Origin of the sequence: Streptomyces sp. NPDC051315 (assembly GCF_044455165.1) — a bacterium.
Classification (GTDB): Bacteria; Actinomycetota; Actinomycetes; order Streptomycetales; family Streptomycetaceae; genus Streptomyces.
This window is the reverse complement of sequence record NZ_JBITEN010000019.1, coordinates 1-114,486: the sequence shown is the minus strand read 5'-3', so window position 1 is coordinate 114,486 and position 114,486 is coordinate 1. Positions and strand designations below refer to the sequence as shown.

General features: G+C 71.6%; 101 protein-coding genes, 2 tRNA genes, 2 pseudogenes and 1 riboswitch. Of the genes and pseudogenes, 17 read left to right on the top strand and 88 right to left on the bottom strand.

The annotated features are described in order from the left end of the window. Positions 1–133: 133 nt before the first annotated feature. From ACIBBD_RS30715 to ACIBBD_RS30705, 3 genes are all read right to left on the bottom strand, one after another. Positions 134–796, bottom strand: coding sequence for a TetR/AcrR family transcriptional regulator (locus ACIBBD_RS30715; RefSeq protein ID WP_399422824.1), 663 nt, complete (start codon positions 794–796; stop codon positions 134–136). Between the two features lie 96 nt (positions 797–892). Next, positions 893–1,033 carry an SCO1431 family membrane protein gene (locus ACIBBD_RS30710; RefSeq protein ID WP_399422823.1) on the bottom strand — a complete coding sequence of 47 codons (141 nt, stop codon included), beginning with the start codon at positions 1,031–1,033 and terminating at the stop codon, positions 893–895. Positions 1,034–1,150: 117 nt separating this feature from the next. Then, the gene (locus ACIBBD_RS30705; RefSeq protein WP_399422822.1) at positions 1,151–2,551 is read right to left on the bottom strand and encodes a peptidase C39 family protein; all 1,401 of its coding nucleotides are present in this window, start codon (positions 2,549–2,551) and stop codon (positions 1,151–1,153) included. A gap of 210 nt (positions 2,552–2,761) precedes the next feature. Between ACIBBD_RS30705 and ACIBBD_RS30700 the strand changes: the two genes are divergently transcribed. After that, positions 2,762–3,382: a uridine kinase gene (locus tag ACIBBD_RS30700; RefSeq protein WP_399422867.1), complete on the top strand. Its 621-nt coding sequence runs from the start codon at positions 2,762–2,764 to the stop codon at positions 3,380–3,382. 440 nt (positions 3,383–3,822) lie between these two features. Further along, positions 3,823–5,688, top strand: coding sequence for an AAA family ATPase (locus ACIBBD_RS30695; RefSeq protein WP_399422821.1), 1,866 nt, complete (start codon positions 3,823–3,825; stop codon positions 5,686–5,688). A 61-nt stretch (positions 5,689–5,749) separates the two neighbouring features. On the opposite strand, the gene ACIBBD_RS30690 is transcribed toward ACIBBD_RS30695, so the two are convergent. From ACIBBD_RS30690 to ACIBBD_RS30650, 9 genes are all read right to left on the bottom strand, one after another. Then, a complete protein-coding gene (locus ACIBBD_RS30690) occupies positions 5,750–6,847 on the bottom strand; it encodes a hemolysin family protein (protein WP_399422820.1) in 1,098 nt (365 codons plus the stop codon). Next, positions 6,844–8,169 (bottom strand): hemolysin family protein, encoded by a 1,326-nt coding sequence (locus ACIBBD_RS30685; RefSeq protein WP_399422819.1) that lies wholly within the window; start codon positions 8,167–8,169, stop codon positions 6,844–6,846. Before ACIBBD_RS30685 ends, ACIBBD_RS30690 begins: the two co-directional genes overlap by 4 nt. 236 nt (positions 8,170–8,405) lie before the next feature. Then, complete coding sequence (locus ACIBBD_RS30680; RefSeq protein WP_399422818.1) at positions 8,406–8,858, bottom strand: PH domain-containing protein; 453 nt, start codon at positions 8,856–8,858, stop codon at positions 8,406–8,408. A gap of 39 nt (positions 8,859–8,897) precedes the next feature. Next, positions 8,898–9,746, bottom strand: coding sequence for an ATP phosphoribosyltransferase (gene hisG / locus ACIBBD_RS30675; RefSeq protein WP_399422817.1), 849 nt, complete (start codon positions 9,744–9,746; stop codon positions 8,898–8,900). Positions 9,747–9,791: 45 nt separating this feature from the next. Further along, complete coding sequence (locus tag ACIBBD_RS30670; protein WP_399422816.1) at positions 9,792–10,064, bottom strand: phosphoribosyl-ATP diphosphatase; 273 nt, start codon at positions 10,062–10,064, stop codon at positions 9,792–9,794. A 34-nt stretch (positions 10,065–10,098) separates the two neighbouring features. Beyond that, the gene (ribH, locus tag ACIBBD_RS30665) at positions 10,099–10,584 is read right to left on the bottom strand and encodes a 6,7-dimethyl-8-ribityllumazine synthase (RefSeq protein WP_004002733.1); all 486 of its coding nucleotides are present in this window, start codon (positions 10,582–10,584) and stop codon (positions 10,099–10,101) included. Between the two features lie 36 nt (positions 10,585–10,620). Further along, positions 10,621–11,910, bottom strand: a complete 1,290-nt coding sequence (locus tag ACIBBD_RS30660; RefSeq protein WP_399422815.1) for a bifunctional 3,4-dihydroxy-2-butanone-4-phosphate synthase/GTP cyclohydrolase II — start codon at positions 11,908–11,910, stop codon at positions 10,621–10,623. Continuing rightward, positions 11,907–12,548: a nicotinamide riboside transporter PnuC gene (locus ACIBBD_RS30655; RefSeq protein ID WP_399422814.1), complete on the bottom strand. Its 642-nt coding sequence runs from the start codon at positions 12,546–12,548 to the stop codon at positions 11,907–11,909. The genes ACIBBD_RS30660 and ACIBBD_RS30655 overlap by 4 nt, the downstream gene beginning before the upstream one ends. Then, positions 12,545–13,156 carry a riboflavin synthase gene (locus tag ACIBBD_RS30650; RefSeq protein ID WP_399422813.1) on the bottom strand — a complete coding sequence of 204 codons (612 nt, stop codon included), beginning with the start codon at positions 13,154–13,156 and terminating at the stop codon, positions 12,545–12,547. Before ACIBBD_RS30650 ends, ACIBBD_RS30655 begins: the two co-directional genes overlap by 4 nt. A 145-nt stretch (positions 13,157–13,301) precedes the next feature. Continuing rightward, positions 13,302–13,432: riboswitch (FMN riboswitch) on the bottom strand. A gap of 214 nt (positions 13,433–13,646) precedes the next feature. Here ACIBBD_RS30650 and ACIBBD_RS30645 point away from each other — a divergent pair. Next, entirely contained in the window at positions 13,647–16,022 is a 2,376-nt protein-coding gene (locus tag ACIBBD_RS30645; RefSeq protein WP_399422812.1) for a chitinase C-terminal domain-containing protein, read from the top strand. Between the two features lie 299 nt (positions 16,023–16,321). After that, on the top strand, positions 16,322–17,065 hold the full coding sequence (locus tag ACIBBD_RS30640; RefSeq protein WP_399422811.1) for an SDR family oxidoreductase: 744 nt from the start codon (positions 16,322–16,324) through the stop codon (positions 17,063–17,065). Positions 17,066–17,125: 60 nt separating this feature from the next. Here ACIBBD_RS30640 and ACIBBD_RS30635 read toward each other — a convergent pair whose 3' ends face one another. Next, a complete protein-coding gene (locus ACIBBD_RS30635; RefSeq protein ID WP_399422810.1) occupies positions 17,126–18,478 on the bottom strand; it encodes an ROK family transcriptional regulator in 1,353 nt (450 codons plus the stop codon). Between the two features lie 136 nt (positions 18,479–18,614). Between ACIBBD_RS30635 and ACIBBD_RS30630 the strand changes: the two genes are divergently transcribed. Continuing rightward, positions 18,615–19,826 carry an MFS transporter gene (locus ACIBBD_RS30630; RefSeq protein WP_399422809.1) on the top strand — a complete coding sequence of 404 codons (1,212 nt, stop codon included), beginning with the start codon at positions 18,615–18,617 and terminating at the stop codon, positions 19,824–19,826. Here the strand turns inward: ACIBBD_RS30630 and ACIBBD_RS30625 are convergent. Then, positions 19,786–20,244, bottom strand: coding sequence for an acyl-CoA thioesterase (locus ACIBBD_RS30625; protein WP_399422808.1), 459 nt, complete (start codon positions 20,242–20,244; stop codon positions 19,786–19,788). The genes ACIBBD_RS30630 and ACIBBD_RS30625 overlap by 41 nt on opposite strands. 143 nt (positions 20,245–20,387) lie before the next feature. Between ACIBBD_RS30625 and ACIBBD_RS30620 the strand changes: the two genes are divergently transcribed. Then, a complete protein-coding gene (locus tag ACIBBD_RS30620) occupies positions 20,388–21,803 on the top strand; it encodes a uracil-xanthine permease family protein (RefSeq protein ID WP_399422807.1) in 1,416 nt (471 codons plus the stop codon). Here ACIBBD_RS30620 and ACIBBD_RS30615 read toward each other — a convergent pair. Then, entirely contained in the window at positions 21,761–22,027 is a 267-nt protein-coding gene (locus ACIBBD_RS30615) for a glycoside hydrolase family 6 protein (RefSeq protein ID WP_399422806.1), read from the bottom strand. The genes ACIBBD_RS30620 and ACIBBD_RS30615 overlap by 43 nt on opposite strands. Before the next feature lie 246 nt (positions 22,028–22,273). Here ACIBBD_RS30615 and ACIBBD_RS30610 point away from each other — a divergent pair, with 246 nt between their 5' ends. Then, positions 22,274–22,981, top strand: coding sequence for a DUF5995 family protein (locus tag ACIBBD_RS30610; RefSeq protein ID WP_399422805.1), 708 nt, complete (start codon positions 22,274–22,276; stop codon positions 22,979–22,981). Positions 22,982–22,987: 6 nt separating this feature from the next. Here ACIBBD_RS30610 and ACIBBD_RS30605 read toward each other — a convergent pair whose 3' ends face one another. The 12 genes and pseudogenes from ACIBBD_RS30605 to fmt all read right to left on the bottom strand — a co-directional run bounded on the left by ACIBBD_RS30605 (position 22,988) and on the right by fmt (position 36,469). Continuing rightward, entirely contained in the window at positions 22,988–24,685 is a 1,698-nt protein-coding gene (locus tag ACIBBD_RS30605; protein ID WP_399422804.1) for a flavin monoamine oxidase family protein, read from the bottom strand. A 50-nt stretch (positions 24,686–24,735) separates the two neighbouring features. Beyond that, positions 24,736–25,524: a carbon-nitrogen hydrolase family protein gene (locus ACIBBD_RS30600; protein ID WP_399422803.1), complete on the bottom strand. Its 789-nt coding sequence runs from the start codon at positions 25,522–25,524 to the stop codon at positions 24,736–24,738. Positions 25,525–25,792: 268 nt separating this feature from the next. After that, on the bottom strand, positions 25,793–26,977 hold the full coding sequence (locus tag ACIBBD_RS30595; RefSeq protein ID WP_399422802.1) for an MFS transporter: 1,185 nt from the start codon (positions 26,975–26,977) through the stop codon (positions 25,793–25,795). A gap of 166 nt (positions 26,978–27,143) precedes the next feature. Next, positions 27,144–27,596, bottom strand: a complete 453-nt coding sequence (locus tag ACIBBD_RS30590) for an Lrp/AsnC family transcriptional regulator (RefSeq protein ID WP_276111955.1) — start codon at positions 27,594–27,596, stop codon at positions 27,144–27,146. Positions 27,597–27,606: 10 nt separating this feature from the next. Beyond that, complete coding sequence (locus tag ACIBBD_RS30585; RefSeq protein WP_399422801.1) at positions 27,607–29,076, bottom strand: amino acid permease; 1,470 nt, start codon at positions 29,074–29,076, stop codon at positions 27,607–27,609. A gap of 167 nt (positions 29,077–29,243) precedes the next feature. Beyond that, positions 29,244–29,773 (bottom strand): annotated as a pseudogene (locus ACIBBD_RS30580) (GNAT family N-acetyltransferase). A 99-nt stretch (positions 29,774–29,872) separates the two neighbouring features. Next, entirely contained in the window at positions 29,873–31,315 is a 1,443-nt protein-coding gene (locus tag ACIBBD_RS30575; RefSeq protein ID WP_399422866.1) for a GuaB1 family IMP dehydrogenase-related protein, read from the bottom strand. 206 nt (positions 31,316–31,521) lie between these two features. Beyond that, positions 31,522–31,842, bottom strand: coding sequence for a barstar family protein (locus tag ACIBBD_RS30570; protein ID WP_399422800.1), 321 nt, complete (start codon positions 31,840–31,842; stop codon positions 31,522–31,524). Positions 31,843–32,012: 170 nt separating this feature from the next. Continuing rightward, the gene (locus tag ACIBBD_RS30565; protein WP_399422799.1) at positions 32,013–33,056 is read right to left on the bottom strand and encodes a sugar-binding transcriptional regulator; all 1,044 of its coding nucleotides are present in this window, start codon (positions 33,054–33,056) and stop codon (positions 32,013–32,015) included. 78 nt (positions 33,057–33,134) lie between these two features. Further along, positions 33,135–33,821 carry a ribulose-phosphate 3-epimerase gene (rpe, locus tag ACIBBD_RS30560; RefSeq protein ID WP_399422798.1) on the bottom strand — a complete coding sequence of 229 codons (687 nt, stop codon included), beginning with the start codon at positions 33,819–33,821 and terminating at the stop codon, positions 33,135–33,137. A gap of 220 nt (positions 33,822–34,041) precedes the next feature. After that, a complete protein-coding gene (locus ACIBBD_RS30555; RefSeq protein ID WP_399422797.1) occupies positions 34,042–35,460 on the bottom strand; it encodes an RsmB/NOP family class I SAM-dependent RNA methyltransferase in 1,419 nt (472 codons plus the stop codon). 76 nt (positions 35,461–35,536) lie between these two features. Beyond that, positions 35,537–36,469 carry a methionyl-tRNA formyltransferase gene (gene fmt / locus ACIBBD_RS30550; RefSeq protein WP_399422796.1) on the bottom strand — a complete coding sequence of 311 codons (933 nt, stop codon included), beginning with the start codon at positions 36,467–36,469 and terminating at the stop codon, positions 35,537–35,539. A gap of 255 nt (positions 36,470–36,724) precedes the next feature. On the opposite strand from fmt, the gene ACIBBD_RS30545 reads away from it, so the two are divergent. Next, entirely contained in the window at positions 36,725–37,267 is a 543-nt protein-coding gene (locus ACIBBD_RS30545) for a hypothetical protein (RefSeq protein ID WP_399422795.1), read from the top strand. A gap of 118 nt (positions 37,268–37,385) precedes the next feature. On the opposite strand, the gene ACIBBD_RS30540 is transcribed toward ACIBBD_RS30545, so the two are convergent. The 14 genes from ACIBBD_RS30540 to pyrR form a co-directional block, all read right to left on the bottom strand. Continuing rightward, on the bottom strand, positions 37,386–39,548 hold the full coding sequence (locus tag ACIBBD_RS30540) for a primosomal protein N' (protein WP_399422794.1): 2,163 nt from the start codon (positions 39,546–39,548) through the stop codon (positions 37,386–37,388). Positions 39,549–39,731: 183 nt separating this feature from the next. Further along, a complete protein-coding gene (gene metK / locus ACIBBD_RS30535; protein ID WP_399422793.1) occupies positions 39,732–40,940 on the bottom strand; it encodes a methionine adenosyltransferase in 1,209 nt (402 codons plus the stop codon). A 240-nt stretch (positions 40,941–41,180) separates the two neighbouring features. Further along, positions 41,181–42,383 carry a bifunctional phosphopantothenoylcysteine decarboxylase/phosphopantothenate--cysteine ligase CoaBC gene (gene coaBC / locus ACIBBD_RS30530; protein WP_399422792.1) on the bottom strand — a complete coding sequence of 401 codons (1,203 nt, stop codon included), beginning with the start codon at positions 42,381–42,383 and terminating at the stop codon, positions 41,181–41,183. 155 nt (positions 42,384–42,538) lie between these two features. Further along, positions 42,539–42,811 carry a DNA-directed RNA polymerase subunit omega gene (gene rpoZ, locus ACIBBD_RS30525; RefSeq protein WP_003977348.1) on the bottom strand — a complete coding sequence of 91 codons (273 nt, stop codon included), beginning with the start codon at positions 42,809–42,811 and terminating at the stop codon, positions 42,539–42,541. A 53-nt stretch (positions 42,812–42,864) separates the two neighbouring features. Beyond that, positions 42,865–43,422, bottom strand: coding sequence for a guanylate kinase (gene gmk, locus ACIBBD_RS30520; protein ID WP_391647024.1), 558 nt, complete (start codon positions 43,420–43,422; stop codon positions 42,865–42,867). Positions 43,423–43,482: 60 nt separating this feature from the next. Beyond that, on the bottom strand, positions 43,483–43,806 hold the full coding sequence (locus tag ACIBBD_RS30515) for an integration host factor (RefSeq protein ID WP_189936491.1): 324 nt from the start codon (positions 43,804–43,806) through the stop codon (positions 43,483–43,485). A gap of 278 nt (positions 43,807–44,084) precedes the next feature. Beyond that, a complete protein-coding gene (pyrF, locus tag ACIBBD_RS30510; protein WP_399422791.1) occupies positions 44,085–44,927 on the bottom strand; it encodes an orotidine-5'-phosphate decarboxylase in 843 nt (280 codons plus the stop codon). Continuing rightward, positions 44,924–46,030, bottom strand: coding sequence for a quinone-dependent dihydroorotate dehydrogenase (locus ACIBBD_RS30505; RefSeq protein WP_399422789.1), 1,107 nt, complete (start codon positions 46,028–46,030; stop codon positions 44,924–44,926). The genes pyrF and ACIBBD_RS30505 overlap by 4 nt, the downstream gene beginning before the upstream one ends. A gap of 66 nt (positions 46,031–46,096) precedes the next feature. Beyond that, positions 46,097–49,405, bottom strand: a complete 3,309-nt coding sequence (gene carB / locus ACIBBD_RS30500; RefSeq protein ID WP_399422788.1) for a carbamoyl-phosphate synthase large subunit — start codon at positions 49,403–49,405, stop codon at positions 46,097–46,099. Then, a complete protein-coding gene (gene carA, locus ACIBBD_RS30495; RefSeq protein ID WP_399422787.1) occupies positions 49,398–50,540 on the bottom strand; it encodes a glutamine-hydrolyzing carbamoyl-phosphate synthase small subunit in 1,143 nt (380 codons plus the stop codon). Before carA ends, carB begins: the two co-directional genes overlap by 8 nt. Beyond that, positions 50,537–51,115 (bottom strand): hypothetical protein, encoded by a 579-nt coding sequence (locus tag ACIBBD_RS30490; RefSeq protein WP_399422786.1) that lies wholly within the window; start codon positions 51,113–51,115, stop codon positions 50,537–50,539. The genes carA and ACIBBD_RS30490 overlap by 4 nt, the downstream gene beginning before the upstream one ends. Next, positions 51,112–52,398, bottom strand: coding sequence for a dihydroorotase (locus ACIBBD_RS30485; protein ID WP_399422785.1), 1,287 nt, complete (start codon positions 52,396–52,398; stop codon positions 51,112–51,114). The genes ACIBBD_RS30490 and ACIBBD_RS30485 overlap by 4 nt, the downstream gene beginning before the upstream one ends. A 6-nt stretch (positions 52,399–52,404) precedes the next feature. Further along, positions 52,405–53,394 (bottom strand): aspartate carbamoyltransferase catalytic subunit, encoded by a 990-nt coding sequence (locus tag ACIBBD_RS30480; protein WP_399422784.1) that lies wholly within the window; start codon positions 53,392–53,394, stop codon positions 52,405–52,407. Positions 53,395–53,474: 80 nt separating this feature from the next. Then, positions 53,475–54,068, bottom strand: coding sequence for a bifunctional pyr operon transcriptional regulator/uracil phosphoribosyltransferase PyrR (pyrR, locus tag ACIBBD_RS30475; RefSeq protein WP_399422783.1), 594 nt, complete (start codon positions 54,066–54,068; stop codon positions 53,475–53,477). Positions 54,069–54,321: 253 nt separating this feature from the next. Here pyrR and bldD point away from each other — a divergent pair, with 253 nt between their 5' ends. Next, positions 54,322–54,822, top strand: coding sequence for a transcriptional regulator BldD (bldD, locus tag ACIBBD_RS30470; RefSeq protein WP_399422782.1), 501 nt, complete (start codon positions 54,322–54,324; stop codon positions 54,820–54,822). A gap of 165 nt (positions 54,823–54,987) precedes the next feature. Here bldD and nusB read toward each other — a convergent pair whose 3' ends face one another. The 19 genes from nusB to ACIBBD_RS30375 form a co-directional block, all read right to left on the bottom strand. After that, on the bottom strand, positions 54,988–55,422 hold the full coding sequence (gene nusB, locus ACIBBD_RS30465; protein WP_399422781.1) for a transcription antitermination factor NusB: 435 nt from the start codon (positions 55,420–55,422) through the stop codon (positions 54,988–54,990). Positions 55,423–55,424: 2 nt separating this feature from the next. Beyond that, entirely contained in the window at positions 55,425–55,991 is a 567-nt protein-coding gene (gene efp, locus ACIBBD_RS30460; protein ID WP_391647003.1) for an elongation factor P, read from the bottom strand. Between the two features lie 52 nt (positions 55,992–56,043). Further along, positions 56,044–57,150 carry an aminopeptidase P family protein gene (locus ACIBBD_RS30455; protein WP_399422780.1) on the bottom strand — a complete coding sequence of 369 codons (1,107 nt, stop codon included), beginning with the start codon at positions 57,148–57,150 and terminating at the stop codon, positions 56,044–56,046. Between the two features lie 205 nt (positions 57,151–57,355). Continuing rightward, complete coding sequence (locus ACIBBD_RS30450) at positions 57,356–58,291, bottom strand: Pro-rich N-terminal domain-containing protein (RefSeq protein WP_399422779.1); 936 nt, start codon at positions 58,289–58,291, stop codon at positions 57,356–57,358. Between the two features lie 376 nt (positions 58,292–58,667). Continuing rightward, positions 58,668–59,759, bottom strand: a complete 1,092-nt coding sequence (aroB, locus tag ACIBBD_RS30445; RefSeq protein WP_399422778.1) for a 3-dehydroquinate synthase — start codon at positions 59,757–59,759, stop codon at positions 58,668–58,670. Beyond that, positions 59,756–60,271: a shikimate kinase gene (locus ACIBBD_RS30440; RefSeq protein ID WP_399422777.1), complete on the bottom strand. Its 516-nt coding sequence runs from the start codon at positions 60,269–60,271 to the stop codon at positions 59,756–59,758. Before ACIBBD_RS30440 ends, aroB begins: the two co-directional genes overlap by 4 nt. Continuing rightward, a complete protein-coding gene (gene aroC / locus ACIBBD_RS30435) occupies positions 60,268–61,452 on the bottom strand; it encodes a chorismate synthase (RefSeq protein WP_399422776.1) in 1,185 nt (394 codons plus the stop codon). The genes ACIBBD_RS30440 and aroC overlap by 4 nt, the downstream gene beginning before the upstream one ends. A 172-nt stretch (positions 61,453–61,624) precedes the next feature. Continuing rightward, positions 61,625–62,029, bottom strand: coding sequence for a hypothetical protein (locus tag ACIBBD_RS30430; protein WP_399422775.1), 405 nt, complete (start codon positions 62,027–62,029; stop codon positions 61,625–61,627). Positions 62,030–62,081: 52 nt separating this feature from the next. Beyond that, entirely contained in the window at positions 62,082–62,933 is an 852-nt protein-coding gene (locus tag ACIBBD_RS30425) for a shikimate dehydrogenase (RefSeq protein WP_399422774.1), read from the bottom strand. Between the two features lie 4 nt (positions 62,934–62,937). Then, positions 62,938–64,692: an endolytic transglycosylase MltG gene (gene mltG / locus ACIBBD_RS30420; protein ID WP_399422773.1), complete on the bottom strand. Its 1,755-nt coding sequence runs from the start codon at positions 64,690–64,692 to the stop codon at positions 62,938–62,940. Positions 64,693–64,814: 122 nt separating this feature from the next. After that, positions 64,815–65,279, bottom strand: a complete 465-nt coding sequence (gene ruvX / locus ACIBBD_RS30415; protein ID WP_399422865.1) for a Holliday junction resolvase RuvX — start codon at positions 65,277–65,279, stop codon at positions 64,815–64,817. A 35-nt stretch (positions 65,280–65,314) separates the two neighbouring features. After that, positions 65,315–67,987, bottom strand: a complete 2,673-nt coding sequence (gene alaS / locus ACIBBD_RS30410) for an alanine--tRNA ligase (RefSeq protein ID WP_399422772.1) — start codon at positions 67,985–67,987, stop codon at positions 65,315–65,317. Continuing rightward, the gene (locus ACIBBD_RS30405; RefSeq protein ID WP_399422771.1) at positions 67,987–68,355 is read right to left on the bottom strand and encodes a hypothetical protein; all 369 of its coding nucleotides are present in this window, start codon (positions 68,353–68,355) and stop codon (positions 67,987–67,989) included. The genes alaS and ACIBBD_RS30405 overlap by 1 nt, the downstream gene beginning before the upstream one ends. A 7-nt stretch (positions 68,356–68,362) precedes the next feature. After that, positions 68,363–68,797, bottom strand: coding sequence for a DUF948 domain-containing protein (locus ACIBBD_RS30400; protein ID WP_399422770.1), 435 nt, complete (start codon positions 68,795–68,797; stop codon positions 68,363–68,365). Between the two features lie 220 nt (positions 68,798–69,017). Continuing rightward, a complete protein-coding gene (gene rpsD, locus ACIBBD_RS30395) occupies positions 69,018–69,632 on the bottom strand; it encodes a 30S ribosomal protein S4 (protein ID WP_324788627.1) in 615 nt (204 codons plus the stop codon). Positions 69,633–69,967: 335 nt separating this feature from the next. Next, a complete protein-coding gene (locus tag ACIBBD_RS30390) occupies positions 69,968–71,323 on the bottom strand; it encodes a replication-associated recombination protein A (protein WP_399422769.1) in 1,356 nt (451 codons plus the stop codon). Between the two features lie 65 nt (positions 71,324–71,388). Beyond that, entirely contained in the window at positions 71,389–72,048 is a 660-nt protein-coding gene (locus ACIBBD_RS30385) for a vitamin K epoxide reductase family protein (protein ID WP_399422768.1), read from the bottom strand. 200 nt (positions 72,049–72,248) lie between these two features. After that, positions 72,249–73,511, bottom strand: coding sequence for a histidine--tRNA ligase (gene hisS, locus ACIBBD_RS30380; protein ID WP_399422767.1), 1,263 nt, complete (start codon positions 73,509–73,511; stop codon positions 72,249–72,251). Positions 73,512–73,524: 13 nt separating this feature from the next. Beyond that, the gene (locus ACIBBD_RS30375; RefSeq protein ID WP_399422766.1) at positions 73,525–74,232 is read right to left on the bottom strand and encodes an MBL fold metallo-hydrolase; all 708 of its coding nucleotides are present in this window, start codon (positions 74,230–74,232) and stop codon (positions 73,525–73,527) included. 180 nt (positions 74,233–74,412) lie between these two features. On the opposite strand from ACIBBD_RS30375, the gene ACIBBD_RS30370 reads away from it, so the two are divergent. Both ACIBBD_RS30370 and ACIBBD_RS30365 read left to right on the top strand, forming a co-directional pair. Continuing rightward, positions 74,413–75,228 (top strand): peptidylprolyl isomerase, encoded by an 816-nt coding sequence (locus ACIBBD_RS30370; protein WP_399422765.1) that lies wholly within the window; start codon positions 74,413–74,415, stop codon positions 75,226–75,228. Positions 75,229–75,371: 143 nt separating this feature from the next. Continuing rightward, positions 75,372–76,601 (top strand): DUF349 domain-containing protein, encoded by a 1,230-nt coding sequence (locus ACIBBD_RS30365; protein WP_399422764.1) that lies wholly within the window; start codon positions 75,372–75,374, stop codon positions 76,599–76,601. A gap of 71 nt (positions 76,602–76,672) precedes the next feature. On the opposite strand, the gene ACIBBD_RS30360 is transcribed toward ACIBBD_RS30365, so the two are convergent. From ACIBBD_RS30360 to pgsA, 15 genes are all read right to left on the bottom strand, one after another. Beyond that, on the bottom strand, positions 76,673–79,207 hold the full coding sequence (locus tag ACIBBD_RS30360; protein WP_399422762.1) for a RelA/SpoT family protein: 2,535 nt from the start codon (positions 79,205–79,207) through the stop codon (positions 76,673–76,675). Between the two features lie 181 nt (positions 79,208–79,388). Beyond that, a complete protein-coding gene (locus ACIBBD_RS30355) occupies positions 79,389–79,928 on the bottom strand; it encodes an adenine phosphoribosyltransferase (RefSeq protein ID WP_399422761.1) in 540 nt (179 codons plus the stop codon). Then, positions 79,925–81,043, bottom strand: coding sequence for a protein translocase subunit SecF (gene secF, locus ACIBBD_RS30350; RefSeq protein ID WP_399422760.1), 1,119 nt, complete (start codon positions 81,041–81,043; stop codon positions 79,925–79,927). Before secF ends, ACIBBD_RS30355 begins: the two co-directional genes overlap by 4 nt. Before the next feature lie 3 nt (positions 81,044–81,046). Next, on the bottom strand, positions 81,047–82,810 hold the full coding sequence (gene secD, locus ACIBBD_RS30345) for a protein translocase subunit SecD (RefSeq protein ID WP_399422759.1): 1,764 nt from the start codon (positions 82,808–82,810) through the stop codon (positions 81,047–81,049). Positions 82,811–82,948: 138 nt separating this feature from the next. Next, complete coding sequence (yajC, locus tag ACIBBD_RS30340) at positions 82,949–83,437, bottom strand: preprotein translocase subunit YajC (RefSeq protein WP_399422758.1); 489 nt, start codon at positions 83,435–83,437, stop codon at positions 82,949–82,951. Between the two features lie 373 nt (positions 83,438–83,810). Next, positions 83,811–84,905 (bottom strand): Holliday junction branch migration DNA helicase RuvB, encoded by a 1,095-nt coding sequence (gene ruvB / locus ACIBBD_RS30335; RefSeq protein ID WP_399422757.1) that lies wholly within the window; start codon positions 84,903–84,905, stop codon positions 83,811–83,813. A gap of 25 nt (positions 84,906–84,930) precedes the next feature. Beyond that, positions 84,931–85,536 (bottom strand): Holliday junction branch migration protein RuvA, encoded by a 606-nt coding sequence (ruvA, locus tag ACIBBD_RS30330; RefSeq protein ID WP_399422756.1) that lies wholly within the window; start codon positions 85,534–85,536, stop codon positions 84,931–84,933. Next, entirely contained in the window at positions 85,533–86,081 is a 549-nt protein-coding gene (ruvC, locus tag ACIBBD_RS30325; RefSeq protein WP_399422755.1) for a crossover junction endodeoxyribonuclease RuvC, read from the bottom strand. Before ruvC ends, ruvA begins: the two co-directional genes overlap by 4 nt. A 135-nt stretch (positions 86,082–86,216) precedes the next feature. Further along, the gene (locus tag ACIBBD_RS30320; protein ID WP_132853616.1) at positions 86,217–86,969 is read right to left on the bottom strand and encodes a YebC/PmpR family DNA-binding transcriptional regulator; all 753 of its coding nucleotides are present in this window, start codon (positions 86,967–86,969) and stop codon (positions 86,217–86,219) included. 48 nt (positions 86,970–87,017) lie between these two features. Then, positions 87,018–87,623, bottom strand: coding sequence for a pyridoxal 5'-phosphate synthase glutaminase subunit PdxT (pdxT, locus tag ACIBBD_RS30315; RefSeq protein ID WP_399422754.1), 606 nt, complete (start codon positions 87,621–87,623; stop codon positions 87,018–87,020). Positions 87,624–87,655: 32 nt separating this feature from the next. Continuing rightward, a complete protein-coding gene (pdxS, locus tag ACIBBD_RS30310; RefSeq protein ID WP_399422753.1) occupies positions 87,656–88,561 on the bottom strand; it encodes a pyridoxal 5'-phosphate synthase lyase subunit PdxS in 906 nt (301 codons plus the stop codon). A gap of 161 nt (positions 88,562–88,722) precedes the next feature. Continuing rightward, positions 88,723–89,265, bottom strand: coding sequence for a type II secretion system protein (locus ACIBBD_RS30305; protein ID WP_399422752.1), 543 nt, complete (start codon positions 89,263–89,265; stop codon positions 88,723–88,725). Between the two features lie 224 nt (positions 89,266–89,489). Next, positions 89,490–90,656: a glycosyltransferase family 4 protein gene (locus tag ACIBBD_RS30300; protein WP_399422751.1), complete on the bottom strand. Its 1,167-nt coding sequence runs from the start codon at positions 90,654–90,656 to the stop codon at positions 89,490–89,492. Beyond that, complete coding sequence (locus ACIBBD_RS30295; protein WP_399422750.1) at positions 90,653–91,570, bottom strand: phosphatidylinositol mannoside acyltransferase; 918 nt, start codon at positions 91,568–91,570, stop codon at positions 90,653–90,655. Before ACIBBD_RS30295 ends, ACIBBD_RS30300 begins: the two co-directional genes overlap by 4 nt. Beyond that, a complete protein-coding gene (pgsA, locus tag ACIBBD_RS30290) occupies positions 91,567–92,313 on the bottom strand; it encodes a phosphatidylinositol phosphate synthase (protein ID WP_399422864.1) in 747 nt (248 codons plus the stop codon). Before pgsA ends, ACIBBD_RS30295 begins: the two co-directional genes overlap by 4 nt. A gap of 256 nt (positions 92,314–92,569) precedes the next feature. Here pgsA and ACIBBD_RS30285 point away from each other — a divergent pair, with 256 nt between their 5' ends. After that, entirely contained in the window at positions 92,570–94,765 is a 2,196-nt protein-coding gene (locus ACIBBD_RS30285) for an elongation factor G-like protein EF-G2 (protein WP_399422749.1), read from the top strand. 225 nt (positions 94,766–94,990) lie between these two features. Next, positions 94,991–96,652: a hypothetical protein gene (locus tag ACIBBD_RS30280; protein ID WP_399422748.1), complete on the top strand. Its 1,662-nt coding sequence runs from the start codon at positions 94,991–94,993 to the stop codon at positions 96,650–96,652. A 163-nt stretch (positions 96,653–96,815) separates the two neighbouring features. Here the strand turns inward: ACIBBD_RS30280 and ACIBBD_RS30275 are convergent, their stop codons facing one another. Then, a complete protein-coding gene (locus ACIBBD_RS30275; RefSeq protein ID WP_399422747.1) occupies positions 96,816–97,376 on the bottom strand; it encodes an HIT family protein in 561 nt (186 codons plus the stop codon). 55 nt (positions 97,377–97,431) lie between these two features. Between ACIBBD_RS30275 and ACIBBD_RS30270 the strand changes: the two are divergent. Beyond that, positions 97,432–97,647: pseudogene (locus ACIBBD_RS30270) on the top strand (ion channel); the annotation flags it as partial. Positions 97,648–97,674: 27 nt separating this feature from the next. Here the strand turns inward: ACIBBD_RS30270 and thrS are convergent. The 3 genes from thrS to ACIBBD_RS30255 form a co-directional block, all read right to left on the bottom strand. Continuing rightward, a complete protein-coding gene (gene thrS, locus ACIBBD_RS30265; protein ID WP_399422746.1) occupies positions 97,675–99,651 on the bottom strand; it encodes a threonine--tRNA ligase in 1,977 nt (658 codons plus the stop codon). A gap of 122 nt (positions 99,652–99,773) precedes the next feature. Beyond that, entirely contained in the window at positions 99,774–100,997 is a 1,224-nt protein-coding gene (locus tag ACIBBD_RS30260) for a hypothetical protein (protein WP_399422745.1), read from the bottom strand. Continuing rightward, positions 100,994–101,560, bottom strand: a complete 567-nt coding sequence (locus ACIBBD_RS30255; RefSeq protein WP_399422744.1) for a DUF4365 domain-containing protein — start codon at positions 101,558–101,560, stop codon at positions 100,994–100,996. Before ACIBBD_RS30255 ends, ACIBBD_RS30260 begins: the two co-directional genes overlap by 4 nt. A 191-nt stretch (positions 101,561–101,751) precedes the next feature. Here ACIBBD_RS30255 and ACIBBD_RS30250 point away from each other — a divergent pair, with 191 nt between their 5' ends. Next, a complete protein-coding gene (locus ACIBBD_RS30250; RefSeq protein ID WP_399422743.1) occupies positions 101,752–102,477 on the top strand; it encodes a 3'-5' exonuclease in 726 nt (241 codons plus the stop codon). A 70-nt stretch (positions 102,478–102,547) separates the two neighbouring features. Here ACIBBD_RS30250 and ACIBBD_RS30245 read toward each other — a convergent pair. Together ACIBBD_RS30245 and ACIBBD_RS30240 are read right to left on the bottom strand one after the other, a co-directional pair. Beyond that, positions 102,548–102,619: transfer RNA gene (locus ACIBBD_RS30245), tRNA-Val, on the bottom strand. Positions 102,620–102,658: 39 nt separating this feature from the next. Then, on the bottom strand, positions 102,659–103,105 hold the full coding sequence (locus ACIBBD_RS30240; RefSeq protein ID WP_399422742.1) for an SRPBCC family protein: 447 nt from the start codon (positions 103,103–103,105) through the stop codon (positions 102,659–102,661). A 93-nt stretch (positions 103,106–103,198) separates the two neighbouring features. On the opposite strand from ACIBBD_RS30240, the gene ACIBBD_RS30235 reads away from it, so the two are divergent. After that, on the top strand, positions 103,199–105,532 hold the full coding sequence (locus ACIBBD_RS30235) for an SCO7613 C-terminal domain-containing membrane protein (protein WP_399422741.1): 2,334 nt from the start codon (positions 103,199–103,201) through the stop codon (positions 105,530–105,532). A 4-nt stretch (positions 105,533–105,536) separates the two neighbouring features. Here ACIBBD_RS30235 and ACIBBD_RS30230 read toward each other — a convergent pair whose 3' ends face one another. The 7 genes from ACIBBD_RS30230 to ACIBBD_RS30200 form a co-directional block, all read right to left on the bottom strand. Further along, the gene (locus ACIBBD_RS30230; protein ID WP_399422740.1) at positions 105,537–108,275 is read right to left on the bottom strand and encodes a Tat pathway signal sequence domain protein; all 2,739 of its coding nucleotides are present in this window, start codon (positions 108,273–108,275) and stop codon (positions 105,537–105,539) included. Positions 108,276–108,389: 114 nt separating this feature from the next. Then, complete coding sequence (locus ACIBBD_RS30225; RefSeq protein ID WP_399422739.1) at positions 108,390–108,980, bottom strand: hypothetical protein; 591 nt, start codon at positions 108,978–108,980, stop codon at positions 108,390–108,392. A gap of 10 nt (positions 108,981–108,990) precedes the next feature. After that, positions 108,991–109,866, bottom strand: coding sequence for a carbohydrate ABC transporter permease (locus ACIBBD_RS30220; RefSeq protein WP_399422738.1), 876 nt, complete (start codon positions 109,864–109,866; stop codon positions 108,991–108,993). Next, positions 109,863–110,819, bottom strand: a complete 957-nt coding sequence (locus ACIBBD_RS30215; protein WP_399422737.1) for a carbohydrate ABC transporter permease — start codon at positions 110,817–110,819, stop codon at positions 109,863–109,865. The genes ACIBBD_RS30220 and ACIBBD_RS30215 overlap by 4 nt, the downstream gene beginning before the upstream one ends. A 14-nt stretch (positions 110,820–110,833) precedes the next feature. Beyond that, complete coding sequence (locus tag ACIBBD_RS30210; protein ID WP_399422736.1) at positions 110,834–112,120, bottom strand: ABC transporter substrate-binding protein; 1,287 nt, start codon at positions 112,118–112,120, stop codon at positions 110,834–110,836. A gap of 974 nt (positions 112,121–113,094) precedes the next feature. Continuing rightward, positions 113,095–113,166 (bottom strand) — tRNA-Val (locus ACIBBD_RS30205). Between the two features lie 79 nt (positions 113,167–113,245). After that, on the bottom strand, positions 113,246–113,704 hold the full coding sequence (locus ACIBBD_RS30200; protein ID WP_399422735.1) for a TIGR02611 family protein: 459 nt from the start codon (positions 113,702–113,704) through the stop codon (positions 113,246–113,248). Positions 113,705–113,895: 191 nt separating this feature from the next. Between ACIBBD_RS30200 and ACIBBD_RS30195 the strand changes: the two genes are divergently transcribed. Next, the gene (locus tag ACIBBD_RS30195; protein ID WP_004002642.1) at positions 113,896–114,309 is read left to right on the top strand and encodes an SsgA family sporulation/cell division regulator; all 414 of its coding nucleotides are present in this window, start codon (positions 113,896–113,898) and stop codon (positions 114,307–114,309) included. The last annotated feature ends 177 nt before the right edge of the window (positions 114,310–114,486 follow it).

Sequence of the window (114,486 nt, the reverse complement as noted above, 5' to 3'; positions counted from 1 at the left end):
GACTACGCGGGGGCGGAAGGATCTTCTGGGAGCTGAGCGGCGACACCGCGGACGGTGAGCTGGTCACCGCCGTCAGGCAGCGCGCGTCAGGGGCCTCGGGGTGCACGGCACGGGGCCCTTCACCCGTCCTGCGTCAGCCGTCGTCCCGGCGGGCCGGCTTCGGCGCCGGGAACGCGGGGTCCAGCTCCTCAATGGCGCGCATCGTGCCGCCCAGGGTCTTCACCAGGAGGTCGCCCACGGTCTCGCGGGTGAGGTCGGGGCGGTCGATCCAGTCGAGGGTGGCGCCCTCCACACCGCACACCCAGGCGAGCAGGGCGATGCGGGGCACGGAGGGGATGTCGCTGCGGCCGTACGCGCCCTCGGCGATGGTCGCGACGATCGCCTCGCGCACCCCGTCCCGGATGGCGTGCACCTCGGCGTCGAAGCCGACCCCGCCGCTGACGATCGTGCGGTAGGCGGCCTGGTGGTGCTCGGCGAAGCGCAGGTAGCTGTCGATCGTGCGGTGCACCCGGTCCACCTGGGGCAGCTCGAGGCCGCTCGCCGCGAAGGAGACCAGGTCGGCGACGGAGTCCTGGATGATCGCCAGGTAGTAGCCGCGCTTGGACTGGAAGTAGTAGTAGATCAGCCCCTTGGCGACGTGCGCCTGCCGGGCGATGTCGTCCATGGAGAGCGCGTCGTAGGACGTGTCGGCGAACAACTTCCGCCCGATGGCGATGAGTTCGGCGCGACGGGCCAGCGAGCGCTCGGTGCCGCGCGCCCGGGGGCGGACGGCGTCGCGCTGGTGACTGCTGTTCAATTTCGACCCTGGTCTCAACGGTCGGCGGGACGACGTCAGTATGTCAGGTCGAAAGGTGAGTCAGCTCACTGTGCGGGACGTCCGCGGCCACCCGTGTCAGAGCAGTCCCAGCTGGGTCACGAGCATGGCGACGACCGCGACGAGGACCCAGCCCATGACGTGCTCGAAGATCTTCGGACCGTCGTCCTGGGGACCTCCGGTGCGGGTACGGGCGGCGGTGGCGGCATGTGCGGTCATGGTGTCTCGCTAGGTCGGGGGTACAGGGTCCGGACTGTCCACCTTGCCACCGGTCAGGGCTTTTGCGGCCGAGACCTTGCTCACACGGCGGGCGGCCCCGGGTCTCCCGCCGCGCGTTCAGCGCACCCCCACCGCCGCGAGCGCCCTGCGCCGGGGCGCGCTCAGACGCGCCGGGAAGTAGAGGTAGCAGACGCCCCCGGTGCCGGAGACGACCTTGCCGCTCGCGTCGTGGCGCTTGGTGCGCAGCCAGACGTTCTCGAACTCCCGGCGCGGGTAGACGCGCCGCACCGCCTCGTTGGTCGCCGAGTACGGGTCGTTGGCGATCACGTCCCCCTGCGCGGTGAACCCGATCACCGTCATCAGATGGCCGGAGGTGCCGTACCCCGCGCCCGTCAGCTCCTCCTCGAGGAAGGACTGTGACGTCATGACCGGGATGCCGGCCGCGATCAGCGTCTCCAGGTCGGTCAGGGAGGTGAGCCGGGTCACCACGCCCCGGAGATCGTCGAAGGTGGCCGCGTAGGCCGCGTTGAACGGCCAGTTCCCACAGCCCGCGTATTGGTGGTCGTAGGTGTACCGGGCCGCGTGGCACACCTGCGGGTCGGCGTACGCGGGGTCGACCCAGGCGAGCTGCTCGGGGGTGAGGCGGCCGCCCCAGTACTCGATGACCATCTGCGAGGAGGTGGGGCTGCACCAGGCCTCGCCGCCGTTGTCGTACTCGGGATACTGGCCCAGGTGGATCTCCTGCGAGTACCGCGGGACGCTCAGTTCCCGGGCGAGGCCGGGCACGGAGGCCGAAACCGTGAAGCGGTCCGGGATGTCGGACCCCATCGCCCCCACCCGCCACACCGTCGGCGTGCGCTTCGTGCCGGGCCTGCGGTAGAGGGTCAGGCGGACGCGGTACGAGGTGAGGCGCAGGCCGGTGGAGGCGTCGTCCAGCGCGAGGGTGTCCGTCCAGACGGTGGACCTGCCGTCGGACTGGTCGTCGACGGAGGTCCGCCGGATGTCCTGGTCGCCGGCCGCCCACCGCCCCATCACGTACCACGGCGTGTCCGTGCCGTCGGAGTAGGTGCCCCGCAACTCGATCTGCAGCCAGGTGCCGGCCGGGGTGTGGGCGTTCCAGGAGACGATCGCCTCGGTCGAGGGGACGGCCGGCCGGTGGGCCGGGGACGTCCAGGTCGCGTACTCCCATGCGGCGGTGGTGCCGGTGTGCGGGTCGGTGTAGTCGGTGGTGCCGGCCGGGGCGCCGATGACCAGGCCCGGGCGGACGCCCGCGACGGCCCGGGTGCCCCGCGCGGTACCGGTGCGCCAGTCGGCGTACGTGGTCCAGGAGCGGTGGTCGACCGGCCGGGCCGGGGCCGCCGAGGAGCCCGTACCGCCGGTCACGTCGGCGGTCGCCGGACCCGCGCCCCCGGCGACAGTTGCGGCGACCGCGACGGTGAGGAGGGACCGGCGGGAGGGCCGATCGGATCCGGCGGGGCGCCGATCGGCTCCGGGGGACGGCTGTCGGGCTCTGCTCATGGGCGGAAGACCCCCAAGGTGTCCGAGTCGGGGCGGGTCCGGTGCACGGTGTGCGCCCACTATGGACGCAGGCGGCCGGCCCCGCCAGCACCTCCGCCCGTGCCACGCCCGGGAACCATGGGCGTGGACCAATGACATGACCAGCGGCGGCAGGCGGCAGGCACCGCACTAGACTGGCGCCCCGCACCCCCGCGCACCCCAGGAACCGCCATCCGCCAGCTCGCCACCCGGCTCCGCCGCCTGCCCCCGTCCTGTGGTCCGGTCCGTCTGATCGGCGTCGACGGCCACGCCGGCTCGGGGAAGTCGACGTTCGCGGGACGGCTGGCCGGGGCACTGGGCGACCCGCCCGTCCTCCACCTCGACGACCTCGCGAGCCACGACGAGCTGTTCGCCTGGACCGGACGGCTGCTGACCCAGGTGATCGAACCCCTCCGCCACGGCACCACCGCCCACTACGCCCCGTACGACTGGCGCTCCAGGCGTTTCGGCCCGCCCCGGCCGCTGCCCCCGGCCCCCGTGATCCTGATCGAGGGCGTCGGCGCGGGGCGCCGTGCCCTGCGGCCGCACCTCGCCCATCTGCTGTGGATGGAGATGCCCCGCGAGGAGGCCTGGGCGCGCGGACGCGCGCGGGACGGGGAGGAACAGAGGGAGTTCTGGGACGGATGGGTCCGGGCCGAGCTACTGCATTTCGCCGAAGACCCGACGAGGCCGTACGCCGACACTCTGGTGCGGCAGTTGCCGGAGGGGTACGAGGTGCTGCCGGGGCCCATGGAAACGCGCGGGCCGCACCACGGTGTCACGCACGGTGAGGAACCCCCCGCGATGTGGTGAACGTGTGAAGAGCCTTGCGTTCGAACTTCGCCAAGTGCCTCAACTCGGCTTGACCGGCGGCCCGTACAGGACTTACGTTCTCAATGTGCGGCAATCGAAGCCGCCCCAGGACGCGAAGCCCCCGGTTGTTCCCCCGTGATCGGGGGCTTCGTTCTGCCCGCAGCCCCTCTCTCCGCGCCCCATCGACCGCGACGCGACGTGATCCGCTCACTGAGGGTCACCGTGCGCGGTGCGCCCCCTCTGCTCCCACCTCGTCAAACGGCCCGTGCGGCACCCTTCGGCGGGCGACACCCCGCGGGTACGATGCCCTCGGTGCGACCTACGGACAGCTGCTGCGCGCACCTTGCAACTCCGGTCCGCGGCACAGCGGTTCGACCAAGGCAGCCGGTGGGCGACAGCCCCGCGGCATACCGACGGGGGCACGGTTTGTGGGGGACGTGATGGATTTCGGCACGCCGGGCCCCGAGGCCCCGGCCGACCTGGCCTGGCTGCGAGGCGTGGACGCCTACACCATGGGCGCCTATCCGCAGGCGGAGGAGGAGTTCCGCACCGCGGTGCGGATCGACCCGGGCATGGCCGACGGCTGGCTCGGGCTGCACGCGCTGCGCGTCGACACGACGACCGCGCTGCTCAGGATGTTCCGGCACCGTGACCGCTTCGGCGAACAGCGCGCCCGGCACCGGCGCACCCTCAACTCCTGGTACTGGCTGGGCTGGTGGGTGCAACCGGTCCTCGAGAGCCCCCGCGACCTCCTCCTCGCGCACGCCTCGCACTGGTTGGACGGCCGGCACGTACCCGAGCTGGACCGGGCGCTCGCCGGGCTCCCGCCCGTCGACACCGACCACCAGGTCCGCTTCCTGCACGCCTGCCGCGCCTACCTGGTCAAGGACTGGGAACAGCTCGTCCGGCACACCGACCCGCTCCTCGACGACCCCCTGCTCGGCATCGAGGCCGGTCTGTTCGGCGGCATGGCCCGGGTGCGGCTGGAGATGTACGGGCAGGCCGAGCCGCTGCTGTCGACGGCGCTCATGCGCTGCCGCAGCGAGCAGCCGCAGCGCAAGGAGCTGCGGTACTGGCTGGCCCGGGCCCACGAGGGCACCGGCCGTTCCGCGGCCGCCCTCCCCCTCTACCGGGCCGTCCACCGCGTCGACCCCGCCTTCATGGACACCTCCGCCCGGCTCGCCGCGATCGCCGAGGGCGACGGCTACGACGATCCCGCCGACCTCGCCGCCATCACGCTCAGCGGCGCCGGCCAGGACACCGGGGACGGTGCGGACGCCCTCGACCCGCTGTTCGGCATGGAAGGGCGGGACCTGAAGCTCACCGAGCCCGCCGACCTGCCGCCCGTCGGTCCCCTTCCCTCGGTGACCGATCCGGCGGTGCGCGCGAAGACGCTGGTGCCCTCGGCGCTGCCCGCCGGGCCCACCGACCCCGCCCTGCTGGAGGAAGCGCTCGCCGAACTGGAGCGCATGGTGGGTCTGGAGCCGGTGAAGCGCCAGGTCAAGGCGCTGTCGGCCCAGCTCAACATGGCCCGGCTGCGGGCCGGGCAGGGCCTCCCGGTCCAGCCGCCCAAACGGCACTTCGTCTTCTCCGGCCCGTCCGGCACCGGCAAGACCACCGTGGCCCGCATCCTCGGCCGCGTCTTCTACGCGCTCGGCCTGCTCGGCGGCGACCACCTGGTGGAGGCCCAGCGGGCCGACCTGGTCGGCGAGTACCTCGGGCAGACAGCCGTCAAGGCCAACGAGCTGATCGACTCCGCACTGGGCGGCGTGCTCTTCGTCGACGAGGCCTACTCCCTCTCCAACACCGGCTACGGCAAGGGCGACGCGTACGGCGACGAGGCCCTGCAAGTGCTGCTGAAACGGGCCGAGGACAACCGGGACCACCTGGTGGTGATCCTGGCCGGCTATCCGGAGGGCATGGACCGCCTGCTCGCCGCGAACCCCGGACTGTCGTCCCGCTTCACGACCCGCGTCGACTTCCCCTCGTACCGGCCCCTCGAACTCACCTCGATCGGCGAGGTGCTCGCAGCGGAGAACGGCGACGTGTGGGACGAGGAGGCGTTGGACGAGCTGCGGTCGATCGCCGGACACGTGGTGGACCAGGGGTGGATCGACGAGTTGGGGAACGGGCGGTTCCTGCGGACGCTGTACGAGAAGAGCTGCGCCTACCGGGATCTGCGGTTGTCGACCTACCCGGGGACGCTGTCGCGGGACGACCTGTCGACGCTGCGGTTGCCGGATCTGATGCAGGCCTACGGCGAGGTGCTGTCGGGGCGGGGGCCGCAGGACCCGTCGGCGATGTGAGGCGCCGGCCGCCGGTGCGGGCGGGCGGAATCCACCCGCCCGCACCGGCGCGGAGCGACGCCTAGCTCGCCAGGACCTCCTCCGGCGCCCCGCTCACCTGCGGCTCGGCCAGCCTGACCTCGGTCGTGGCGCTCGCCGTCTGCCGGTGCGCCGGATCCCGTACCTCGCCCACCAGCAGCTCCAGTACGTCCTCCAGCGCGACCAGGCCCAGCACCTTGCCCGAGGCGTCGGCGACCTGGGCCAGATGGGTTGCCGCCCTGCGCATGACAGTCAGCGCGTCGTCGAGCGGCAGCTCCGAGCGGAGTGTCGTCATCGGGCGCCACACCTGCTGCGGGACCGCCCGGTCGGAGTCCTCCAGGTCGAGGACGTCCTTCACATGCAGGTAGCCCATGAAGGCGCCGTTCTCCGCGGCGACCGGGAAGCGGGAGTAACCGGTGCGGGCCGTGAGGCCGACGATCTCGCCGGGGGTGACCGCGGGACTCACCGTCACCAGCGACTCGCGCCTCAGCAGCACGTCCGTCACCGGGCGGGAGCCCAGCTCCAGCGCGTCCTCCAGCCGCTCCTGCTCCTCGGGGTCGAGCAGACCCGCCTGACCGGAGTCCTCCACCAGCCGGTTGAGCTGCTCGCTGGTGAAGACCGCCTCCACCTCGTCCTTCGGCTCGACGCGGAAGAGGCGCAGGATGCCCTGGGCGCAGGCGCCGAGGGCGACGGTGATCGGACGGCAGAAGCGGGCGAAGTAGACCAGGCCGGGGCTGAGCCACAGCGCGGCCTTCTCCGGGGCCGCCATGGCGAGGTTCTTCGGGACCATCTCGCCGATGACGAGGTGGAGGAAGACCACGACCGCCAGCGCGATGACATAGCCCAGCGGGTGGATCATGCCGTGCGGCAGGTGGATCCACGCGAAGACCGGCTCCAGCAGGTGCGCGACCGTGGGTTCGGCGACCGCGCCCAGGGTGAGGGAGCAGACGGTGATGCCGAACTGGGCCGCGGCCATCATCTGGGGCAGGTGTTCCAGACCGTGGAGGACCTGACGGGCCCGGGCCGTGGCGAGCGGCTCGATCTGGCTGCGGCGCACCGAGACCAGGGCGAACTCCGCGCCGACGAAGAAGCCGTTCGCGAGCACCAGCAGGGCCGCGAAGGCGAGTTGGAGGACGCTCATCGGGCGACCTCCACGACCGCGCCGGTGCGCACCAGCCGGACCCGTTCGGCCCGGTAGTGGCCGACGCGGCGCACCGACAGGCGCCAGCCGGGCAGCTCGGCCCGGTCACCGACGGCCGGGATGCGGCCGAGCAGGTCGGCGACGAGCCCGGCGACCGTCTCGTACGGCCCCTCCGGCACGTCGAGGCCTATGCGCAGCAGGGTGTCGACACGGCAGCGGCCGTCGACGTCCCAGGCGGGCCGGCCGTCCTCGGGCGGGGCGGCAGCGAGTTCGGGGGTGTCCAGGCCGTCGTGCTCGTCGCGGACCTCGCCGACGATCTCCTCGACGATGTCCTCCAGGGTCACCACGCCGGCCGTGCCGCCGTACTCGTCGACGACGACGGCGATGGGCTGCTCGCTGCGCAGCCGGGCCAGCAAGGGCTGGACGGGGAGGGTCTCGGGGACGAGCAGCGCCGGACGGGCGATACGGCCGACCGGGGTACGCAGCCGGTCGTGGACGGGGACGGCGAGGGCGTCCTTGAGATGGACCATGCCGACGATCTCGTCGATCTTCTCGCGGTAGACCGGGAAGCGGGACAGGCCGGTGGCCCGGGTCAGGTTGACCACGTCCTCGGCGGTGGCGGACACCTGCAGGGAGCTGACCTTCACACGCGGGGTCATGACGTGCTGCGCGGTCAGCTCGGCCAGGGACAGGGTCCGCACGAAGAGGTCGGCCGTGTCCTGTTCGAGGGTGCCCGCCTGGGCGGAGTGCCGGGCCAGGGAGACGAGTTCGCCGGGGGTGCGGGCGGAGGCCAGCTCCTCGGTGGGCTCGACGCCCAGGGCGCGCACGAGGTGGTTGGCGACGGCGTTCAGGCCGGCGATGACCGGCCGGAACAGGCGGGCGAAGGCGTACTGCGGGCCGGCGACGAAGCGCGCGACCTGCATCGGCCTGGACACCGCCCAGTTCTTGGGGACGAGTTCGCCGATCACCATCTGCACGGCGGAGGCCAGCAGCATGCCGACGGCGACGGCGACACCGGAGACGGCGCCCTCGGGGATACCGATCGCGGTGAACGGGCCGTGGAGCAGCTCCGCGAGCGCGGGTTCGGCGAGCATGCCGACGACGAGGGAGGTGATGGTGATGCCGAGCTGGGTGCCGGAGAGCTGGAAGGACAGCTCCTTGAGCGACTCGACGACCGTACGGGCTCGTCTGTCGCCCTCGGCGGCGGCCTTCTCGGCGTCCGGGCGCTCGACGGTGACGAGGCCGAACTCGGCGGCCACGAAGAAGCCGTTGGCGAGAATCAGCAGGAACGCGGCTGCCAGGAGCAGCAGGGGGGTGGTCATGATGCCGCCGCCTCCGCAGAGCCGCGGGCCGAGAGGTCTCGGTCCGCGCCATGTCGGCAGGGGGCGGCGCAGGTACTACAGGACGATCCGTCCATCGCCGGAGAGCGTCACTCCTCGGGTAGCAGGAACCCCTGTGCGCCGGGCACGGCACGACAGGGGCGGAGACGCAAGGGACACGTCTCCGCCACCAGATTAATCAAGACACGGGCTTCTGCGTCAGGGTGGACGGCCCCGAGTCAGCCCTGATCTTGCTCGGGGTCGCGGACGGAGCGGGCCTCGACGAGGGTGCGCAGCGTGCGCGCGTCGGCGATGGCACGCTCCTTGGCGATGCCCGGCTGGATGCCGAGCGCGGGCAGGCTGGTGCCGTCACTGAGGTCGAGGAACACCCAGGGGTCGCCCGGACGGAGGTTCACCCGGAGGATCTCCGCCCAGTCCAGGCGCCTCCTGCCGGCGATGTTCACGACGGTGACACCCGATTCGTCGGCCACGACCCGGACCCGGGCGAGCCGGGCCAGCACCCAGAAGATGAGGCCGCCGGTCACGATGAAGCTGAGCCGCTCCCCCGGACCGAGCTCCAGGAGCAGCGAGATGGCCGAGATGACGACGAAGATCACCACGCCGGCGGTGAGCAGCACCGCGCGGGTGCGGCCCGGCCGGAACGTGACGGGCAGGGCGGGAAGGTCGGACATGGCTGCGGCTCTCAGAGACGGTCGGACACGGCTGCGGTCTCAGAGACGGCAGGCGTGGATGGCCGTGGTCAGGATGGCGCGGGCGCCGATGTCGTAGAGGTCGTCCATGACCCGCTGGGCTTCCTTGGCGGGGACCATGGCGCGGACGGCGACCCAGCCCTCGTTGTGCAACGGGGAGACGGTCGGCGACTCCAGGCCCGGGGTGAGCGCGACGGCCTTCTCCAGCTGCTCGACGCGGCAGTCGTAGTCCATCATCACGTAGGTCCGGGCGACGAGGACGCCCTGCAGGCGGCGCAGGAACTGCTGCACCTTGGGTTCCTCGCCGTCCGAGCCGGTGCGGCGGATGACGACGGCCTCGGACTTCATGATCGGCTCGCCGATGACCTCCAGGCCCGCGTTGCGCAGGGAGGTGCCGGTCTCGACGACGTCCGCGATGACCTCGGCGACACCGAGCTCGATGGCGGTCTCGACGGCGCCGTCGAGGTGGACGACGGAGGCGTCGATGCCGTGGTCGGCGAGGTGCTTGGCGACGATTCCCTCGTAGGAGGTGGCGACCGTCATGCCGTTGAGGTCCTGCACGCCCTTCGCCGTGCCGGGCTTGGTGGCGTAGCGGAAGGTGGAGCGGGCGAAGCCGAGCGGGAGGATCTCCTCGGCGTTGGCGCCGGAGTCGATGAGCAGGTCGCGGCCGGTGATGCCGATGTCGAGGCGGCCGGAGGAGACGTAGATCGCGATGTCGCGGGGGCGGAGGTAGAAGAACTCGACCTCGTTCTCCGGGTCGACGATGCGCAGCTCCTTGGACTCGCGGCGCTGCTGGTAGCCGGCCTCATGCAGCATCTCCGCCGCAGGGCCGGACAGTGAACCCTTGTTGGGGACGGCGATGCGCAGCATGAGGCGAGCTTCCTTCGTTCGTACGGAAAGGGGGTGCGGTGCGGCTCAGAGGTGGGCGTAGACGTCGTCCAGGGAGATCCCGCGGGCGACCATCATCACCTGGACGTGGTACAGCAACTGCGAGATCTCCTCGGCGGCCGCGTCCTTGCTCTCGTACTCGGCGGCCATCCAGACCTCGGCGGCCTCCTCGACGACCTTCTTGCCGATGGCATGGACGCCCTTCTCGACCAGTTCGGCGGTGCGGGAAGTGGCGGGGTCGCCGGTGGCGGCCTTCTGCTGGAGCTCGGTGAAGAGCTCCTCGAACGTCTTCTTGGACATGGTGGCGCCCACTTTACGCGTTGTGCCGACCGGTCTAACGCCACGGTTCGGATACTGAGCGGAGGGTGGCCGCGGTCGCGACCGCCGCCGTCACCGCCTCGTGGCCCTTGTCCTCGCTGGAGCCCTCGATGCCGGCCCGGTCCAGGGCCTGCTCCTCGGTGTCGCAGGTGAGGACGCCGAAGCCGACAGGGACACCGGTGTCGACGGAGACCTGGGTGAGGCCCTGGGTGACGCCCTGGCACACGTACTCGAAGTGGGGGGTGCCGCCGCGGATGACCACACCGAGGGCGACGATCGCGTCGTAGCCGCGTCCGGCGAGGACCTTGGCGACGACCGGGAGCTCCCAGCTGCCGGGGACCCGCAGCAGGGTCGGCTCGTCGATGCCCAGGTCGTGCAGGGCGCGCAGGGCGCCGTCGACCAGACCGTCCATCACCTTCTCGTGCCACTGGGCCGCGATGACGGCGACCCTGAGGTCACCCACATTGCGTACGGACAGTTCCGGTGCGCCCTTGCCGCTCACGTCTCTCCTTCGTGCCTTCGTGCTGTCGTACTGTGCTTACTGGTTGCCGCAGGGGGACACGGGGGCCGCGTCCAGCCAGGGCAGGTCGTGTCCCATCCGGTCCCGCTTGGTGCGCAGGTAGCGGATGTTGTGCTCGCCCGCCTGTACGGGCATCGGCTCGCGTGCGCCGACCTTGAGGCCGTGGCGCATCAGCGCGTCGGTCTTCTCCGGGTTGTTGGTCATCAGCCGCACGCTGCGCACGCCGAGGTCCTCGAGGATCTGGGCGCCGGCCGCGTAGTCCCGGGCGTCGGCGGGCAGGCCCAGCTCCAGGTTGGCGTCGAGCGTGTCGTGGCCCTGCTCCTGGAGTTCGTACGCCCGCAGCTTGGAGAGCAGGCCGATGCCGCGGCCCTCGTGTCCGCGCAGGTAGACGACCACGCCCCGGCCCTCGCTCTGGATGCGCTCCAGGGAGGCGTCGAGCTGGGGGCCGCAGTCGCAGCGCAGGGAGGCGAAGACGTCGCCGGTGAGGCATTCGGAGTGGACGCGGACCAGGACGTCCTCGCCGTCGCCGATCTCGCCGTGGACGAGGGCGACGTGTTCGACGCCGTCGACGCTGGAGCGGTAGCCGTACGCGGTGAAGGTGCCGTGGACGGTGGGCAGGCGGGTCTCGGCCTCGCGGCGGACGGTGGGCTCGGCGGTGCGGCGGTAGGCGATCAGGTCCTTGATGGAGATGATCGTCAGGCCGTGCTTGCGGGCGAACGGGATGAGTTCGGGCAGGCGCAGCATGCGGCCGTCCTCGCCGGCGATCTCGACGATCGCGCCGGCCGGGCGCAGGCCCGCGAGGCGGGCGAGGTCGACGGCGGCCTCGGTGTGGCCGTCGCGGACGAGCACACCGCCGGGCTTGGCGCGCAGCGGGAAGATGTGGCCGGGGCGGACCAGGTCGGTCGGCTCGGCGGTACCGCTCGCCAGGAGCTGGAGGGTGGTGGCGCGGTCGGAGGCGGAGATGCCGGTGGTGACGCCGTGCGCGGCGGATGCGTCGACGGAGACGGTGAACGCGGTCTTCATCGACTCGGTGTTGTCGTCGACCATCTGCGGGAGCCGGAGCCGGTCCAGCTCGTCGCCCTCCATGGGGGCGCAGATCAGACCGCGGCACTCGCTCATCATGAAGGCGACGATCTCGGGGGTGGCCTTCTCGGCGGCGATGACGAGGTCGCCCTCGTTCTCGCGGTCCTCGTCGTCGACGACCACGACCGGCCGGCCGGCCGCGATGTCGGCGATGGCCCGCTCGACCGGGTCGAGCGCGAAGTCCTCGATGCCGTCGGTGCGGTACAGGATGGGTGCGGCGCTCATGCCGGCGCTCCTTCCAGAGCGGGCTGCGGGCCCCGGCGGGAACGCAGCCACCAGTCGCGCATGCCCCACAGGACGAGCGCGCCGTAGATGACGTAGACGAAGCCGGAGAAGGCGTAGCCGTTGGCGAAGTTCAGGGGGACGCCGACGAGGTCGACGAGGAGCCAGGCGAACCAGAACTCGACCATGCCGCGGGCCTGGGCGTACATGGCGACGATGGTGCCGACGAAGATGTAGGCGTCCGGCCAGGGGTCCCAGGACAGGGTGGGGTAGGCCTTGAAGAGGAGGGCCACGGCGACCGTGCCGACGGCCGCGGCGGCGAGCATGGCCGCCCGCTCGGGCCAGGTGGCGAACCTGGGTGCGATATGGCCGTCCGCGGTCCGGCCCTTGTCGCGGCTCCACTGCCACCAGCCGTACAGCGCGACGGCCATGACGACGGCCTGCTTGCCGGCGCTGCCGGTCAGGTGACCGAAGAACGCGCCGAAGAGGATGAGGCCGGAGAGGAACTGCACGGGCCAGCTCCAGATGGACCGGCGCCAGCCGAGGGCGAGGGCCGCGAGGCCGAAGATGTTGCCGATCATGTCCGACCAGAGGATGTGCTGGTCGAAGAGGACGAAGGCCTCGGAGTTCAGCGCGTTCACTGCGCGGCCCCCTGAGCGGTCGTCGTGGTGAGGAGGCGCTCGACGTACTTGGCGACGATGTCCACCTCGAGGTTGACCGGGTCGCCGGGCTGCTTGAGGCCCAGGGTGGTCAGCGCGAGGGTGGTGGGGATGAGGCTGACGGTGAAGTGGTCGGGGCCGGCGTCGACGACGGTGAGGCTGATGCCGTCGACGGTGATGGAGCCCTTCTCGACGACGTACCGGGCGAGGCCGGCGGGGAGCGAGATCCTGACGATCTCCCAGTGCTCGGACGGCGTGCGTTCGAGTACCTGGCCGGTGCCGTCCACGTGGCCCTGGACGATGTGACCGCCGAGGCGGGCGCCGACGGCCGTGGGCCGTTCGAGGTTGACGCGGGAGCCGACGGAGAGGGAGCCGAGGCTGGAGCGGTTCAGGGTCTCCGCCATGACGTCGGCGGTGAACTCGTCGCCCTCGTGGTCGACGACGGTGAGACAGACCCCGTTCACGGCGATGGAGTCGCCGTGCTTCGCGCCCTCGGTGACGACGGGTCCGCGCAGCCGGAAGCGGGAGGCGTCGCCGAGGTTCTCGACGGCCGTGACCTCGCCCAGCTCTTCGACGATTCCGGTGAACACTTCCCGGGTCCTCCTGCCTCGTAGGGCACGGACTCCGGGGCCTGTCGATGACGACAGAAAGTACGGGCGAGGACACCGGGGGCGACGCCGGACAGACTCGTCCGCGGACGAGTACGCATACGGCGGCGCGCACGAATGCCCGCCCGCGCGCACTGCCTCCCATCCGGACTTTAACCGTCGGTCCAGGAATTTCACCTGGTCAACCGGCCGCTGGAAGCGACCGGGTCGCGGACTGTAACCGCCGGTTCGGACTTTCACCGACCCCGGAGTGCGCTGCTTTAGGTACAGGGCCAGTGTGCCACGGCCGATCGTCGTCCATACGGGCGAAGAGTGTGGGGTGGCTCACAGACGGTAGGGGTGGACTTGCCGGGCCGGCCTCTGGCGCCCAACTCCCCGCCGCCGGGGCACGCTTGAGAATGGTCCATACCTATTGACGCACTGGTCTAGTCCTCTCTAGGGTCTGCGCAACTTCCGTGGAGAGGAACCGACTGTGCTGTCCCTTTCACGACACCGGGCGAGATCCGCACTGGTCGCGGCCGCCGCCACGATCACGGGCCTGCTGCTCGCCGGCCTGCCGGCCACCGTCTCGCGCGCGGCCGACCAGGGCTCCTGCCGCCCCGACGGGCTGTACGCGACGCCGGGCGTCGACGTCCCCTACTGCTCGGTCTACGACTCGGCCGGCCGGGAGAGGATGGGCGCCGACCACCAGCGGCGCGTGATCGGCTACTTCACCGGCTGGCGCACCGGCAGGGACGGCACGCCCGCCTACCTGGCCCCCGACATCCCGTGGGACAAGGTCACCCACCTCAACTACGCGTTCGCGCACATCGACGGGAGCAACCGGATCTCCGTCGGCGCCGACAGCACCACCAACGCGGCGACCGGGATGACCTGGCCGGGCGTGGCCGGCGCCGAAATGGACCCGGGTTTCCCCTACAAGGGGCACTTCAACCTGCTGAACAAATTCAAGAAGCGGCACCCGGACGTCAAGACGCTGATCTCGGTGGGCGGCTGGGCGGAGACCGGCGGTTACTTCGACGACAGCGGCACGCGCGTGAACTCGGGCGGCTTCTACTCGATGGCCACGAACGCCGACGGCTCGGTCAACCAGGCGGGCATCGACACGTTCGCCGATTCCGCGGTGGACTTCATCAGGAAGTACGGCTTCAACGGCGTCGACATCGACTACGAGTACCCGACCTCCATGAAGGACGCGGGCCATCCGCTCGACTGGCCCCTCTCCAACGCCCGTCGGTCCGGCCTGGTCAAGGGCTACGCGGCCCTGATGAGGACGCTCCGCGAGAAGCTCGACCGGGCGGGCGCGGCGGACGGCCGGCACTATCTGCTGTCGGTGGCGGCGCCCTCGTCCGGATATCTGCTGCGCGGCATGGAGACCTTCCAGGTCCAGAAATACCTGGACTACGTCAACATCATGTCCTACGACCTGCACGGCGCCTGGAACGAGTACGTCGGTCCGAACGCCTCCCTCTTCGACGACGGAAAGGACGCCGAACTCGCCGCGGCCGGCGTGTACTCCACGTCCCAGTACGGCGGAATCGGTTATCTGAACACCGACTGGGCCTACCACTACTTCCGTGGCTCGATGCCGGCCGGACGGATCAACATCGGACTCCCCTATTACACCCGGGGATTCAGGAACGTCACCGGCGGCACCGACGGGCTGTGGGGCAGGGCGCCCTCGACCACCTGCCCGGCCGGGTCCGGGCTCACCAAGTGCGGTGACGGCGCCGTCGGCATCGACAACCTGTGGCACGACCTCGACACCGAGGGCAAGGAGTCGCCGGCGGGTTCCAACCCGATGTGGCACGCGAAGAACCTGGAGAAGGGGATCGTCGGGGACTACGTGACGGCGTACGGCTTCCCGGCCGGCACCCGTCTGACCGGCACCTACACGCGGAAGTACGACTCCACCCTGGTCGCTCCCTGGCTGTGGAACGCCGAGAAGAAGGTCTTCCTGTCGACCGAGGACGAGCAGTCCGTCAACGCCAAGGCGGACTACGTCGTCGACCAGGGCATCGGCGGCACGATGGTGTGGGAGCTGGCCGGCGACTACGGCTGGAACGCGGCCGAGGGCCAGTACGAGCCGGGGTCGACACTGACCTCCGCGATGTACGAGAAGTTCAAGTCGGCGTCCCCCTACGGCGCGACGCGGTCGACGGTCGAGCTGCCCACGCAGGCGGTGCGGATCGACGTGGACTTCGCGCAGTTCCCGCTCGGCGACTCCAACTACCCCATCAGCCCCAAGCTGAAGATCACCAACAACACCTCGGCGACCCTGCCCGGCGGCACCGAGTTCCGCTTCGACTACGGCACGTCGGCGCCCGGCAACGCCAAGGACCAGTCCGGCTGGGGGACTTCGGTGATCCGCAGCGATCACACGGGGAACAACGTCGGCGGACTCAAGGGCGACCACCACCGGGTCTCGCTGAAGCTGCCGGCCTGGCAGACGCTGGCGCCGGGGGCGTCGGTGGAGCTGGACTTCGTCTACTACCTGCCGGTGTCGACGCCGTCGAACTGGACGGTGACGTTCGGCGGGAGGACGTACGCGCTCGCCGGCGACCTGGCGCGGGGCGTGACGGTGGTGGAGCCGGGCACGGCGACCCCGTCACCGTCGGGCACCCCGTCGGCGAGCCCCTCGGGCACACCTTCGGGAACCCCTTCGTCCTCTCCGTCCTCTTCCGGTGGGCAGTGCACGGCCGCGGCCTGGAACTCCGCCACGGAGTACACCGGCGGCAGCGTGGTGTCCCACCGGGCGCACTCCTGGAAGGCCAGGTGGTGGACGAAGGGCGAGGAGCCCGGCACCACCGGCGAATGGGGGGTGTGGCAGGACCTCGGATCCTGCTGACCCGGTAGACCGGCCCGGCGGCGGTGACGACGGCCCTTGCCCGCCGCCGGGCCTTCCACCCCGCGTGCCCTGCCCACCGCCGGGCCTCCCACCTCGCGGTTCCGGCAGGGTGACGCCAAGACGACGACCGCGGACGTATGGGCCGTGCTGAACCCTGACAAGCTGGACTTCCTACGACGTCAGGTCGGCCGGGCGTAGCGCCTCGCGCGGACAGCTGTCACGTGTGCGCGGGCTGCCCGGTCTCCACTGGCGAAGGGCGCTCCGACCGGCGCGCCCCACGTGCGAAGGGGCTGACCAGCATGACCACGATTCTGGTGACCGGCGGGACCGGAACCCTCGGACGGCCCGTCACCGAGCGGCTGCGCGCGGACGGGCACGAGGTGCGGGTACTGAGCCGGCACACCGAGCCGTACGCCGTCGATCTGCGCGAGGGCGGACCGGGACTGGACGCGGCCGTGGCGGGTGTGGACACGGTCGTGCACTGCGCCACGTCCCCGCGCGGGGGTGACGAGCCGGCCGCCGCGCGTCTGATCGAGGCGGCGCGGACGGCGGGTGTCGGTCACCTGGTGTACATCTCGATCGTCGGGGTGGACCGGGTGCCGTTCGGCTACTACCGGTCCAAGCTCGCCGTCGAGAGGCTCGTGGCGGAGTCGGGACTGGGCTGGACCGTACTGCGCGCGACCCAGTTCCACGATCTGCTGGTCCAGCTGTTCGAGGCGTTGTCGAAGGTGCCGGTGATGCCGCTGCCGGCGGAGGTGAGCGACCAGCCCGTGGAGGTGGCGGAGGTCGCGGAGCGGCTCGCGGAGCTGGCGGCCGGGGCACCGGCGGGGCAGGTCGACGACATGGCCGGACCCGAGGTCCGTCCCCTCGAGTCGCTGGCCCGCGCGTACCTCACGGCGGCAGGCAAGCGGCGGGCGGTGGTGAACGTCCCGCTGGGCGGCGCGGCCTACCGCGCGTTCCGGGCCGGGGGGCACCTGGCGCCGGAGTTCGCGGCCGGCAAGGGGACCTTCGAGGAGTATCTGGCGAGGCGGTTCCGCGGCTAGGGCCTGCCCGACGCGGCCCGGGGTGTGCGGGGCGGCCGTCGGGCGTCCTCGGCAGCGCGGTCAGGGGGTGCCGAACAGCTGGGCCTGCGCGGATTCGCGGGCCGTGAGCAGCGCCCCGCGCAGCACCGCGGCGCCGCCCAGGCCGCTCGGTCGTACCTCCGTGGGCGGGGGAGCCATCCGCCGCAGCCGCTCCTCCACCCGTGCCGCGAGCACCTCCCCGCCGGCCCGCCCGACCTCGCCCCCGAGCACCACGCACCCGGGGTCCAGGACGGCCACGACGGAGGCGGCCCCGAGGGCGAGGCGATCGGCGAGGGCGTCGAGGAAACGGGCGGCGGCGGCCCGTGCCGCGTCCGGTGCGGGGTCCGCCTCGCGCGGTGCCACGGGCGTCGGCTCCGCCGGGCCCCCGGGCGGTGTCCTGGGCCCCGCCGCGCGCCCGGACGCCGCCTCGCCCCCGGTCTGCGCCGCCGGCGCCGCGCCGTCCCCGCGCCCGGCCTCCACCCCACGGCCCCCGCCCACCGTCAGCACCGCCTCCCGCACCGCAGCCGCCCCCCGAGGTTCGTCGCCCTCGGGGCTCGGTTCGAGTCCGTGCTCCGCGGCCAGCGCGACGATCGCCGCCGACCCGGCGAGGGAGTGGAAGCCGCCCTCGCAGTCGGTCGCCGAGGGCAGTCCGCCCGTGCCGGGCACCGGCAGGAAGCCGATCTCGCCGGTGCCGCCGGAGGCCCCGCGGCGCAGAGCGCCGTCGAGGACCACGGCGGCGCCCGTGCCGTGGCCGAGCCACAGCAGGACGAAGGTGTCACGGTCCCGGGCGACGCCCTCGCGCTGTTCGGCGAGGGCGGCGAGGTTGGTCTCGTTCTCGACGCTGACCCGGGCCTCGGGCAGTCGTTCCTGGAGGGCGGCGGCCAGGCGGCGGTGCCAGGCCGGCAGGCCGGAGGAGTCGCGCAGTTCGCCGCTCGCGGGGTCGATCAGGCCGGGCGCGCCGATCCCGACGGTGTGCAGGCGGTCGGCGCCGGCCTCCTTGACCACCCGCTCGACCAGCGTCACCGCCCGCTCGACGGCGGGGCCCGTGCCGGTGTCGCCGCCGATCGGCACGGACGCCTCGGCGAGCACCCGGCCGACCAGGTCGGACACGAGCACCGCGACGCCCTCCGTGCGCACGTCCAGGGCGACCAGGTGGGCGCGGTCGGCGACGATGCCGTACAGCTTGGCGTTGGGGCCGCGGCGCTGCTCGCCGGCCTCGCCGACGACCTCGATCAGACCGGCGGTGGTGAGGCGTTCGACGAGGTCGGCGACGGTCGGCCGGGACAGGCCGGTGAGCTGCTTCAACTGCCCTGCCGTCAGGGGGCCTCGGTCCTGCAGCAGCCGCAGGGCGAGCCGGTCGTTGATGGCCCGGGCGGTGCGCGGGGATGCGGGCATGCGCGGAATCCTCCCACGGGGCGCCGGGTGTGGCCCCGGGCGGCCCTCTATTTATCAGGCAGGGTTCCTGATAGTTTACGTCGGCGGTGCGCTCCGAGGAGAGGACGGCACCGGTATCGGCTGGAGGGGACGGAGAATGAGCGAAGTGGCCTGCGCGCCGTCGGACCTGCGGCGCGCCCGGTACGCCGTGGCCGCCGTGTTCACCGCGCACGGGGCGGTCGCCGGCTCGTTCGCCACCCGGGTTCCCTGGGTCCAGGACCACGCCTCGGTCAGCGCCGGGCAGTTGGGGCTCGCCCTCGCCTTCCCCGCGCTCGGCGCGTCGGTCGCGATGCCCGTCGCGGGCCGGATCAGCCACCGGTTCGGCGCCCGGAACGCCCTGCGCGGCCTGATCGCCCTGTGGACGCTGGCCCTGGTCCTGCCCTCCCTCGCCCCGAACCTGCTGACGCTCTGCCTGGCCCTGTTCGTCTTCGGCGCCACGGCGGGCATGGCGGACGTGGCGATGAACGCGCTCGGCGTGGAGGTCGAGAACCGGCTCGGCCGGTCGATCATGTCCGGCCTGCACGGCATGTGGAGCGCGGGTGCCCTGATCGGCTCGGCCGGCGGGACCCTCGCCGCGCACCTGGGCACGGACGCCCGGCTGCACCACCTCCTGGCGGCCGCGGTGCTGACCGTGGTGGGGGTGGCAGCGTGCGCCTGGGTCCTCGACCTGCAGCCCGCCGAGGACGAGGAGCCGCCCCCTCGGTTCGCCCTGCCACCCAGGTCGGCGCTGCTCATCGGCGCCGTCGGCTTCTGCGCGGTGTTCGCGGAGGGCGCGAGTCTGGACTGGTCGGCGGTCTATCTGCGCGACCGGCTCGACTCCTCGGCGGGGCTCGCCGCCGCGTGCACGACCGGTTTCACACTCACCATGGCGATCGCACGGATCGTCGGCGACAAGGTGGTGGACCGCTTCGGCTCCGTACGGACGGTCCGCACGAGCGGCGTCCTCGCCGTGCTCGGCGGTCTGCTGATCGTCGTGGCGGATCGTCCCGCGACGGCGATGGGCGGGTTCGCGCTCATGGGGCTGGGGATCGCCGTCGTGGTCCCGCTCTGCTTCGCCGCGGCGGGCCGCAGCGGCCCCAACCCGAGCCAGGCCATCGCGGGCGTCGCGACCATCACGTACACCTCCGGCCTGATCGCGCCGAGCGCCATCGGCGGTCTGGCCCAGGCGACCAGTCTGACGGTGTCGTTCGGGCTGGTGACGCTGCTGGCCTGCGGGCTGGTGGCGTTCGCGGGGGTGCTGCGCTCGGGCGACCGCGACCGGCCCCGGGTCAGCCGGCCGGGCGAAGCAGTTCCCGGCCCGCGGACCTGAGCGTCTCGCTCCACGGCGCGGGGCGCATGGTCGCCGCGTCCAGCCGGACGAGGACCCGGGTGCCCCGCGCGTAGGTGACCGCGCCGTCGGCCGAGCAGAACCGGAAGCCGTACGTCAGACCGGTGGTGCCGAGCCGCTCCAGCCACAGGTGGACGGCGTACGCGCCCGGCTTGGTGACCGGGGCCTCGTAGGTGATGCGCAGTTCCTTCACGGCGTTGCAGGCGTCACCGGCCGCCGCCCAGTCGCCCTCGAAGCGGACCCCGTGTCCCTGCCACAGCTCGCTCCAGGCGCGCTCGACCATCAGCGGGTAGCGGGCGTTGTGCAGCAGTCCGAGCGCGTCGAGGTCGTCGAAGTGGACGGTGACGGGGACGAGCCGGCCGTACGACAGGGCGGGAGCGGTCGGGGCTTCGGCGGTCACGGGTGGGGCTCCTGAGGTGCGGGGACGAGGTACTCGGACAGGTGTACTGCACAACCGTCCCTATCCTAAGCGGTCGCTCACCCTCTCTTTTCACGCGAGAATGGGCCGGACACCGCACGTACGAACGAAAGCGAAACCGCACCATGGATCTTGGCGTCCGCTGGAAACTGCACGGCGACGGACGCACCCCGGCGCCCGGCGCGGTGGTCCGCCCCGACGAGCGGCTCTCCTGGCCCCGCACGGTCGGGCTCGGCGCCCAGCACGTGGTGGCCATGTTCGGGGCGAGTTTCGTGGCGCCCGTCCTGATGGGCCTGGACCCCAACCTGGCCATCATGATGTCGGGTGTCGCGACCGTCATCTTCCTGCTCGCGACCCGCGGCCGGGTCCCCAGCTACCTCGGCTGCTCCCTCTCCTTCGTCGGCGTCGCCGCCGTCATCCGCGCGCAGGGCGGCACGAGCGCCACGGTCACCGGAGCGGTCCTCGTCGTGGGCGTGGCACTGTTCCTGGTGGGGCTGGCCGTGCAGCGCTTCGGCGCGCGGATCATCCACGCCGTGATGCCGCCGGTCGTGACGGGCGCGGTCGTGATGCTGATCGGCTTCAACCTCGCCCCGGTCACCGCCGCCACCTACTGGCCGCAGGACCAGTGGACGGCCCTGCTGGTCATGCTGTTCACCGGTCTGGCGGTGGTCTGCCTGCGCGGTTTCTGGTCCCGCATCGCGATCTTCCTGGGCCTGGTCCTCGGGTACGGGGTCTCCTGGGCGTTCGACCGGATCTTCGGCCGGATCCACTCGGCGGACGCGAGCGGCAAGGTCACCGACCACTGGCGGCTGGACCTCTCCGCCGTCGGCCAGGCCGACTGGATCGGGCTGCCCTCCTTCCACGGCCCGTCCTTCGAGTGGTCGGCGATCCTCGTCGCGCTGCCCGTCGTCATCGCGCTGGTCGCGGAGAACGCGGGGCACGTCAAGGCGGTCGGCGAGATGACCGGCGACCGGCTCGACGACAGGCTCGGCACGGCGATCTCCGCCGACGGCCTGGGCTCGGTGCTCTCCACCGCGGTGGGCGGCCCGCCCAACACCACGTACTCCGAGAACATCGGCGTGATGGCCGCGACCCGCGTCTACTCCACGGCCGCCTACTGGGCCGCCGCCGGCTTCGCACTGCTCTTCGGCCTGTGCCCCAAGTTCGGCGCTGTGGTGGCCGCGATCCCGGGCGGCGTCCTCGGCGGCATCACCGTCATCCTCTACGGCATGATCGGCCTGCTCGGCGCCCAGATCTGGATCAACGCCGAGGTCGACCTGCGCAACCCGCTGAACCTGGTGCCGGCCGCCGCGGGCATCATCATCGGCGTCGGCAACGTCACCATGGAGTTCACCGACACCTTCTCCCTCAGCGGCATCGCCCTCGGCACCCTGGTCGTCATCACCGGCTACCACGCCCTGCGCGCCTTCGCCCCGGCCCACCTCAAGACCCAGCAGCCCCTGCTGGACGAAGGCACGTCGTCCTACGACACGCAGGATCACCAGGGAGACCGTGAGACGGAGCCGCGGGCGCGTTCATAGGCGTACGACGGGCTGAGGGTGCCCGCCGCTCCCTTGCGGCCGTCGGACTCGCCGGGCGGCTTCCACCACGGACAGGCGTCGACACGGACCGGTGGTGCGGGTGGGGGCCCGGCCGGTCCCCGCCCGTCGGGGTCGCACCACTGGCCTTCGGCGGGCGGGCCGTCGCCGTTGCGGGCGGTGCCGATGACGGCACCCCGGTGCGACGGTCCGCCGAGGGCGTCCAAGGAGCCGCCGGTCGCAGGCGATCCCGTCGGCCGCGCGGCGGAAGTCGCAGACCTCGCCGAGGACGCCGGCGGAGGCGGCCGAGGCGGCTCCGGCCTGTTGCGGGTGCTCCACCGGCCGGTTCCGCCGCTCGCGTGAGCCTCGCACCCCGTCGTTCCCCCTCCGGCGCGACGGAGGCGTTACCCCGTTCCGGGGAAGCGCCGGGTCCGTCGCCCCGCGGCCCGGTCCAGGGCTGCGACCCTTCCCCCATGCCCCACGTGGAACAGTTCGCCCCTCCCCTGGACCCTCCCGGCCTCCCCCTCGACGCGGTGCTCTCCCGGCTGCGCGCCCTCGACGCGACTCTGCCGCCCCGGGACGGGGTCGCGGTCTTCAACCGTGTCTACCTCGCCGTCACGGAGGAGGTGGACCGGCGCATCGAGGCGGGCCGGTTCCCGGACGCGCGGGCCGCGATCACCCTGGACGTGCGGTTCGCCGAGCGCTACCTCGCCGCGGTGGACGCGGCGGCGTCCGACCGCCGCCCGCCGGCCTGCTGGCGCCCGCTGTTCCAGTTCCGCCGCCATCCCGGCGTACGACCGCTGCAGTTCGCGCTCACGGGCATCAACGCGCACATCGGGCACGACCTCGCCCTCGCCGTGGTGGACGCCTGTCGCGGCCTCGGCTGCGAACCGGCCGACCTGGAGGACGAGTTCGACCGTGTGGGCGACCTCCTCGTCGCACTGGAGGAACGCATCCGCGAGGAGCTGATGCCGGGACCCGACCTGCTCCAGATCGCCGATCCGCTCACCCATCTCCTCGGCTCCTGGAGCCTGGAGCGCGCCCGCGACGCCACCTGGTCCGCCGCCCGCGCCCTGTGGGCGCTGCGCGGACTCCCGGACCTCGCCGAGGAGTTCACCACCCGTCTGGACGCGGCGGTCGGCTTCGCGGGCCGCATGCTGCTGACCCCGCTGCCGCGGTGACCGCCGTCAGTCCTCCGGCAGTTCCACCGGCGCGATCTCGTCGTACACGTCGCCCGGGCCCGGGTTGGACGCGTCCGTCGCGCCGCCGAAGTGGTGCATGACCCCCCAGACCGCGTTCAGCGCGGTCTGGACGGCGCCCTCGGCCCAGCCGGCCGTCCAGGAGATGTCGTCGCCGGCGAGGAAGATGCCCCGCTTGTCCTCGGGCAGGCGGTCCTGCATGAAGTGGGTGAACAGGCGCCGCTGGTAGCGGTAGTGGCCGGGCAGGTTGGCCTTGAACGCGCCCATGAAGTAGGGCTCGTTCTCCCAGGAGACCGTCACCGGGTTGCCGATGATGTGCTTCCTGATGTCGACCTTCGGATAGATCTCGCCGAGCGACTTCAGCATGACCTCCATCCGCTCGTTCGCGGACAGCGGCAGCCACTTCAGGCTGTCGTCGCACCAGGTGTAGGAGAGGCAGATGACGGCCGGCTTGTCGGGGCCGTCGTCGAGGAGGTAGGTACCGCGGGTCATGCGGTCGGTGAGCGTCATCGACATGACGTCCCGCCCGGTCTCCTCGTCCTTGTCAAGCCAGAACGGCCGGTCGACCGGGACGAAGAGCTTGCTGGACTCCATGTAGTGGGTGCGCTCGATCGCCGTCCAGTGGTCGATCGGGAAGAGCGAGTCGTCGCAGGCGATCTTCGACAGCAGCATCCACGACTGGGCCGTGAAGACGGCCGCCTCGTAGGTGCGGATGTCGCCGTTCGCGTCCGTCACCGTGATCCGGTTGCCGGCGGTGCGGTGCAGCCGGGTCACGGCCGGGCGGGGCTCGCCGCCCTCGTGCAGGCTCGCCAGCGAGGTGCCGTGGGGCCAGTGGACGATCTTCTCCGGCTCGCGCTCCCACAGGCGCAGCGGCAGCTGCTGGGAGCCGCCGACGATACCGCGGTGGTGGTCGTCGGCCTCGGTGTAGACGACGCGGAGGATCTCCAGGATGGAGTTGGGGAAGTCGGTGTCCCAGCCGCCCGTGCCGAAGCCGACCTGGCCGAAGATCTCGCGGTGCCGGAAGGACCTGAAGGCCTCGGAGTCGCAGAGGAAGCCGTAGAAGGTCTGGTTGTCGAGCTTCTCGACGAGCTTCGCCCAGATCTCGCGGATGCGCGGCACGTCCCGCTCGCGCATCGCGCGGTTCATGTCCGAGAAGTCGGCGCCCTCTTCGAGGCACCGGTTCCACGCCTGGGCGACGTCCCGGTAGACCTGCGGCAGGTCGTCGATCGTCTCGGCGTAGTGCGACTCGCCCTTGAGGTCGACGACGGTCGACGGGGTCGCCTCGGCGAGGGGGTTGGGGAAGGGCCGGGTCTCCAGCCCCACCAGGTCGATGTAGTGCTGCAGCGCCGTGGAGGACGGCGGGAAGCGCATCGCGCCCATCTCCGCGGTCAGCGACGGGTCGCACCCCTCGAAGCCGACGGTGCGCAGACGGCCGCCGATTCGGTCGGCCTCGTACACGACGGGCTTGAGGCCCATCTTCATCAGCTCGTACGCGGCCACGATGCCGGACAGGCCGCCGCCGATGACCGCGACCTCGGTGCCGTGCTCGGTCGCCGGTATCTGGCCGAGGCCCGCCGGGTGGGCGAGGAAGTCGTCGTACGCGTACGGGAAGTCCGGGCCGAACATGGTGATCGGCGGCTGCTGCTCGTCTGCGTGCTCGACGGCGTTGGGCACCGTGGACGTCATGGGGTACGGACTCCTTGCGCGAAAAGAACTGGGGGGAGGCTTGCGAGGGCTCAGACGAGGGACCCGTAGAGGCCGGGGCGGCGGTCGTGCAGATACGGGTTCGCCTCGCGGGAGGCGGCCAGCAGGACGGGGTCGGCGTCGGCGAACACCAGCTCCTCGCCGCGTCCGGCGCGGGCGCGGGCGACGCCGTCGGGCCCGGCCAGCGTGGAGAGCCCGACGAACTCGAACTCCCCTTCCGTACCCGCCCGGTTGACGTACGCGACGTACATCTGGTTCTCGAAGGCGCGCACCGGGATCACCGACTCGGCGACGAACTGGAAGGGGTGCATCTGCGCCGTCGGTACCACCAGGAGGTCCGTGCCGGCCAGGGCGTGGGCGCGGACGTTCTCCGGGAACTCGACGTCGTAGCAGATCATCAGGCCGACGGTCAGGCCGTTCAGCTCGGCCTGGACGACCGGCTGCGCGCCGGGCGTGAAGTGGTCGCGCTCGAAACAGCCGAAGAGGTGGGTCTTGCGGTAGTTCGCGAGGCGGGTGCCGTCGGCGGAGATCAGCTGGGCGGAGTTGTACACCGTCCCGCCGTCGCGCTCCGGGTAGCCGTACGCGAGCGCCAGGCCGTGCCGGGTGGCGATCTCCGCCGCCGCGTCGGCGGCCTCCCCGTCGGCGGGCTCCGCGAGAAGGGCGATGTCGTCGCCGATCGCGTACCCGGTGAGGAACATCTCCGGCGCGACGAGCAGCCCGGCACCCGCGGCGGCGGCCCGGCCCGCGGCCTCGTCGAGGACCTTGAGGTTCTCGACGACCTGACCGGGGCGGCCGGAGCTCTGGAGCAGGGCGGTGCGCATGCGTGTTCCTCACCGGTACGAGGGGGTTTCGGGGGGTCACGTAGACGGTACGGGCGGCCGGCCAGGGCGGACAAGGAGAAGCCGTTGCGCGCTGGTGAGCGGTTCGTTGCGTCGGTGCCGGGCACGGCGGCGATTCGTTGCGCGCCCCTCATGGGCGGCGCAGGCCCCTCACCCGGCCGCACGCACCCCTCACCGGCCACGTACACCGTTCCGGCCAACGCGCACTCCTCACTCGGCCGCGGGCACCCCCACCCGGCCGCGCCCACCCTCACCCGCGGCGCCGGTACAGCACCAGCGCCGTCACCAGGTACGGCACGGCGAACAGCGCGAACGCGGTGCCGTGGCCGCCCGTGGAGGCGAGGACCGCGTAGGTGCCGTACACGGCGATGGTGGCCAGCTCGGTGCCCAGGCCCGCGACCGAGGTGAGGGTGGCCCGCCCGGTGCCCTCGATGCGCTGCTGCAACCGGACGTCGGCCAGCACGGTCGCCAGCTGGAAGCCGCCGAAGGCGACGGCCACGAGGGCGAAGCCGGCCGGTGTCCCGGCGGTCGCGCCGACGGCGAGCGCTAGCGCGGAGACCGACAGCACCGCGGCGACGCCGTTGCGGCCGAGCCGTTCGGCGGGGCCGGCCAGGAGGCTTCCGGCCGTGACGCCGCCCCAGACCAGCACGAGCAGGTAGGGCACGGCCACGTCCGGTACGCCGGTGTCCCGGGCCAGCAGGGGGGTGTACTCGTCGAGGGCGCCGAAGACCGCGGCGACGGCGGGGACCAGCAGCAGCGCGCCGCGGACGGAGCGGTCCCGGCGGGCTTCGGCGAGACCGGACCGCAGGGTCGCGGCCCAGTGCTCGCTGCCGGGAGCGGCGGCCCGGTGTTCCGGGAAGCGGGTCGCGACGGCGGCGGTGAGCAGGCAGGCGAGCACGCTGGCCGCGCCGACCGCCGGGTACCCGTACACCGCGAACACCGGTCCGGCCACGGTCATGGCCGCCGTGGTGGCGACCTGTCCGGCCGCGTGGGCACGGCCCATGACCCGGGCGTAGCGGTCCGCCGCGCCGAGCCGCTCCAGCTCCTCGTAGACGAGCGCCTCCAGCGCACCGGAGCCCAGCGCGCCCCGGGCGCCCCACAGGACGAAGCCGGCGGCGAAGGCCCAGTACGACGGGACGAGCACCCACAGGGCGAAGCCGGCCGCGCCCAGCAGCGGGCCGAGCCACAGCAGCAGCCGCCGGGAGACGGCGTCCGCCCAGGCGCCGGAGGGGACCTCCAGCAGGACGCCGGTCGCCGACCACAGGACGAACAGCGACGACATCTGCCAGACGGACAGACCGGTGTCCGCGAACAGCAGCGCGTACACCGGGTAGAGCAGGACGAACTCGTCGAGGAACGAGTAGCCGTACAGCGTGAGCGTGAGCCGTCGTACGTCACGGGCGCCGACGGGCAAGCGCGCAGGTGAGAGAGTCATGAGGCCTTCCCGCAGGGACAGTTCGGACACCGGGGGTACGGCGTCCGAGGCGGCCCTCGGGAGGCACGGCTGGTGGATCAATGTCGCCAGGTCATGGGACCGAGCGTAGACCCGTCCCCGTACGGGTCACCACCGTTTTGCGCGGGCGGCCCGCAGGCTCACCGGCTCAGGTGGGTGATCCGGACGAGAACCGGCGCAGCAGCGGGGAGAGCACCAGCACGGACTTCGTCCGCTCCACGAACGGCTCCCCCGCGATGCGCTCCAGCACGCGCTCGAAGTGGCGCATGTCGGCGGCGAAGACCTGGGCGACCGCGTCCGCCTCCCCGGTGACGGTGGAGGCGGCCACGACCTCCTGGTAACGCTCCAGGCCTCGCTGGATGGTCTCCGGCGAGGTGTTGCGCCGGCAGTAGATCTCGACGAACCCCTCGGTCTCCCAGCCGAGGGCCGCCGGGTCGACGCGCACGGTGAAACCGGTGATGGCTCCGGTGGCGCGCAGCCGGTCCACGCGCCGTTTCACGGCGGGCGCGGAGAGGCCGACGAGCTGCCCGATGTCCGCGTAGGAGCGGCGGGCGTCCTCGGCGAGGGCGTGCACGATGCGTTCGTCGAGATCGTTCAGCACGGAGGGTGGTTCACTTCACTTCTGGCGTGGCGAGACGGGAACGGCGATAGCCGTAGAGGAAGTAGAACACGAGACCGGCGGCCATCCAGAACCCGAAGACGACCCAGGTCACGGTGTCGAGGCTGAACATGTTGTAGGCGCAGAAGGCGAAGCCGAGGAGCGGCAGGACCGGGCCGAACGGCACCTTGAAGGTGCGCTCCAGCTCCGGGCGCCGGTAGCGCAGGATGATCACCGCGACGTTGACCAGGGCGAAGGCGAACAGCGTGCCGATGCTGGTGGCGTCGACGAGCTTGCCCAGCGGGATCACGGCGGCGAGGACGCCGCAGAAGAGCGACACGACGACCGTGTTGAGGCGGGGCGCGCCGGTCTTCGGGTCGACCTTGCCGAGCGCCTTGGGCACCAGGCCGTCGCGGGACATCGCGAAGAGGATGCGGGTCTGGCCGTAGAGCACGGTGAGCACCACGCTCGCGATGGAGATGACGGCGCCGAGCGCGAGCAGGGTGCCCCAGAAGGTCTGACCGCTGACGTCGTTCATGATCGCGGCGAGGGAGGCCTCCGAGCCCTCGAACTCCGTCCAGTGCCAGGCGCCGACGGCGACGGCCGCGACGAGCACGTACAGCGCGGTCACGATGATCAGCGACAGCATGATCGCCCGCGGCAGGTCACGCTTGGGATCCTTCGCCTCCTCGCCCGCGGTGGAGGCGGCGTCGAACCCGATGTAGGAGAAGAACAGCGTGGCTCCGGCGGCGCTCACGCCGGCCATGCCGAGCGGCATGAAGTCGGCGTAGTTGCCGGACTTGAAGCCCATGAAGCCGACCGCGCAGAACAGCACCAGCGCGGCGATCTTCACCGCGACCATGATGGTGTTGGCGCGCGCGGACTCCCGCACCCCGCCGAGCAGGAACACCATCGCCAGCAGGACGACGATCAGGGCGGGCAGGTTGACGATCCCGCCCTCCCCCGGCGCCGAGGACAGCGCGTCCGGGATGGTGACCCCGATGGTCCCGCCGAGCAGCTCGTTGAGGTATTCGCCCCAGCCGACGGCGACGGCGGCCACCGACACGCCGTACTCCAACACCAGGCACCAGCCGCAGACCCAGGCGACGAGTTCGCCCATGGTTGCGTACGCGTACGAGTAGGAGGAGCCCGCGACGGGGATGCTGCCCGCCAGCTCGGCGTAGGACAGGGCCGAGAACAGCGCCGTGAGACCGGCGATCACGAAGGCGAGGGTGACCGCGGGACCGGCCTCGGGGACGGCGTCGCCGAGGACGACGAAGATGCCCGTACCGAGCGTCGCGCCGATGCTGATCATGGTGAGCTGCCACAGCCCAAGGGAGCGCCTGAGCGAGCCTCCCTCGCCCTGGCCACCCTCGGCGACCAGGCGTTCCACGGGCTTGCGCCGCATGAGGCGCGCGACCGGCCCCGGGGACGCGGGGGCGGTCTTGCTGCGCTGTTGCGGGGGTGCGCCTTGGTCGAGCACGCGCTGACTCCTTCGTCGCTGCCGATCGGGGCGGCGGGGACCGGCGGGCAGACCTGCGCGGGCAGGAACCCATCGAGCGGGGTCCTCGCCACGCCACGTACAGCGCATGACCCTACGAGGAGGAGCGTTGCCGTTGTAATGCAGCAACCTTGCGCGTCACCGCACGATCATTGCGTTCCTCGCGGAGGGCCGGGCAATCGTTGCGCAAGGGCTTTCGACCGTTGCGCGGCAGCTGGTCGGCGCAGGTCCCTGACGAGGAACGTGCAGGGGTCGACGCACGCGCGGGTCGTGCCGTCGGTGTCCTCGTACGACCATCGGTCGACGTGGTCGATCAGGGGCCGGTACCCGAGCCGGGCGTAGAGAGCGGCAGCGCGCGGGCTGTCCTTCGCGACGCCGAGGCCGACGACGGTGGCGCCCCGCTCCCGGCCGGTTCCTCGGCGGCGTGGCAGAGGGCCGTGCCGATGCCCCGTGAGCGGCCGAGGCGCGCGGCGCGGCAGACGTACCTCCGGGGCGTCGCAGCCGGTCCAGCGCGTCTCCGCGTGCCCGACGGGCCGCCCGTCCGGCCAGGCGACCAGGTACGTGCTCTCGCCCCGCCCTGGCGGACGAACCGGCGGGCGTGGAAGGACGTGGCCCCCGGCGAGCCGATGTGCCGGTCGAGGAGCGGGAGGTCGGCGGCCCGGCAGACAGTGATCTCCATGGTGTCCCTGCGCGCGACCGTAGCCGTCCGGGTACGGGAACGGCCCCCGGTTTTCCCGGGCAGTCCGGGTCGACGGGGGCCGTGCGCCAGGGAGGTGGGTCAGCTCCAGCTGGCGTGCAGCGGCTTGCCCTCGGCGTAGCCGGCGGCGCTCTGGACGCCGACGATGGCCTTCTCGGCGAACTCCTCCAGGGAGGCGGCGCCGGCGTAGGTGCAGGAGGAGCGGACGCCCGCGATGATCGAGTCGATCAGGTCCTCGACACCCGGGCGGGCCGGGTCGAGGAACATCCGGGAGGTGGAGATGCCCTCCTCGAACAGCGCCTTGCGGGCACGGTCGTACGCCGACTCCTCGGCCGTGCGGTTGCGCACGGCGCGCGCGGACGCCATGCCGAACGACTCCTTGTAGAGCCGGCCGCTCGCGTCCTGGTGGAGGTCGCCCGGCGACTCGTACGTGCCCGCGAACCACGAGCCGATCATCACGTTGGAGGCGCCGGCCGCCAGGGCCATCGCGACGTCGCGCGGGTGACGGACACCGCCGTCGGCCCACACGTGCTTGCCGTACTTCCTCGCCTCGGCGGCGCACTCCAGGACGGCGGAGAACTGCGGCCGGCCCACACCGGTCATCATGCGGGTGGTGCACATGGCGCCGGGGCCGACGCCGACCTTGATGATGTCGGCGCCCGCGTCGACGAGGTCCTTGACGCCCTCGGCGGAAACGATGTTGCCGGCGGCGATCGGGATCTGCGGGTCGAGGTCACGGACCAGCTTGATCGCGTTGATCATCGACTCCTGGTGGCCGTGGGCCGTGTCGATGACGAGCGTGTCGACGCCCGCGTCGAGCAGCAGCTTGGCCTTGTCCGCGAAGTCGCCGTTGATCCCGACGGCGGCGGCGATCCGCAGCCGGCCCCGCGCGTCGGTGGCCGGCGTGTACAGGGTGGCGCGCAGGGCGCCCTTGCGGGTGAGGATGCCGGCGAGCTTGCCCTCCGAGTCGACGGCGGGGGCGTAGCGCCGGTTGTGGTGGTCGAGGGTGTTGAAGGCCTCGCGCGGATCGATGTCCGCGTCGAGCAGCAGCAGGTCCTTGGACATGACCACTTCGAGCTGCGTGAAGCGGTCGACACCGCTGAGGTCGGTGTCGGTGACGACACCGACGGGCCGGCAGTCCTCGTCCACGACGACACCGGCGTTGTGCGCGCGCTTGGGCAGCAGGGCCAGCGCGTCGGCGACGGTCTGGTGCGGGGAGAGCACGATCGGGGTGTCCAGCACCAGGTGGCGGCTCTTCACCCAGGAGATGACGTCGGTGACGACGTCGATCGGGATGTCCTGCGGGATCACCACGAGCCCGCCGCGCCGGGCCACGGTCTCGGCCATCCGGCGGCCGGCGACGGCGGTCATGTTGGCGACGACCAGCGGGATCGTGGTGCCCGTGCCGTCCGGGGAGGCGAGGTCCACGCCCTGACGAGATCCGACCGCGCTGCGGCTCGGCACCATGAAGACGTCGTCGTAGGTGAGGTCGTAGGCGGGCTGGATGTCGTTGAGGAAACGCACGTGCTGCACATCCCAGTCGATCAGAGGTGACCCCCGGACAGGTCAGCCAGGGGGAAAAGCACGTACTTCAGTGTCCCATGAAGGCCCCGATGCCCTGCCCGGGAGATTCATCCAGGCTGGTCAGGGGGCGGCTCGGAGGAACCTCCAAGGGGGTGTTCCCGGACCGGCGCCAGGCGCCCGTACCCCCGCCGGGGGCGAGCCCGGCGTCAGGCGCCCGTACCGCCGCCGAGGGCGAGCGCCACGGACAACTCCGGCGTCTCGTCCACGGCCTGCGCGAACACCTGCTGGGCGAGTGCCCATTCCCGCGGCCGCGCCTCGGCGTACGGCCGCCAGCCCCGTACGACGACCAGCAGGCCGCGGCCTGCCGCCGCCGCGGGCCACACGCCCGGGTCGGAGAGGCAGTCGGCGAGCGCGTCCCAGTTGCGCCCGAACCAGTCGGGCAGCTCCAGGGCGCGGGCGGCGCGGTCCATCAGGCCTGCCTTGTCCGTGACCCCGCCGAGGTCCAGCGTGACGACGAACTCCGTCATCTCAGTACCGCCCTGCGTCGTAGTGATCGTCGGGAGACAGTGGCCCTCACCGACGGGACGATGCCGACGTGACGGTCGGCGCACCGTCCAGCCGGACTACATGCACATGACACACAGGGGGCGCGCCGTGACGGTCTGCCCGCCACGGCCCGCCCATGTGTGACGTTCCGTCAGACACCGTCCGGGTCGGACCGGTTGAGCGCCGGCTTCGGCGTCGGCCCGGCCGTCATCAGGTAGTCGGCGGCCGAGGTGTCCGTCACCAGGCTGGTGACGAGCCCGGACCTCAGCACCGCGTCGATCGCGGCCGCCTTCCGCTGCCCGCCCGCGATCGCGACGACCTCGGGGATACGGCGGAGCTGGTCGGCCTTGACCGTGATGCACCGCTCGCCCAGGTCGCGCCCGACCCGGCGGCCCTCGGCGTCGAAGAGGTGCGCGGACATCTCGGCGGCGACGCCGAGCGAGGCGTAGTGCCCCCGCTCCTCGTCGCTGAGCATGTCGTGCACCGTCGAGATGCCCGGCTCCCAGGAGCCGATGGAGACGCAGGCGACCGTGACCTTGTCGAAGTACTCGAAGGCCCGGGCGATCCCGGTCTGGTGGCGCAGCGCGGCCGCAGTGGCCGCGTCCGGCAGCAGCATCGGCGCGTAGATGGGGTGCGCGTCGCCGCCGGACACCTGGGCGGCGCGGCGGACGGCCTCGACCGAGCCGCGCTCGGCGGTCCCGGCGTCGTACACGCCCGTCAGCTGCACCACCGTGCACGGCGGCAGCCGGTCCAGCGCCGCCGCCATGTGGATCGTGGACCTGCCCCAGGCCAGGCCCAGGACGTCCCCCTCGTTGACCAGCTCGCCGAGCAGGTCGGCGGCCACTTCCCCCAGGTTCTCGGGATCGGGCGACTCCTCGACATCGGCCGGGGACTCGACCACGACGGCGTGCCTGAGGCCGTAGCGGGCGCGGAGCGCGTCGGAGCGCTCGGCGTCCAGTTCGGCCGGCACGCGGATCTCGATGCGTACGAGATCCCGTTCGAGAGCGGTTTCCAGGACCCGGGCCACCTTGAAGCGGCTGACGCCGAACTCCTCCGCGATCTGGATCTTGGACTTGCCCTCGAGGTAGAAGCGGCGGGCCATGGCCGCCGCCTGCACCAGCTCAGCGGGTCCCATCCGCATGGCTGACCGGCCCGCCGACATACCCGACACGGCGATCTCCTCACTGCTGTTCACACTCTGGATTCGCCGTTCATCCTCGCAGATCCGGCGCGGTCGATCAGCCCTGATGAGAGCCGTTCACGTAGCTGTGGCTCAGTGGTCGCATGCCCACGACGCCTTGGCGGTGGCCGCCTCCGCCTGTGCGCGCAGGGCGCGGACCGCCTCGGCCGGGTCCTCGGCCCCGTACACCGCCGATCCGGCCACGAAGACGTCGGCGCCCGCGTCGGCGCACCGCTCGATCGTCGAGGCCGAGACACCGCCGTCCACCTGGAGCCACAGCTGGAGGCCGTGCTTGCCGATCAGCTCACGGGTGCGGCGGATCTTGGGAAGCATGATGTCGAGAAACGCCTGACCCCCGAAGCCCGGCTCGACCGTCATGATCAGCAGCATGTCGAGCTCGGGCAGCAGGTCCTCGAACGGCTCGATCGGCGTCGCGGGCTTGAGCGCCATGGAGGCGCGGGCACCCTTGGCGCGGATCTCGCGGGCGAGTCGCACCGGCGCGGCGGCGGCCTCGACATGGAAGGTGACGGACGAGGCACCCGCCTCGACGTACTGCGGGGCCCACCGATCGGGGTCCTCGATCATCAGGTGGCAGTCCAGCGGGGTGTCCGTCGCACGGGCCAACGACTCCACGACCGGCACGCCGAGCGTGAGGTTCGGGACGAAATGGTTGTCCATGACGTCGACGTGGAGCCAGTCGGCTCCCGCGACCGCCTGTGCCTCGTCCGCGAGGCGGGCGAAGTCGGCGGACAGGATGCTGGGGTTGATCTGCGCGGCCATGCCCCAAGCCTGCCATGCGCTGCGCCGCGCCGGAACGGCGGACCCATGAGGCACGGTGGGCGCTTGGGCTGCCGGTCGGGTGCGGGTGGTCGCGCCCTTCCCCGCGCCCCTGGTCAGCGGCACGGTGGAGGGGCGGGGCGGCGGCTGCCCCGGGGCACCGCGCCGACCGGCCGGTTCCCCGGACTTCCACCGGGACCGGCCGGCCCCGCGCCCGCTCACCTCACGCGGTGCGTCGGATGACGGCCAGGTACATCGCGTCCGTCCCGTGCAGATGCGGCCACAGCTGGACGTCGGGGCCGTCGCCGAGGCCCGGCACGCCCGGCAGCAGCGGCCGGGCGTCGATCAGCTCGGCTCCCGGGTGCTGCTTGAGGGCGTCGGCGACGACGGCCCGGGTCTCGGCGAGGTGGGGCGAGCAGGTGGCGTATCCGACGACGCCCCCGACCCGTACGGACTCCAGCGCCGTCCGCAGCAGTCCGCGCTGCAGCGGCGCGAAGCCGTCCAGGTCCTCCGGCCTGCGTCGCCACCGCGCCTCGGGCCGTCGCCGCAGGGCGCCGAGCCCGGTGCAGGGCACGTCCATCAGGACACGGTCGAAGGCCCCGGGCCGCCACGGCGGACGCGTCCCGTCGGCGGCGATCACCTGGTACGGGCCCGGGTTCCCGTCGAGAGCCCTGGCCACGAGCCCGGCCCGGTGCGGCTGCTTCTCCGAGGCGAGCAGCACGGCGCCCCGCTCGGCCGCGAGGGCCGCCAGCAGCGCGGCCTTGCCCCCGGGCCCGGCGCACCCGTCGAGCCACTTCTCGTCGGGCCCGTCGAGCGGCGCGTTCGCCAGCGCGAGCGCCACCAGTTGGCTTCCCTCGTCCTGCACCCCCGCACGCCCTTCCCGTACGGCGTCGATGGCGCCGGGCTCGCCGCCCTCGGTGAGGCGTACGGCGTACGGCGACCAGCGCCCCGGCACGGCCGCCTCCTCGCGCAGCAGCTCGTCGACCGTGGCCCGCCCGGGCCGCGCGACCAGGGTCACCTCGGGCCGCTCGTTGTCGGCCTCCAGCAGGTCCTCGATGCCGGCGCGGCCGCCGCCGAGGGAGTCCCACAGCGCGGAGACGACCCACCGCGGGTGCGAGTGCACGACGGCGAGATGGTCCTCGGGATCGTCGTCGTAGGGCGGCGCCACCTTCTCGAGCCACGCGTCGAGATCGTGCTGCGCGATCTTGCGCAGCACGGCGTTGACGAACTTGGCCCGCCCGTCGCCCAGCACCACCCGCGCCAGCTCGACCGTGGCGGACACGGCCGCGTGCGTCGGGATCCGCGTCCCGAGCAGCTGGTGCGCGCCGAGCCCGAGGACGTCGAGCACGGGAGGATCGACCTCCCGCAGCGGCCGGTCGACACACGCGGCGATGATCGCGTCGTACGTCCCCTGCCGCCGCAGCGTCCCGTACACCAGCTCGGTGGCGAGGGCCGCGTCGCGTCCGTCGAAATCGCCGCCCTCGCGCGCCTTGCGCAGCAGCGGCGGCAGCACGAGGTTGGCGTACGCGTCCCGCTCGTCCACGGCCCGCAGCGCCTCGAAGGCGAGGATGCGGACGGGGTCCTTCTTGGGCCGACGGTAGGGCTTGCCGGTGGGGCGGGAACGGCGGGGCTGATCGCTCACGAAAAAGGTGCTCCGGATTGCGGGAAGGACGATGCGCCCAGCCTACGTCGGGCGGGCCGGGGCCCGTGCAGGAGCGTTACGCCCCGACGCGCTCGCCGTCCGCGATCCGCACCCCGCGGGCCCAGTCGGCCGCCCGCATCGGCTTCTTGCCCTGCGCCTGCACCCACAGCAGCTCGACGGCGTACGACCCGGTCCCGACGTGGACGCTGTTCTTGCCGACGGCCAGCGTTCCGGGAGCGAGGTCGTCGCGCCCGGGAACCGGCTGGACCTGGATCAGCTTCAGCCGCTCGCCCCGGAAGGTGGTCCAGGCGCCGGGAGCGGGCGTGCACCCGCGCACCACCCGGTCGACGCGCAGCGCCGGAGCGCGCCAGTCGACGTGCGCGTCCTCGACGGTGATCTTCGGAGCGAGGGAGACACCGTCGGCCGGCTGCGGTACGGCCTTCAGCGAGCCGTCCTCGATCCCGTCCATGGTGGCGGCGAGCAGCCCGGCGCCCGCGAACGCGAGCCGCGTCAGCAGGTCCCCGCTGGTGTCGGTGGACCGGATCTCCTCCGTGACCGTCCCGTAGACGGGCCCGGAGTCCAGCCCCTCCTCGATGAGGAAGGTGGAGGCACCGGTGATCTCGTCGCCCGCCATGATGGCGTGCTGCACGGGGGCGGCGCCCCGCCAGGCGGGCAGCAGCGAGAAGTGCAGGTTGACCCAGCCGTGGGCCGGGATGTCGAGGGCGACCCTGGGCAGCAGGGCGCCGTAGGCGACGACGGGGCAGCAGTCCGGTCCGATCTCCGCGAGCCGCTCCAGGAACTCCGGCTCCCGCGGCCGGGCCGGCTTCAGGACCTCGATCCCGGCCTCCTCGGCCCGCTGGGCCACGGGGGACGCGATCAGCCTGCGCCCCCGCCCCGCCGGAGCGTCGGGCCGCGTGACGACGGCGGCCACCTCGTGCCGCCCGGAGGCGATCAGGGCGTCCAGAGCGGGAACGGCGACCTCGGGGGTACCGGCGAAGACGAGCTTCATGGGTGGGCACGGGCCTCTCGGACGGGATGAGCTGTGGGCAACGCACAAGTTTATGGGCAGGGAAGGGAGGGGCGGCGGCGGAGGGCCGACGGCCGAGCCACGTGCCCCTCGCAGGGGGCGTACGCATATGCCCATACGCCCCCACACCGTGACCAGCGGAGCGAACCCGCGTTGGTCAAGGGGAGTTGACCACACAGGACCGCTCCCCACAGCGGTCCGACCCTTTCTCTTAACGCCGGTTCGAGAGGCTTGTTCATGGCCGACCACGCAACCCACGACGCCCAGGCCCGGGCCAGCCTGCACTTGCTGGTGCGGGACATCGAGCGGGTCCGCCGGCAGGTGGACGCACTGCGCACGCTGACCGCCCAGCTGGGCAACGTCTACCGCCCGCGCCGCTCCGGCCCGTCCACGGGCTTCGTCGTCTACGGACGCGCCCCCGCCCCCACGGTCCGCCTCGCGCAGGAGCTGCGGGACAGCGTCGAGACCCTGGTCACCGCGGCGGTCGACTTCGACCGCTCGCTCGGCTTCTCGTGGGACGCGGTGGGCTCCGCGCTCGGCGTCACCAAGCAGGCCGTCCACCGCCGTTACGGCTCCCGCCGCGCCGCCGCCCAGGCCACCGCCGAGACGGACCGTACGACCGAGACGTCGAGCACCCGCACGGTCAACGTGGGCACCGGCATCCCCGTGGTCCCGGCGGTCCCCGCCGCCCGCTCGATGCCGACCCAGCCGACGGCGGGCAGCCCGTCCCTGCGCGACGAGACGAGACCGTCGGCCCTCCCCGGCCCGCGCAACGGCTGACCCACGGCGGCCCCCCACCTGCCCTCTCGGCGCGCGGTCGAGAGGGCAGCCGCACGTCCGGCACCGAACGCCCCGAGCCGACGTCACACAGCGGCCCTGACCCGCGCCCCACGGCCCGTCACCCGATGTCGGGCGGATCGATCCGCACCCACACCGCCGCTCCCGCGGCCCCGCTCCCGCCCCGGGCCATCCGCGCGGCCTGCGCCGCCTTGAGCGCGGAGGCCAGCGCGGCCCCCCGGCCCGGCGGCACCCGGATCAACGCCCGCTCCCACTGCTCCCCGGGGGGCGGCGCCCCCGGCCGGCGCGCCCGCCCCGCAGGGGTCACGGGCAGCGGCACGGGCCCCAGCACCTCGGCCTCCCGAGGCAGCTCCACGGCGGCGAGGAACCCGGCCAGCGCCTCCTGCGCGCCCGCCACCGCCGCCATCCGCGACACCGGCGGGAACCCCAGCTCGGCCCGCTCGGCGAGCTCCCGCACGGCGTGCCCGACGGGATCCCACCGCACCAGCGCCTGCACGGGTCGCAGGGTCGGCTCGGCGACGACGACCACGGTCCCGCCGGACCCTTGCGGCCGTACCAGCGAGGCGGCCGCGATCCACCGTCGCAGCGCGTCCTCACCGGCCCGCAGGTCCGGCCGGGAGAGCATGGCCCAGCCGTCGAGCAGCAGGGCCGCCGCGTACCCGCCCTCGGCGACCGGTTCGGCACCCGGTGTGCTCACGACGAGCGCGGGTGTCCCCGGCACGGTGTCCAGCACGTGCTCACGCCCGGACGTCCGCACCGGGACCGCGGGAAAGGCCCGCCCCAACTCCTCGGCGGTCCGCCGCGCCCCGACGACCTGCGCCCGCAGCCGGAAGCCGCCGCACTCCGGACAGTGCCAGGCGCTTTCCTCCTGACCGCACCAGCCGCACCACAGCGCTCCACCGTCCCGCGCCTCCAACGGCCCGGCGCAGTGCCGGCAACGCGCCGGCGCCCGGCAGGCGGCGCACGCCATCCGCGGCACGTACCCCCGCCGCGGCACCTGCACGAGCACCGGCCCGTGCCGCAGCCCCTCCCGGACCGCCTGCCAGGCGAGCGTGGGCAGCCGGGCGGCCCGGGCGGCCTCGTCGCGTGCGAGGTCCTGGTCCCCCACCGTCCGCACCAGCGGAGCCGCGCCGCGCACCTGCTCCCGCGTGGCGACCAGTGGCCGCGCCCACCCGCTCTCCACGAGCTGCGCACCCTCGACGGTGCAGCTCCACCCGCCCATCAGGAAGGCGCACTTGTCCTGTGCGGCCCGCAGCAACAGCACATCCCGCGCGTGCGGCTGCGGAGCGTGCAGCTCACTGTGGCTGTCGTCCCCGTCGTCCCAGACGGCCACCAGCCCGAGGTCACGCACCGGGGCGAACATGGCGGCCCGCGTCCCCACGACCGCCCGCACCGCCCCCCGCCGCACGGCGAGCCACTCGGCGTACCGCTTCTCGGGCCCGGCGTCGGCGGTGAGCAGCGCGTGCCGCCCCTCCCCCAGCACCGCGGTCAGCGCGGCGTCCACCCGCGCGGCGGCCCGCCCGTCCGGTACGACGACCAGGGCCCCGCGCCCGGAGGCCAGCGTCGCGGCGACGGCCCGCGCGACCTCCTCGCTCCACCCGGGGCCCGGCAACGCGTTCCACACGGCCCGCGGTGACGCTCCCGAGGCCAGCGCACGCAGGAACGCGTCCCCGCGCTCGTACCGCGCCCAGGTCCCCACCGCCGGCATCGGCGGCGGGGGGAGCGGTGCGGGCGAGGGACGCCGCTCGGCCCGTGCGTTGCGCGGGGGCACGGCGAGCTGCAGCACGTCCGCCAGGCTCCCCGCGTACCGGTCGGCGACGGCCCGCGCCAGTCCGAGCAGCTCCGGACTCAGCACCGGCTCGGGCGACACCACCTGGGCCAGGGCGGCCAATGGTCCCGAGTAGTCCGACTCGGCGAGCCGCTCGATGAGGAACCCGTCGATGAGTCCCCCGCCCTCACGCCGTCCCTCCCGCACCCGGCCGCGCCCGGCCCCGAACCGCACCCGAACCCGCACCCCCGGCTGAGCGTCGGCGTCGAGCTCGGCGGGCACCGCGTAGTCGAAGTACCGGTCGAGATGCAGGACCCCCTTGTCGACGAGCACCCGGGCCACCGGCAGCTCCTCGGCCAACGCGGCCCCCCGCCACGTCCGCGGCTTGGCCCGCGGCACCTTGGCCTTGCGCACACTCTCCCGAATCAGCGCGAGCTGCTCCGGCGGCGCCCCTTCCCCGCCGCCGCCGTCCCCCTGCCCGTTCTCGCTGCTCACGCTTGCATTCTTACCAAACGGCACTGACAACCGGAGGGCCCGCGCGACTGCGCACCACCGGGAGTCCGGCCCCCTTCCAACGGGAGCGAGGCCCGAGACGATCGCGGCTCCCTGTCCCCCGACGCGGACGGGCCCGGCTCTCCACGAAGGAGAGCCGGGCCCGCTGAGTGCCCGGGTGCCTGACTACAGCCCCGCGGCTTCCCGCAGCGCCGCCACCCGGTCCGTGCGCTCCCACGTGAAGTCGGGCAGCTCACGGCCGAAGTGGCCGTACGCGGCGGTCTGGGCGTAGATGGGGCGGAGCAGGTCGAGGTCGCGGATGATCGCGGCCGGGCGGAGGTCGAAGACCTCGTCGATGGCCTTCTCGATCTTCTCGGGGTCGACCTTGTGGGTGCCGAAGGTCTCGACGAACAGGCCGACCGGCTCGGCCTTGCCGATCGCGTAGGCGACCTGGACCTCACAGCGCCCGGCCAGGCCCGCGGCGACGACGTTCTTCGCGACCCAGCGCATCGCGTACGCCGCGGAGCGGTCCACCTTGGACGGGTCCTTGCCGGAGAAGGCACCGCCGCCGTGACGGGCGAAGCCGCCGTACGTGTCGATGATGATCTTGCGGCCGGTCAGACCGGCGTCGCCCATCGGGCCGCCGATCTCGAAGCGGCCGGTGGGGTTGACCAGCAGGCGGTAGTTCTCGGTGTCGAGCTTGATGCCCTCGTCGAGGAGCGCCTTCAGCTCCGGCTCCACGACGAACTCGCGGATGTCGGGAGCGAGCAGCGAGTCCAGGTCGATGTCGGAGGCGTGCTGCGAGGAGACGACGACCGTGTCGAGGCGGATCGCCTTGTCGCCGTCGTACTCGATGGTGACCTGGGTCTTGCCGTCGGGGCGCAGGTAGGGGATGGTCCCGTTCTTGCGGACGTCCGACAGGCGCTTGGACAGGCGGTGGGCCAGGAAGATCGGCAGCGGCATCAGCGTCGGCGTCTCGTCGGAGGCGTAGCCGAACATGAGGCCCTGGTCACCGGCGCCCTGACGGTCCAGCTCGTCCTCGTCGCCCTCGACCCGCGACTCGTACGCCGTGTCGACACCCTGGGCGATGTCCGGGGACTGCGCGCCGATCGACACCGAGACACCGCAGGAGGCGCCGTCGAAGCCCTTCTTCGAGGAGTCGTAGCCGATCTCCAGGATCTTGTCCCGGACGAGCTGCGGGATCGGCGCGTACGCCTTGGTGGTGACCTCACCGGCCACGTGCACCAGACCGGTCGTGATCAGCGTCTCGACGGCGACCCGGGACGTCGGGTCCTCACGGAGCAACGCGTCGAGAATGGTGTCGCTGATCTGGTCAGCGATCTTGTCGGGGTGACCCTCGGTCACAGACTCCGAAGTGAACAGGCGACGGGACACAACGCTCCCTGGGGTTGCAGCGGCTGCTGGCTGATCATTGGCGGACGCGACGGAGGCTGCGCCCGGCGTCGTCCGTGAACAGTTTATCGGTCGCGCTTCACCACCGGCCCACCCGTCTCGCCTCTCGGGAGCGCTGTGACCTGCGGCACGGGCATTCTGCCGAATGCCGAGCACCGTTGGCCAGGGTCGCCACGCCCAATCGGGCAAGGTTGGTAGGGAACGGCGAAGCGCATCAAACAGTCAGCCCAGTCGTCCCGTCACCAGGTCCCACACGGTTTCGGCCAGTGCCTCCTTCGGTCCGTGCGGTACGGGGGTCTCGCTGCCGTCGGCGCCCAGGACAACGGCCTCGTTCTCCTCGGAGCCGAAGGTCTTGCGTTCCCCCACCTCGTTCACCACGAGCAGGTCGCAGCCCTTGCGCCGCAGCTTCGCCCGGCCGTTGGCCAGCACGTCGTCCGTCTCGGCGGCGAAGCCGACGACCACCTGGCCCGGGTGGGCGCGGTCGGCGGAGATCTCCGCGAGGATGTCCGGATTTCGTACGAGGACGATGGGCTCCGGCTCCTGGTCGTCCTTCTTCTTGATCTTGCCGGCCGCGTACGCCGCCGGTCGGAAGTCGGCGACCGCGGCCGCCATGACGACCGCGTCGGCGTCCGCGGCCGCCTTCAGGACCGCCTCGCGCAGCTGCACGGCCGTGCCGACCCGCACGACGTCGACACCCGCCGGGTCGGGCAGGCCGGTGTTGGCCGCGACCAGCGTCACCCGGGCGCCGCGGGCGGCGGCGGTGCGGGCGAGCGCGTAGCCCTGTTTGCCGGAGGACCGGTTGCCGAGGAAGCGGACGGGGTCGAGGGGCTCACGGGTGCCGCCGGCGCTGACGACGACATGACGGCCGGTGAGATCGGGCTCGCGGACTCCCCTGGCCAGGACGCGGCGGCAGACCTCGAAGATCTCGGCGGGGTCGGGCAGCCGGCCCTTGCCGGTGTCGACGCCGGTGAGGCGGCCGACGGCCGGCTCGATGACGACGGCGCCGCGACGGCGCAGCGTCGCCACGTTCTCCTGGGTGGCCGGGTGCTCCCACATCTCGGTGTGCATCGCCGGGGCGAAGACGACCGGACAGCGGGCGGTGAGCAGGGTGTTCGTCAGCAGGTCGTCCGCCAGGCCGTGGGCGGCCTTCGCGAGCATGTCGGCGGTGGCGGGGGCGACGACGACGAGGTCGGCGTGCTGGCCGATGCGGACGTGGGGGACCTCGTGGACGTCGTCCCAGACCTGCGCGGAGACCGGGTTCCCCGAGAGGGCGGACCAGGTCGCGGCGCCGACGAAGTGCAGGGCGGAGGCGGTGGGCACGACCCGCACGTCATGGCCGGATTCGGTCAGCCTGCGCAGCAGCTCGCAGGCCTTGTAGGCGGCGATGCCACCGCTGACCCCCAGAACGACCTTCGGCTTGTCCACCGTCTCTCCCCGAATCTCGGAAAACGCACGCCCCGGCTCCCGCGTACGCGTCCATGCTGCATCATCGCGGGGGCGACCCCGCACCCTCGAGCAGACCACAGGCCCGGCAGCAGCGCTGCCGGGCCTGTGGAAAAAACAACTGCGAGCCGAAGCTACTACTGAGCCGGGCCCTCGATGGCCTCGGAGGTCAGCAGGCCGGCGTTGATCTCGCGAAGGGCGATCGAGAGCGGCTTCTCGTGGACGTGGGTGTCGACGAGCGGACCGACGTACTCGAGGAGGCCCTCGCCGAGCTGCGAGTAGTACGCGTTGATCTGGCGGGCCCGCTTGGCCGCGTAGATCACGAGGCTGTACTTCGAGTCGGTGGCCTCGAGGAGCTCGTCGATCGGCGGGTTGATGATGCCCTCGGGCGCGGAGATGGAAGAGGACACGCTCTACCTTCCGATGGATGGGAAAAGACGGACGGTGACCACAGCACTCGTGATCACACGACATCCATCAAGGCTAGCAGCTCACGCGCCACATCCTCGACGGAGGTGTTGACCAGGGTCTCGTCGAACTCCGGCTCGGCCGCGAGTTCGACCTTCGCCGCGTCCAGACGACGTGCGATCACCTCGGGCGGCTCGGTGCCGCGTCCGGTGAGTCTGCGCACCAGCTCCTCCCAGGAGGGCGGAGCCAGGAACACCAGCTGGGCCTCCGGCATGGACTCGCGGACCTGCCGCGCGCCCTGGAGGTCGATCTCCAGCAGGACGGGCTCACCCGCCTCCAGGCGCTCCAGCACGGCCGCCCTCGGGGTGCCGTAGCGGTTGCCGGCGAACTCGGCCCACTCCAGCAGCTCACCGTTGGCGATCAGCTTGTCCATCTCGTCGTCGGTGACGAAGAAGTAGTGGACTCCGTGCTGCTCGCCCGGGCGGGGCTTGCGGGTCGTCGCCGACACCGAGAGCCAGACCTCGGGGTGTTCCTTGCGCATATGGGCGACGACCGTGCTCTTGCCGACCCCGGAGGGGCCGGAGAGCACGGTCAGCCGCGGACGTTCACTCATGCAGCGATTATTCCAGCTGTCCCGCAGTGCCCGGGACTGTCCGTCCGGAGCACCTCGGACTCACTTGGCGGTGTCGCCGAACTCACGCTCCAGAGAGGCGATCTGGTTGGAACCGAGGCCGCGCACACGACGGCTCTCGGAGATGCCGAGTCGCTCCATGATCTGCTTGGCGCGGACCTTGCCCACGCCCGGCAGCGACTCGAGCAGGGCGGAGACCTTCATCTTGCCGATGACGTCGTTTTCCTGACCCTGCTTGATGACCTCGTGAAGGGAGGCGCCGGAGTGCTTGAGTCGATTCTTGACCTCGGCCCGCTCCCGGCGAGCCGCGGCGGCCTTTTCGAGCGCGGCTGCGCGCTGTTCGGGGGTAAGGGGCGGAAGAGCCACGCCTACGTCACCTCGGATGTCGAACTGTCGGATACGGACCGGTGAGGAACCTAGTCGCCCCACACCTGGGGAGCCACGAGCAACACGCTTGCCCGTTCACTCTCCGTCGGAGACTAGCGGGCAACTCCGCCAGAGTCAGCGAGAACAGAGGAAAAGTCCTGGTCAGCCTCCGCCAGGACGGACATTTAGGACATAATGCCTCGGATTTGAGGATGTATCCAGGCTCAAGTCGGCCGTCGGCCGTCCGACGGAGTCCCCGGTCGGACGGCCGACGGCGCTCAGGCCTTTCCGACCGCCGTGCGGACCTCTTCCGCGAACCGGCCCGCGGCGTCACGCAGAGTGACCACGTCGGGACCGTGGCGCAACACTCCACGGCTCACGTTCGGTACGACGTTGCGCACCGCAGACCCGAACACGCGGGGCAGGTCCGCCGGGGTCGCCCCCTGGGCCCCGATGCCGGGCGCGAGGAGCGGACCGTTGAGGTCGAGGTCGTACGTCGACAGGTCGCCCAGTGTGGCGCCGACCACCGCCCCGAAGGAGCCCAGCGGCTCCTCCCCCGCGTTCTCGGCGGCCAGGTGCGCCAGCATCGTCGCCCCCACGTTCCGCCCGTCCGCGCGTACCGCGTGCTGCACCTCGCCGCCCTCCGGGTTGGAGGTCAGCGCCAGCACGAACAGCCCGGCACCGCTCTCCCGCGCCAGCGCGACGGCCGGGCTCAGCGAGCCGTAGCCCAGGTACGGCGAGACGGTGAGGGCGTCCGAGAACAGCGGGGCACCCTCGCGGAGGAAGGCCTCGGCGTACGCGGCCATGGTCGATCCGATGTCCCCGCGCTTGGCGTCCATGACCACCAGGGCACCGGCCGCCCGCGCCTCCTCGACCGACTTCTCCAGGACGGCGACACCGCGCGAGCCGAACCGCTCGAAGAAGGCGCTCTGCGGCTTCAGGACGGCGACCCGGTCGGCCATCGCCTCGACGACCGTCCGGCTGAACCGCTCCAGACCGGCGACGTCGTCGTCCAGGCCCCACTCGGCGAGCAGGGACGCGTGCGGGTCGATCCCGACGCAGAGCGGGCCGCGCTCGTCCATGGCCCGGCGCAGGCGCGCGCCGAAGGGCTCCAGAGTCATGCCGTGCTCCTCACGTCGGCGCCGACCGCGTCGGCCAGGGTGGCGTACGGGCTCGTCCGCAGCCGCGCCGCGAGCCCCTTGTGGATCGCGCGGCCCCAGAAGGGCCCCTCGTAGATGAAGGCGCTGTAGCCCTGGACGAGCGTGGCGCCGGCGAGGATGCGCTGCCAGGCGTCCTCGGCGTTCTCGATGCCGCCGACGCCCACGAGGGTGATGCGGTCGCCCACGCGCGCGTAGAGGCGGCGCAGCACCTCCAGGGAGCGCGCCTTCAGCGGTGCGCCGGACAGTCCGCCGGTCTCCTTGACCAGGGAGGGTTCGGACCGCAGGCCGAGTCCGTCGCGCGCGATGGTGGTGTTGGTGGCGATGATCCCGTCCAGGCCCAGCTCCACGGCCAGGTCGGCGACCGCGTCGACGTCCTCGTCGGCCAGGTCCGGCGCGATCTTCACCAGCAGCGGGACGCGGCGGTTCGTCACCGTGCGGTCGGCGGCCTCGCGCACCGCGCTGAGCAGCGGGCGCAGCGCCTCGGTGGCCTGGAGGTTGCGCAGACCGGGGGTGTTCGGCGAGGAGACGTTGACCACCAGGTAGTCGGCGTACGGGGCGAGCCGCTCGGTCGACTTCACGTAGTCGGCGACGGCCTCGGCCTCCGGGACGACCTTGGTCTTGCCGATGTTGACGCCCACGACCGTCTTGAAGACGGGCTCGCGGGAGGCCAGGCGGGCGGCCACGGCCAGCGAGCCCTCGTTGTTGAAGCCCATCCGGTTGATCAGCGCCCGGTCGGGGACCAGCCGGAACAGCCGCTTCCTGGGGTTGCCGGGCTGCGGCTCCCCGGTGACGGTGCCGATCTCGACGTGGTCGAAGCCCAGCATCGACATCCCGTCGATGGCGACCGCGTTCTTGTCGAAGCCGGCGGCGAGCCCGAAGGGGCCGTGCATGCGCAGTCCGAAGGCCTCGGTGCGCAGCTCCCGGTAGCGGGGCGCGAGCGCGGCCGCGACGAAGGTGCGCAGCACGGGGACGCTGACCGCGAGGCGGATCCAGCGGAAGGCGAGGTGGTGGGCCTTCTCCGGGTCCATCCGTTGGAACACCAGACGGAAGAAGAGCTTGTACATCTCGGGAGTCCTCAAGGGTCCTCATGACGAGGGGGACACCGTTTCCGGTGTCCCCCTCGTCGGCTGCTAGTCGCGGGCCGCGGTCAGGTGTTCCGCGTGTTCCTGGAGGGAACGGACGCCCACGTCACCGTGGTTGAGGGCGTCGATGCCCTGGACGGCGGCGGCGAGCGCCTGGACCGTCGTCAGGCACGGCACGGACCGCGCCACGGCCGCCGTACGGATCTCGTAGCCGTCGAGGCGGCCGCCGGTGCCGTACGGGGTGTTGACGATGAGGTCGACCTCGCCGTCGTGGATGAGCTGGACGATGGTCTTCTCACCGTTGGGGCCGGTGCCCTCGGACTGCTTGCGCACGACCGTGGCGTTGATGCCGTTGCGCTTGAGGACCTCGGCGGTGCCGGAGGTGGCGAGCAGCTCGAAGCCGTGGCCGACCAGCTCACGGGCCGGGAAGATCATCGAGCGCTTGTCGCGGTTGGCGACCGAGATGAACGCGCGGCCCTTGGTCGGCAGCGGGCCGTAGGCACCCGCCTGCGACTTGGCGTACGCCGTGCCGAAGACGGAGTCGATGCCCATGACCTCGCCGGTGGAGCGCATCTCCGGGCCGAGGACGGTGTCGACGCCGCGTCCGGAGGTGTCCCGGAAGCGGCTCCACGGCATCACTGCCTCCTTGACGGAGATCGGCGCGTCCAGCGGCAGCTCGCCGCCGTCGCCGGTCGCCGGGAGCAGGCCCTCGGCGCGCAGCTCGGCGACGGTCGCGCCCAGGGAGATCCGCGCGGCGGCCTTGGCCAGCGGCACCGCGGTCGCCTTCGAGGTGAACGGCACCGTGCGGGACGCGCGCGGGTTGGCCTCCAGCACGTAGAGGATGTCGCCGGCCATCGCGAACTGGATGTTGATCAGGCCGCGCACGCCGACGCCCTTGGCGATGGCCTCGGTGGAGGCGCGCAGCCGCTTGATGTCGAAGCCGCCGAGGGTGATCGGGGGCAGGGCGCACGCCGAGTCGCCGGAGTGGATGCCGGCCTCCTCGATGTGCTCCATGACGCCGCCGAGGTACAGCTCCTCGCCGTCGTAGAGCGCGTCGACGTCGATCTCGATGGCGTCGTCGAGGAAGCGGTCGACGAGGACCGGCCGGGTGGGGCTGATCTCGGTCGACTCGGCGATGTAGGAGGACAGCCGGGCCTCGTCGTAGACGATCTCCATGCCGCGGCCGCCGAGGACGTACGACGGCCGGACGAGGACCGGGTAGCCGATCTCGTCGGCGATGGCCTTGGCCTCGGCGAAGGTGGTGGCCGTGCCGTGCTTCGGGGCCGGCAGGCCCGCCTCGGCGAGCACGCGCCCGAAGGCGCCCCGGTCCTCGGCGGCGTGGATCGCCTCGGGGGAGGTGCCGACGATCGGCACGCCGTTGTCCTTCAGCGCCTGCGCCAGGCCCAGCGGGGTCTGGCCGCCGAGCTGGACGACGACACCGGCGATCGGGCCGGCCTGCGCCTCCGCGTGGACGATCTCGAGCACGTCCTCCAGCGTCAGGGGCTCGAAGTACAGCCGGTCGGAGGTGTCGTAGTCGGTGGAGACGGTCTCCGGGTTGCAGTTGACCATCACGGTCTCGTACCCGGCCTCGGACAGCGCGAAGGAGGCGTGGACGCAGGAGTAGTCGAACTCGATGCCCTGGCCGATGCGGTTCGGGCCGGAGCCCAGGATGATGACGGCCGGCTTCTCGCGCGGCGCGACCTCGCTCTCCTCGTCGTAGGAGGAGTAGAAGTACGGCGTCTTCGCGGCGAACTCGGCGGCGCAGGTGTCGACCGTCTTGTAGACGGGGCGGACGCCCAGCGCGTGCCGCACCTCACGGACGACGTCCTCGCGCAGCCCGCGGATCTCGGCGATCTGCTGGTCGGAGAAGCCGTGCCGCTTGGCCTCGGCGAGCAGGTCGACGTCCAGTCGCTCCGCGGCGGCCAGCTCGTCCGCGATCTCCTTGATCAGGAAGAGCTGGTCGACGAACCAGGGGTCGATCTTCGTGTACTCGAAGACCTCCTCGGGCGTGGCACCGGCGCGGATGGCCTGCATGACGGTGTTGATCCGGCCGTCGGTGGGGCGGACGGCCGCGCGCAGCAGCTCGTCCTTGTCGCCGGGCTCGCCGACGAAGGTGAACTGGCTGCCCTTCTTCTCCAGCGAGCGCAGCGCCTTCTGGAACGCCTCGGTGAAGTTGCGGCCGATGGCCATGGCCTCGCCCACCGACTTCATGGTGGTCGTCAGGGTCGAGTCCGCCGAGGGGAACTTCTCGAAGGCGAACCGGGGCGCCTTCACGACCACGTAGTCGAGGGTCGGCTCGAAGGAGGCCGGGGTCTCCTGCGTGATGTCGTTCGGGATCTCGTCGAGGGTGTAACCGACGGCGAGCTTGGCGGCGATCTTGGCGATCGGGAAGCCGGTCGCCTTGGAGGCCAGCGCCGAGGAACGCGACACACGCGGGTTCATCTCGATGACGATCACACGACCGTCCTCGGGGTTCACCGCGAACTGGATGTTGCAGCCGCCGGTGTCGACGCCGACCTCGCGGATGACGGCGATGCCGATGTCGCGGAGGATCTGGTACTCGCGGTCGGTCAGCGTCATCGCGGGCGCGACGGTGATCGAGTCCCCGGTGTGGACGCCCATCGGGTCGAAGTTCTCGATGGAGCAGACGACCACGACGTTGTCGTGCTTGTCGCGCATCAGCTCCAGCTCGTACTCCTTCCAGCCGAGGATGGACTCCTCCAGGAGCACCTCGGTGGTCGGCGAGAGGGTGAGGCCCTGGCCGGCGATGCGGCGCAGCTCCTCCTCGTCGTGGGCGAAGCCGGAGCCGGCGCCGCCCATGGTGAAGGAGGGACGGACCACGACCGGGTAGCCGCCGAGCGTGTCGACGCCGGCGAGGACCTCGTCCATGGTGTGGCAGATGACCGAGCGGGCGGACTCGCCGTGCCCGATCTTGCGGCGGACCTCCTCCACGACCGCCTTGAACTGGTCGCGGTCCTCGCCCTTGTGGATGGCCTCGACCTTGGCGCCGATCAGCTCGACGCCGTACTTCTCCAGGACGCCGTTCTCGGCCAGCGAGATGGCCGTGTTCAGGGCCGTCTGACCGCCCAGGGTGGGCAGCAGGGCGTCCGGCCGCTCCTTGGCGATGATCTTCTCGACGAACTCCGGGGTGATCGGCTCGACGTAGGTGGCATCGGCGATCTCCGGGTCGGTCATGATCGTCGCCGGGTTGGAGTTGACCAGGATGACGCGCAGGCCCTCGGCCTTGAGCACGCGGCACGCCTGGGTGCCGGAGTAGTCGAACTCGGCGGCCTGGCCGATGACGATCGGGCCGGAGCCGATGACCAGGACGGACTGGATATCGGTGCGCTTAGGCACGCTGGCCCTCCATCAGGGAAACGAAGCGGTCGAACAGGTAGGCGGCGTCGTGCGGGCCGGCGGCCGCTTCGGGGTGGTACTGGACGGAGAAGGCCGGCTGGTCGAGCAGCTGCAGCCCCTCCACGACGTTGTCGTTGAGGCAGACGTGGGAGACCTCGGCACGCCCGAACTTGGTGTCGCTGACCTTGTCGAGCGGCGCGTCCACGGCGAAGCCGTGGTTGTGGGCGGTGACCTCGACCTTGCCGGTCGTACGGTCCTGGACCGGCTGGTTGATGCCGCGGTGGCCGTACTTCAGCTTGTAGGTGCCGAAGCCGAGGGCGCGGCCGAGGATCTGGTTGCCGAAGCAGATGCCGAACAGCGGCGTCCTGCGCTCGAGCACCTCGCTCATCAGCGCCACGGGACCGTCGGCGGTGGCCGGGTCGCCGGGGCCGTTGGAGAAGAACACGCCGTCGGGGTTCACGGCGTACACCTCGTCGGCCGTGGCCGTCGCGGGCAGCACGTGCACCTCGATGCCGCGCTCGGCCATGCGGTGCGGGGTCATGCCCTTGATGCCGAGGTCGATGGCGGCGACGGTGAAGCGCTTCTCGCCGACCGCCGGGACGACGTAGGCCTCCTGGGTGGCGACCTCCTCGTACAGGCTCGCGCCCTTCATCTGCGGCTGGGCCTGCACGCGCGCGACGAGCTCCGCCTCGGGGGCGATCGCCTCACCGGAGAAGATGCCGGCGCGCATGGAGCCGCGCTCGCGCAGATGACGGGTGAGGGCACGGGTGTCGATGCCGGAGATCCCGACGACGCCCTGGGCGACCAGCTCGTCGTCGAGGGAGCGCTTGGCCCGCCAGTTGGAGGGCACGCGCGCGGGATCGCGCACGACATAGCCGGAGACCCAGATGCGTCCGGACTCGTCGTCCTCGTCGTTCCAGCCGGTGTTGCCGATCTGCGGGGCGGTCGCCACGACGATCTGGCGATCGTACGACGGGTCGGTGAGGGTCTCCTGGTAGCCGGTCATGCCGGTGGAGAACACCGCTTCGCCGAAGGTCTCCCCCACGGCCCCGTAGGCGCGGCCGCGGAAGGTCCGGCCGTCCTCCAGGACGAGTACGGCGGGTGCCTTGGTGGCTCCCCTGGTGGAGGTCGTCATCGTGCGCCTTCCGTTTCCGTCTGAGTTTCCGTCTTGCTGGTCATGGAGTTGATGGCATCGACCCACTCGCCGTGCTCGGCCGCGTGGTCCGAGCGGAACCCGGAGTCGATCAGCCGGTCACCGTGCGCCCAGGTCACCACGAGCAGTCCGCCCTCGGTGAGCACCTTGCCGGCGATGCCCTTGTCGAGCCGGGCCTCGCGCAGCGCGGCGGCGGGGACGAAGAAGTCGGTCGCGCCGGGGCGTACGACGTCCAGTCCCGCGTCCGTCAGGGTGAGCTCGACCCTGCTGCGGGTGCCCAGGCCCTGCGCCACGATGCGGTCGAGCCACTGCCCGGCGGTGGTGGAGCCGTGGTAGCGGCCGCTCATCGTCAGTCTCGCCCGGCCGGGCTCGTCCGGCGCGCCGGGCAGCGCGGGCAGGTCCCCCTGGAGCGTGCCGCGCCACTTCCAGCCCTCGCGCATCAGCCAGTAGACGAGCGCGACGAACAGGGCCAGGCCGACGACCCAGCCGATACGGGCGGCCCAGTCGGTCACTTCGGCCGATTCCCTCTCGGCCGCGAGCAGGATTACAGGTGTCACGTGAGCTTCCCGTCGACGAGCGTGGCCTTGCCCCGGAGCCACGTGTGCGTCACACGGCCCGGCAGCTCGCGCCCCTCGTACGGGGTGTTCCGGCTGCGCGAGGCGAAGCCCGCGGGGTCCACCGACCCACGGTATGCCGTGTCGACGAGCGTGAGGTTGGCGGGCTCACCTGCCGAGACGGGACGCCCGTGGCCCCTGGCCTGCCCGATCCGGGCGGGCGTGAAGGACATGCGGTCGGCGACCCCGGCCCAGTCGAGGAGCCCGGTCTCCACCATCGTCTCCTGGACCACCGACAACGCGGTCTCCAGGCCGACCATGCCCATGGCGGCCGCGGCCCACTCGCAGTCCTTGTCCTCGTGCGGGTGCGGGGCGTGGTCGGTGGCGACGATGTCGATCGTGCCGTCGGCGAGGGCCTCGCGCAGGGCGAGCACGTCCCGTTCGGTGCGCAGCGGCGGGTTGACCTTGTAGACCGGGTTGTAGGTGCGCACCAGCTCGTCGGTGAGGAGCAGGTGGTGCGGGGTGACCTCGGCGGTGACCCGGATGCCGCGGGACTTGGCCCAGCGGACGATCTCGACCGAGCCCGCGGTCGACAGGTGACAGATGTGGACGCGGGAGCCGACGTGCTCGGCGAGCAGGACATCCCGGGCGATGATCGATTCTTCGGCCACCGCGGGCCAGCCCCCGAGCCCCAGCTCGGCGGAGACGACGCCCTCGTTCATCTGGGCGCCCTCGGTCAGCCGCGGCTCCTGCGCGTGCTGGGCGACGACCCCGCCGAAGGCCTTCACGTACTCCAGGGCGCGCCGCATGATCACGGCGTCGTCGACGCACTTGCCGTCGTCGGAGAAGACGGTGACACCGGCCGCCGACTCGTGCATGGCGCCCAGTTCGGCGAGCTTCCTGCCCTCCAGGCCGACGGTGACGGCACCGATGGGCTGCACGTCGCAGTAGCCGTGCTCCTGGCCGAGCCGGTAGACCTGCTCGACGACGCCGGCGGTGTCGGCGACCGGGAAGGTGTTGGCCATGGCGAACACGGCGGTGTAACCACCGGAGGCGGCCGCGCGGGTGCCGGTCAGGACGGTCTCGGAGTCCTCGCGGCCCGGCTCGCGCAGATGGGTGTGCAGGTCGACCAGGCCGGGCAGCAGCACCTTGCCTGCGGCCTCGACGACCTCGGCGCCCTCGGCGGTCAGCCCGTTGCCGACGGCCTCGATGACCTCGCCGTCGATCAGCACGTCCTGCGGCTCGCCGCCGAGCACCTTCGCGCCACGGATCAGGATCTTGCTCATGGTCGCTTACTTCTCCTCGGTGGTGCCGGTGGGACGGGCGTGGCTGACGGCGGGTTCGTTCCCGCCGAGCAGCAGGTACAGGACGGCCATCCGGATGGACACGCCGTTGGCGACCTGCTCGACGACGGTGCAGCGGTCGGAGTCGGCGACCTCGGCGGTGATCTCCATGCCGCGGACCATCGGCCCGGGGTGCATCACGATGGCGTGCTCGGGCATCCGCGCCATCCGGTCGCCGTCGAGGCCGTAGCGGCGCGAGTACTCGCGCTCGGTCGGGAAGAACGCGGCGTTCATCCGCTCGCGCTGGACGCGCAGCATCATCACCGCGTCGGACTTGGGGAGCGTGCTGTCGAGGTCGTACGACACCTCGCAGGGCCAGGTCTCGACGCCGACGGGCACCAGGGTGGGCGGGGCGACGAGGGTGACCTCGGCGCCGAGGGTGTGCAGCAGGTCGACGTTGGAGCGGGCGACCCGGCTGTGCAGCACGTCTCCGACGATGGTGATGCGCCTGCCGGACAGGTCCTGGCCGATCCCCGCGTCCCGGCCGACGAGCCGGCGGCGCATGGTGAAGGCGTCGAGCAGGGCCTGGGTGGGGTGCTGGTGGGTGCCGTCGCCGGCGTTGATGACGGCGGCGTCGATCCAGCCTGAGTTGGCCAGGCGGTAGGGGGCTCCGGAGGCGCCGTGCCGGATGACGACGGCGTCGACGCCCATGGCCTCCAGGGTCTGGGCGGTGTCCTTGAGGGACTCGCCCTTGGAGACGCTGGAGCCCTTGGCGGAGAAGTTGATGACGTCCGCGGACAGGCGCTTCTCGGCGGCCTCGAAGGAGATCCGGGTGCGCGTGGAGTCCTCGAAGAAGAGGTTCACGATGGTGCGGCCGCGCAGGGTCGGCAGCTTCTTGATGGGCCGGTCGGCGACCCGGGCCATCTCCTCCGCGGTGTCGAGGATGTGGACGGCGTCGTCGCGGGTGAGGTCGGCGGCCGAGATGAGATGACGCTGCATCTGTCAGGCTCCGTAAGACAAGGGGGAGTTTTCGGGCATGCGGGCGCATGAGGGCGCGCGCGGGGGCGTACGCCGGACTGCTACTGCTGCGCGCCCGGGGCGGTCTGCTTCACACCGAGCAGCACGGTGTCGCGACCGTCCTCCTCGGCGAGCTGGACCTTGACCGTCTCCCGCAGCGACGTGGGGAGGTTCTTGCCGACGTAGTCGGCGCGGATGGGCAGTTCGCGGTGGCCGCGGTCGACGAGGACCGCGAGCTGCACCGCGCGCGGGCGCCCGATGTCGTTCAGGGCGTCGAGGGCGGCGCGGATGGTGCGGCCGGAGAAGAGCACGTCGTCGACGAGGACGACCAGCTTGCCGTCGAGGCCGTCACCGGGGATGTCGGTGCGGGCCAGCGCGCGCGGCGGGTGCATGCGCAGGTCGTCGCGGTACATGGTGATGTCGAGGGAGCCGACCGGGATGGAGCGCTCGGTGATCTGCTCGAGCTTGGCGGCGAGCCGCTGGGCGAGGAAGACGCCCCTGGTCGGGATGCCGAGGAGCACCACGTCGTCGGCGCCCTTGGCGCGTTCGACGATCTCGTGGGCGATGCGGGTCAGCACCCGCGCGATGTCGGGGCCCTCGAGGACGGGCCGCGCATCGGACTGCTGCGGCTCGAGCCGCGTGTCCTGCTTGTCCATACGAAACGGACCTCCTTCTCCGCCTCACGGGACGGACCTTAAAGGACGTCGGATTTGCGCCATCCACGGTAGCAGGCCGGGCGAGCGCCCTGATCACCCCCTTGGAGTAATCGGCCATCGATACCACGGAAGCGTCGGTGTGGACCATTCGGCTTGACGCAGAAGAATCACGCTGCGTAACCTCACAGTGAGTTACCAGCCGCGCGGCATGGAACCAAAAGCCAGTCGCGTCGACCCAGTGCCGGGGAGCTATATGTCCAGCGAATACGCCAAACAGCTCGGGGCCAAGCTCCGGGCGATCCGCACCCAGCAGGGCCTTTCCCTCCACGGTGTCGAGGAGAAGTCCCAGGGACGCTGGAAGGCGGTCGTGGTCGGTTCGTACGAGCGCGGCGACCGCGCCGTGACCGTGCAGCGCCTCGCGGAGCTGGCCGATTTCTACGGCGTCCCGGTGCAGGAGCTGCTGCCCGGCACCACCCCGGGCGGCGCCGCCGAGCCGCCGCCGAAGCTGGTTCTGGACCTGGAGCGGCTGGCCCACGTGCCGGTCGAGAAGGCGGGTCCCCTGCAGCGGTACGCGGCGACGATCCAGTCGCAGCGCGGTGACTACAACGGCAAGGTGCTGTCGATCCGCCAGGACGACCTGCGCACGCTCGCCGTCATCTACGACCAGTCGCCGTCGGTCCTGACCGAGCAGCTGATCAGTTGGGGCGTGCTGGACGCGGACGCGCGTCGCGCGGTCTCCCACGAGGACAACTGAACGCCGTAGCGTCTCAGCAGAAACGTGCCGCCGGGGTGGCCGGGACCTGATGGTTGCGGCCGCCCCGGCGGCGTTCCGAGGGGCCTGCGGGGCGCCTGGACACGGGAATGCCGGAGGGCCCGCAGCGAGGATGCTGCGGGCCCTCCGGCATGCGGGTCGTACCGCTTATGCCTCGTCGCGGCGCAAGGAGGGCTTGAGTTCCTTCAGCCGGCCCAGCAGGCCGTTGACGAACGAGGGCGACTCGTCCGTCGAGAACTCCTTCGCCAACTGCACCATCTCGTCGAGGACGACGGCGTCCGGGGTCTCGTCGACCCAGATCAGCTCGTGGGCGCCGAGCCGCAGGATGTTGCGGTCGACGACGGGCATCCGGTCGAGCGTCCAGCCGACCGAGTACTGGGCGATCAGCTCGTCGATGCGCTTCGCGTGCTGCGCGTAGCCCTCGACCAGCTGCATCGTGTACTCGCTCACCGGCGGCTGCCGGGTGTCGGCCCGGGAGAGCCGGATCCAGTCGGCGAGGACCGTCAGGACGTCGGCGCCGCGCTGGTCGCCCTCGAAGAGGATCTGGAAGGCGCGCTTGCGGGCCGTGTTGCGGGCGGCCACGGTTAGCTGTTCACCCGGCCGAGGTAGTCGCTCGTGCGGGTGTCGACCTTGATCTTCTCACCGGTGGTGATGAAGAGCGGGACCTGGATCTCGTGGCCGGTCTCCAGGGTGGCGGGCTTGGTGCCGCCGGTGGAGCGGTCGCCCTGGACGCCCGGGTCGGTGTGCTGGATGGTCAGCTCGACGGCGGCCGGGAGCTCGACGAAGAGCACCTCGCCCTCGTGCTGCGCGACGGTGGCCGTGAAGCCCTCGACGAGGAAGTTCGCGGCGTCGCCGACGGCCTTCCGGTCGATGTGCAGCTGGTCGTAGGTCTCCATGTCCATGAAGACGAAGTACTCGCCGTCCATGTACGAGAACTGCATGTCGCGCTTGTCGACAGTGGCCGTCTCGACCTTGACGCCGGCGTTGAAGGTCTTGTCGACCACCTTGCCGGAGAGCACGTTCTTGAGCTTGGTGCGCACGAAGGCGGGGCCCTTGCCGGGCTTGACGTGCTGGAACTCGACGACGGACCAGAGCTGGCCGCCTTCGAGCTTGAGCACCATGCCGTTCTTGAGGTCGTTCGTGGAAGCCACGGTTGCGGAATCTCCTGGACTGACGTGGACGACCCCGGGGGCACGCACCTGCCTATAGTGCGAGCAGCTCCTTGGTCGTGATGGTGAGTAGCTCGGGTCCGCCGTCCGCCTCGGGGCGTACGACGAGCGTGTCATCGATCCGGACACCGCCCCGGCCCGGGAGGTGGACCCCCGGTTCGACGGTGACCGGCACGCAAGCGTCCAGTTTACCCATGGCCGCGGGAGCCAACTGCGGGTCCTCGTCGATTTCGAGTCCGACACCGTGCCCGGTCATCACCGGCAGCCCCTGTCCGTATCCCGCGGAGTCCAGCACCTGCCGTGCGGCCCGGTCCACGTCGCGGTAGGCGGCACCGGGCACCAGGCTCTCCCGTCCGGCGCGCTGGGCGGCGAAGACGAGGTCGTACAGCTCCACCTGCCAGTCCGCCGGTGAGGTGCCGATGACGAAGGTGCGGCCGATCTCGCACCGGTAGCCGCGGTAGGTGGCGCCCAGGCAGACGGAGAGGAAGTCGCCCTCCTCCACGCGCCGGTCGGTGGGCCGGTGACCGCGTCGGCCCGAGTGGGGGCCGGTGCCCACGGAGGTGGGGAAGGCGGGGCCGTCGGCGCCGTGGTCGACGAGGCGGCGCTCCAGTTCCAGGGCGAGATGACGTTCGGTGCGGCCGACGAGGATGGATTCGAGCAGCTCCCCCAGTGCCTGGTCGGCGATCTCGGCGCCGATGCGCAGGCAGGAGATCTCCTCCTCGTCCTTGACCACCCTGAGCTGTTCGACCGCGCCACCGAGGTCGGCGAGGCGCAGGCGCGGTGCGACCGAGCGGAGGCCGCGGTGGCGGGCGACGGTGAGGTGGTGTTCCTCGACCGCGAGGGAGTCGGCGCCCTGGGCCGCGAGGATGCCCGCGGCCGCCACGGCGGGGTCGCCCCCGGCGCGGGGCAGGACGTGCACCGGGAGCTTCTCGTCGGGCCGGCCGTCGCCGGGGCGGTCGTCGGGCGGGCCCGTGCAGACGAGGAGGTCCTCGTCTCGGCCGAGCAGGAGAACGGCACCCTGGGGCGCCGCGCCCGCGAGGTACCTGACGTTGGCTGGGCGGGAGACGAGTGCTGCCGCGTTGCCGGACGCGTTGCAGCGTTCCCGGAGGCGGGTTCGGCGGGACGCGTACACCTCTGACATGAGTCGAGCCTAGGAGCGGTGGCCGGATTGTGCTGGCTGAGAAGGCCGACCGGGGCAACACATGTGTGGGGGCGGGGGTCGGTGGGGGGTGGGCCGGCCCCACCCGGCGGAGCCGGACGCCGATCCGCGCAGGCCGGTCTCGCCCACCCCGCACGACCGCATGCGGCCCGGCCCCGCGCTCCTCAGGCGAGGACGGTCCCCTCGGCTACCACTTCGGCGGACTCGCGATCGCCCTGGCCAGGACGTCGTCCAGGACCCGCGCCGTCGTCGGCACGTCGAGCTGGGAGTTGTCGATGATCGGGAGCCCGGAGCCGTACCAGCCGGCCATCCGGCCGTGGATGCGGGCGACCTCCTCGTCGGTGAGGCGGCGGTTGCCGGAGCGTTCGGCGTTGCGCTCCAGGACGACTTCCAGGCCGGGGAGGAGGACGACCGGCAGCAGGCCGGGGCCCACATGGCGCTTCCAGCCGCCGAGGCCGACGGCCGGGCGGTCGGGGAAGATCGCGTCGTCGAGGATGCAGGAGATGCCGTTGGCCAGGAAGTTTCGCGCGGCGAAGCCACAGGTGCGGCGGGCTAGGCGGTACTGGGCCTCAGAATTGTCGTTCCACCCGCGCTGAGGGTCGGCGAAGCCGGAGCGGACCCATTCGCGGACGTCGTCGAGGCTGATGTGGGCGGTCGGTACCCGGCGGTGGTCCGCCCAGAACTTGGCGACGCTGGTCTTGCCGGCGCCGGCGGGGCCGATGAGCAGCACCGCGAGGGTGGTGGCCGCGGGGTCGGGCGTGGTCGCCGCCGGGGGCGGGCTCGGCACGCCGACGGGGCCGCCGGGCGGCAGCGGCACGTGCCCGGTGGTGTCGGTGCCCGGCGGGACGGGGGCGTGCTGCGGGGCCGGCGGGTGCGGCACCGGCGGGACCGGCGGCTGGGGCGCGGGCGGGACCGGCGGCTGGGGCGCGGGCGGGACCGGACCCGACGGGGGCACTCCGGTGAAGCCCGGTGCCGGGTGCGGCAAAGGCGCGGGGGCGGTGTGCGGGGGGTTGCCGCCCGGCTGGTGCGCACCGGGGTGTTGTGCGGCCGGTGACCAGCCGACGGCCGGTCCGTGCCCCGGCTGGTGGGGCGGCGGCAGCGGAGAACCCACTGCGTGCTGCATCCGGTGCCACTCCGTCTCGTTCTTCTGGGGTTCGGTCCACCTCCGGGGCGCCAAAGCCCCTTCGGCGCCGTGAGCGATCGGCGCGGGCAGGGCGGGCCCCGCCTTCGCTACCGAACGGTACCGCCCCCGGCCGTCGTTTGGTGAACGGCCGGGGGCGGTCCGAAGTGCCCGGTGGGGAACGCGAATCGGGCGGAAGGGAAGCCGATGGACTTAAGAGCTCCGAACAAAAGGGGAGGTCGATCAGCTCGCGGCGTCGGCCGCGTGCGATCGCAAGGCGCCGAAAGGTCCTCGTAGCGGAGCTACCAGGACCTTTCGGCAACGCGGTGAGCGTGCGTGCCAGGCGCCGCGAGCCGGGCGCCCCTTTTGTCCGGAGCTCTTACTCGCCCACTTCGCCGTAGGCGGCGAGCAGGACCGCGGGGTCGGGTCCCTCCAGGACGGTGGGCTTGGCCAGACCGTCGAGGACGATGAAGCGCAGGAGGTCGCCGCGCGACTTCTTGTCGACCTTCATGGTCTCCAGCAGCTTGGGCCACTGGTCGTAGCGGTAGTGCAGCGGGAGGCCCACCGCCTGGAGGATCGTGCGGTGGCGGTCGGCCGTGGCATCGTCCAACCGGCCGGCGAGGCGGCCGAGTTCGGCGGCGAAGTGCATGCCGACCGAGACGGCGGCGCCGTGCCGCCACTTGTAGCGCTCGTTCTTCTCGATGGCGTGGGCCAGGGTGTGGCCGTAGTTGAGGATCTCCCTGAGGCCCGACTCCTTCAGGTCGGAGGAGACGACGTCCGCCTTGACCTTGATGGAGCGCTCGATCAGCTCGGCGGTGTGCGGGCCGGCCGGGGTGCGGGCGGCATCGGGGTCGGCCTCGATGAGGTCGAGGATCACCGGGTCGGCGATGAAGCCGGCCTTGATGATCTCCGCGAGCCCGGAGACGTAGTCGTTGACCGGGAGGGAGTCCAGCGCGGCAAGGTCGCACAGCACGCCGGCCGGCGGGTGGAAGGAGCCGACGAGGTTCTTGCCCTCGGCGGTGTTGATGCCGGTCTTGCCGCCGACGGCCGCGTCCACCATGGCCAGCACCGTCGTCGGGATGGCGATCCAGCGCACCCCGCGCAGCCAGGTCGCGGCCACGAACCCGGCGAGGTCGGTGGTCGAGCCGCCGCCGACGCCCACCACGACGTCGGTGCGCGTGAACCCGGACTGGCCGAGCGCCTTCCAGCAGTAGGCGGCGACCTCGGCGGTCTTGGCCTCCTCCGCGTTGGGCACCTGGATGGCGACGGCCTCGTAGCCCTGCGCGGCCAGGTCGGCGCGGAGCGCGTCGCCGGTCTCGGCGAGCGCCTCGGGGTGGATGACGGCGACCCGCTTGGCCCGGTCGCCGATCAGTCCGCCGAGCTCACCGAGGAGCTGACGGCCGACCAGCACCTCGTACGGTTCGGAGCCCGCGCTGCCGCCGACCCGGATTCGCGTCACTGCCTCACTCATGCTTCCTTCAACTCCAGGGCGTCCAGGGCTGCTTGGGTGACCTCTTCGGGCGTGCGGCCGTCCGTCGGCACGACGGCCGTGGCGATCTCCTCGTAGAGGTGCCGCCGCGCCTCCATCAGCTCCCGCCACTGCTTGCGCGGGTTGACCGCGAGCAGCGGGCGGGCCGCGTTGAGACCGGTGCGCTTCACGGCCTCCTCGACGTCCATGGACAGGTAGACCACCCGCAGCCCGGACAGCAGGGCGCGCGTGTCCGCGTCCAGGATCGAGCCGCCGCCGAGCGCCAGGACGCCCTCGTGCTCGCCGAGCGCGCGCTGCACCGCCTGCTTCTCGATGGCCCGGAAGGCGGGCTCGCCCTCCTCCACGAAGATGTCGGCGATGGCACGGCCCTGCTCGGCGACGATGTCGTCGTCGGTGTCCCGGTAGGCGACCTGGAGCCGTTCGGCCAGCTGCTGCCCGACGGTGGACTTGCCGACGCCCATCGGCCCGACCAGGACGACCAGCGGCCCGCTCATCGGATGGGGAGGTTGTCGAGGTACGACCGCACGTTGCGGCGGGTCTCGGCCACGCTGTCCCCGCCGAACTTCTCCGCCACCGCGTCCGCGAGGACCAGGGCGACCATGGCCTCGGCCACGATGCCGGCCGCCGGCACCGCGCACACGTCGGAGCGCTGGTGGTGGGCCTGCGCGGCCTCGCCGGTGGAGACGTCCACGGTCTGCAGCGCGCGCGGCACGGTCGCGATGGGCTTCATGGCCGCGCGGACGCGGAGCAGCTCGCCGGTGGTCAGGCCACCCTCGGTGCCGCCCGAGCGGCCGGTGGCCCGCCGGATCCCCTCGGGCGTCTTCACGATCTCGTCGTGGGCCTTCGAACCCGGCACCCGGGCGAGCTCGAAGCCGTCGCCGATCTCCACGCCCTTGATCGCCTGGATGCCCATGAGGGCGCCGGCCAGCCGGGCGTCCAGCTTGCGGTCCCAGTGCACGTGCGAGCCCAGGCCCACCGGGACGTCGTAGGCGAGGACCTCGACGACGCCACCGAGGGTGTCGCCGTCCTTGTGGGCCTGGTCGATCTCCGCGACCATCGCCTTCGACGCGTCCGCGTCCAGGCAGCGCACCGGGTCGGCGTCCAGCTTCTCGACGTCGGCGGGGGTCGGGTAGACGCCGTACGGCGCCTTGGCGGCGGCCAGCTCCACGACGTGGGAGACGATCTCGATGCCGGCCGTCTCCTTCAGGTACGACCGGGCGACGGCGCCGAGCGCGACGCGGGCGGCCGTCTCGCGCGCGGAGGCGCGCTCCAGGATCGGGCGGGCCTCGTCGAAGCCGTACTTCTGCATACCGGCCAGGTCGGCGTGGCCGGGGCGCGGACGGGTCAGGGGCGCGTTGCGCGCGAGCCCGGCGAGCACCTCGGGGTCGATCGGGTCGGCCGCCATGACCTGTTCCCACTTCGGCCACTCGGTGTTGCCCACCATGATCGCGACCGGGGAGCCGAGGGTGAGGCCGTGCCGGACACCACCGAGGAAGGTGACCTCGTCCCGCTCGAACTTCATCCGCGCACCGCGCCCATAGCCGAGCCGGCGCCTCGCCAGATGGTCCGCGACCATCTCCGTGGTGATCGGCACGCCGGCGGGAAGGCCCTCCAGCGTCGCCACGAGTGCGGGACCGTGGGACTCCCCCGCGGTCAGCCAGCGCAACCTGCTCAACGGTGCTCCTCAGTGCTCGCGCCTGGTACTGCCCTGCGTACGCGTGTCCTCGCGTACGGCAACGGCGTGACCGGGTGCGCGACCCAGGCCCGCCACCTACGATCCTCCCACGTCCGCGACCCGGAACCGGTCGCCGGTCCATCAGGCGGACGGTGCGGGACCGGGGCCGGGCTCACCGGGCGTCGTCGGGCCTTCGCCGCGGGGCGTAGGCGCCGAGGAAGTCGGCGCCGCTGGGTCCGGTCGCCGCCGGGGGCCGCTGGGCCTGGCCCTGCTGGTTCTGCTGGTTCAGCTGATCCTGGTTCTGCTGGTTCTGGTGCTGCCGCGGGGCGTACGCACCCAGGTAGTCCGCTCCTCGGCCCTGCCCGTCCTCCGCCGCCGCGTGCGCGGCCGCACCGGACCGCACGGCACGCCGGTGGGCGATCCTCCGCTTCAGCTTCAGGACCCACGAGGCCACGACGGCGAGCACGATCAGCCCGAGCACCGTGAGCTGCGCCCACTCGGGCAGGAACCACAGGGCGGCCTCGAAGATCTCGCCCTTGACCGACGCCAGCGGCACCTCTGCGACCACGTTGGACATGTACCCGACTCCCCCCACGCTGGGCTCCACCCCCTGCGGAACCCAGCGGATCCTAGCGGGAGGCGAGTGCGTGTTCGCCCGCTTTTCGCATGGCGTCCACGGGTGCCGGGGTCTGCCCGGTCATCTGCTCCACCTGGAGCACCGCCTGGTGCACCAGCAGGTCGAGTCCGCTGACCACGGCGCCGCCGAACATGGACCAGCGGGCGGCCAGCTCGGTCGGCCAGGGCTCGTAGAGCACGTCGAAGAGGGTGGCGGGCCGCCCCGGGACCGAGGTGGCGAGGGCGTCCGTCACCCCCGTGGGGGTGGTCGCCACCACCAGCGGGAAACGGAGCGCGTCCGCCGCGTCCGCCCAGTCCGCCGTACGCACCTCGACGTCGAGGCGCTCGCCCCACTCCCGCATCTCGGCGGCCCGGGCCTCGCTGCGCACATGGACGACGACCTCGCCGGTGCAGATACGGGCCAGGGCGGCCAGCGCCGAGGAGGCGGTGGCGCCGGCGCCGAGGATCGCCGCCGAGTCGACCTGTTCGACACCGTGCTCGCGCAGGGCGGCCACTATGCCGGGGATGTCGGTGTTGTCGCCGACGCGGCGGCCGTCCTCGGTGAACACCAGGGTGTTGACCGCCTCGACCGAGGCCGCCGTCTCGCTGATCTCGTCCAGCAGCGGGATCACCGCCCGCTTGAGCGGCATGGTCAGCGACAGCCCCGCCCACTCGGGACCGAGCCCCTCGACGAACTGCGGCAGGGCCGCCTCGTCGACGTCGAAGCGGTCGTACGTCCAGTCCGTCAGCTCCATCGCCTGGTACGCGGCGCGGTGCAGCACCGGGGAGAGGGAGTGGGTGATGGGACTGCCGAGCACCGCCGCCCGATGACGGTGGCCGTGCCCGGCCCTGACTGTGTCGCTCATTTCCTCAGTTACCGGCGCTCTCGTTGAACTTCTGCTTGAGTTGCTGGAACTGCGCGTAGGTCTTCGCGAATTCCGTCTTGTTCTCGCCGTCGGTCGCGACGAAGTAGATCCATCCGTCGCTCGTCGGGTTCATCGTCGCCGCGAGGGCGTTCGCACCCGGGTTTCCGATCGGTCCCGGCGGAAGACCCTTCTGGGTGTACGTGTTGTACGGGTCCTGGTTGCTGTTGATCTCGGACTCGCTGATGTGGATGTTGCTCTCGTTCTTCAGATAGTTGAACGTCGAGTCGAACTGCAGCAACTGGTTGGTCTCGGTGTTCGTGGGCTTGAGACGGTTGTAGACGACCTCCGCCATCTTGCGGAAGTCCTCGTCCGTCTTGCCCTCGGCCTGGACCAGGCTGGCGACCGTGACGACCTGCAACGGGTTCTCCAGGCCGAGCGCCTCCGCCTTGGCCTGCAGGTCGAACTTGCCGTAGGCCTCGTTGGCCCGCTGCACCATCTCCTTGAGCACCGAGGCGGGCTTCATGCCCTTGGCCGCGGGATAGGTGCCCGGGTGGAGGAACCCTTCGAGCGGATCCTTGATCTCACTGTCGTTGTTCGCCCAGCTGGGCAGCCCGAACGTCTTGAAGTCCTTTTCGGCGACGCCTCTGGTGGTTCCGGCGGAAAGGCCGAGTTTCGCGTCGATGGCCTTGTACACCTGGATGTTGCGCTGGCCGGGCGTGACCATCACATTCGCCTGGCTCTTCGGGTCCAGCATCATTTCGACGGCGCTCGCCGCGGACATCTCCTTCTTCAGGATGTACGCGCCCGCCTGGATCTGGTCCCCGTCGGGATTGCTGGTGAACGCGGACACGAAGGCGTCGACGCTCTTGACGACACCCGCCTCCTTCAGCCGGCGGCCGATCTCCGCGCCGCCCGCGCCCTTGGGCACCTCGACGCTGACGGTCTGGCTGAGGCCGTCGCCCGCGTAGTCCGGGGCCGCGCCGTAACGATTCTGGTAGAACTGGTAACCGAAGTAGCCGACGCCGCCGATACCGCCGCCGAACACGAGGACGACGACCAGGCAGGCGCAGCCGTTGCGGCGCTTCTTGCCCTTGCTGCCCTTGCCCCGACGGTCCCGGCCCTCCGGCTCGCCGTCGTCCTCGTCGTCGGCCCCGCCCCCCGCGAAGAAGGCGTGCTCGCCCTGGTCCGGACCCGGGTCCCAGTCGGGCCGCTGCTCCTCGGCCCGGGTTTCGGGCTCCGGCTCGGAGCGCCGCCGGGCGGGCGGCTCCGGCGGCGGATAGGCGTCCGGGGTGCCGTAGAAGTCGGGCTGCTCGGCACCGTAGGCAGCGGGCTGCTGGCCGTACGGGTCACCGGGGTCCGCGGCGTAGGGGACGTGCGCATGGGTGCCGGTGCCGTCCCACCCGCCCTCCTGGTACGCCTGCTGATGGCTCTGCTCGCCCGGGTGGCCCTGCTGACCCTGCTGAGCTTGGTGGCCCTGCTGGGCGTCCTGCTGCTGGTACTGGTGTGGGTCGTACGACTGCTGGTACTGCTGTGGGTACTGCTGCTCGTCGTACTGGCGCTGGTCGTACTGCTGCGCCTGTCCCTGACCCCAGTCGCCGTACCCCGGCTGCTGCGGCTCCTGCGGGTAGTGCTGCGGCTGGCCGCCGTAGGCAGGCTGATGGCCGTTCTGGGCCTGCTGCCCTTCCCATCCGCCGTCCCCGTACAACGGGTCCTCCGGATGCCACGGTTCGGAGCCTGGGCCCCGGCCATACTCAGTCATCGATCCCCTAGAGCCGCGAGGCGGCAGTCGCGCGGCTTGTCGGCCCGGCTACCGTTCCGCCTCTCTTTGTGCGGCAGCTGTTCGAACGCCGCCGCATCGCGCGGAACGTTACCGTATCGCGATCAGATGACCACTTCGACGCCCTCGCCGGGTGCTGTGCCTGACACTCGTTCGGATTCCAGCGCCTGCTGGAGGATGATCACAGCGGCTGCCTGGTCGATGACGGAACGTCCCTTCTTGGACTTCACACCCGAGGCGCGTAGTCCCTGACTGGCCGTCACGGTCGTCATCCGCTCGTCGACGAGCCGGACCGGGACCGGCGCGATGCCCCTGGCCAGCTCCTGGGCGAAGCCGCGGACCTTGACGGCCGCCGGGCCCTCGCCCCCCTTGAGGGAGCGAGGAAGGCCGACGACGACCTCGATCGGCTCGTACTCCTCGACCAGCTGCCTCAGCCGGCGGTGAGCCGCCGGGACGTCACGGCCGGGGACGGTCTCCACCGGGGTGGCGAGGATCCCGTCGGGGTCGCACGAGGCGACCCCGATCCGGGCGTCCCCGACATCGATCGCGAGGCGACGGCCGCGGCGCATCGCCGGGCCGTCCCCGCTCGTCTGCCGGTCGGCGCTCACTTGGCCGTTTCCGCCACGAGGCGCTCGACGGCCTCGACGGCCTCACCGACGGCGGCCGGGTTCTGGCCACCGCCCTGGGCGACGTCCGGCTTGCCGCCACCGCCGCCGCCGAGGGTCTTGGCGGCCGTACGGACCAGGTCGCCGGCCTTGAGGCCGCGCTCGCGGGCTGCCTCGTTGGTGGCGATGACCGTGAGCGGCTTGCCGTTCGCCACGGCGAACAGGGCGACCACGGCGGCCCGGCCGCCCTGGATGCGGCCCCGCACGTCGAGGACGAGCCTGCGCAGGTCGTCGGCGGTCGTGCCGTCCGGGACCTGACCGGTCACGAGGGCGACACCGCGCACGTCCTTGGCGGACTCGGCGAGACCGGCGGCGGCCTGGAGCACCTTCTCGGCGCGGAACTTCTCGATCTCCTTCTCGGCGTCCTTCAGCTTGCCGAGCATGGCGGAGACCTTCTCCGGGAGCTCCTCCGGGCGGCCCTTGATCAGCTCCTGGAGCTGGGCCAGGACCGTGTGCTCACGGGCGAGGAAGTTGTAGGCGTCCACACCGACGAGGGCCTCGATACGGCGCACCCCGGAACCGATCGACGACTCGCCGAGCAGCTTCACCAGGCCGAGCTGGGCGGTGTTGTGGACGTGCGTGCCGCCGCACAGCTCCTTGGAGAAGTCGCCGATGGTCACCACGCGGACGCGTTCGCCGTACTTCTCGCCGAACTCGGCGATGGCGCCCTGCTTCTTGGCCTCGTCGATGCCCATGACGTCGGCGCGCACGTCGAGGTCGCGGGCGAGCACCTCGTTGATCTTCTGCTCGACGTCGGTCATCACGGCCGTCGGAACGGCGGACGGGGAGCCGAAGTCGAAGCGGAAGCGGCCGGGCTGGTTCTCGGATCCGGCCTGGGCGGCCGTCGGACCGAGGGCGTCGCGCAGGGCCTGGTGGGTCAGGTGGGTGGCCGAGTGGGCGCGGGCGATGGCCGTGCGGCGGCGGGCGTCGATCGAGGCGTGGGCCTTGGCGCCGACGGTGACCTCGCCGACCTGGACGACGCCCTTGTGGACGTAGACGCCCGGAACCGGCTTCTGGCAGTCACGGACCTCGATGACGGCGCCCGTGTCGACCTTGATGCGGCCGGTGTCGCCGATCTGACCGCCGCCCTCGGCGTAGAACGGGGTGCGGTCGAGGACGATCTCGACCTCGTCGCCCTCGGTGGCGGCCGGCGAGGAGGCGCCGTTGACCAGGATGCCGACGACCGTGGACTCGCCGTCGGTGTCCGTGTAGCCGATGAACTCGGTCTCACCGGCCTTGTCGGCGATCTCGCGGTAGGCGCCGGCCCCGGCGTGGCCGGTCTTCTTGGCCTGGGCGTCGGCCTTGGCGCGCTCCCGCTGCTCCTTCATCAGGCGGCGGAAGCCGTCCTCGTCCACGGAGAGGCCCTGTTCGGCGGCCATCTCCAGCGTGAGGTCGATCGGGAAGCCCCAGGTGTCGTGGAGCAGGAAGGCCTTGTCGCCGGAGAGGACACCGGAACCGGAGGCCTTGGTCTCGGCGACGGCGGTGTCCAGCACGTTGGTGCCGGCGTTCAGCGTCTTGAGGAAGCGGGCCTCCTCGGCGAGGGCCACGTTCTCGATGCGCTCGCGCTCGGTGACCAGCTCCGGGTACTGCTGCCCCATCATCTCGATGACGGTGTCGATCAGGTCCTTGACGACCGGGCCGGTGGCGCCGAGCAGCCGCATGTTGCGGATGGCGCGGCGCATGATGCGGCGCAGCACGTAGCCGCGGCCCTCGTTGCCCGGGGTGACACCGTCACCGATGAGCATCACGGAGGTGCGCATGTGGTCGGTGACCACGCGCAGGGACACGTCCGAGTCGTGGGAGTCGCCGTAGGCCACACCGGTCAGCTCGGTGGCCTTCTTGATGACGGCCATGGAGGTGTCGATCTCGTACATGTTCTGCACGCCCTGCAGAATCATGGCGAGGCGCTCCAGGCCGAGGCCCGTGTCGATGTTCTTGCTGGGCAGTTCGCCGAGGATCTCGAAGTTGTCCTTGCCGATGCCCTCGCCCCGCTCGTACTGCATGAAGACGAGGTTCCAGATCTCCACGTACCGTTCGTCGTTGACGGCGGGGCCGCCCTCGACGCCGAACTCGGGGCCGCGGTCGTAGTTGATCTCGGAACAGGGGCCGCACGGGCCGGGGACGCCCATCGACCAGTAGTTGTCCTTCATGCCCAGGCGCTGGATGCGCTCCTTGGGCACGCCGACGACCTCGTGCCAGATGCGCTCGGCCTCGTCGTCGTCCTTGTAGACGGTGATCCACAGGCGCTCGGGGTCGAGGCCGTAACCGCCCTTGTCCTGGGGCGTGGTGAGCAGCTCCCAGGCGTACTTGATGGCGCCTTCCTTGAAGTAGTCGCCGAAGGAGAAGTTGCCGCACATCTGGAAGAACGTGCCGTGGCGGGTGGTCTTGCCGACCTCTTCGATGTCGGGCGTGCGCACGCACTTCTGCACGCTGGTGGCGCGGCTGAAGGGCGGCTTGACCTCACCCAGGAAGTAGGGCTTGAAGGGCACCATGCCGGCCGGGACGAGGAGCAGAGTCGGGTCGTCCGCGATGAGCGACGCCGAAGGGACGACGGTGTGCCCGCGCTCCTCGAAGAAGCTCAGCCAGCGGCGGCGGATCTCAGCCGACTCCATCAGTGGTCCTCATTCCGGTTGTACGAGTGCTTCGTCTGCGAGTACGTCGTGTTCTCGATGTACTGGGCGTGCTTCGGTGTGCTGCGGTTCTCGATGGCGGCGTGCCGCCGGGGTGCCGGGAGTTCGGGGTCCTCGTGGATCCCCAGTGCCTCCTCCAGCTCGGCCTCCCGCTGGGCCATGTTGTCGCGGACGTCGAGCGCGAAGCCCACCGCGCGGTCCTTGAGGCGCGCTCCCGTCTCGAGCGCCTTGTTGGCCGCGGTCGCGGCGAGGCTCTCGGGGGTCAGCTGCTTCAGCTTGCGATTGACCTTGGTGGTGGCCCACACACCGGCGGCGACGCCGGTGGTGAACCAGAAGGTACGGCGGAACATTGCTGCGTCAGTCCTTCTTCCGCTTCGCCCGCCGTGAGGCCGGGACGGTGCGGCCCACGATCACGGTACGCCGGGGCCCCTTGGCGGGCACGTCGTCCTTGCGGCCGCCGAGGGCCCGGCGGACGCCGTAACCGAAGGCGGCCACCTTCACCAGGGGCCCGCCGAAGGTGGAGGCGACGGTGCTGGACAGCGCGGAGGCGTTCGAGGTGACCTCCTGGACGTCCGAGGCGATCGCGTCGACCCGGTCGATCTGGGTCTGCGCCGAGCGCACCGCCGCGGAGGCGTCGGCCAGCAATGGGACGGCCTGGTCGGTCACGTCCGCGACCAGCTTGGTGGTCGCCCTGAGCGTCTGGGCCAGCCTCGCCAGCGCGACGGCGAGGAAGGAGACCAGGATCGCCCAGAACACGGCCACCAGGATGCCGGCCACCTCTCCACCGGACACTGCGCACCCGCTCCCTGATACGTGCCTCTGCATCGAAAAAGTCGTGCACCGAGCCTATCGCGCCACAGGCGGCGCTCCGAACCGGATTTGCCGGTACGGACAGCCGGGTTGCCACAACGCCCGCAGACATGCGTGAACCCGCCGCCCCGCCCGCCCGGAGGGGCAGGGGGACGGCGGGCTCGGGCGCGAAGGCGCAGGGGGTGCTACGACCGCCGGGAAATCAGCGGGCGTAGTACTCGACGACGAGCTGCTCGTCGCAGATCACCGGGATCTCCTTGCGGTTCGGCTCACGGTCCAGGCGGAACGCCAGGGCCTTGAGGTTCACCTGGAGGTAGCGCGGGGTCTCGCCGTCGGGGGCGAAGCCACCCTCACGGGCGATCGCGAACAGGGTCTTCTCGCGGCTGCGCTCGCGGACCATCACGACGTCGTCGGGACGGACGCGGAACGACGGCTTGTCGACCTTCTGGCCGTTGACCTCGATGTGGCCGTGGACGACCATCTGGCGGGCCTGGTAGATGGTGCGGGCGATGCCCGAACGCAGGACCAGGGCGTCGAGACGACGCTCCAGCTCGATGATCAGGGCCTCACCGGTCTTGCCCTGGACCTTGGAGGCACGCTCGTAGGCGCGGACGAGCTGGCGCTCGGACACGTCGTACTGCGCGCGCAGACGCTGCTTCTCGAGCAGACGGACCTTGTAGTCCGAGTTCTGCTTGCGGCCACGGCCGTGCTCACCCGGCGGGTAGGGGCGGGCCTCGAAGTACTTGACGGCCTTCGGGGTCAGCGCGATGCCGAGGGCACGCGACTTCTTGACCTTGGGGCGGGACTGGTTCGCCATGAACCAAACACCTCGTGTTTCTTATGCGAGTACGGCTTCACCAGGGTTAGGGGAGGTCGCATCCGCAGCCTGGGAAACCCCGCGGGTCCACCGGGGACCTGCCGGGCAGCCGCTCCCTGGTCTGGGCACAACGTGCAGCACGCGAGTGGCCCACCGACCGTCCCGGAGATCCAAGGGGTGGTGGGCTGCCCGCGACACCGTTCGACGGTGCGCGACGCTCCTGGAGTTCCTGGCGGACCAGGTCTCCGGCTGTATGTCCCGCTCTGGTGAGCCGGCCCCCCTTTCACAGGGGCCCGGACACGGGACGCAGCACTTCGGCCGAGTCTACAGGGTGCTCAGGAGCGCTTGCGACCGAGGTGCTTCCTGGTCCACTCCACGGCGTCCGCGTACCGCGCCTCGGCGCCGTGCCGGGTCGGCGTGTAGTACTCGCGCTCCTTGATGGCGTCCGGCGCGTACTGCTGCGCGGCGATCCCCTCGGGCAGGTCGTGCGGGTACACGTACCCCTGTGCGTGCCCCAGCTTGGCCGCGCCCTTGTAGTGCCCGTCCCGCAGATGCGGTGGCACGGGCCCCGCCAGTCCCTTGCGTACGTCGTCCAGCGCGGCGCCGATCGCGGTCGTCGCGGAGTTGGACTTGGGGGCGAGCGCGAGGGCGATGGTGGCGTGGCTGAGGGTGAGGGCCGCCTCGGGGAAACCGATCATGGCGACGGCCTGGGCGGCGGCGACCGCGATGGACAGGGCGTGCGGATCGGCGAGGCCGATGTCCTCGCTGGCGGAGATCATCAGGCGGCGGGCGATGAAGCGCGGGTCCTCGCCGGCCTCGATCATGCGGGCCAGGTAGTGCAGGGCGGCGTCGACGTCGGAGCCGCGGATGGACTTGATGAGCGCGCTGGCGACGTCGTAGTGCTGGTCGCCGTCGCGGTCGTACTTCACGGCGGCGCGGTCGACCGTCTCCTCCAGCGTCGACAGGGCGATCTCCGTCTCGTCCTTGTCGAGCGCGGCCCCGGCGGCGGCCTCCAGGGCGGTCAGGGCGCGGCGGGCGTCGCCCCCGGCGATGCGCAGGAGGTGGGCCTCGGTGTCCTCGGGGAGGGTGACGGCGTCCTTGAGGCCGCGGTCGTCGGCGAGGGCGCGCCGGATGAGGCCGCGCAGGTCGTCGTCGGTGAGGGGTTCGAGGGTCAGCAGCAGCGAACGGGACAGCAGGGGCGAGATCACCGAGAAGTACGGGTTCTCGGTGGTCGCCGCGATCAGGGTCACCCAGCGGTTCTCGACGGCCGGGAGGAGGGAGTCCTGCTGGGCCTTGCTGAAGCGGTGGATCTCGTCGAGGAAGAGGACGGTCTCCTTGCCGAAGCCGCCGGTGGCGCGGCGGGCGCCGTCGATGACCGCGCGGACCTCCTTGACTCCGGCGGTGATCGCGGACAGCTCGACGAAGCGCTTGTTGGTGGCTTTGGAGACGACGTAGGCGAGGGTCGTCTTGCCGGTGCCGGGCGGACCCCAGAGGATCACCGAGGACGGGCCGGCCGGGCCCTTGGCGCCCTCGCCGACCAGGCGGCGCAGGGGCGAGCCCGGCTTGAGGAGGTGCTGCTGGCCGACGACCTCGTCGAGGGTGCGCGGGCGCATCCGGACCGCCAGCGGACTGCCGGCGGGGTCCTTCTCCTGGCGTTCTTCTGCTGCGGCGGTGAACAGGTCGGGCTCCACGCTGAAACCCTAAATCACCGCACTGACAATCCCGCCGGGGCCGCCGACGGCCCGCGGTCCGTGGGTCAGCTGGTCCAGAACTCCCACCAGCGGGTCAGGACCAGCATGCCGATGATGCCGATGTGCAGCACGGGCAGGACCCAGGTGAACTCGCCGAAGAAGCTCTTCAGCCAGCTGGGGGCGGGCAGGAAGCCGTTGCGGACGTTGAACGAGGTCACGTACCAGAACATGATGATCGTCGCGACCCAGGCCAGGCAGCACCACAGGCACAGGGCGTTGATCCGGTACAGGGACTGGAACATCAGCCAGGCGCAGAAGCCGACCCCGAAAAGCGTGCCGGCGTTGAAGGTGAGCCAGTACCAGCGGGGGAAGCGGGCGCCGGCCAGCAGGCTCATGCCGACGCAGACGACGATGCCGTAGGCGACGAGGCCGAGCATCGGGTTGGGGAAGCCGAAGGCGGCGGCCTGCTTGCTCTCCATGACGCTGCCGCAGGAGACGATGGGGTTCAGGCTGCAGCCGGGCGTGAACGTCTTGCCCTCGACCTTGGCCTCGAGCAGCTTGAACTTGTCGATCGTGATGACCCACGCGGCGAGCAGACCGGCAGCGCCGGTGATCACCAGCAACAGGGCGAGCGCCCGGCTGCCGCCCGCCGTCCCCGGCGCGGCCGCCCCGGCGCGCTCCGGCTCGGGCTCGGTGGAGACGTCTTGGACTGTCGTCTTGCTCATCACGCCGATTCCGTCACTTGAGAGCTGGACCATCTTCGGGCAGGGGCCATTGTGCCGCACGCGCGTGTGTACGCACCGTTCGCTTCACATAAGGATGAACGTGCGACGCCCGGCGAGTGCACGGTTCCGGCCACGGGGCGGGCACGGCGAAGGCGCCGGACGCCCCTGCGGGCATCCGGCGCCCCCGCGCGGTGTGGGTGTCAGCCGAGCCGTGACTCCAGCTCCGCGACGATCTCGTTGACGCCGACCGCCGTCTGCACGCCGGACTCCATGTCCTTGAGCTGGACGACGCCGTCGGCGAGGTCCCGCTCGCCGGCGACGATCGTGTAGCGGGCGCCGCTGCGGTTGGCGTTCTTCATGGCGCCCTTGAGGCCCTTGGCGCCGTAGGAGAAGTCGGCGGCGACGCCGAGCTTGCGCAGTTCGGTGACCTTGGCGAACAGCACGCGGCGGGCCTCCTCGCCGAGCGGGACGGCGAACACGCTGGTGGACGCGGGGAGTTCGAGCTCGACCCCCTCGGCCTCCAGGGCCAGGACCGTGCGGTCGACGCCGAGGGCCCAGCCGACGGACGGCAGCGCGGGGCCGCCGATCATCTCGGACAGGCCGTCGTAGCGGCCGCCGCCGCCCACCGCGGACTGCGAGCCCAGACCGTCGTGGACGAACTCGAAGGTCGTGCGGGTGTAGTAGTCCAGGCCGCGGACCAGCTTGGGGTCGTCCTCGAAGGCGACACCGGCGGCCGTGATCAGCTCGCGGACCTCCTCGTGGTACGCCTTGCAGGCGTCGCAGAGGTAGTCGCGCAGGAGGGGGGCGCCCGTCAGCTGCTTCTGCACCGACTCGCGCTTGTCGTCCAGCACACGCAGCGGGTTGATCTCCGCGCGCCGGAGCGTGTCCTCGTCCAGGTCCAGGCCGCGCAGGAAGTCCTGCAGGGCGGCCCGGTAGACGGGACGGCACTCCTTGTCGCCCAGGCTGTTCAGCAGGATGCGGAAGTTCCTGAGCCCCAGCGAGCGGTACGCCTGGTCGGCGAGGATGATCAGTTCGGCGTCCAGCGCCGGGTCCTCGGCGCCGATCGCCTCGGCGCCGACCTGGGAGAAGTGGCGGTAGCGGCCCTTCTGGGGGCGCTCGTAGCGGTAGTACGAGCCCGAGTACCAGAGCTTGACCGGCAGGTTGCCCGCCTTGTGGAGGTTGGCCTCCAGGGCGGCGCGCAGCACGGACGCGGTGCCCTCGGGCCGCAGGGCGAGCCTGTCGCCGCCCTTGGTCTCGAAGGCGTACATCTCCTTGGTCACGATGTCCGTGGATTCGCCGACGCCACGCGCGAACAGTTCGACGTTCTCGAAGCCGGGCGTCTCGATGTAGCCGTACCCGGAGTTGCGCAGCGGCGCGGCGATCGCCTCACGGACGGCCAGGTACATGGCGCTGTCCGGCGGGATCAGGTCGTACGTGCCCTTGGGGGCCTTGAAGGTGCTCACGGGAAGTCTCTCGTCACATTCCTCGTCGGGGAGCGGGCTGGGCTCCCTGGCCGGCGGCCACCTGCCGCAGATACGGGTTGGTGGCGCGCTCCTGGCCGATGGTCGTCTGGGGGCCGTGGCCGGACAGCACCACGGTCGAGTCGTCGAGCGGCAGGCACACGCGGGCCAGCGAGTCGAGCATCTCGGCCATGTCACCGCCGGGCAGGTCGGTGCGTCCGATGGAGCCGGCGAACAGCAGGTCGCCCGAGAAGAACACGGACGGGATGTCCGCCGCCTCGGGCATCCGGAAGGTCACCGACCCCTTGGTATGGCCCGGCGCGTGCGCGACGGAGAACTCCAGCCCGGCCAGGTCCAGTCGCGTGCCGTCGGTCAGTTCCCGGACGTCGTCCGGCTCCCCCACCGTCAGCTCGCCCATCAGCGGCATGCCGATAGACCGGCCGAGCGCCTTCTCGGGGTCGCTCATCATGTACCGGTCCTCGGGGTGGATCCAGGCCGGTACGTCGTGCGCGCCGCACACCGGGACGACCGAGGCCACGTGGTCGATGTGGCCGTGGGTGAGGACGACGGCGACGGGCTTGAGCCGATGCTTTCTGATCGCTTCCTCGACTCCGGGGGCCGCCTGGTGGCCCGGGTCGATGATCACGCACTCCTCACCGGCGGCGGGGGCGACGAGATAACAGTTCGTCCCCCAGGCCCCGGCGGGGAACCCGGCAATGAGCACGATCGTCCTTCGTTTGTGTCGGTACGGGAGGGCTTGCGAGCGGCTGCGCCCGTCGTCAGAGCCTACCGGCGCTGCCGATTCCTCAGCGAACCCATATACGGTACGGGGCACACGCAGGCGGTCGGCTCACTGGACGCACGCGTACCGGTCGACCTACGAGACCCATGAGGAGAGAACCCGGTGGTCACCCAGGAACAGCGCAAGCGTCAGCTCGCCCGGGAGAAGTTCTTGCGGCAGCAGCAGCGCCGCACGGCCGCGCGGCGCAAGGCGCGCGTGCGCAACTCGGTGATCGCGTCGGTGCTCGGCGTGGTGTTGGTGGGCAGCCTGGCGCTGTACACGACGGGCGTGCTGAAGGACGACGACAAGGCGAACGCGAGCTCGCAGACCACTCCGTCCGCGACTCCCAGCGCGGTCGAGGACCCGTGCGAGAAGCCCGCCGCGGGCTCGGTCAAGTCGCAGACCTGGAAGAAGGAGCCGGCGATGTCGATCGACAAGTCGGCGAAGTACACGATGAAGCTCGCGACGACGTGCGGTGAGATAGACGTCGCGCTGAAGGCGTCGGCGGCCCCGCACACGGTGAACTCGTTCAACTTCCTCGCGGCCAAGGGCTACTTCGACCACACCAAGTGCCACCGGCTCACCACCAACGGCATCTACGTGCTCCAGTGCGGCGACCCGACGGGCAGTGGCAGCGGCGGACCGGGCTACACCATCCCGGACGAGAACCTGAAGGACAAGAGCCTCAAGGACAACGTCTACCCGGCGGGCACGGTCGCGATGGCCAACACCGGTCAGGCGCACACCGGCGGCAGCCAGTTCTTCCTCGTCTACCAGGACAGCTCGCTCCCGCCCAGCTACACACCGTTCGGTACGGTGTCGGCCGAGGGCATGACGGTCCTGAAGAAGATCGCGGCCGCGGGCGAGAACACGGGTGCCGGTGACGGTGCTCCGAACGCGACGGTCGTCATCGACAAGGCGACGGTCACGAAGTCCTGACCGCAAGGCGGTCAACTGCGCAATTTCGGTCGTGCTGGATGCGGACAGGCGGCCCGCCGGTCGCCTATGTTGGCCGTGACGAAACTGTGGACGATGCCCGGGGGCGCCGAAGCCCCACGCAGGCATCATGTGGAGGAGGCGCTGTGAGCAGCGACCCGTGGGGCCGCGTCGACGAGACGGGGACCGTGTACGTGCGTACGGCCGACGGCGAGCAGGTCGTCGGTTCCTGGCAGGCAGGCTCCCCCGAGGAGGCGCTGGCCTACTTCGAACGCAAGTACGAGGGCCTGGTTGTCGAGATCGGCCTCCTCGAGAAGCGAGTCCGGACCACCGACCTGTCGACGAAGGACGCCCAGGTCGCCATCGACCACCTGCGCGAGCAGGTGGACGCGCACCACGCGGTCGGCGACCTGGACGCGCTGCGGGCGCGGCTGGACAAGCTGGTGGCGACGGTCGAGGCGCGCCGCGAGGAGCGCAAGCAGCAGCGCGCCAAGCAGTCCGACGAGGCTCGCAAGGCCAAGGAGGACCTGGTCGCGGAGGCGGAGCAGCTGGCGCAGTCCGACCAGTGGCGGGCGGCCGGTGAGCGGCTGCGGGCGCTGGTGGACACCTGGAAGGGTCTGCCGCGTCTGGACCGCAAGTCCGACGACGAACTGTGGCACCGGTTCTCGCACGCGCGCTCCGCGTTCTCCAAGCGTCGCAAGGCGCACTTCGCGCAGCTGGACGCGCAGCGCGAGGAGGCCCGCCGGATCAAGGAGCGGCTGGTCGCCGAGGCAGAGTCGCTGTCGGGTTCGACGGACTGGGGCCCGACGGCCGCGCGCTACCGCGAGCTGATGGCGGAGTGGAAGGCCGCGGGCCGGGCTCAGCGCGAGCACGAGGACGACCTGTGGAACCGCTTCCGCGGCGCCCAGGACGTCTTCTTCGCCGCCCGCAGCTCGGTCTTCGCCGAGCGGGACGCGGAGCAGGCGGAGAACCTGAAGCTCAAGGAAGGGCTGGCCGAGGAGGCCGAGAAGCTCCTGCCGATCGAGGACCTGAAGGCGGCGCGGGCCGCGTTCCGCTCGATCAACGAGCGCTGGGAGGCCATCGGCCATGTGCCGCGGGACGCCCGCCCGAAGGTCGAGGGCCGGATGCACACCGTGGAGCGGGCGCTCCAGGAGGCCGAGGAGGCCGAGTGGCGCCGGACGAACCCGGAGGCACGCGCGCGTGCCGAGGGTCTGACCGGTCAGCTCCAGGCGGCGGTGGACAAGCTGCGGTCCCAGATCGAGCAGGCGCGTGCCCAGGGCAACACCGCCAGGGCCGACAAGCTGGAGCGGGAGCTGGAGGGCCGTCAGGCGCTGCTGGAGCAGGCGCTGAAGGGTCTGCAGGAGTTCGGCGGCTGATCCGGCGCCCGCCGCTTTCACCCGAAGAGGCCCCCGTACGTCGCGTACGGGGGCCTCTTGGCGTTCGGGGCCTACTCCGAGGGCCGGCGCGCGGAGGTCACGCGGTAGACGTCGTACACGCCCTCCACGCCCCGTACGGCCTTCAGGACGTGGCCCAGGTGCTTGGGGTCGCCCATCTCGAAGGTGAAGCGGGAGGTGGCGACGCGGTCGCGGGAGGTCTGGACGGCCGCGGAGAGGATGTTGACGTGCTGGTCCGACAGGACGCGGGTGACGTCCGAGAGGAGCCGGGAGCGGTCCAGCGCCTCGACCTGGATGGCGACCAGGAAGACCGAGGACTGGGTCGGCGCCCACTCGACGTCGAGGATCCGTTCCGGCTCACGGGACAGTGACTCCACGTTGACGCAGTCGCTGCGGTGAACCGATACGCCACTACCGCGCGTCACGAATCCGATGATCGGGTCACCGGGGACGGGCGTACAGCAGCGGGCCAGCTTCACCCAGACGTCCTCGACACCCTTGACCACGACACCGGGGTCGGTGTTGGTGCGCCGCTTGCGGCCGCGGGTGCGGGACGGCGGAACCGCCTCGTCGATCTCCTCGGTGGCGGCCTCCTCGCCGCCGAGGGCCTGCACCAGCTTCTGTACGACGTTCTGCGCGGCCACGTGGCCCTCGCCGATCGCCGCGTACAGCGAGGAGATGTCCGGGTAGCGCATCTCGTGCGCCAGCGTCACCAGCGAGTCGCCGGTGAGGATGCGCTGGATGGGCAGGTTCTGCTTGCGCATCGCGCGCGCGATGGCGTCCTTGCCCTGCTCGATCGCCTCGTCGCGGCGCTCCTTGGAGAACCAGCCCCGGATCTTGTTGCGGGCGCGCGGCGACTTGACGAAGCCGAGCCAGTCGCGGGACGGGCCGGCGCCGGGCGCCTTGGAGGTGAAGACCTCCACCAGGTCGCCGTTGTCCAGGGTGGACTCGAGCGGTACGAGCCTGCCGTTGACCCGCGCCCCTATGGTCCGGTGGCCGACCTCCGTGTGGACCGCGTACGCGAAGTCCACCGGCGTGGCCCCGGCCGGGAGCGCGATGACGTCGCCCTTCGGGGTGAAGACGAAGACCTCGTTGCGGGAGAGGTCGAAGCGCAGCGACTCCAGGAACTCGCTCGGGTCCTCGGTCTCCTTCTGCCAGTCCAGGAGCTGCCTGAGCCACGCCATGTCGTTGATGGCGTCCTTGTCCTTGCCGGACGTCTTCGGCGCGTCCGTGCGGACCTTTGAGGCACCGGCGACGGCTTCCTGCTTGTACTTCCAGTGCGCGGCGATGCCGTACTCGGCGCGGCGGTGCATGTCGAAGGTGCGGATCTGGAGCTCGACCGGCTTGCCGTTGGGCCCGATGACCGTCGTGTGCAGCGACTGGTACATGTTGAACTTGGGCATCGCGATGTAGTCCTTGAACCGGCCGGGGACCGGGTTCCATCGCGCGTGGACCGTGCCGAGGGCCGCGTAGCAGTCCCGGACGGTGTCCACGAGGACGCGGATGCCCACCAGGTCGTAGATCTCCGCGAAGTCACGGCCGCGGACGATCATCTTCTGGTAGACGCTGTAGTAGTGCTTCGGCCGGCCGGTGACCGTCGCCTTGATACGGGCCGCCCGCAGGTCGGCCTGCACCTCGTCGGTCACTATGGCCAGGTACTCGTCGCGCTTGGGGGCGCGCTCGGCGACCAGGCGCACGATCTCGTCGTACATCTTGGGATAGAGGATCGCGAAGGCGAGGTCCTCCAGCTCCCACTTGATGGTGTTCATGCCCAGGCGATGGGCGAGCGGCGCGTAGATCTCGAGGGTCTCGCGCGCCTTCTTCTCCTGCTTCTCGCGCTTGAGGTAGCGCATGGTGCGCATGTTGTGCAGGCGGTCGGCGAGCTTGATGACCAGGACGCGCGGGTCCTTGGCCATGGCGACGACCATCTTGCGCACGGTCTCGGCCTGCGCGGCCTCGCCGAACTTGACCTTGTCCAGCTTGGTGACGCCGTCGACGAGCAGGGCGACCACGTCACCGAAGTCGCGGCGCAGGTCGTCCAGGCCGTACTCGGTGTCCTCGACGGTGTCGTGCAGCAGGCCCGCCATCAGAGTGGCCGGATCCATGCCCAGTTCGGCGAGGATCGTCGTCACCGCGAGCGGGTGCGTGATGTACGGGTCCCCGCTCTTGCGCTTCTGGCCGCGGTGCCAGCGCTCGGCGACCTGGTAGGCGCGCTCGATCTGGCGCAGCGTCGACGTCTCGATCTTGGGATCGTTGCTGCGGACTATCCGCAGCAACGGTTCCAGGACCGGGTTGTAGGGGTTGGCGCGCTGGACGCCGAGGCGGGCGAGACGGGCGCGGACGCGGTTGGAGGAGCCGGAGCGGGCGGACTGCTGCGCGGTGGCCGGACGGGCGGCGGGCGTGGCCGCGGGGCGCTCGGGCGGGGCCGGCTTGGGGCGGGGCTGCTCGGCCGGCTTGTCGACGGGCGCGGAACGGTCGTGCTCGACCGGCCCGCGGGCGTCGTTCTGCGCTTGCGACGCGGGCGTGGCCGCGGGCGCCGAGGCGGACTCGGGCTTGGCGGCGGTCAGGTGGTGGGCCTCGTCTGGCAAGAGGACTCCTCGTGCGCGATCCGGGTCCCCGGTCAGGCTCCGGAGCACCCATCGTAGCGATCCCGGGCTCCGGGATCGCCTTCAGGCCGATGTGAGGGCCGTCTACCCGGGAAACGCAAGGGGCGGGCGCCGGATTCCTCCGGGCCCGCCCCTTGTGTGCGCGACCGCCGTACGACGGTGCTCAGACCGTGAGCAGCGCCTCCAGCGGCGCTCCGGCCAGGGCCGCCTCCAGGCGGGGCCGGCCGCTCAGGAAGCCGAGTTCCATCAGGACGGCGACGCCCGCGACCCGGGCACCCGCGCGCTGGATGAGCTGGATCGAGGCCTCGGCGGTGCCACCGGTGGCGAGGACGTCGTCGACGATCAGGATGCGGTCGTCGGCGGTGAGGTCCTCGGCGTGGATCTCGATCTCGGCCGAGCCGTACTCCAGGTCGTAGGCCTGGGCGAGGGTGGCTCCGGGGAGCTTGCCCGCCTTGCGCACGGGGACGAAGCCGAGGCCGGCGCGGACGGCGACGGGGGCGCCGAGGATGAAGCCACGGGCCTCCAGGCCGACGACCTTGGTGGCGCCGGTGCGCTCGGCGATCTCGGCGAACGCGTCGGTGAGGGCGGTGAACGCCGCCGGGTCCGCGAGCAGCGGGGTGATGTCCTTGAACATCACGCCCGGCTCCGGGTAGTCGGCCACGTCACGGATGCGGCTGAGCAGCAGCTCCTTGATGTCGGTCATCGGCGCTTCCCCGAGGCTCGGCCGCGTCCCCGGCTGCGGGAGCCGGGCTGGCTGCGCGGGCCGACGACCGCGGCCGCCGCGGCGTCCTCCGGCTCGTCGTCGTGCAGGTCGGAGCCGCGGGGCTCCGAGTACTCCTCGTCGCCGGCGGCCTGGGCGCGCTTGGCCAGGACGCGCTTCCTCAGCGCCGCGATCTGCGGCTCGCGCTCCTTGAGGTCGGCGACGAGCGGCGTGGCGATGAAGATCGAGGAGTAGGCACCGGCCGCGAGGCCGACGAACAGCGACAGCGAGATGTCGTTGAGCGTGCCCGCGCCGAGGACGCCGCCACCGATGAACAGCAGGCCCGCCACCGGCAGCAGCGCGACCACCGTGGTGTTGATCGAGCGGACCAGGGTGCTGTTGATCGAGCGGTTCGCGACGTCGCTGTAGGTCCAGCGGGTCTGCTTGGTGAGGTCCTTCGTCTGCTCCTTGAGGGAGTCGAAGACGACGACCGTGTCGTAGAGCGAGTAACCGAGGATGGTCAGCAGACCGATCACCGTGCCCGGCGTGACCTCGAAGCCGACGAGGGCGTAGATGCCGACGGTGATGGTGATGTCGTGGATCAGGGCGACGAGCGCGGCGATGGCCATGCGCCACTCGAAGGCGATCGCCAGGTAGATCACGACCAGGACCATGAAGATCGCCAGGCCCTGCCAGGCCTTGTCGGCGATCTGGTCACCCCAGCTGGGACCGACCAGGTCGGCCGCGATCGACTCCGAGTCGACGTTGAAGTCCTCGGCGAGGGCGGTCTTGACCTTGTCGGACTGCTGGGTGTCCATGCCGGCGATCTGGATGCGCAGCGAGCCGTCGCCGAGCTTCTGCACGATCGCCTCGTGGCCGGCCACCTCCTCCGCGGCGCTCTCCGCCTCGGAGACGGAGACGCTGATGTTCTTCGCGGTGGTGAAGACGGCGCCGCCCTGGAAGTCGATGCCCATGTTCAGGCCGCGGACCGCCAGGCCGACGATGGCCGTGATGGTGATCAGGATCGAGATGCCGTACCAGATCTTGCGGTGACCGATGAAGTCGTAGCTGATCTCACCACGGTGCAGTCGGGCGCCGAGGTTGCCGAGTTTCGACATCGCTCACGCCTCCTTCGTCTCGACGGGGCCGGCGGCAGTACCGGCGGGACGGCGGGTGCGGCGCAGCGGCGGCTTGGCGCCCAGGCTCTTCGGGTCGAGGCCGGACCACTTGTGACCGCTCGCGAAGAACTTCCGGCGCGCGGCCAGCGTCATCAGCGGCTTGGTGAAGAAGAAGACGACGACGACGTCGAGGACGGTGGTCAGACCCAGCGTGAACGCGAAGCCCTGGACCTTGCCGACGGTGACGATGAACAGCACCGCGGCGGCGAGGAACGACACGAAGTCGGAGACCAGGATGGTGCGCCGGGCGCGCGGCCAGGCCCGCTCGACGGCGGGGCGCAGGGAGCGGCCCTCGCGGATCTCGTCCCGGACGCGTTCGAAGTACACGATGAACGAGTCCGCGGTGATGCCGATGGCGACGATCGCACCGCAGACGGCCGGCAGGTTCAGCGCGAAGCCGATGGCCGGACCGAGCAGTGCCATGAGCACGTAGGTGAGGGCCGCGGAGACCAGCAGCGAGGCGATCGCGATGAGGGACAGGCCGCGGTAGTAGGCCACCAGGTAGATGACGACCAGGGCGAGGCCGATGGCGCCGGCGAGCAGACCGGCGTGCAGCTGGTCACCGCCGAGCGCGGCGGTCACCGTGGTGACGCTCTGCTCCTGGAAGGAGAGCGGAAGCGCACCGTAGGAGAGCATGTTGGCCAGGTTCTGCGCCTCCTCCTGCGTGAAGCTTCCGGAGATCTGCGCCTGGCCGCCGGTGATGGAGGAGCTGACGTACGGGCTGGAGACGACCTCGCCGTCGAGGACGATGCCGAACTGGTTCTGCGGGTCCTGGTTCTGCGCCAGCTGGGCCGTGATGTCCGCGAACTTCTTCGCACCCTTGGAGTTGAAGTCCATGGTGACCTGCCAGCCGGCGGCGGTCTGCGTGTCGTAGACGGCCTGGGCCTTGTCGACCTCGGTGCCGTCGACGGCGGCCGGGCCGAGCAGGTACTTGTACCAGACGCCCTGGATCTCGCCGCAGCCCACGGTCGAGTCGCCGGGCTTGGCGCCCTCGCCGGCCTCGGCGCGGACGGACGCCTTCGAGCAGTCCAGGGAGGTGTACGTCGCCTGGAGCGCGGCCTCGCCGGTGGCGGCGTCGCTCGCGGAGGCGGACGGGCTGGCGGAGGCGCTGGCGCTCGCGGACGCCGACGGGGAGGGGTCGGCCTTCAGCGCGTCGGTCACGGCGCGGCCCTGGGAGGTGGCGGAGGCCGACGGGGACGCGGAGGAGGAGGCCTTCTCACCGGCGGAGGCGCTGGTGGAGGGGGTCGGCGAGGCGGTGGACGAGCCGGTGGCCGACGGGCTCGGCGAGTCGCTCGCCGCGGAGCCGGTGGGCTCGCTGGCCAGGACCGGACGGAAGTACAGCTTCGCGGTGGTGCCGACCTGTTCCCGGGCTTCCTTGGAGTTGGTGCCCTTGGGGATGTTCACGATGATGTTGCGGTCGCCCTGGGTCTGCACCTCCGCCTCGGAGACGCCCAGGCCGTTGACACGGCGGTTCATGATCTCCACCGCGGTGTCCATGTTGGCCTTGTTGATCGCGGACCCCTGGTCGGCCTTCGCCTCGAGCGTGATGCTCGTCCCGCCGGCAAGGTCGATGCCGAGACGCGGGGTGGTGTGCCCCGAGAGGAACATTCCCCCGGTGAGCGCCACGATGGCGATCAGGATCAGGGCCAGCGAGCGCCCCGGCTTGCTCTGGGCACTCGCGCTCCGCCCCTTTTTAGGTGCTGCCACCTTCTCGTACTCCCTCTCGGGCCGCCTCGCGCCGGGTCAGCGCGGCGGCGGCCATGACATGGTGTCGGGATCCCCTATGTGCGAGATGCGCGCGCCCCGGGGCGCGCGGGGCACGCCCGCGGCCCCCGGGGGGCTTGGCTACTTCTTCGCGTCGGAGTCGCCGTCGGTCTTCTTCGGCTCTTCGTCGGCCTCGGTGTCGGCGGTCCGCTCCTCGGTCTCGTCCTTCTTGCCGAGGTCGACGGGCTTGTCGTCGGAGGCGGCGGCGGCGTCGGCGGACTCGTCGGTCCCGGTGAGGGAGGAGGCGTCGTCCGGGACGAGGTCCGAGTCGGACTTCAGGTCGTGCTCGATGCCGTGGACGATGCGGTTGTACTCGTCGTCGGTCAGGACGGCGCCGATGGCGTTCTTCGCGAAGAGCAGCTCCACCCCCGGGCCGGCGTCGACGAGGACGGTGTCCTCGTTGACCTCCTTGACCGTCGCGTACATGCCCCCGATGGTGCGGATTCCACTGCCGGGCTGCATGGCGTTCCGCATTTCCACGGCCTGCTGCTGCTTCTTCTTCGCCGACCGGGTCATCAGGAACATGGCCCCGATGAGCACGATGAACGGGAGGAGGGTCACGAGACTCACGGGTCGGTACTTCCTTCACGCGACCGCGATGGTGAGCGGCCTGATGGTTGGGGGTGTTGGTGTGCTGCCGACAACGGCGGCATCGGCGGAGTCTAAGCGAGTCCGCGCGCAGGGAACAACGTTCAGCATGGCACCTGGGTTCCTGGCCCGGCCAATGCCCTCGCCGATGCCCTCCTGATGTCCGGCCGGTGCGGGCCCCCCGACCGGTCCGTCCCGTTTCGTGACCGCCGTCACGGGCCGGCGCGGCATCCGCCGGGTGTGCGCACCACGCGCCCTCTCCGCGCCCGCCCTCTCCGCGGCCGCCCTCTCGGCGGCCTCGCCGCGGCCTCGCGGGGCCGCTCCCTCGGCGGTCTCGCGGCGGCTCGCGGGCCGGTCACGCCCCGAACAGGTCCTGTTGTCCGTTTCCGGCCGTGGTGGAGCGGGGCGGGGTGAGACCCAGGTGGGTCCAGGCCGCCGGGGTGGCGACACGGCCGCGCGGGGTGCGGGCGAGCAGGCCCTCGCGGACCAGGAAGGGTTCGGCGACCTCTTCGACGGTCTCGCGCTCCTCCCCCACCGCGACGGCGAGCGTGGACAGGCCGACCGGCCCCCCGCCGAACAGCTTCAGCAGGGCCTCCAGGACCGCCCGGTCGAGGCGGTCGAGACCGCGGGCGTCGACCTCGTAGACGGCGAGGGCCGCCGAGGCGATCTCGCGCGTGATGACGCCGTCGGCCTTGACCTGCGCGTAGTCGCGGACGCGGCGCAGCAGACGGTTGGCGATGCGGGGCGTGCCGCGGGAGCGGCCGGCGATCTCGGCGGCGCCGGCGGTGTCGATCTCGACGTCGAGGAGGCTCGCCGAGCGGTGGATGACGCGTTCGAGTTCGGCGGGTTCGTAGAACTCCATGTGCGCGGTGAAGCCGAAGCGGTCGCGCAGCGGGGGCGGCAGCAGGCCCGCGCGCGTGGTGGCACCGACCAGTGTGAAGGGGGGCAGTTCCAGGGGGATGGCGGTGGCGCCGGGGCCCTTGCCGACGATGACGTCGACCCGGAAGTCCTCCATCGCCATGTAGAGCATCTCCTCGGCGGGCCGGGACATGCGGTGGATCTCGTCGAGGAAGAGGACCTCCCCCTCCTGGAGGGAGGAGAGGATCGCGGCGAGGTCTCCGGCGTGCTGGATGGCCGGCCCGGACGTGATGCGGATCGGGGCGCCCATCTCGGCGGCGATGATCATCGAGAGGGTGGTCTTGCCGAGGCCGGGGGCGCCCGAGAGCAGCACGTGGTCGGCGGTCGCCCCCCGCGCGCGTGCGGCGCGCAGGACGAGGTCCAGCTGTTCGCGGACCTTCTCCTGGCCGATGAACTCGCCCAGGTCCTTGGGGCGCAGGGCGGCCTCGACGGCCTGGTCCTCACGGTCGGCGACGGAGCCCACCAGCCGCTCCGCGGCGGGGCCGACGGGCCGCTCGGTGGCGGAGGTGTCGGTCGTCTCGTCCCAGTTCATGTGATGTGCCTCGGGGTCTGGTCGGTCAGCGGGCTCGGTTCAGGGTCTGCAGGGCCGCCCTCAGCAACTGGCCCACCTGGGGCGTGCCGTCGGCTGCCTCTGCCTGGGGTGCCACGGCCGACACGGCCTCGTCGGCCTCGCGGGTGGCGTATCCCAGGCCGATCAGGGCGGCGTGCAGCTGGTCCCGCCAGCCCTGGGTGACCGGCGCGCCGATCGCGGGGGCGCCGACCGGCTCGCCCAGGCGGTCCTTCAGCTCGAGCAGCAGCTTCTGGGCGCCCTTCTTGCCGATGCCGGGGACGGCGGTCAGTGCCTTCTCGTCCCCGGTGGCGACGGCTCTGCGCAGGGCGTCCGGGGTGTGCACGGCGAGCATGGCCTGGGCCAGGCGCGGGCCGACGCCGCTGGCCGTCTGGAGCAGCTGGAAGACCTGCCGCTCGTCGTCGTCGGCGAAGCCGTACAGGGTCAGGGAGTCCTCCCGTACGACGAGGGAGGTGGCGAGCTTGGCGGGCTGGCCGAGGCGGAGCGTGGACAGGGTGTTCGGCGTGCACTGCACGGCCATGCCGACCCCGCCCACCTCGACCACCGCGGCGTCCGGAGCGAGTGCGGCGACCGTGCCGCTCACGAAGGCGATCATGCCGTACGGCCTTTCGACGTGTTCGGTGCTGTGGCCGCGTGCAGGGCGACGGCCTGCTGGAGGCGGTTCTGCGCGGGGGCGCGCCAGATGTGGCAGATGGCCAGGGCGAGGGCGTCGGCCGCGTCGGCCGGCTTGGGCGGCGCGCCGAGTCGCAGCAGGCGCGTCACCATGGCGCCCACCTGTGCCTTGTCGGCGCGGCCGCTGCCGGTGACGGCGGCCTTGACCTCGCTGGGGGTGTGCAGGGCGACGGGGATGCCGCGACGGGCGGCGCACAGCATGGCGACGGCGCTGGCCTGGGCGGTGCCCATCACCGTACGGACGTTGTGCTGGCTGAACACGCGCTCCACGGCGACGTATTCGGGCCGGTGCTCGTCCAGCCACTGCTCGATGCCCTGCTCGACGGCGACGAGCCGCTGTCCCAACTCGGCGCCGGCGGGCGTACGGACGACGCCGACGCCGAGCATGGTGAGCGGGCGGCCCGCGACTCCCTCGACGACACCGACACCGCACCGCGTCAGGCCGGGGTCCACCCCGAGTACGCGCACGCGCCCCTCCTTCGATCTCCTGTTTGTGCAGGCTATCGGGTGCCACTGACAAACGGCCGCCGGCGGCGCCCGGCAAAGCGACGGGCCGACGGGTGTGTCCCGTCGGCCCGTTGAGCCGGTGCAGCCGCGGCGGAGCTACGCGTCGACCTTCTCCATGACCTCGTCGCTGACGTCGAAGTTGGCGAAGACGTTCTGCACGTCGTCGCTGTCCTCCAGCGCGTCGATCAGCTTGAAGATCTTCTTGGCGCCCTCCTCGTCCAGCTCGACCTGCATGGTCGGGACGAAGTTGGCCTCGGCGGAGTCGTAGTCGATGCCGGCGTCCTGAAGGGCCGTGCGGACCGCGACCAGGTCGGTGGCCTCGCTGATGACCTCGAAGTTCTCACCGAGGTCGTTGACCTCCTCGGCACCCGCGTCCAGCACGGCGCCCAGGACGTCGTCCTCGGTCAGCTCACCCTTGGGGACGATCACGACGCCCTTGCGGTTGAAGAGGTACGACACCGAACCCGGGTCGGCCATGGAGCCGCCGTTGCGGGTCATGGCGACGCGGACCTCGGAGGCGGCGCGGTTGCGGTTGTCGGTGAGGCACTCGATGAGCACCGCGACACCGTTCGGGCCGTAGCCCTCGTACATGATCGTTTCGTAGTCGGCGCCGCCGGCCTCGAGACCGCCACCGCGCTTGATGGCGGAGTCGATGTTCTTGTTCGGCACCGACTGCTTCTTGGCCTTCTGGACGGCGTCGTAGAGCGTCGGGTTGCCCTCGAGGTCGACACCGCCCATACGCGCCGCGACCTCGATGTTCTTGATGAGCTTCGCGAAGAGCTTGCCGCGCTTGGCGTCGATCACGGCCTTCTTGTGCTTCGTCGTGGCCCATTTAGAGTGGCCGGACATCTGCCTGTCTCCTTCGCGTAACCCATCCAGATACGAACGCCAGAGATCCTACAAGGACTCCGCCGCCCGGTTCGCGCGCACCATGTCGACGAACAGGGAGTGCACGCGGTGGTCGCCGGTCAGCTCCGGGTGGAACGACGTGGCGAGCGCGTTGCCCTGGCGGACGGCGACGATGTGCCCGTCGTGCTCGGCGAGCACCTCGGCCTCGGCACCGACGGACTCGACCCAGGGGGCGCGGATGAAGACGCCCTCCACGGGGTCGCCGTCGACGCCCTTGACGTCGACCGCCGCCTCGAAGGACTCGTTCTGCCGCCCGAAGGCGTTGCGGCGCACGATCATGTCGATGCCGCCGACGGTCTCCTGGCCCGAGCGAGGGTCCAGGATCTTGTCGGCGAGCATGATCATGCCCGCGCAGGTGCCGTAGACGGGCATTCCGTCGCGCACGCGCGCGCGGAGCGGCTCCATCACGCCGAACAGGACGGCCAGCTTGGAGATGGTCGTGGACTCACCGCCGGGGATGACCAGACCGTCGACCTCGGCGAGTTCCTCGGGGCGCCGCACCGGCCTGGCCACGGCGTCGGCCGCGGCCAGGGCGATGAGGTGCTCCCGTACGTCGCCCTGGAGGGCCAGGACGCCTGTGACAGGAGTGTTCATGGGAGGGGTTCCGGGTCCTTACTGAGGCTGCTTCACCAGCCGCGGTTGGCGTAGCGCTCGGTCTCGGGGAGGGTGTCGCAGTTGATGCCGACCATGGCCTCGCCGAGGTTGCGCGACGCGTCCGCGATGATCTTCGGGTCGTCGTAGAAGGTGGTCGCCTTGACGATGGCGGCGGCGCGCTTGGCCGGGTCGCCCGACTTGAAGATGCCGGAGCCGACGAAGACGCCCTCGGCGCCGAGCTGACGCATCAGAGCGGCGTCGGCCGGGGTGGCGACGCCACCGGCGGAGAAGAGGACCACCGGCAGCTTGCCCAGCTCGGCGACCTCCTTGACCAGCTCGTACGGGGCGCGCAGCTCCTTGGCGGCGGCGTACAGCTCGTGGTTGTCGAAGCCGCGCAGCTTGGCGATCTCGTTCTTGATCTGACGCAGGTGGCGGACGGCCTCGACGACGTTGCCGGTGCCGGCCTCGCCCTTGGAGCGGATCATCGCGGCACCCTCGGCGATACGGCGCAGGGCCTCGCCCAGGTTGGTGGCGCCGCAGACGAACGGGGTGGTGAAGGCCCACTTGTCGGAGTGGTTGACCTCGTCGGCCGGGGTGAGCACCTCGGACTCGTCGATGTAGTCCACGCCGAGCGACTGCAGGACCTGGGCCTCGACGAAGTGGCCGATGCGGGACTTGGCCATGACCGGGATCGAGACGGCGTCGATGATGCCCTCGATCATGTCCGGGTCGGACATGCGGGCCACGCCGCCGTCCTTGCGGATGTCGGCCGGGACCCGCTCCAGGGCCATGACGGCGACGGCCCCCGCGTCCTCGGCGATCTTCGCCTGCTCCGGCGTGACGACGTCCATGATCACGCCGCCCTTGAGCTGCTCGGCCATGCCACGCTTCACGCGCGCGGTGCCGGTCGCGGGAGCCTGGTTCTCGGTGCTGGACACGGGTTGACCTCACTGGAGTGGAAGAGGGTTCTCTGCAAGCACCGAGGAAACGCGAGTGGACCAGTCCACAGCAAGGGCCAATGAGAAGTCGGTGGATCCTTTTCGGTTCGGGGACGCTCCACGGACGGCGTGCGACACGGCGCCCGGCGTCGGCCGTCCGCTCAGGCCGCGCGGTCGGTCAGCACCGCCGGGGGCTCGTCGTCCATCTCGAAGGCCATCGGGAACGGGGCGTGACCGGCCAGCCGGAACCAGCGCACCTTGCGGTGCTCGCGCAGCCGGCGGGCGGCGCCCACGGTGTCGTTGTGGAACCGGCGGGCCATGGGAACGCGCCGGACGGCCTCCGCCAGTTCACGGGCCGCGGCCTCTCCGCCGTGCGCCTCGCGGACGACCTCCAGTTGCCGCGGGTCCGCGAAGACCGCCCGCAGGGCCTGGCTGAGCTCGCTCTCGGCGACCTCCCGCTGCTCCTCCTCGGCCTGCCGGGCGGCGTGCGCCGCCTCGTAGAGCACGATCGACGCGGCCGGGTCGAGCACCCCGGAGGTGGCCAGTTCCTGGGCCACGGACGCCCTGCGCAGCAGTTGCGCGTCCAGTGCGGCGCGGGCGGCGTCGATGCGGGCGTGCAGCCGGTCCAGGCGCCCCGCGGTCCAGCTGAGGTACAGGCCGATCACGGCGAGGACGACGAGGATCCAGATGAGGGTTGCGGTCACGGGCGGCAAGGCTACCGGGGCGCTCCGCCCGTCGAGCCGAGGGTTGTCGGGTGGGCGTCACCGAGCGCTGCCGCCCCCCGGCTCCCCCGCTTCGGCCCTCAACGGGCCTCGTCCCCGAAGGGCCGGACGGACCGGGTACGACGGCGGACCGGGAACGCCGTCCCCGCCCAGCCCCGCGCCGTCAGTCCCGGGCCGGCCCCAACCGTGCCACCCACCCCGCGCCGTCAGTCCCGCGCCAGCCCGAACCGTGCCATCAGCCCCGGTGACCCGCGGTCGTCCGCGGCCACCGCCGCCGCGCCCGCCGTCACCGTCTCGTACACCGACAGGATGTCCGCGCCGACGGTGGACCAGTCGAAGCGCCGGACGTGGGCGCTGCCGCGTTCCCGCAGCTCGGCCCGGCGCTCCGGGTCGCCGAGGAGGCGTACGGCCGCCTGGGCCAGGGCGTCCGCGTCCTCGTTGGCGAAGAGTTCGCCCGCCGCTCCCTGGTCCAGGACCTGCGCGAAGGCGTCCAGGTCGGAGGCGAGGACCGGGGCGCCCGCGGACATGGCCTCGACGAGGATGATGCCGAAGCTCTCACCGCCGGTGTTGGGCGCGACGTACAGGTCGACGCTGCGCAGCAAGCGGGCCTTGTCCTCGTCGCTGACCATGCCGAGGAACTCCACGCGCGAGCGGAGCTCCTTCGGCAGGCCGGCCACCGCCTCCTCCTCGTCGCCGCGCCCCGCGACCAGCAGGCGGGCGTTCGGCCGCTCGGCGAAGATCTTCGGCAGGGCCCGCACCAGGACGGGCAGGCCCTTGCGGGGCTCGTCGATGCGGCCGACGAAGCCGATGGTGTCCCCCTGCCACTCGGGTCTGGGCTCGGCCTTGGCGAAGAAGTCGACGTCGACGCCGTTGGGGATCACGACCGCGTCCCCGCCCAGGTGTTCCACCAGGGTGCGGCGGGCGTACTCGCTCACGGCGATCCGGGCGCTGATCTTCTCCAGGGCGGCCTGCAGGATCGAGTACGCGGCGATCATCGCGCGCGAGCGCGGGTTGGACGTGTGGAAGGTCGCCACGATGGGGCCCTGTGCCGCCCAGCAGGTCAGCAGGCCCAGTGAGGGCGAGGTCGGCTCGTGGATGTGGACCACGTCGAACGCGCCGTCGTGCAGCCAGCGCCGCACCCGCGCGGCACTCAGGAAGCCGAAGTTCAGCCGGGCCACCGAGCCGTTGTACGGCACCGGGACCGCGCGGCCGGCCGAGACGACGTACGGCGGCAGCGGGGTGTCGTCGTCGGCGGGGGCCAGGACGGACACCTCGTGGCCGAGCCGTACGAAGTACTCGGCGAGGTCGCGGATGTGGAACTGGACGCCGCCGGGCACGTCCCAGGAGTACGGGCAGACGATGCCGATTCTCACGCGGCTCCTCCGGGAGAACGCGTGGGATCGAGGTCCGAGAGCCAAAGCCGCTGCAGCATGTGCCAGTCCTCCGGGTGGTCGGCGATGCCCGTGGCGAAGGCGTCCGCCAGCGCCTGTGTCATGACGGACGTCTTCTCGGCCCGCGTACCTGACTCGGGCACCTCGATCGGGGGGTGGAGGCGGCCCCGCATGACGGAGGAGTCGTCGTACCAGAGCGTGACGGGGACCAGCCGCGCGCCGGTGTGCTGGGCGAGCAGGGCGGGTCCCGCGGGCATCCGGGCGGTGTCGCCGAAGAACTCGACCTCGACGCCGGACGCGGACAGGTCGCGGTCGGCGACCAGGCAGACCAGGCCGCCGTCACGCAGCCGCCGGGCCAGCGTGCCGAAGGCGGAACCGCCGCTGTGCGGCAGGACCTCCATGCCGAGGCCCTCGCGGTAGGCGACGAAGCGGTCGTACAGGGTCTCCGGCTTCAGCCGCTCGGCGACCGTGGTGAACGGGATCCCCAGCTTCGTGGCGACCCAGGCGCCCGCCAGGTCCCAGTTGGCCAGGTGCGGCAGCGCGGCGACGACGCCCTTCCCGGCGGCGAGCCCGTCGGTCACGTGGTGCAGGTCCTTCGGCTCGAAGCTGCTGTCGATGCGCTCGGGGCTCCAGGCGGGGAGCCGGAAGGACTCCATCCAGTACCGCAGGTAGGAGCGCATGCCCGCGCGCGAGAGCTCGGCCAGGCGCTCGGGGCTAGCGTCGGGCACCACGCGCGCGTAGTTGCTCTCCAGGCGCAGCACCCCCGCGCCGCGCCGCTTCCAGGCGAGGTCGGCGATGGTGTGGCCGAGCCGTACCGCGACGGGCTCGGGGAGCTTCTTGACGGCGCTCCAGCCGAGGCCGTACAGCGCGTCGGTGACCTGGTCCCGGGGGTTCACTGGGCCGTCTCACGTCCTTCGGACTCGGGCCGGGCGGCCGCCTCGGCCTCGGCCGCCGCCTCCGCCTCGGCCGACTCGCGCCGGACGGTGACGACGCGCTGGATCAGCGTGACCAGGCTGCCGACGGCGACGATCCACAGCGCCACCGGCAGCAGGTACTGGATGCCGGGCACCCCGAACGCGTGCAGGCCCGCGAGCCCGGCCGCGACCAGCGAGACCACCAGCCGCTCGGCCCGCTCGACGAGCCCGTTGACGGCGACCGGCAGCCCGATCGACTCGCCGCGCGCCTTGGTGTACGACACGACCTGGCCGCTGGCCAGGCAGAAGATCGAGACGGCGCACAGGATGTTGTCGTCGCCGCCGCCCGCGTACCAGAGCGCGAAGCCGCCGAAGACGGCGCCGTCGGCGACCCGGTCGAGCGTGGAGTCGAGGAAGGCGCCCCAGCGGCTGGAGCGGCCGAGCTGACGGGCCATGTTGCCGTCGACGAGGTCGGAGAACACGAAGAGGGTGATCACGACCGTGCCCCAGAAGAACTCGCCCCTGGGGTAGAAGACCAACGCGCCCGCGACCACGCCGGCGGTGCCGATCAGCGTGACCGTGTCGGGGCTGACGCCCCGGCGGATCAGAAACGCGGCGAACGGTGTGAGGACACGCGTGAAGAATGCACGCGCGTACTTGTTCAGCATGGCCTTCCCGAGGGTCGGTGTCGCCGCGCGGCCCCTGCTGGCCGCCGGCTGGCCCATCGTAGCCACGCGCGCGCGTGTGCGACCGGTCGGGCACCCGGCCCCCCGTGTCACGGCCTGACGGCGGCCCGGTCACGGTCCGGTCGTGCCCGGCCCGCCACGGCCGTGTGGCGTCGTCGCGTCCTTCGTATGGACGCACCGTGAAGGGAGTGGAAAGCTCGAAGAACCGCGGGCGTCGCCGGAGCCGCCACGCCACCGCACGCGGAGCCGCCGTGTCCGCGCCCCCGATGACCTCACCGTGCACGGGAGGCAAGAAATGGGCGACAAGGCGAACACCCACCCCGGAGCCGCCGGCAGGGCTACGGCGGCCGACCACCCCGCGTCCGTACGGAATGTGGTGCTGGTCGGCCACAGCGGATCGGGCAAGACGACTCTGGCGGAGGCTCTCGCGCTGACCGCGGGAGCGGTGAACCGGGCGGGCCGCGTGGAGGACGGCGGCACCGTCTCCGACTACGACGAGATCGAGCACCGCCAGCAGCGCTCGGTGCAGCTCTCCCTGGTGCCGGTCGAATGGGACGGCATCAAGATCAACGTTCTCGACACCCCGGGGTACGCCGACTTCGTCGGGGAGCTCAGGGCCGGGCTGCGCGCCGCGGACGCGGCCCTCTTCGTCGTCTCCGCCTCGGACGGCGTGGACGGCTCGACGCGCATGGTGTGGGAGGAGTGCGCGGCCGTCGGCATGCCCCGCGCGATCGTGGTCACGCACCTGGAGTCGGCGCGCGCGGACTTCGAGGAGATGACCCGGATCTGCGCGGAGGCCTTCGGCGGTGAGGACCCCGACGCCGTGCTGCCGCTGTACCTGCCGCTGCGCGGCCCGCAGACACCGGACGGGCACGCGCCCGTGACCGGGCTGATCGGGCTGCTGTCGCGGAAGCTGTTCGACTACTCGGCCGGGGAGCGCAAGGAGTCCGAGCCGGGCGAGGACCAGCTGCCGCTGATCGAGGAGGCCCGCAACCGGCTGATCGAGGGGATCATCGCCGAGAGCGAGGACGAGACCCTCATGGACCGCTACCTCCGCGGCGAACAGATCGACGTCGGGACGCTGATCGAGGACCTGGAGCGGGCCGTCGCCCGCGGCACGTTCTTCCCGGTGCTGGCGGCCGCTCCGGCCGCCGACGGTGCCCGGCAGGGCATCGGCACGATCGAGCTGCTGGAACTGGTCACCCGGGGCTTCCCGACGCCTCTGGAACGCGAGGCGCCCGGCGTCACCACCATCGACGGCAAGCCGCGCGAGCTGAAGCCGTGCGATCCGGACGGGCCGCTGGTCGCGGAGGTCGTCAAGACGTCCTCCGACCCGTACGTCGGCCGCGTCTCGCTCGTCCGCGTCTTCTCGGGCACCCTGCGCCCGGACCAGACCGTCCACGTCTCCGGGCACGGGCTGACCGACCGCGGCCACGAGGACCACGACGTCGACGAACGCGTCGGCGCCCTGTCCGCGCCCTTCGGCAAGCAGCAGCGCGTGCTGACGCACTGCATCGCGGGCGACCTGGCGTGTGTGGCGAAGCTGAGCCGCGCGGAGACCGGAGACACCCTCTCCGCCAAGGACGACCCGCTCCTGATGGAGCCGTGGCAGATGCCCGACCCGCTGCTGCCGCTGGCCATCCAGGCGCACAGCAAGGCCGACGAGGACAAGCTCTCGCAGGGCCTCGCCCGGCTGGTCGCCGAGGATCCGACGATGCGGCTGGAGCAGAACCAGCAGACCCACCAGGTGGTCCTGTGGTGCCTGGGCGAGGCCCACGCGGACGTCGCCCTGGAGCGTCTGCGCAGCCGCTACGGCGTCCAGGTCGACGTCGTGCCGCACAAGGTCTCCCTGCGGGAGACGTTCGCGGAGAAGTCCGCGGGGCGCGGGCGGCACGTCAAGCAGTCCGGCGGGCACGGCCAGTACGCCATCTGCGAGATCGAGGTGGAGCCGCTGCCGGGCGGCTCGGGCATCGAGTTCGTGGACAAGGTCGTCGGCGGCGCGGTGCCGCGCCAGTTCATCCCGTCCGTCGAGAAGGGCGTACGGGCCCAGGCGGCCAAGGGCGTCGCGGCCGGGCATCCGCTGGTCGACGTGCGGATCACGCTGCTCGACGGCAAGGCGCACTCGGTGGACTCCTCGGACGCCGCGTTCCAGACGGCGGGCGCGCTCGCGCTGCGGGAGGCCGCGGCCGACGCGAGGATCCACCTGCTGGAGCCGGTGGCCGAGGTGAGCGTGCTGGTCGGCGACGAGTACGTGGGCGCCGTGATGAGCGACCTGTCCGGCCGGCGCGGCCGGGTGCTGGGCACCGAGCAGATCCGCGGCGGGCGCACACTCGTGCGCGCCGAGGTGCCCGAGATCGAGATCGGCCGGTACGCGGTCGACCTGCGGTCGCTCTCGCACGGCACGGCCCGCTTCCACCGCGCGTACGCCCGGCACGAGCCGATGCCCGTCCAGGTGGCCGAACGCATCCGGCAACAGGCCGAGGGCGGCTAGGAGTTGGCACGGGCCGTGGCGCGTCGCGCCGGGCGGTCGCCAGTCGCCCGGAGTGAACTCCCGTGGCCCGTGTGGAAGGTGTTCCTCCGATGCGGCGGGCGGCTTCGGCCGTCCGCCGACGGATGCCGGTGCCTGCGGATACGCTGATGACCTGATCAACAGGTGTGCGGAGTACGGAAGTCGGGAAGGCCGCAGGAGCGAGAGTGGCGGCGATCGGGGGCGGGAATGACCGTTGACAGCGGTTACGCGGACATCTTCGGACCACAGGTGCCGCAGACCGGCGGCGGAGGGCAGACGCCGACCTTCGCGCTGGCCTCGGCCGCCTACCGGGACAACCCCGTCGAGGACATCAAGAAGGCCGACAACGAGTGGCACCAGTCGACGGTCAACCCCGGCCGCAGCTGGGCCAGGATCTTCCGGCCGAACCTCGGCGAGGCGTTCTCCCAGGCGGTGGTGGACCGCATGCTGGGCGTCGGGCGCAAGCCGCTCATCCAGTCGTTCGGCAGTGAGCCGCAGGTGGTCGTCGAGCACTGTCTCGCCGCCAACCGGATCCGCCGGGAGCGCGACAAGAAGCTCACCGGCGTCATGCTCCTGTGCGGCCTGCTCTTCCTCCCCGGCCTCCTGGTCTGGCTGCTGGTCTTCCAGCTCCGGGCCACCATGGGGAAGCTGAGCGACAGGCGTGTCTCCGGCCTCGCCACCGGTCTGCTGGTCGCCGTCGGGGCGCTCGCCGTGATCTTCCTGGTCCGTATGCCGTTCACCGGCTTCTGGGGGTGGTACGCGCGCGGCGCCGTGGTCGCCCCCGTCGCCGGCTGGTTCCTCGCCAAACGGATCTGCGAGGGCACGGCGAAGGACCTGCGTGAGCGCTGGGACAGCCTGCTCTCCGGCAGCAGCGTCGGCGCCAAGGTCCCCGAGGCGGTGCCGACCAGCCCCAACCAGACCGCGGCCGAGCAGCTGCGCCAGTCCCTGGCCCGGCTCAGCGCCGAGCAGCAGTCCAACTCCGTCTTCTACGCCGGCCCCAAGGGCATACTCGGCATGGGCACGCGCTGGGGCGCCTGGCAACTCGCCGAGGAACTGGTCCCGGTCGACCCCAACAAGGGCGTCCACGAGTTCCGCAGCTGGACGGTGGTGCGCGCCATCCACGACCAGCTGACCGTGCTGAACCGGCAGAGCCTGAAGACCGGCGGCTTCCCGCCGCCGTCCGTGCGGCACTGGATCGTCACGCCCGTCGGCGAGAACGCCAAGGCGGTCGCCCGGCCGGAGGGCACGGACGTGGAGGCGTACCAGGTCAAGCCGAAGGCGATCGAGCAGATCTGCGACCAGCAGCAGTTCGGCGCCGGCGACCGGCACTACCTCGGGGTCCAGTGGCCGCTCTGGGACGGCCAGTTGATCATCACCATGCTGATCACCGTGACGGTGCTGCACGAGACGCTGCGCATCGAGGTCACCGGTCACGCGCTCGGTCCGGTGAACGGCCTGTTCACCACCAAGCCGGAGGCGCCGACCAAGGAGGTCGCCAAGACCGTCCGCTTCTGGGAGACCAGGAAGATCAACCTGCCGCTGGTCACCGCCGACGAGGTGGTCCGGCTGGCCGCGCGCGCCACGCTGAGCTGGTATCCGCCGCTGCTGAACTGGCTCGGCGGTTCCCTGGGCCTGCCCGAGCCGTTCGGCCTGCGGCACGCCTGGGCCGACCAGCCGTGGCGGCACCGCTTCATGGCCGACGACGCGCTGCGGGCGGCGGCGCCGGTGCTGCGGGTGGTGCACACGGCCGCGCTGCGGGTGCTCAAGGAGCACGACGTGGACATCGAGAAGTTCAGCTCGCGCTCGTCGGTGCTCAGCGGGGCGGTCCAGGACCTGTCCCCGCGCAAGGCGGACACCTACGACGCGTGAGCCCGCGGCGGTGGGGCGGAGGCCGTGCGGGTGGTCCGGGGTGCCGGCACCTCGGACCTGCCGCCCCCGGCCCCCCGCCGACGGCCCCGACGGCCTCCCCCTCGGGCGCCGGACGGGTCGGCCGATCCGCCCCCGCCTGTGAGGCGTCGGGCGGCCGGAAGGATCACGCCGCCGGCCACGCCTCCGCCAGCATCTTGCGCGTGTCCGCCAGCAGCTGCGGCAGCACACGCGTGTGCCCCACGACGGGCATGAAGTTCGTGTCCCCGCCCCACCGCGGGACGATGTGCTGGTGCAGGTGCGCGGCGATGCCGGCGCCCGCCACCGAGCCCTGGTTCATGCCGATGTTGAAGCCCTGCGCCCCGGACGCGGTGCGCAGCGCCGTCATCGCCTGCTTGGTCAGCTCGCCGAGTTCCGCCGTCTCAGGGCCGGTCAGGTCGGTGTAGTCGGCGACATGCCGGTAGGGGACGGTCATCAGGTGGCCGCCGTTGTACGGGTACAGGTTGAGCACGGCGTACACGTGCTGCCCGCGCCGGACGACCAGCCCGTCCTCGTCCGACTTGGCAGGGATGGAGCAGAAGGGGCAGCCGTCGTCGGCCCCCGGGCCGGTGGGCTTGTTCTCGCCCTGGATGTAGGCCATCCGGTGGGGCGTCCACAGGCGCTGGAACGCGTCCTGCGTCCCCACTCCGATCTGCTGCTCCGGCTCACTCGTCATGCAAGGCAGCATATGGCTTCGCCCGTTCGCGACGTGTCGCCGGGGTTGCGGGAAAACCCCGCGGGCGGCCACGATCCGCACCCTCGGTGACTCCGTGTCGTGGATTTGCTCCCCCGTGGCGACGGTGGGGTACGGCGACGTCGCCCCGGTGACGCCTGCCAGGCTGATCGCGGCGGGCTGATGGCCCGGTCCGGCGCGGCTGGGCGCGGTCACCGGGTCGTTCTCGTCCTGGCTGCCGCCGGTGTTCTCCCGGGGAGACGCCAAGGGGCCCCTGGGGAACTGATCCCCTGGGGCCCCTCCAGTAGCCGTGTCAGACCTGCTCGCGCTCCTCGACCACCTTCGCGATCTTCGCGATGGCCTCGTCGAAGGGGATGCCGTTCTCCTGCGAGCCGTCGCGGTAGCGGAAGGAGACCGAGCCGTTCGACATGTCCTCGTCGCCCGCGATGACCATGAAGGGCACCTTCTGCTTCTGGGCGTTGCGGATCTTCTTCTGCATGCGGTCGGAGGAGGAGTCGACCTCGACCCGCAGCCCCTGCTTCTTGGCTGCCGCGGCGAACTTCTCCAGGTACTCGACGTGTCCGTCGCCGATCGGGATCCCGATCGCCTGCACCGGCGCGAGCCACGCCGGGAACGCGCCCGCGTAGTGCTCGAGGAGGACCGCGAAGAACCGCTCGATCGAACCGAACAGCGCGCGGTGGATCATGACCGGCCGCTGCTTCGTGCCGTCGGCGGCGGTGTACTCGAGGTCGAAGCGCTCCGGCAGGTTGAAGTCGAGCTGGATGGTCGACATCTGCCAGGTGCGGCCGATGGCGTCCTTGGCCTGGACGGAGATCTTCGGACCGTAGAAGGCGGCGCCACCCGGGTCCGGCACCAGCGGCAGGCCCTGCTTCTCGGCGACCTGGCGCAGGGTCTCGGTCGCCTCCTCCCAGACCTCGTCGGAGCCGACGAACTTCTCCGGGTCCTTGGTGGACAGCTCGAGGTAGAAGTCGGTCAGACCGTAGTCGCGCAGCAGGTCGAGGACGAAGGTGAGCAGCTTGTCGAGCTCGTCGGACATCTGCTCGCGGGTGCAGTAGATGTGCGCGTCGTCCTGCGTGAAGCCGCGCGCGCGGGTCAGGCCGTGCACGACGCCCGACTTCTCGTACCGGTACACGGTCCCGAACTCGAAGAGACGCAGCGGCAGTTCACGGTACGAGCGGCCGCGCGCGTCGAAGATCAGGTTGTGCATCGGGCAGTTCATGGGCTTGAGGTAGTAGTCCACGCCCTCGTCGAGCTGCATGGGCGGGTACATGCCCTCGGCGTACCAGTCGAGGTGGCCCGAGGTCTCGAAGAGCTTCCCCTTGGTCGCGTGCGGGGTGTAGACGAACTCGTAGCCCGCCTCCTCGTGGCGGCGCCGCGAGTAGTCCTCCATCACCCGGCGGATGATGCCGCCCTTGGGGTGGAAGACCGCGAGGCCGGAGCCGATCTGCTCCGGGATGGAGAACAGGTCCAGCTCGCTGCCCAGCTTGCGGTGGTCGCGCTTCTCGGCCTCGGCGAGGAAGTCGAGGTACGCCTTCAGCTCGTCCTTGGACGGCCAGGCGGTGCCGTAGATGCGCTGGAGCATCGGGTTCTTCTCGCTGCCGCGCCAGTAGGCGGCCGCGTTGCGCATCAGCTTGAACGCGGGGATGAGCCGGGTGGACGGCAGGTGGGGACCGCGGCAGAGGTCCTTCCAGCACAGCTCGCCCGTCTTGGCGTCCAGGTTGTCGTAGATCGTCAGCTCTCCGGCGCCGACCTCGACGTCCGCGCCGTCGTCGGAGGAGGCCGAGCCCTTGAGGCCGATCAGCTCCAGCTTGTAGGGCTCGTTCGCGAGCTCCTCGCGGGCGGCCTCGTCGGTCACCACACGGCGGGAGAACCGCTGCCCGCGCTTCTGGATCTCCTGCATCTTCTTCTCGACGGCCTTGAGATCCTCCGGCGTGAACGGCTTCTCGACGTCGAAGTCGTAGTAGAAGCCGTCCTTGACGGGCGGGCCGATGCCCAGCTTGGCCTCGGGGAAGAGCTCCTGCACGGCCTGGGCCATGACGTGCGCGGTGGAGTGGCGCAGGATGTTGAGGCCGTCCTCGGAGGAGATCTCCACGCCCTCGACGGTCTCGCCGTCCCGGAGCTCGTAGGTGAGGTCCTTCAGCTCACCGCCCACGCGCGCGGCGATGATCGAGCGCTCGCCGGCGAAGAGGTCGGCGGCCGTGGTGCCCGTCGTCACCGTGCGCTCTTCCCGCTCGGAATCGCGTTGGATGATCACACGGACGTCTGACACCGGTCTCTCCTGACTGAAGGGGAAGTGCGGCGCCATACCGGGAGCGCGCGCATGACGGGATCGTACCGACCCGGGCGCCCCGACCGCGAAACGGATGACCTGGGCCCCGGCGGCGCAGCGCCTCAGTCCCCGCCGCACGCCTCCTCGAAGAAGTCCAGATTCTCCTGGAGCGACTTCATCAGCCGGTCCCGCTCGGCCTCGTCCACCTGCACCGGTACGACCCCGCAGGCGCCGGTGATCCTGCGGAACCCGCCCCTGCTCTCCAGCCGCCCCCGCACCTGGACCGGCACTCCGACGAGGTGGGCCTGGCCGGCGATGCGGTAGTCCTCCTCGTCGAGGGTCAGCCTGACGTGCGGGACCTCGGCCCCGGCGAGCACCCGCAGCCGTACGCTGCCCTCGCCGCGCGGTCCCGACCTGCGCATCCTGACCACCGCGCCGGTGATCCGCACGGGCACGGAGGGTTCCTCCCGCAGGTAGCGGGCGCCGGCCTCGCGCAGCACGGGCAGGTCGCCGGGCGAGAACTCCACGGGCTCGTCGTCGGCGCAGTCCTCGGGAACCCCCGCCGCGGGCGCCCACTCGACGGCGACGCGGGCGCCCTCGGTGCCCCGGACGAGGGCGATCAGCGCCTCGGTCAGCTCCCGGCTGGCGCCGGCCTCCACGGCGCCGACGAAGGCGTCCATGCCGCCGGTGGCCCGCTGGTAGTCGATGGCCTCGCGGACGGCGTACAGCGCCTGGTGGAGGCGTACGGCGAGGGGGCGGGCGGTGGCGACGGGGGTGAACGCGGTCAGGCGGCGGCCGCCGGCCGCGGAGCCGACCAGGACGGTCTCCAGCATCGCGCCGGCCGTGCGCCGGTGCCGTGCGCCGTAGTAGCCGGCCCGCGCCCGGGTGGCGAGCGCGCCGGCGAGGAGCATCTGCCGGGCGGCGCCGCGCAACTGTTCCTCGACGGCCCAGGAGGCGGCCCCGGCGGCCTCGGCCGGGCCGGTGGGGGTGTCCCGCCACCAGCGGATCTCGTCGCTGGGGACGGCGAGCCCGACCAGCACCTCGCGCGCGGCGGGCGTCTGGCTGCGGGCCAGGGCCTGGAGCGCCTCGCCGAGCAGGTCGTCGCTGTCGGGGAAGGCGCGGCTCTCGGGCACGAGCAGGCTGGTGCCGCTGCCGCCCGGCCCGGGCGGGGTCCAGCGGCCGTAGCGTCCGGCGGGGCCGCCGCGCCGCTGCCAGCCGTGCCGGCGCAGCAGGGCGCCGAGGACGGCCGGGTCGACCTCTCCGGGGTCGGGGGGGCGGTCCCAGGCGGCCTCGACGGGGTGCGGCCGGACCGGCCGCAGGGGTTCGTCGAGCGGGCGGTGGGTCATGGTCTGCCTCCCGTCCCGACCCGCGTCATGATCTCGCACAGGGCCCGGTCGTCGAAGACGCGTGAGGTCGGTATCCGCACGGTGGTCCGGGTCCGCCCGGTGACCGGGTGACCGGCCAGGTTGACCCAGTAGCAGCAGTGCCTGAGGTCGAGCCGGTCGTGGCCGGCCCTCAGCCACTGGTCCCGGGACCGGGGGACGATCATCACGACGAGGATCTTGTGCACCGACACCGGGGTGCGGGCGAGCTTCCTCAGGTGGTCGTTGTCGAGCGTGAAGGCGAAGGACCGGCCGGGTGGGTCGGGCGGGATCTGGTACGTGGCCTTCAGCTGCACCTTGATGGTCACCTCGTCGTCGACGGTGTGCCCGGGCGCGCTGTGGCTGACGTGCCAGTCGATGCCGTTGTCCGGGAAGGGCTGGGACAGCGAGCAGCCCGCGGCCGCCGCCACCGCGTGGAGGTAACCGACCTGCAGTGTCTCCATGCAGGCGGTGGTGGCGAGTGTGCCGCGATGGGGGTCCGCACGCTCGGGCAGCAGCCCGCCCCGCTCGGGCTGCGCTATCGCCATGACCAACAGCCTTCCCAGCAAAGAGGTTCCCCGCGACCGGGGCCGAGTGACTTTCGCGTCGGGCCGCTGAACTGCAAGGACCCGTACTCCTGTTGTCTCCTCCCGGCGTACGGCGCAAACAGCCCGGGTATCACCGAACAGGCAGAAGACGGGACGTCAGCTGCCGTGGGTGAACGAGGGGTTGTGTAGGTATGGCGTGCTGGTACGAGGGCCCTTTGGCGGCGTTCGACACGGAAACGACAGGGGTGGACGTCGAGACCGACCGGATCGTGTCGGCCGCGCTCGTCGTCCAGGACGCGCCCGGCGTCCGGCCACGGGTGAGCCGCTGGCTGGTGAACCCGGGTGTGCCGGTGCCCGCCGAGGCGACGGCGGTGCACGGTCTGACGGAGGATCACCTGCACCGCAACGGCCGCTGGCCGGCGCCGGTGATGTACGAGATAGCCGAGTTGCTCGCCGAACAGGCCGCGGCGGGGCGGCCGTTGGTGGTGATGAACGCGCCGTTCGACCTGACGCTGCTCGACCGCGAGCTGCGCCGGCACCGCGCCTCGTCACTGGCCCGCTGGCTGGAGCCGGCGCCGCTGCGGGTGCTCGACCCACGGGTGCTGGACAAGCACCTGGACCGCTACCGCAAGGGCCGTCGCACGCTCACCGACCTGTGCGCGCACTACGGCGTGCCGCTGGCCGACGCGCACGACGCGGCCGCGGACGCGGTGGCCGCGCTGGAGGTCGTCCGGGCTGTGGGCCGGCGGTTCGCGGCCCGGCTGGAGCGCCTCTCCCCCGCCGAGCTGCACTCGCTGCAGACGTCCTGGCACGCGGCGCAGGCGCGCGGGTTGCAGGCGTGGTTCGCGCGCAGCGGCTCGACGGAGGTCGTGGACACGTCGTGGCCGCTGCGCCCGGCGCTGCCGGCGGCGGCGTGACAGTGGTCCTCGGCGCGGGGCCACGGCATGAAGAAGGCCGGTCCGCGTGGTGCGGACCGGCCTTTCCCGGTGGGCGATACTGGGTTCGAACCAGTGACCTCTTCGGTGTGAACGAAGCGCTCTCCCACTGAGCTAATCGCCCGGGAACGCACTGAACAATACAGGTCCCCGCGGGCTTCCTTCAAACCGCTCGCAGGTACGCCGTGAGTCCCCGCCGTCCGGCGCGCATCATCAGCCGGTGGTTGGCGCGGAAGACCGGCCGCCCCGGCACGGCGAACGTCCTGAGCAGCGGCTTGTTCACGTCGACGACCTGGTCGTACCGGGCGAGGGCGCCGGGACCGGCCGCGGTGACCGTCCAGCGCGCCCAGCCCTCGATGTCCCCGGACAGCGCGACCTGAAGCACCCCGGCCCCGGGATCGCGGCGCACCTCGCGCGCGGTGAAGGTCATGGCGTACGGCAGGAGCGAGCGGATCGTGATGACACCGGTGCCGTCGTCGAGCCGGTTCACCTCCCGCACCTGGGGCCACCAGCGGGGATAGTCCTCGGGCCGCTCCAGGGCCGCGTAGACGGCGGTGGGGTGCGCGGGCAGGGGCCACAGGCTGCGGAAGCGGTAGTGCGTCCAGTCCATGGGCCGAGTCTGCCGGTACCCGGGCGGCATCTGAGTACGTTCTGAGTAGCCGCGCTCATGTCGGGCGGCGTGACGCGGGACACACTCCGATGCATGACGCACATTCCGCCCCCGGCCGAGGAGCTGCGGCTCATCGACGCCGAGCTGTGGCAACTGGACGCCCGCCGGGCCCATTTGCTGGCGCGCCGCGCCTGGCTGGTCGCCGCGCTCCGGCAGCCGCGGCAGCCGGTACGACCTCCGGCCGCCGCGCCCGCCGAGGCGACCGCCCCGCGGGTGCAGAACCTCCTCCTGCTGCTCGGCGGCATCCTCCTCACCCTCGCGGCGATCGCGTTCACCGTGGTCAGCTGGGGTCAGCTGGGGATCGCCGGACGTGCCCTGGTGCTCGGCACGGTCACGCTGGCCGTGCTCGCCGCGCCGGTGATCCTGCTGAAGCGCGGGCTGCGCTCGACCGCGGAGTCGGTGGCGGGCCTGGGCCTGGCGCTGACCGTGCTGGACGCCTACGCGCTGCGCGAGGCGGCGCTCACCGGCATCGACGGCGCGGGGTACGCGGCGGTCGCGGCGACGGCGCTGGCGGCGCTCTGGGCGGTCTACGGCCGTGCGCTCGACGCCCTGCGCCTGCCCCTGCCCGCCGCGCTGGTCGCGGCCCAGGTGCCGCTGCCGCTGTGGGCGTTCGCGGCCGGCGCGGACCCGTACGCGGTCGCGGCGGCGCTGCTGGTGACGTCCGGCCTCGACACCGTCCTCGCGCTTCGCGTGACCGCCCGCGGCCCGCGGATCACCGCCGCCGTCGGCGCCTGCGGCCTGGGCGGCTGCGGGGTTCTGGCGGCCGGCTGGCTGTGCTGGACGGCCGCCGGTCCGAGCGCCGCCGCCCGTGCGGCGGCGCTCCTCGCCCTCGCGGCGGCCGTCGCGCTGGGCGCCGCGGCCCGCCTGCCCAAGCCGGCCGTCGCGACGGCCACCGCCCTCGCCGGCGGTCTGCTGCTGGTGGCCGCGGCCGGCGGCCCGCTGCGGACGGCGCTGCCCGCCGGCTGGGCGGCCCCCGTCCACCTGGCCTGCGGCGTCGCCCTGCTCGCGGCCGTCCGGACGCGGCTCCCCGAGCCCGTACGACACGGTCTCGTCCGGGCCTCTGTCTCCGTGCAGGCGCTGGCGCTGCTGTGGGCCGTCCCGCTGGTCCTCGTCACGGTGCTCGGTCCGCTCGGCTGGGTGGAGCGGGCCTGGTCGGGCGAGCCGTCGGACGCACGCGCCGCGGTGACGGTCCACACGCCGTGGCCGCCGCACCCGGTACAGGCGCTGCTCGTCCTGGTGGTCGTCGCCGCGGTGCTCGCCTCGGTCGTCCGGGACGAGACCTGGCGGCCACGGGCGCTGACCGGCGCGCTGGGCCTGGGGTGGGCCGCGGGCGTGGCCGTTCCGGCGATCTTCGAACTCCCCTACGTGACCACTCTGCTGTTCCTGGGGGGCATGACCGCGGTGGCGGCCTTCCTGCCCACACCGTGGACCGCGACGACCCTCACCCTGGCCACCTCCCTCGACCTCGCCTTCCTCTCCCTGGCCACGCAGAGCGCGACCCTGACCGTGCTGGCGTCCCTGACCGCGCTGTTCGTGACCGTGTCCGGGCGGCCTCACCTCACCCCCGTCACCGCCCCGGCCGCGCTCGTGTACGCCGCCGCGCTGGCCTGCGCGACGGGTGCGGCGGCGGACTGGCCGCCGGCCCACACGGCGCTGCTGGTGCTCACGGTCCCGGTGGCCGCGGCCCTGCTCGCCGCCCGGTTCGGGGAGTCCCCGGCAACCGTGCCGGTCGAGGTGACGGGCGCGGCCGCCGGTCTGCTCGCCGTGGGCCTGGCGGTGACCGATCCGCCGATGCTGGCCCTGGTGCTCGCCCTGTGCGGTGTGATCACCGCGGCCACGGCGGTCCGCGCCGACCGCCGCCCGGCCGGGTACGCGGCCGCGGTCCTGTTCGTTCTGGCCACCTGGGTCCGGCTCGTCGCCTGGGACGTCACCACGCCCGAGGCGTACACCCTCCCCGTGACCGTCCCGGCCCTGGCCGTCGGCGCCTGGCGTCGGCACCGCGAGCCGCGGACCTCGTCCTGGACGGCGTACGGCCCCGGGCTCGCCGCCACGCTCCTGCCGAGCCTCGCCGCGGCCTGGGCAGACCCGCAGTGGGCCCGTCCGTTGCTGCTGGGCGCGGCGGCCCTGCTGGTCACCCTGCTGGGGGCCCGGCACCGGCTCCAGGCGCCGCTCGCGCTGGGCGCCTCGGTCCTGGTTCTGGACGCGCTGCACGAGCTCGCGCCGTACATCGCCCAGGTCGCCGGTCTCGTGCCGCGTTGGGTCCCTCCCGCACTCGCCGGTCTGCTGCTGCTCGCCCTGGGTGCCACCTACGAGCAGCGGATGCGTGACGCGCGCCGAGTGCGGGAGGTGCTGGGGAGGATGGACTAGCGCCCTACGACGGCATCCTGTCGCCGAGGAGCGCCAGGTTCTCGATGGCGGCGAGGCCGTACAGCGCGGTGTCGTTGGTGGACACCCAGGTGGCCTCGCTGCCCGGCACCAGGGTGGCGGGGCCGCTCAGTGCCTCCGTCTTCCAGGGCGCGGACTCCTTGTAGCCGTCGGAGTTGTAGAACTTGTCCCAGGCCCGCTTGGCGAGCTTCTCGTCGCCGGTCTGCACGGCCGCGTACGCGTCGAGGCGCGAGTGGCCCTGGAAGAGCAGCAGGGTGCCGAAGTTGGAGCCGTACCGGGCCGCCTGCTCCGTCTTGGTGGCGTTGAAGTAGCGGCAGTAGTCGTAGTACGCCTCGTTGAACTTCGGCATGTCGACGAGGTGGATGAGTTCGGCGCACAGTTCGTTGAGGCCGAAGACGGCGGAGAGGTGGGAGACGCCGACGACCGGCTTGTCGGCGATGGCGAACCGGCCCGTGTCCAGGTCGTACAGACCGGTGCCCTGCACGAAGCCGTTGGGCTGGGCGGCGATCGTCTCCATGGTCGACAGGACGCGCGCCTTGGCCTTCTCCCACTTCGGGCCCTTGCGCTCCCACTCGGTGAGCCACGCCGACACCAGGCCGCTCCAGTCCGTGCCGAAGCCGACCGACAGGGCGTGCCGGTCGGGTGTGTACGGCTCGGTGCGGATCTTGCGGATCGGGTCGAGGACGAGGAACGTCTCGTCGGAGTCGACGTTGGCGTGCATGAGGTCGCCGACGCGTTCGTCGGCGGTGAGGAAGTAGTAGTAGCGGCGGTAGGTGGTGTTGGCGATGCGCTGCTGCTTGGCGCTGTCGGCGTAGTGCTGGACGCCGTGCCGGGTGCCGAGGCCCGCCCACTGGCCGATGTGGTAGACGTCGACCTCGCCGGTGTGCCGGGTCATCGCCTCGGCGAAGCGGAAGATGTCCGCGCGGCCGGAGCGCAGGTACGCGAACCAGAGCCACAGGTCCGGCGACAGCTCGGAGTTGTCCCAGGCGTAGCCGCCGATGTCGTACCGCCACTGGTGCCGGACGGTGTCGTACGTGTGCATGATGTCGCCGTAGTCCCAGAAGCCGTACCACCGGCGCATCTCCACCTGGTCCTTGTAGTAGGTGAAGAGGAAGTCGAGGTGGTCCTCGATCTTGGCCTTGGCGGGGGTGGAGCGGTCGGGCTCGGAGTACAGCCCCGGGCCGAAGACCTTGGCCTTGATGAGCTGTTTGGGCGGGGCGGCGAGCTGCGGGAGCACCCGGACGGCCTCGACCTGCTGGGCGAGCGTCTCGGGACTGGGGGTGGACTCGTTGGCCCAGAAGAGGAGTTCGGAGGTACGGGCGATGCCGTAGGGGGTGCCGAAGCCGGGCTCGTAGTCCTCGTAGGTGATGTTGAGGCCCTCGATCTGCTCGGGGAAGGTGTCCTGGCCCATGCCGTCGTGGTAGAAGCGCAGGTCCATGGGCTGCGCCTCGGGCGACCAGAGCCAGAGGGTGACCTCGGCCTCGTCGGTGTGCGCGTCGCGGATGTCGAGCTGGGCCGGGAACTTCTCCCAGAAGTCCCGCAGGCCGAAGGAGAACCCGCCGCTCGCCCCGCCGACGTAGCCGAATCCGGAGGCCCGCTTGCCGCCGCCGGCGCCGATCCAGCCGTGGCCCTTCTTGGTGCGCTTGCGCACGGTGAAGCCGTCGGCGGAGAGCTGGGAGAGGGTGTAGTCGCCCCACTCGGGGATGTACTGGAGACGGGTGGTGACCCGCTGGTCCCAGGTGGCGGGGTCCGGGAGCTTCCTGCCCTCGTACTGGGCCGCCTGAACGGCGGCGCCCGGGTCGCGGCGCAGACCGGTGATGCCCTTGACGGCTTCGCGGAGCAGACCGGTGCCCTCGCCGCCGATGCGGATGTGACGGTCGTAGGACTCGTCCCGCATGGGCACGGAGAAGCGGACGCCCAGGCCGCGGATGAAGTCGCCGCTGGCCTTGCCGGGCTCCTGCGTGCCGTCGTAGGTGATGGTGTGCACCATGCGGAACGAGTCGGCGCCCGCGTAGAAGTAGAGGCGGATCGAGAACGGCAGCCAGCTGCGGCTGCCCTTGCGGTGCTTGCCGTCGATGCGGACGACCGCGCGGACCGGGCCCTCCTGCTCGACGGTGACCTCGGAGACGGCGCCGTCGAAGCGCTCGGTCTTGACCGTGCCCTGGTCCTCGTCCTCGATCTCGGGCTGACGGATCAGGACCAGGCGGCCGTTCCGGGCGATCTCGGTGGAGCCTCGGGTGACGGACTTGATGATGGTCGCGCCGGCCGTGCCGATCTTCGCCGTGATGACACCGGTCGACACGTCGATGGTGCCGCCGCTCTGGTCGACGGTGACCTTCTTGGCGGGGGCGGCCGGCTCCCCGGCGGCGAGGGTGAGCTTGCCGGTACCGGAGCTCACGGCGTGGGCGGTCCACTTGAGGGATCCGTCCGGCCAGTAGGCGATGGGCCAGGACTGCACGGGGACGCCCTTGCCGTCGGCGTCCGTCAGCGCGAAGGTCTGGTCCTCCTGGTAGGTGCCCATCGGCCAGGGCACGCCGAGGGTGGAGCCGGGAGCGGCGCCGAGGCCGCCGTCCTCCAGCCAGTCCAGGGTCACCGGGTCCGCGCCCGCGGGCTCGGCTCTCGGGGCGGCCTCGGCGTCCTTCGCGCCCAGCGCCCAGCTGAACTGGGCGGCGGCACCGGCGACGGCCGCCGCCTTGAGGAGGGACCTGCGGGGGATGGGAGACATAGGGATGCAGCCTTTCCTGTCCGTGCGGGATACGGGGTGGTCAGGGGCATGACAGAGAGAGGTACGGCGCGCGGGGCGCCGACCGGCCCTCTGGAACGGGGGGGGCACCGCCCGTCAGCGGTGCCGGTGGCGCTCCTCGACGGCGACGGCCGCCGCCGCGACGGCCCCCAGGACGGGGACCGCCAGCGGCGCGATGAACAGGGCGGACAGGGCCACCACGCCCAGCCCGCCGACGACCAGGAAGGATCCGGCGGGGTCGAGCACGGTACGGCGCCCGGCGGCCGCGAGCAGCGCCCGCCAGGAGACGCCCGGCGTCCAGACGGCCGCGGCGCGCAGCAGGGCCACGGCCAGCCCGATCAGCGCGAACAGACCGACGGCCCCGACCAGCGGCCCGCCGGGCAGCCCGGCCCGCGCGGCCTGGACGTCCACCCAGACCGCGGCACCCGCCGCCCAGCCGGCGAGCCCGACGGCCCACCCGCCGCGCAGGGCCGCCCGGAAGTCCGAGCCGAACTCCCGCCACCCGCCGTCCTCATGACGGGTGCGGCGCCGCAGATGCCGTGCGCCGGCGGCGAAGGCCGCGGGGTAGGTGACGACCCCGAGACAGGCCACGGCGATCCACACGCCGGTGAGCAGGCACTCGGCGAAGACCGCGAAGCGCTCGCCGAACACGGACTCCCTGGGTGCCTTCACGCGTGTTCGCGCCATGGTGACCGCCTCAGCCCTTCAGTCCGGACGTCGCCATACCGTCGATGAGATAGCGCTGGAAGGCCATGAAGAAGGCGATGACCGGCACCAGCGCCACCAGCGACATCGCGATCATGCTGCCGTAGTTGGAGATGCCCTCCTGGTCGCGGAACATCATCAGGCCGAGCGAAACCGTGTACTTCTCGGGGGTGTTGAGGTAGATCAACGGCCCCATGAAGTCGTTCCAGGCGTTGATGAAGGTGAAGATCGCGCTGGTGATGATCGCGGGCCGGCTCAGCGGCAGCACGATCGACCAGTAGGTGCGCAGATGCCCGCAGCCGTCGAGCTTGGCGGCCTCGTCCAGCTCCTTGGGGAGCCCGCGCATGAACTGCACCATCAGGAACACGAAGAAGGCTTCCGTGGCCAGGAACTTGCCCGCGACGAGCGGCACCAGGGTGTCGGTGAGCTCGAGGTTGCGGAAGAGGACGTACTGCGGGATGAGCAGCACGTGGTACGGCAGCAGCAGCGTGCCGATCATCAGCGTGAAGAGCAGGTTCCGCCCCGCGAACCGGATCTTGGCGAAGGCGTAGGCGGTCAGCGAGCTGGACAGCACGACACCGACCACGGCGAGGACCGCGTACATCAGCGAGTTCACGAAGAAGCTGCTGATGGAGATGCCCGAGATGCCGTCGGAGAGCCCGGAGAAGTTCGCCCAGACCGGCTCGGTGGGCAGCAGGTCGAGGCTGGCGATGATGTCCTTGCTCGGCTTGAACGAGGCGCCGACCACCCAGATCACGGGATACAGGACGACCGCGAGGACGACGAGCGCGCCCACGTGCCAGGCGATCGATCCGGTGTGCCGCCGCTCGTCGGCGGTGTGCGGGGCAGGGCTGGTGGCACTGGTCACTTGGCGGCCTCCTCGTAGTGCACCCACTTCTTCTGCGACCAGAACAGGACCGCCGTGACGAGCGCCACCGCGACCACCAGCGTCCAGGCCATCGCGGAGGCGAAGCCCATCTGGGCCTCCTTGAAGCCCTTCTGGTAGAGGTAGCAGGTATAGACGAGCGTGGCGTCGGCGGGCCCGCACCGGGTGTCGGAGACGACGTAGGCGGAGCCGAACACCTGGAACGCGTGGATGGACTCCAGCAGCACGTTGAAGAACAGCACCGGGGAGATCATCGGCAGTGTGATGTTCCAGAACCGTCGGAAGGGACCGGCGCCGTCCATCTCGGCGGCCTCGTACAGCTCCTGCGGGACCTGCTTGAGGCCGGCCAGGAAGATCACCATGGGCGCGCCGAACTGCCAGATGCTCAGGGCCACCAGCGCGTAGATGACGTAGTCCGGGTTGCCGATCCAGCCGCCCACGTCGAGACCGAAGATTTTCTGCGTACGGTCCACGATCGCGTCGTCCGAGAACAGCGCCCGCCACACGAAGCCGACGGAGACGCTGGCGCCGATGAGCGAGGGCATGTAGAACGCGGCCCGGTACAGGGCCTGTCCGCGCCGCTTCTGCGCGAGCAGCAGCGCGACACCGAGCGCGAGCAGCAGTTTCAGCGGTGTGGCCACGACGACGTACTTCAGCGTGACCTCGACCGACTTCTGCCAGCGCGGGTCCTGGAACATCGTCGTGAAGTTGTCCAGCCCCACCCACTGGGGCGGCGTGAACAGGTTGTAGCTGGTGAACGCGTAGTACAGCGACGCGATCATCGGCCCCGCCGTGAGCAGCAGGAACCCCGCGATCCACGGCGACATGAAGAGATAGCCGGCGAGGTTCTCGCGGCGCCGCCCGCTCCGCCCGGCGGCGGGGGCGGCGGACCGCTTCCCGGCCGGGCGCACGGGCGCTTCCTTGACGAGCGTCATGGTGGTACGTCCCCTCAGCCCGCGAACGCGGCCTTGGCCTCGTTGAACAGCGCCTTGGCGGCATCGGCCGGCTTGGTCTTGCCCTGGGCGACCTCGCCGCCGATGCGCAGGAACGCAGCCTCGACGACGTCGGCGCCGGATGGGTGCGGGGTGATCTTTCCGAGGACGCCGGCCTTGGCCACCTCCTCCTCGTACGCCTTGACACCCTTGTTGTTGGGGTCGGTGGGGACGAACGCCTCGTACTGCTCGGTCGTGGCGAGGATGCCGCGGTCGTAGCCCATGATCTTGCCGACCTCGGGGTCGTGGACCATGAAGTCGATGAACTGCGCGACCTCCTTGGGGTGCTTGGTCCCGGAGAAGGCGCTGAGCATCAGCGAACCGAGGTACTGGCCGGTGTTCTTGCCGTCCGTGGTGGGAATCGGCGCGAGCCCGTAGTCCGACTCTCCCTCACCCTGGTAGCGGATGGAGAAGTTGTCCCAGGTGAACTCGGACGCGGCGAGGCCCGCCGAGAGCGCGGACTTGGGCTTGACCTGCTCGACCTTCTTCGGGTCGGCGACGAGCCCGGACCGCACGCGCTTGTAGCCGTCCTCCCACCACTGCGTCAGGTCGTCCTCGGTGAAGCCGAGACCGGAGTCGGTGAAGAAGGCCTTGCCGTTCTGACGCAGGTACAGGTCGTAGAGGTACATGATGCTGAAGTAGCCGCTGTCACCGGCGATCTTCAGCTTGTCCTGGATCGTCTGCAGCGCGTCGAAGTACTCGTCCCAGGTCCAGCCGAACTTCGCCTCCACGCCCGCCTTCTTGAAGGCGTTGAGGTCGATGACGAGCGCCATGGTGTTGGCGCCGACGGGAATGCCGATCTGCTTGCCGTCGACCTGACCGTTCGCCAGAACGCCGTTGCGGAAGTTCTCCAGGCTCAGGTTCCCGGCGTCCGCCTGCGGCTTGAGGTCCATCAGAACACCGCGCTTGTCGTACTTACGCAGGAACCCGACCGCATTCTGGAAAACGTCCGGCGGATTTCCACCGGAGGCCTGGGTCTGGAACTTCTCCCAGAACGCCTCGTAGTCGGTGAATTCAGGCTTGATCTTGATCTTCGGGTACTTCTTCTCGAAGAGCGCGATCGTCTTCTTGATGGCGATGGTGCGCGGCTCGCCACCCCACCAGGCGTAACGAATCGTCACCGTTCCGTCGCCGGAACCGGCACCGCCTCCGCACCCCGTCGCAGTGGCCAGCCCGAGGGTGGCTGCCGAAGCACCGGCCACCTTCAGAATCGTTCGCCTCTCAACATTCCTGCTGGCTCCCACAGCCGGCCTCCCCGCAGCGTCGTTGCCGCTTGCATGAATCGTTTCAAGAAAGCGCTTGCTGGCACAAGGTACGAGGGGGCCGGGGGAGCGTCAATGATTCGGACAGGAATTTCTTGCCGGGCGGCGGCAGGCCTGGTCCGCCCTGCGGGGCTGATGCCGCGCACCCAGGAGGTAGAACGCGCAGGTCGGAGGATGCTTGTTCGACCGCCCGGACGGTGGGTGGGGGCCTGCGTGGCCACTGTGAGCGGCTGGAATCCGCCCCGGGGGGTGGGGGTGGGATGCGTGTGGCAGGGGCGTGTCGGGGTGGGATGCGCGCGACAGCGGCGCGAGGGAGGCAGGGTCGAGGATGGAAGGGAGGCCTGGTCGGGGCGAGGGCTGCGCGGCAGGGCCGGTAGGGAGTGCTCGGGCGCTGTGACGGGGTGCGCGGTGTGGCAGGGCCGGAGTACTTGCGTCGCGGAGAAAGTGCGCGATGAGACGTCGCGGAGGAACTGCGCGATGAGACCGGGCATGACGGAGGCGCGGGAGGGGCGCATGACAGGGCGAGGCCGGAGCGCGGCTGTCACGAGGGCGGCACGCCGGGCGTCCCGCCGGGAGACCGTCTGGAGCGATTCGCGGTTGCGTGACGCTGTCGCGGTGGCCGTACGCCCCGTGGCGGTAGCCGCGACGCTCGTGGCGGTAGCCGCGACGCTCCGTGGCGGTAGCCGCGACGCGCGCTATGACCGGCGATTGCCGCGAGGGTCTCGCGGTCACCGCATGCCCTGAGACCGTTGCGGCCTTCGAGTGCCGCGAGGCTCTCGCGGCCGCCGATGGCACCGCCTGCTCGGCGGCACGGCGCCCGGGGAGGGTGTGGGCCGCCTCCTGCGGCGCCCCCGTCGGCACGCCGACGACCGCGACTCCTCCGCACACACGACCGCGACTCCTCCGCACACACGACGGCGGCCCGTCCGCTGTCGCAGACGGGCCGCCATGCCGGGTGGGCGATACTGGGTTCGAACCAGTGACCTCTTCGGTGTGAACGAAGCGCTCTCCCACTGAGCTAATCGCCCGGGCGCAGGAAGAACATTACCCCATGTCAGCGGGTGCCTGTGACCACGGCCAGGCCGGTCTTCGCGCCTCCGCCCGGCCTCACTGGTCCTTGATCCTCCACGGCATTTCGAAGCCGAACTTCCACACGTAGACACCCATGATCACCGCGATGATCACGAGGCCGAGCGACGTCAGGATGATGTTGCGCCGGCGAACCTTCGGATCGAGGGCACGCTGGGCCGCCTCGGTGACCTTGCGCTTGGTCCAGCGCAGGACGATCTGGGCCCAGACGAACTCGGTCGCCCAGATCGCCATGCCGCCGAAGATCACGATCCAGCCGGGTCCGGGCAGCGGCAGCATGATGATGCCGGCGACCACGACCGCGAGGCCGACGATGAAGATCCCGACCTGCCAGCTCAGATGCAGTATGCGGCGCGCCTTGATGAACTCCGGGGCCCGGGAGCCGAGACCCTGCTCGTGCTCCTCCGCCACCCTGTCGGTTTCCGCGTCGTCCGCCGCCATGGCTACCTCGCCCGGCTCGTCACTCCCCGTATTCATACGGCCAAACCCTACCCGAGAGATTCTAGTCACCGTAATGGTGGTACTTCCCGAACGATCTCTCGGCCGGAAGAGTTACGTAAAGGCACGCAAAACACGCAGAGGGGTTTACAACGGCACCGTAGGTGGCATGTCGATTTCGCCGACGTGCGAATCCCCGAGCGCACACTGAGCGAAAGGCCCTGGCGCTTATGAACACCACGGTCAGCTGCGAGCTGCACCTGCGCCTCGTTGTGTCGAGCGAGTCCTCCCTGCCTGTCCCCGCAGGCCTGCGGTACGACACGGCCGACCCCTACGCCGTGCACGCCACCTTCCACACCGGAGCTGAGGAAACCGTCGAGTGGGTGTTCGCCCGCGACCTCCTCGCGGAGGGCCTGCACCGGCCCACGGGCACCGGCGACGTCCGCGTCTGGCCGTCGCGCAGCCACGGTCAGGGCGTCGTCTGCATCGCCCTGAGCTCACCCGAGGGCGAGGCACTGCTCGAGGCCCCGGCGCGGGCCCTGGAATCCTTCCTCAAGCGAACGGACGCGGCCGTGCCGCCCGGCACGGAGCACCGCCACTTCGATCTCGATCAGGAGCTCTCGCACATCCTGGCGGAAAGCTAGGGCGAGGCTCCCACTGAGCTGCCCGGCGCCGTCCACTCGGGGAGACGGCTCGGGCCGGGACAACCGCATAGGGCATGCGCCGGGGGGGGGGGGGGGGGGGGGGGGGGGGGGGGGGGGGGGGGGGGGCGGGCGGGGGGGGGGGGGGGCGCCCCCCCGCCGCCCCGGCCGCCGGGGCGG

Bases quoted from the DNA above. Each gene is read 5' to 3' on its own strand.
- alaS (WP_399422772.1), bottom strand. From the start codon at position 67,987: ATGGAGTCGGCTGAGATCCGCCGCCGCTGGCTGAGCTTCTTCGAGGAG.
- ACIBBD_RS30250 (WP_399422743.1), top strand. From the start codon at position 101,752: ATGGCGTGCTGGTACGAGGGCCCTTTGGCGGCGTTCGACACGGAAACG.
- ruvX (WP_399422865.1), bottom strand. From the start codon at position 65,279: ATGCGCCGCGGCCGTCGCCTCGCGATCGATGTCGGGGACGCCCGGATC.
- ACIBBD_RS30640 (WP_399422811.1), top strand. From the start codon at position 16,322: ATGACCACGATTCTGGTGACCGGCGGGACCGGAACCCTCGGACGGCCC.
- rpe (WP_399422798.1), bottom strand. From the start codon at position 33,821: ATGGCCGCGCAGATCAACCCCAGCATCCTGTCCGCCGACTTCGCCCGC.
- fmt (WP_399422796.1), bottom strand. From the start codon at position 36,469: ATGAAGCTCGTCTTCGCCGGTACCCCCGAGGTCGCCGTTCCCGCTCTG.
- ACIBBD_RS30480 (WP_399422784.1), bottom strand. From the start codon at position 53,394: ATGCAGCGTCATCTCATCTCGGCCGCCGACCTCACCCGCGACGACGCC.
- ACIBBD_RS30605 (WP_399422804.1), bottom strand. From the start codon at position 24,685: ATGACGTCCACGGTGCCCAACGCCGTCGAGCACGCAGACGAGCAGCAG.
- ACIBBD_RS30440 (WP_399422777.1), bottom strand. From the start codon at position 60,271: ATGAGCGGGCCGCTGGTCGTCCTGGTCGGGCCGATGGGCGTCGGCAAG.
- pdxT (WP_399422754.1), bottom strand. From the start codon at position 87,623: ATGAACACTCCTGTCACAGGCGTCCTGGCCCTCCAGGGCGACGTACGG.
- ACIBBD_RS30260 (WP_399422745.1), bottom strand. From the start codon at position 100,997: ATGACCCACCGCCCGCTCGACGAACCCCTGCGGCCGGTCCGGCCGCAC.
- ACIBBD_RS30215 (WP_399422737.1), bottom strand. From the start codon at position 110,819: ATGACGCTCGTCAAGGAAGCGCCCGTGCGCCCGGCCGGGAAGCGGTCC.
- ACIBBD_RS30680 (WP_399422818.1), bottom strand. From the start codon at position 8,858: ATGTCCGACCTTCCCGCCCTGCCCGTCACGTTCCGGCCGGGCCGCACC.
- ruvB (WP_399422757.1), bottom strand. From the start codon at position 84,905: ATGAACTGGGACGAGACGACCGACACCTCCGCCACCGAGCGGCCCGTC.
- ACIBBD_RS30280 (WP_399422748.1), top strand. From the start codon at position 94,991: ATGACCGTTGACAGCGGTTACGCGGACATCTTCGGACCACAGGTGCCG.
- secF (WP_399422760.1), bottom strand. From the start codon at position 81,043: ATGTCGAAACTCGGCAACCTCGGCGCCCGACTGCACCGTGGTGAGATC.
- aroB (WP_399422778.1), bottom strand. From the start codon at position 59,759: ATGAGTGAGGCAGTGACGCGAATCCGGGTCGGCGGCAGCGCGGGCTCC.
- ACIBBD_RS30600 (WP_399422803.1), bottom strand. From the start codon at position 25,524: ATGCGCACCGCCCTGCTCCAGAGCTCCGGCCGCCCCGGTCAGGTCGTC.
- ACIBBD_RS30320 (WP_132853616.1), bottom strand. From the start codon at position 86,969: ATGTCCGGCCACTCTAAATGGGCCACGACGAAGCACAAGAAGGCCGTG.
- ACIBBD_RS30255 (WP_399422744.1), bottom strand. From the start codon at position 101,560: ATGGCGATAGCGCAGCCCGAGCGGGGCGGGCTGCTGCCCGAGCGTGCG.
- ACIBBD_RS30230 (WP_399422740.1), bottom strand. From the start codon at position 108,275: ATGTCTCCCATCCCCCGCAGGTCCCTCCTCAAGGCGGCGGCCGTCGCC.
- ACIBBD_RS30485 (WP_399422785.1), bottom strand. From the start codon at position 52,398: ATGAGCAAGATCCTGATCCGTGGCGCGAAGGTGCTCGGCGGCGAGCCG.
- ACIBBD_RS30195 (WP_004002642.1), top strand. From the start codon at position 113,896: ATGAACACCACGGTCAGCTGCGAGCTGCACCTGCGCCTCGTTGTGTCG.
- ACIBBD_RS30705 (WP_399422822.1), bottom strand. From the start codon at position 2,551: ATGAGCAGAGCCCGACAGCCGTCCCCCGGAGCCGATCGGCGCCCCGCC.
- ACIBBD_RS30595 (WP_399422802.1), bottom strand. From the start codon at position 26,977: ATGACTCTCTCACCTGCGCGCTTGCCCGTCGGCGCCCGTGACGTACGA.
- pyrF (WP_399422791.1), bottom strand. From the start codon at position 44,927: ATGACTCTGGAGCCCTTCGGCGCGCGCCTGCGCCGGGCCATGGACGAG.
- bldD (WP_399422782.1), top strand. From the start codon at position 54,322: ATGTCCAGCGAATACGCCAAACAGCTCGGGGCCAAGCTCCGGGCGATC.
- ACIBBD_RS30235 (WP_399422741.1), top strand. From the start codon at position 103,199: ATGACGCACATTCCGCCCCCGGCCGAGGAGCTGCGGCTCATCGACGCC.
- ACIBBD_RS30425 (WP_399422774.1), bottom strand. From the start codon at position 62,933: ATGAGCGACACAGTCAGGGCCGGGCACGGCCACCGTCATCGGGCGGCG.
- ACIBBD_RS30430 (WP_399422775.1), bottom strand. From the start codon at position 62,029: ATGTCCAACGTGGTCGCAGAGGTGCCGCTGGCGTCGGTCAAGGGCGAG.
- hisG (WP_399422817.1), bottom strand. From the start codon at position 9,746: ATGCTGCGCATCGCCGTCCCCAACAAGGGTTCACTGTCCGGCCCTGCG.
- gmk (WP_391647024.1), bottom strand. From the start codon at position 43,422: ATGAGTGAACGTCCGCGGCTGACCGTGCTCTCCGGCCCCTCCGGGGTC.
- ACIBBD_RS30620 (WP_399422807.1), top strand. From the start codon at position 20,388: ATGGATCTTGGCGTCCGCTGGAAACTGCACGGCGACGGACGCACCCCG.
- ACIBBD_RS30240 (WP_399422742.1), bottom strand. From the start codon at position 103,105: ATGGACTGGACGCACTACCGCTTCCGCAGCCTGTGGCCCCTGCCCGCG.
- rpsD (WP_324788627.1), bottom strand. From the start codon at position 69,632: ATGGCGAACCAGTCCCGCCCCAAGGTCAAGAAGTCGCGTGCCCTCGGC.
- ACIBBD_RS30635 (WP_399422810.1), bottom strand. From the start codon at position 18,478: ATGCCCGCATCCCCGCGCACCGCCCGGGCCATCAACGACCGGCTCGCC.
- ACIBBD_RS30275 (WP_399422747.1), bottom strand. From the start codon at position 97,376: ATGCTGCCTTGCATGACGAGTGAGCCGGAGCAGCAGATCGGAGTGGGG.
- pyrR (WP_399422783.1), bottom strand. From the start codon at position 54,068: ATGGACAAGCAGGACACGCGGCTCGAGCCGCAGCAGTCCGATGCGCGG.
- ACIBBD_RS30545 (WP_399422795.1), top strand. From the start codon at position 36,725: ATGGCCGACCACGCAACCCACGACGCCCAGGCCCGGGCCAGCCTGCAC.
- pgsA (WP_399422864.1), bottom strand. From the start codon at position 92,313: ATGGGCCAGCCGGCGGCCAGCAGGGGCCGCGCGGCGACACCGACCCTC.
- ACIBBD_RS30710 (WP_399422823.1), bottom strand. From the start codon at position 1,033: ATGACCGCACATGCCGCCACCGCCGCCCGTACCCGCACCGGAGGTCCC.
- mltG (WP_399422773.1), bottom strand. From the start codon at position 64,692: ATGACTGAGTATGGCCGGGGCCCAGGCTCCGAACCGTGGCATCCGGAG.
- ACIBBD_RS30695 (WP_399422821.1), top strand. From the start codon at position 3,823: ATGGATTTCGGCACGCCGGGCCCCGAGGCCCCGGCCGACCTGGCCTGG.
- ACIBBD_RS30570 (WP_399422800.1), bottom strand. From the start codon at position 31,842: ATGACGGAGTTCGTCGTCACGCTGGACCTCGGCGGGGTCACGGACAAG.
- ACIBBD_RS30690 (WP_399422820.1), bottom strand. From the start codon at position 6,847: ATGAGCGTCCTCCAACTCGCCTTCGCGGCCCTGCTGGTGCTCGCGAAC.
- ACIBBD_RS30285 (WP_399422749.1), top strand. From the start codon at position 92,570: ATGGGCGACAAGGCGAACACCCACCCCGGAGCCGCCGGCAGGGCTACG.
- ACIBBD_RS30630 (WP_399422809.1), top strand. From the start codon at position 18,615: ATGAGCGAAGTGGCCTGCGCGCCGTCGGACCTGCGGCGCGCCCGGTAC.
- ACIBBD_RS30455 (WP_399422780.1), bottom strand. From the start codon at position 57,150: ATGTCAGAGGTGTACGCGTCCCGCCGAACCCGCCTCCGGGAACGCTGC.
- ACIBBD_RS30355 (WP_399422761.1), bottom strand. From the start codon at position 79,928: ATGACCGACATCAAGGAGCTGCTGCTCAGCCGCATCCGTGACGTGGCC.
- ruvA (WP_399422756.1), bottom strand. From the start codon at position 85,536: ATGATCGCCTTCGTGAGCGGCACGGTCGCCGCACTCGCTCCGGACGCC.
- ACIBBD_RS30385 (WP_399422768.1), bottom strand. From the start codon at position 72,048: ATGAGCAAGACGACAGTCCAAGACGTCTCCACCGAGCCCGAGCCGGAG.
- carA (WP_399422787.1), bottom strand. From the start codon at position 50,540: ATGACGACCTCCACCAGGGGAGCCACCAAGGCACCCGCCGTACTCGTC.
- ACIBBD_RS30225 (WP_399422739.1), bottom strand. From the start codon at position 108,980: ATGGCGCGAACACGCGTGAAGGCACCCAGGGAGTCCGTGTTCGGCGAG.
- ACIBBD_RS30505 (WP_399422789.1), bottom strand. From the start codon at position 46,030: ATGTACAAGCTCTTCTTCCGTCTGGTGTTCCAACGGATGGACCCGGAG.
- ACIBBD_RS30610 (WP_399422805.1), top strand. From the start codon at position 22,274: ATGCCCCACGTGGAACAGTTCGCCCCTCCCCTGGACCCTCCCGGCCTC.
- ACIBBD_RS30405 (WP_399422771.1), bottom strand. From the start codon at position 68,355: ATGTTCCGCCGTACCTTCTGGTTCACCACCGGCGTCGCCGCCGGTGTG.
- ACIBBD_RS30200 (WP_399422735.1), bottom strand. From the start codon at position 113,704: ATGAATACGGGGAGTGACGAGCCGGGCGAGGTAGCCATGGCGGCGGAC.
- ACIBBD_RS30660 (WP_399422815.1), bottom strand. From the start codon at position 11,910: ATGAGCGCCGCACCCATCCTGTACCGCACCGACGGCATCGAGGACTTC.
- ACIBBD_RS30685 (WP_399422819.1), bottom strand. From the start codon at position 8,169: ATGACCACCCCCCTGCTGCTCCTGGCAGCCGCGTTCCTGCTGATTCTC.
- ACIBBD_RS30670 (WP_399422816.1), bottom strand. From the start codon at position 10,064: ATGTCCAAGAAGACGTTCGAGGAGCTCTTCACCGAGCTCCAGCAGAAG.
- ACIBBD_RS30450 (WP_399422779.1), bottom strand. From the start codon at position 58,291: ATGCAGCACGCAGTGGGTTCTCCGCTGCCGCCGCCCCACCAGCCGGGG.